Source organism: Thermosynechococcus sp. HY596 (genome assembly GCF_030518715.1).
In the GTDB taxonomy this organism is placed as follows: Bacteria; Cyanobacteriota; Cyanobacteriia; order Thermosynechococcales; family Thermosynechococcaceae; genus Thermosynechococcus.
Map to the genome: position 1 here is coordinate 450691 of NZ_CP130346.1, position 113017 is coordinate 563707.

At 53.7% G+C, this 113017-nt stretch carries 119 protein-coding genes, 1 tRNA gene, 1 pseudogene and 2 CRISPR repeat arrays (2 of these 123 running past the window's edge); of the genes and pseudogenes, 46 read left to right on the plus strand and 75 right to left on the minus strand.

Going from position 1 to position 113017, the window contains the following annotated elements:
- Positions 1–4577, plus strand: the 3' portion of a protein-coding gene (locus QYC28_RS02270) for a hypothetical protein (protein WP_302679769.1). It extends 259 nt beyond the left edge of the window; 4577 of the gene's 4836 nt are visible here — the last part of the coding sequence; its start codon lies beyond the left edge, outside the window; the stop codon is at positions 4575–4577.
- A gap of 43 nt (positions 4578–4620) precedes the next feature.
- Here QYC28_RS02270 and QYC28_RS02275 read toward each other — a convergent pair whose 3' ends face one another.
- Positions 4621–5907: an AMP-binding protein gene (locus QYC28_RS02275; RefSeq protein WP_302679770.1), complete on the minus strand. Its 1287-nt coding sequence runs from the start codon at positions 5905–5907 to the stop codon at positions 4621–4623.
- Between the two features lie 86 nt (positions 5908–5993).
- Between QYC28_RS02275 and rsfS the strand changes: the two genes are divergently transcribed.
- The 6 genes from rsfS (at position 5994) to QYC28_RS02305 (ending at position 13959) form a co-directional block, all read left to right on the plus strand.
- Entirely contained in the window at positions 5994–6377 is a 384-nt protein-coding gene (gene rsfS / locus QYC28_RS02280) for a ribosome silencing factor (RefSeq protein WP_226971989.1), read from the plus strand.
- A gap of 3 nt (positions 6378–6380) precedes the next feature.
- Positions 6381–8258: a GTPase family protein gene (locus tag QYC28_RS02285; RefSeq protein WP_302679771.1), complete on the plus strand. Its 1878-nt coding sequence runs from the start codon at positions 6381–6383 to the stop codon at positions 8256–8258.
- Between the two features lie 72 nt (positions 8259–8330).
- Positions 8331–11129, plus strand: a complete 2799-nt coding sequence (locus tag QYC28_RS02290; RefSeq protein ID WP_302679772.1) for a cation-translocating P-type ATPase — start codon at positions 8331–8333, stop codon at positions 11127–11129.
- Positions 11130–11159: 30 nt separating this feature from the next.
- On the plus strand, positions 11160–11834 hold the full coding sequence (rppA, locus tag QYC28_RS02295; RefSeq protein WP_149817808.1) for a two-component system response regulator RppA: 675 nt from the start codon (positions 11160–11162) through the stop codon (positions 11832–11834).
- A gap of 4 nt (positions 11835–11838) precedes the next feature.
- Entirely contained in the window at positions 11839–13233 is a 1395-nt protein-coding gene (locus QYC28_RS02300; protein WP_302679773.1) for an ATP-binding protein, read from the plus strand.
- Positions 13234–13344: 111 nt separating this feature from the next.
- A complete protein-coding gene (locus tag QYC28_RS02305) occupies positions 13345–13959 on the plus strand; it encodes a hypothetical protein (RefSeq protein ID WP_149817812.1) in 615 nt (204 codons plus the stop codon).
- On the opposite strand, the gene thrC is transcribed toward QYC28_RS02305, so the two are convergent.
- A complete protein-coding gene (gene thrC, locus QYC28_RS02310; protein ID WP_149817814.1) occupies positions 13956–15044 on the minus strand; it encodes a threonine synthase in 1089 nt (362 codons plus the stop codon). The two genes, QYC28_RS02305 and thrC, sit on opposite strands and share 4 nt — an antisense overlap.
- A gap of 115 nt (positions 15045–15159) precedes the next feature.
- On the opposite strand from thrC, the gene QYC28_RS02315 reads away from it, so the two are divergent.
- Complete coding sequence (locus tag QYC28_RS02315) at positions 15160–15774, plus strand: histidine phosphatase family protein (RefSeq protein ID WP_149817816.1); 615 nt, start codon at positions 15160–15162, stop codon at positions 15772–15774.
- A gap of 52 nt (positions 15775–15826) precedes the next feature.
- On the opposite strand, the gene cas5 is transcribed toward QYC28_RS02315, so the two are convergent.
- The 10 genes from cas5 to QYC28_RS02365 form a co-directional block, all read right to left on the minus strand.
- The gene (gene cas5 / locus QYC28_RS02320) at positions 15827–16492 is read right to left on the minus strand and encodes a CRISPR-associated protein Cas5 (protein ID WP_286626439.1); all 666 of its coding nucleotides are present in this window, start codon (positions 16490–16492) and stop codon (positions 15827–15829) included.
- Complete coding sequence (gene cas7i / locus QYC28_RS02325; RefSeq protein ID WP_302679775.1) at positions 16492–17364, minus strand: type I-B CRISPR-associated protein Cas7/Cst2/DevR; 873 nt, start codon at positions 17362–17364, stop codon at positions 16492–16494. The genes cas5 and cas7i overlap by 1 nt, the downstream gene beginning before the upstream one ends.
- Positions 17365–17393: 29 nt before the next feature.
- Positions 17394–18911: a type I-MYXAN CRISPR-associated Cas8a1/Cmx1 gene (gene cas8a1, locus QYC28_RS02330; RefSeq protein WP_302679776.1), complete on the minus strand. Its 1518-nt coding sequence runs from the start codon at positions 18909–18911 to the stop codon at positions 17394–17396.
- Positions 18908–21106, minus strand: coding sequence for a CRISPR-associated helicase Cas3' (gene cas3, locus QYC28_RS02335; RefSeq protein ID WP_302679777.1), 2199 nt, complete (start codon positions 21104–21106; stop codon positions 18908–18910). Before cas3 ends, cas8a1 begins: the two co-directional genes overlap by 4 nt.
- A gap of 85 nt (positions 21107–21191) precedes the next feature.
- Positions 21192–21860 carry a type I-MYXAN CRISPR-associated protein Cas6/Cmx6 gene (gene cas6 / locus QYC28_RS02340; RefSeq protein ID WP_149817827.1) on the minus strand — a complete coding sequence of 223 codons (669 nt, stop codon included), beginning with the start codon at positions 21858–21860 and terminating at the stop codon, positions 21192–21194.
- A 221-nt stretch (positions 21861–22081) separates the two neighbouring features.
- Positions 22082–23474: direct repeats of the CRISPR family, unit length 36 nt; unit sequence GTGCTCAACGCCTTACGGCATCAAAGGTAGAGGCAC.
- A gap of 252 nt (positions 23475–23726) precedes the next feature.
- Positions 23727–24020, minus strand: coding sequence for a CRISPR-associated endonuclease Cas2 (cas2, locus tag QYC28_RS02345; RefSeq protein ID WP_149817829.1), 294 nt, complete (start codon positions 24018–24020; stop codon positions 23727–23729).
- Between the two features lie 3 nt (positions 24021–24023).
- Complete coding sequence (locus QYC28_RS02350) at positions 24024–25682, minus strand: type I-MYXAN CRISPR-associated endonuclease Cas4/Cas1 (RefSeq protein ID WP_149817831.1); 1659 nt, start codon at positions 25680–25682, stop codon at positions 24024–24026.
- 46 nt (positions 25683–25728) lie between these two features.
- Positions 25729–26301, minus strand: coding sequence for a Uma2 family endonuclease (locus QYC28_RS02355; RefSeq protein ID WP_149817833.1), 573 nt, complete (start codon positions 26299–26301; stop codon positions 25729–25731).
- A 20-nt stretch (positions 26302–26321) separates the two neighbouring features.
- Positions 26322–26933 carry a hypothetical protein gene (locus QYC28_RS02360; RefSeq protein ID WP_149817835.1) on the minus strand — a complete coding sequence of 204 codons (612 nt, stop codon included), beginning with the start codon at positions 26931–26933 and terminating at the stop codon, positions 26322–26324.
- Between the two features lie 12 nt (positions 26934–26945).
- Positions 26946–28700, minus strand: a complete 1755-nt coding sequence (locus tag QYC28_RS02365) for an RDD family protein (RefSeq protein ID WP_286626445.1) — start codon at positions 28698–28700, stop codon at positions 26946–26948.
- 211 nt (positions 28701–28911) lie between these two features.
- Between QYC28_RS02365 and QYC28_RS02370 the strand changes: the two genes are divergently transcribed.
- Together QYC28_RS02370 and leuD are read left to right on the plus strand one after the other, a co-directional pair.
- Positions 28912–29964, plus strand: coding sequence for an adenosine deaminase (locus QYC28_RS02370; RefSeq protein WP_149817839.1), 1053 nt, complete (start codon positions 28912–28914; stop codon positions 29962–29964).
- 9 nt (positions 29965–29973) lie between these two features.
- On the plus strand, positions 29974–30564 hold the full coding sequence (leuD, locus tag QYC28_RS02375) for a 3-isopropylmalate dehydratase small subunit (protein WP_302679778.1): 591 nt from the start codon (positions 29974–29976) through the stop codon (positions 30562–30564).
- On the opposite strand, the gene QYC28_RS02380 is transcribed toward leuD, so the two are convergent.
- Positions 30557–31513 (minus strand): glycosyltransferase family 2 protein, encoded by a 957-nt coding sequence (locus QYC28_RS02380; protein WP_302679779.1) that lies wholly within the window; start codon positions 31511–31513, stop codon positions 30557–30559. The genes leuD and QYC28_RS02380 overlap by 8 nt on opposite strands.
- A gap of 90 nt (positions 31514–31603) precedes the next feature.
- Here QYC28_RS02380 and QYC28_RS02385 point away from each other — a divergent pair, with 90 nt between their 5' ends.
- Positions 31604–32566: a hypothetical protein gene (locus tag QYC28_RS02385; RefSeq protein WP_302679780.1), complete on the plus strand. Its 963-nt coding sequence runs from the start codon at positions 31604–31606 to the stop codon at positions 32564–32566.
- Here QYC28_RS02385 and QYC28_RS02390 read toward each other — a convergent pair.
- From QYC28_RS02390 to QYC28_RS02400, 3 genes are read right to left on the minus strand one after another with little or no spacing between them, the layout of a single operon-like run.
- A complete protein-coding gene (locus QYC28_RS02390; RefSeq protein ID WP_302679781.1) occupies positions 32563–34038 on the minus strand; it encodes a right-handed parallel beta-helix repeat-containing protein in 1476 nt (491 codons plus the stop codon). The two genes, QYC28_RS02385 and QYC28_RS02390, sit on opposite strands and share 4 nt — an antisense overlap.
- 47 nt (positions 34039–34085) lie before the next feature.
- A complete protein-coding gene (locus QYC28_RS02395; RefSeq protein ID WP_024125597.1) occupies positions 34086–34283 on the minus strand; it encodes a lipopolysaccharide assembly protein LapA domain-containing protein in 198 nt (65 codons plus the stop codon).
- Positions 34284–34496: a hypothetical protein gene (locus QYC28_RS02400; protein WP_286626452.1), complete on the minus strand. Its 213-nt coding sequence runs from the start codon at positions 34494–34496 to the stop codon at positions 34284–34286. It lies immediately after the preceding gene.
- Positions 34497–34757: 261 nt separating this feature from the next.
- Between QYC28_RS02400 and QYC28_RS02405 the strand changes: the two genes are divergently transcribed.
- From QYC28_RS02405 to QYC28_RS02425, 5 genes are all read left to right on the plus strand, one after another.
- Positions 34758–36782: a GspE/PulE family protein gene (locus tag QYC28_RS02405; RefSeq protein WP_149817849.1), complete on the plus strand. Its 2025-nt coding sequence runs from the start codon at positions 34758–34760 to the stop codon at positions 36780–36782.
- A gap of 67 nt (positions 36783–36849) precedes the next feature.
- Positions 36850–37947 carry a type IV pilus twitching motility protein PilT gene (locus QYC28_RS02410; RefSeq protein ID WP_149817851.1) on the plus strand — a complete coding sequence of 366 codons (1098 nt, stop codon included), beginning with the start codon at positions 36850–36852 and terminating at the stop codon, positions 37945–37947.
- Positions 37948–37983: 36 nt separating this feature from the next.
- Entirely contained in the window at positions 37984–39204 is a 1221-nt protein-coding gene (locus tag QYC28_RS02415; RefSeq protein ID WP_286626454.1) for a type II secretion system F family protein, read from the plus strand.
- An 8-nt stretch (positions 39205–39212) separates the two neighbouring features.
- The gene (locus QYC28_RS02420) at positions 39213–39686 is read left to right on the plus strand and encodes a J domain-containing protein (RefSeq protein WP_302679782.1); all 474 of its coding nucleotides are present in this window, start codon (positions 39213–39215) and stop codon (positions 39684–39686) included.
- Entirely contained in the window at positions 39683–39955 is a 273-nt protein-coding gene (locus tag QYC28_RS02425; RefSeq protein ID WP_149817855.1) for a DUF3143 domain-containing protein, read from the plus strand. The genes QYC28_RS02420 and QYC28_RS02425 overlap by 4 nt, the downstream gene beginning before the upstream one ends.
- On the opposite strand, the gene QYC28_RS02430 is transcribed toward QYC28_RS02425, so the two are convergent.
- Together QYC28_RS02430 and QYC28_RS02435 are read right to left on the minus strand one after the other, a co-directional pair.
- Entirely contained in the window at positions 39952–40305 is a 354-nt protein-coding gene (locus QYC28_RS02430) for a hypothetical protein (protein WP_149817857.1), read from the minus strand. The two genes, QYC28_RS02425 and QYC28_RS02430, sit on opposite strands and share 4 nt — an antisense overlap.
- A gap of 294 nt (positions 40306–40599) precedes the next feature.
- A complete protein-coding gene (locus tag QYC28_RS02435; protein ID WP_302679783.1) occupies positions 40600–41745 on the minus strand; it encodes a cysteine desulfurase family protein in 1146 nt (381 codons plus the stop codon).
- A 191-nt stretch (positions 41746–41936) separates the two neighbouring features.
- Here QYC28_RS02435 and QYC28_RS02440 point away from each other — a divergent pair.
- Positions 41937–42009: transfer RNA gene (locus QYC28_RS02440), tRNA-Ile, on the plus strand.
- A 77-nt stretch (positions 42010–42086) separates the two neighbouring features.
- Positions 42087–42458 carry a ferredoxin-thioredoxin reductase catalytic domain-containing protein gene (locus tag QYC28_RS02445; protein ID WP_149817861.1) on the plus strand — a complete coding sequence of 124 codons (372 nt, stop codon included), beginning with the start codon at positions 42087–42089 and terminating at the stop codon, positions 42456–42458.
- Here the strand turns inward: QYC28_RS02445 and QYC28_RS02450 are convergent.
- Both QYC28_RS02450 and QYC28_RS02455 read right to left on the minus strand, forming a co-directional pair.
- The gene (locus QYC28_RS02450; protein WP_310829019.1) at positions 42455–42658 is read right to left on the minus strand and encodes a spore coat protein U domain-containing protein; all 204 of its coding nucleotides are present in this window, start codon (positions 42656–42658) and stop codon (positions 42455–42457) included. The two genes, QYC28_RS02445 and QYC28_RS02450, sit on opposite strands and share 4 nt — an antisense overlap.
- Entirely contained in the window at positions 42627–42905 is a 279-nt protein-coding gene (locus tag QYC28_RS02455; protein WP_302679784.1) for a spore coat protein U domain-containing protein, read from the minus strand. Before QYC28_RS02455 ends, QYC28_RS02450 begins: the two co-directional genes overlap by 32 nt.
- A gap of 111 nt (positions 42906–43016) precedes the next feature.
- Here QYC28_RS02455 and QYC28_RS02460 point away from each other — a divergent pair, with 111 nt between their 5' ends.
- The gene (locus QYC28_RS02460; RefSeq protein ID WP_302679785.1) at positions 43017–44351 is read left to right on the plus strand and encodes an MFS transporter; all 1335 of its coding nucleotides are present in this window, start codon (positions 43017–43019) and stop codon (positions 44349–44351) included.
- Here QYC28_RS02460 and aguB read toward each other — a convergent pair.
- Genes aguB through rplC form a run of 32 tightly spaced genes read right to left on the minus strand, consistent with a single transcriptional unit; the run spans position 44348 to position 61347 of the window.
- The gene (gene aguB / locus QYC28_RS02465; protein WP_302679786.1) at positions 44348–45205 is read right to left on the minus strand and encodes an N-carbamoylputrescine amidase; all 858 of its coding nucleotides are present in this window, start codon (positions 45203–45205) and stop codon (positions 44348–44350) included. The two genes, QYC28_RS02460 and aguB, sit on opposite strands and share 4 nt — an antisense overlap.
- Positions 45202–46227, minus strand: coding sequence for an agmatine deiminase family protein (locus tag QYC28_RS02470; protein ID WP_149817872.1), 1026 nt, complete (start codon positions 46225–46227; stop codon positions 45202–45204). Before QYC28_RS02470 ends, aguB begins: the two co-directional genes overlap by 4 nt.
- Before the next feature lie 9 nt (positions 46228–46236).
- Entirely contained in the window at positions 46237–46512 is a 276-nt protein-coding gene (gene rpmE / locus QYC28_RS02475) for a 50S ribosomal protein L31 (RefSeq protein ID WP_149817874.1), read from the minus strand.
- Positions 46513–46551: 39 nt separating this feature from the next.
- Complete coding sequence (rpsI, locus tag QYC28_RS02480; protein ID WP_149817876.1) at positions 46552–46965, minus strand: 30S ribosomal protein S9; 414 nt, start codon at positions 46963–46965, stop codon at positions 46552–46554.
- A 1-nt stretch (position 46966) separates the two neighbouring features.
- Positions 46967–47425, minus strand: a complete 459-nt coding sequence (gene rplM / locus QYC28_RS02485; protein WP_302679787.1) for a 50S ribosomal protein L13 — start codon at positions 47423–47425, stop codon at positions 46967–46969.
- Between the two features lie 16 nt (positions 47426–47441).
- Complete coding sequence (truA, locus tag QYC28_RS02490) at positions 47442–48296, minus strand: tRNA pseudouridine(38-40) synthase TruA (RefSeq protein WP_149817880.1); 855 nt, start codon at positions 48294–48296, stop codon at positions 47442–47444.
- A gap of 6 nt (positions 48297–48302) precedes the next feature.
- Positions 48303–48653, minus strand: coding sequence for a 50S ribosomal protein L17 (gene rplQ, locus QYC28_RS02495; protein ID WP_149817882.1), 351 nt, complete (start codon positions 48651–48653; stop codon positions 48303–48305).
- A gap of 22 nt (positions 48654–48675) precedes the next feature.
- Positions 48676–49641, minus strand: coding sequence for a DNA-directed RNA polymerase subunit alpha (locus tag QYC28_RS02500; RefSeq protein ID WP_286649836.1), 966 nt, complete (start codon positions 49639–49641; stop codon positions 48676–48678).
- Positions 49642–49670: 29 nt separating this feature from the next.
- A complete protein-coding gene (rpsK, locus tag QYC28_RS02505) occupies positions 49671–50063 on the minus strand; it encodes a 30S ribosomal protein S11 (RefSeq protein WP_011055959.1) in 393 nt (130 codons plus the stop codon).
- Positions 50064–50105: 42 nt separating this feature from the next.
- Positions 50106–50486: a 30S ribosomal protein S13 gene (gene rpsM, locus QYC28_RS02510; RefSeq protein WP_024125578.1), complete on the minus strand. Its 381-nt coding sequence runs from the start codon at positions 50484–50486 to the stop codon at positions 50106–50108.
- Positions 50487–50519: 33 nt separating this feature from the next.
- Positions 50520–50633, minus strand: coding sequence for a 50S ribosomal protein L36 (gene rpmJ / locus QYC28_RS02515; RefSeq protein ID WP_011055957.1), 114 nt, complete (start codon positions 50631–50633; stop codon positions 50520–50522).
- Positions 50634–50693: 60 nt separating this feature from the next.
- Positions 50694–50918: a translation initiation factor IF-1 gene (infA, locus tag QYC28_RS02520; protein WP_011055956.1), complete on the minus strand. Its 225-nt coding sequence runs from the start codon at positions 50916–50918 to the stop codon at positions 50694–50696.
- Positions 50911–51498, minus strand: a complete 588-nt coding sequence (locus QYC28_RS02525) for an adenylate kinase (RefSeq protein WP_149817886.1) — start codon at positions 51496–51498, stop codon at positions 50911–50913. The genes infA and QYC28_RS02525 overlap by 8 nt, the downstream gene beginning before the upstream one ends.
- On the minus strand, positions 51498–52808 hold the full coding sequence (gene secY, locus QYC28_RS02530; RefSeq protein WP_149817890.1) for a preprotein translocase subunit SecY: 1311 nt from the start codon (positions 52806–52808) through the stop codon (positions 51498–51500). Before secY ends, QYC28_RS02525 begins: the two co-directional genes overlap by 1 nt.
- Positions 52809–52820: 12 nt before the next feature.
- On the minus strand, positions 52821–53285 hold the full coding sequence (rplO, locus tag QYC28_RS02535; RefSeq protein ID WP_149817892.1) for a 50S ribosomal protein L15: 465 nt from the start codon (positions 53283–53285) through the stop codon (positions 52821–52823).
- A 13-nt stretch (positions 53286–53298) separates the two neighbouring features.
- Entirely contained in the window at positions 53299–53823 is a 525-nt protein-coding gene (gene rpsE, locus QYC28_RS02540; protein WP_011055952.1) for a 30S ribosomal protein S5, read from the minus strand.
- 11 nt (positions 53824–53834) lie between these two features.
- The gene (gene rplR, locus QYC28_RS02545) at positions 53835–54197 is read right to left on the minus strand and encodes a 50S ribosomal protein L18 (RefSeq protein WP_149817894.1); all 363 of its coding nucleotides are present in this window, start codon (positions 54195–54197) and stop codon (positions 53835–53837) included.
- Positions 54198–54761, minus strand: coding sequence for a 50S ribosomal protein L6 (rplF, locus tag QYC28_RS02550; RefSeq protein WP_149817896.1), 564 nt, complete (start codon positions 54759–54761; stop codon positions 54198–54200).
- 18 nt (positions 54762–54779) lie between these two features.
- The gene (rpsH, locus tag QYC28_RS02555; RefSeq protein WP_149817898.1) at positions 54780–55181 is read right to left on the minus strand and encodes a 30S ribosomal protein S8; all 402 of its coding nucleotides are present in this window, start codon (positions 55179–55181) and stop codon (positions 54780–54782) included.
- A gap of 29 nt (positions 55182–55210) precedes the next feature.
- Positions 55211–55756, minus strand: a complete 546-nt coding sequence (gene rplE, locus QYC28_RS02560) for a 50S ribosomal protein L5 (RefSeq protein WP_024125571.1) — start codon at positions 55754–55756, stop codon at positions 55211–55213.
- A gap of 58 nt (positions 55757–55814) precedes the next feature.
- Complete coding sequence (rplX, locus tag QYC28_RS02565; protein ID WP_226971991.1) at positions 55815–56168, minus strand: 50S ribosomal protein L24; 354 nt, start codon at positions 56166–56168, stop codon at positions 55815–55817.
- Positions 56168–56536, minus strand: coding sequence for a 50S ribosomal protein L14 (gene rplN, locus QYC28_RS02570; protein WP_149817900.1), 369 nt, complete (start codon positions 56534–56536; stop codon positions 56168–56170). The genes rplX and rplN overlap by 1 nt, the downstream gene beginning before the upstream one ends.
- 12 nt (positions 56537–56548) lie before the next feature.
- On the minus strand, positions 56549–56797 hold the full coding sequence (gene rpsQ / locus QYC28_RS02575; protein ID WP_011055945.1) for a 30S ribosomal protein S17: 249 nt from the start codon (positions 56795–56797) through the stop codon (positions 56549–56551).
- Positions 56797–57009: a 50S ribosomal protein L29 gene (gene rpmC / locus QYC28_RS02580; protein ID WP_149817902.1), complete on the minus strand. Its 213-nt coding sequence runs from the start codon at positions 57007–57009 to the stop codon at positions 56797–56799. The genes rpsQ and rpmC overlap by 1 nt, the downstream gene beginning before the upstream one ends.
- Before the next feature lie 2 nt (positions 57010–57011).
- Positions 57012–57443 (minus strand): 50S ribosomal protein L16, encoded by a 432-nt coding sequence (gene rplP, locus QYC28_RS02585; RefSeq protein ID WP_149817904.1) that lies wholly within the window; start codon positions 57441–57443, stop codon positions 57012–57014.
- 14 nt (positions 57444–57457) lie between these two features.
- Positions 57458–58174, minus strand: a complete 717-nt coding sequence (rpsC, locus tag QYC28_RS02590; RefSeq protein ID WP_149817906.1) for a 30S ribosomal protein S3 — start codon at positions 58172–58174, stop codon at positions 57458–57460.
- Between the two features lie 12 nt (positions 58175–58186).
- On the minus strand, positions 58187–58555 hold the full coding sequence (gene rplV / locus QYC28_RS02595; protein ID WP_011055941.1) for a 50S ribosomal protein L22: 369 nt from the start codon (positions 58553–58555) through the stop codon (positions 58187–58189).
- A gap of 30 nt (positions 58556–58585) precedes the next feature.
- Positions 58586–58864, minus strand: a complete 279-nt coding sequence (rpsS, locus tag QYC28_RS02600; RefSeq protein WP_011055940.1) for a 30S ribosomal protein S19 — start codon at positions 58862–58864, stop codon at positions 58586–58588.
- Between the two features lie 22 nt (positions 58865–58886).
- Positions 58887–59753: a 50S ribosomal protein L2 gene (gene rplB / locus QYC28_RS02605; RefSeq protein WP_149817908.1), complete on the minus strand. Its 867-nt coding sequence runs from the start codon at positions 59751–59753 to the stop codon at positions 58887–58889.
- An 11-nt stretch (positions 59754–59764) separates the two neighbouring features.
- Positions 59765–60067, minus strand: a complete 303-nt coding sequence (locus QYC28_RS02610; protein WP_149817911.1) for a 50S ribosomal protein L23 — start codon at positions 60065–60067, stop codon at positions 59765–59767.
- Positions 60060–60692, minus strand: a complete 633-nt coding sequence (gene rplD, locus QYC28_RS02615; RefSeq protein ID WP_149817913.1) for a 50S ribosomal protein L4 — start codon at positions 60690–60692, stop codon at positions 60060–60062. The genes QYC28_RS02610 and rplD overlap by 8 nt, the downstream gene beginning before the upstream one ends.
- Positions 60693–60708: 16 nt before the next feature.
- Positions 60709–61347, minus strand: coding sequence for a 50S ribosomal protein L3 (gene rplC, locus QYC28_RS02620; protein WP_302679788.1), 639 nt, complete (start codon positions 61345–61347; stop codon positions 60709–60711).
- 367 nt (positions 61348–61714) lie between these two features.
- Between rplC and tgt the strand changes: the two genes are divergently transcribed.
- The 7 genes from tgt (at position 61715) to QYC28_RS02655 (ending at position 67267) form a co-directional block, all read left to right on the plus strand.
- Positions 61715–62851, plus strand: coding sequence for a tRNA guanosine(34) transglycosylase Tgt (gene tgt / locus QYC28_RS02625; protein WP_302679789.1), 1137 nt, complete (start codon positions 61715–61717; stop codon positions 62849–62851).
- Positions 62835–63308, plus strand: coding sequence for a DUF2752 domain-containing protein (locus tag QYC28_RS02630; RefSeq protein WP_190278175.1), 474 nt, complete (start codon positions 62835–62837; stop codon positions 63306–63308). Before tgt ends, QYC28_RS02630 begins: the two co-directional genes overlap by 17 nt.
- A gap of 3 nt (positions 63309–63311) precedes the next feature.
- A complete protein-coding gene (locus QYC28_RS02635) occupies positions 63312–64283 on the plus strand; it encodes a bifunctional 2-polyprenyl-6-hydroxyphenol methylase/3-demethylubiquinol 3-O-methyltransferase UbiG (RefSeq protein WP_149817921.1) in 972 nt (323 codons plus the stop codon).
- Between the two features lie 86 nt (positions 64284–64369).
- Positions 64370–64801 (plus strand): BLUF domain-containing protein, encoded by a 432-nt coding sequence (locus tag QYC28_RS02640; RefSeq protein ID WP_149817923.1) that lies wholly within the window; start codon positions 64370–64372, stop codon positions 64799–64801.
- A 1-nt stretch (position 64802) separates the two neighbouring features.
- Complete coding sequence (locus tag QYC28_RS02645) at positions 64803–65300, plus strand: DUF177 domain-containing protein (RefSeq protein WP_302679790.1); 498 nt, start codon at positions 64803–64805, stop codon at positions 65298–65300.
- Positions 65297–66796 (plus strand): AAA family ATPase, encoded by a 1500-nt coding sequence (locus tag QYC28_RS02650; RefSeq protein ID WP_302679791.1) that lies wholly within the window; start codon positions 65297–65299, stop codon positions 66794–66796. The genes QYC28_RS02645 and QYC28_RS02650 overlap by 4 nt, the downstream gene beginning before the upstream one ends.
- A 3-nt stretch (positions 66797–66799) precedes the next feature.
- The gene (locus tag QYC28_RS02655) at positions 66800–67267 is read left to right on the plus strand and encodes an SH3 domain-containing protein (RefSeq protein WP_286626482.1); all 468 of its coding nucleotides are present in this window, start codon (positions 66800–66802) and stop codon (positions 67265–67267) included.
- Positions 67268–67270: 3 nt separating this feature from the next.
- Here the strand turns inward: QYC28_RS02655 and QYC28_RS02660 are convergent, their stop codons facing one another.
- On the minus strand, positions 67271–67705 hold the full coding sequence (locus tag QYC28_RS02660; RefSeq protein WP_149817931.1) for a hypothetical protein: 435 nt from the start codon (positions 67703–67705) through the stop codon (positions 67271–67273).
- 143 nt (positions 67706–67848) lie between these two features.
- On the opposite strand from QYC28_RS02660, the gene murD reads away from it, so the two are divergent.
- From murD to QYC28_RS02685, 5 genes are all read left to right on the plus strand, one after another.
- Complete coding sequence (gene murD / locus QYC28_RS02665) at positions 67849–69213, plus strand: UDP-N-acetylmuramoyl-L-alanine--D-glutamate ligase (protein ID WP_149817933.1); 1365 nt, start codon at positions 67849–67851, stop codon at positions 69211–69213.
- On the plus strand, positions 69210–70382 hold the full coding sequence (locus tag QYC28_RS02670) for an AI-2E family transporter (RefSeq protein WP_190278177.1): 1173 nt from the start codon (positions 69210–69212) through the stop codon (positions 70380–70382). The genes murD and QYC28_RS02670 overlap by 4 nt, the downstream gene beginning before the upstream one ends.
- 4 nt (positions 70383–70386) lie before the next feature.
- On the plus strand, positions 70387–71064 hold the full coding sequence (locus tag QYC28_RS02675) for a hypothetical protein (RefSeq protein WP_149817937.1): 678 nt from the start codon (positions 70387–70389) through the stop codon (positions 71062–71064).
- Positions 71065–71066: 2 nt separating this feature from the next.
- Positions 71067–71867 carry a DUF1838 domain-containing protein gene (locus QYC28_RS02680; RefSeq protein WP_302679792.1) on the plus strand — a complete coding sequence of 267 codons (801 nt, stop codon included), beginning with the start codon at positions 71067–71069 and terminating at the stop codon, positions 71865–71867.
- Positions 71868–72170: 303 nt separating this feature from the next.
- The gene (locus QYC28_RS02685; RefSeq protein ID WP_190278178.1) at positions 72171–72323 is read left to right on the plus strand and encodes a hypothetical protein; all 153 of its coding nucleotides are present in this window, start codon (positions 72171–72173) and stop codon (positions 72321–72323) included.
- A gap of 5 nt (positions 72324–72328) precedes the next feature.
- Here QYC28_RS02685 and QYC28_RS02690 read toward each other — a convergent pair whose 3' ends face one another.
- Entirely contained in the window at positions 72329–73351 is a 1023-nt protein-coding gene (locus tag QYC28_RS02690) for an aspartate-semialdehyde dehydrogenase (protein WP_149817941.1), read from the minus strand.
- Positions 73352–73533: 182 nt separating this feature from the next.
- Here QYC28_RS02690 and QYC28_RS02695 point away from each other — a divergent pair, with 182 nt between their 5' ends.
- The gene (locus QYC28_RS02695; RefSeq protein WP_302679793.1) at positions 73534–78768 is read left to right on the plus strand and encodes a CHAT domain-containing protein; all 5235 of its coding nucleotides are present in this window, start codon (positions 73534–73536) and stop codon (positions 78766–78768) included.
- Between the two features lie 34 nt (positions 78769–78802).
- Here the strand turns inward: QYC28_RS02695 and ribH are convergent, their stop codons facing one another.
- Positions 78803–79339 (minus strand): 6,7-dimethyl-8-ribityllumazine synthase, encoded by a 537-nt coding sequence (gene ribH / locus QYC28_RS02700; protein WP_302679794.1) that lies wholly within the window; start codon positions 79337–79339, stop codon positions 78803–78805.
- Between the two features lie 48 nt (positions 79340–79387).
- Entirely contained in the window at positions 79388–79840 is a 453-nt protein-coding gene (locus QYC28_RS02705) for a hypothetical protein (protein WP_302679795.1), read from the minus strand.
- A gap of 134 nt (positions 79841–79974) precedes the next feature.
- On the opposite strand from QYC28_RS02705, the gene QYC28_RS02710 reads away from it, so the two are divergent.
- From QYC28_RS02710 to QYC28_RS02735, 6 genes are read left to right on the plus strand one after another with little or no spacing between them, the layout of a single operon-like run.
- Positions 79975–80808 (plus strand): thiazole synthase, encoded by an 834-nt coding sequence (locus QYC28_RS02710; protein WP_149817949.1) that lies wholly within the window; start codon positions 79975–79977, stop codon positions 80806–80808.
- Positions 80805–81959 carry a glycosyltransferase gene (locus QYC28_RS02715; RefSeq protein ID WP_149817951.1) on the plus strand — a complete coding sequence of 385 codons (1155 nt, stop codon included), beginning with the start codon at positions 80805–80807 and terminating at the stop codon, positions 81957–81959. Before QYC28_RS02710 ends, QYC28_RS02715 begins: the two co-directional genes overlap by 4 nt.
- A 52-nt stretch (positions 81960–82011) precedes the next feature.
- Positions 82012–82182, plus strand: a complete 171-nt coding sequence (psb34, locus tag QYC28_RS02720) for a photosystem II assembly protein Psb34 (protein WP_149817953.1) — start codon at positions 82012–82014, stop codon at positions 82180–82182.
- Positions 82183–82222: 40 nt separating this feature from the next.
- Complete coding sequence (tsaB, locus tag QYC28_RS02725) at positions 82223–82801, plus strand: tRNA (adenosine(37)-N6)-threonylcarbamoyltransferase complex dimerization subunit type 1 TsaB (protein ID WP_302679796.1); 579 nt, start codon at positions 82223–82225, stop codon at positions 82799–82801.
- Entirely contained in the window at positions 82791–84245 is a 1455-nt protein-coding gene (locus tag QYC28_RS02730; RefSeq protein WP_149817958.1) for a CIA30 family protein, read from the plus strand. The genes tsaB and QYC28_RS02730 overlap by 11 nt, the downstream gene beginning before the upstream one ends.
- A 13-nt stretch (positions 84246–84258) precedes the next feature.
- Complete coding sequence (locus tag QYC28_RS02735) at positions 84259–85515, plus strand: exonuclease SbcCD subunit D (protein WP_399375236.1); 1257 nt, start codon at positions 84259–84261, stop codon at positions 85513–85515.
- Here the strand turns inward: QYC28_RS02735 and QYC28_RS02740 are convergent.
- From QYC28_RS02740 to QYC28_RS02760, 5 genes and pseudogenes are all read right to left on the minus strand, one after another.
- On the minus strand, positions 85512–86255 hold the full coding sequence (locus QYC28_RS02740) for a DUF928 domain-containing protein (RefSeq protein WP_286626494.1): 744 nt from the start codon (positions 86253–86255) through the stop codon (positions 85512–85514). The genes QYC28_RS02735 and QYC28_RS02740 overlap by 4 nt on opposite strands.
- 69 nt (positions 86256–86324) lie before the next feature.
- Positions 86325–87233, minus strand: a complete 909-nt coding sequence (locus QYC28_RS02745; RefSeq protein WP_190278180.1) for a serine protease — start codon at positions 87231–87233, stop codon at positions 86325–86327.
- Positions 87234–87345: 112 nt separating this feature from the next.
- Positions 87346–87957, minus strand: a pseudogene (ureG, locus tag QYC28_RS02750) (urease accessory protein UreG).
- Positions 87953–88876, minus strand: coding sequence for a GTPase Era (era, locus tag QYC28_RS02755; protein ID WP_149817962.1), 924 nt, complete (start codon positions 88874–88876; stop codon positions 87953–87955). Before era ends, ureG begins: the two are co-directional and overlap by 5 nt.
- A gap of 9 nt (positions 88877–88885) precedes the next feature.
- A complete protein-coding gene (locus tag QYC28_RS02760; protein WP_149817964.1) occupies positions 88886–89380 on the minus strand; it encodes a biopolymer transporter ExbD in 495 nt (164 codons plus the stop codon).
- A gap of 76 nt (positions 89381–89456) precedes the next feature.
- Here QYC28_RS02760 and gmk point away from each other — a divergent pair, with 76 nt between their 5' ends.
- Positions 89457–90032 (plus strand): guanylate kinase, encoded by a 576-nt coding sequence (gene gmk / locus QYC28_RS02765; RefSeq protein WP_149817966.1) that lies wholly within the window; start codon positions 89457–89459, stop codon positions 90030–90032.
- On the opposite strand, the gene QYC28_RS02770 is transcribed toward gmk, so the two are convergent.
- Positions 90029–90751, minus strand: coding sequence for an ABC transporter ATP-binding protein (locus QYC28_RS02770; protein ID WP_149817968.1), 723 nt, complete (start codon positions 90749–90751; stop codon positions 90029–90031). The two genes, gmk and QYC28_RS02770, sit on opposite strands and share 4 nt — an antisense overlap.
- A gap of 372 nt (positions 90752–91123) precedes the next feature.
- Positions 91124–93007: a CRISPR direct-repeat array (repeat unit 36 nt; unit sequence GTGCTGGGATTCTTTCCCAGCCGAACTAATGGAAAC).
- 166 nt (positions 93008–93173) lie between these two features.
- On the opposite strand from QYC28_RS02770, the gene QYC28_RS02775 reads away from it, so the two are divergent.
- Both QYC28_RS02775 and QYC28_RS02780 read left to right on the plus strand, forming a co-directional pair.
- Positions 93174–94187: a zinc-dependent alcohol dehydrogenase family protein gene (locus tag QYC28_RS02775; protein WP_149817970.1), complete on the plus strand. Its 1014-nt coding sequence runs from the start codon at positions 93174–93176 to the stop codon at positions 94185–94187.
- 14 nt (positions 94188–94201) lie between these two features.
- The gene (locus QYC28_RS02780) at positions 94202–94558 is read left to right on the plus strand and encodes a hypothetical protein (protein WP_149817972.1); all 357 of its coding nucleotides are present in this window, start codon (positions 94202–94204) and stop codon (positions 94556–94558) included.
- A gap of 1 nt (position 94559) precedes the next feature.
- On the opposite strand, the gene QYC28_RS02785 is transcribed toward QYC28_RS02780, so the two are convergent.
- Positions 94560–95711 (minus strand): trypsin-like peptidase domain-containing protein, encoded by a 1152-nt coding sequence (locus QYC28_RS02785; RefSeq protein ID WP_302679799.1) that lies wholly within the window; start codon positions 95709–95711, stop codon positions 94560–94562.
- A gap of 74 nt (positions 95712–95785) precedes the next feature.
- On the opposite strand from QYC28_RS02785, the gene QYC28_RS02790 reads away from it, so the two are divergent.
- Positions 95786–95980: a hypothetical protein gene (locus QYC28_RS02790; RefSeq protein WP_149817974.1), complete on the plus strand. Its 195-nt coding sequence runs from the start codon at positions 95786–95788 to the stop codon at positions 95978–95980.
- A 3-nt stretch (positions 95981–95983) separates the two neighbouring features.
- Entirely contained in the window at positions 95984–96478 is a 495-nt protein-coding gene (locus QYC28_RS02795; RefSeq protein ID WP_302679800.1) for a hypothetical protein, read from the plus strand.
- Between the two features lie 295 nt (positions 96479–96773).
- Here the strand turns inward: QYC28_RS02795 and QYC28_RS02800 are convergent, their stop codons facing one another.
- The gene (locus tag QYC28_RS02800) at positions 96774–98372 is read right to left on the minus strand and encodes a radical SAM protein (RefSeq protein ID WP_302679801.1); all 1599 of its coding nucleotides are present in this window, start codon (positions 98370–98372) and stop codon (positions 96774–96776) included.
- Positions 98373–101036 carry a type I DNA topoisomerase gene (topA, locus tag QYC28_RS02805; protein ID WP_149817980.1) on the minus strand — a complete coding sequence of 888 codons (2664 nt, stop codon included), beginning with the start codon at positions 101034–101036 and terminating at the stop codon, positions 98373–98375.
- A 183-nt stretch (positions 101037–101219) separates the two neighbouring features.
- Between topA and QYC28_RS02810 the strand changes: the two genes are divergently transcribed.
- Positions 101220–101987 carry an amino acid ABC transporter ATP-binding protein gene (locus QYC28_RS02810; RefSeq protein ID WP_149817982.1) on the plus strand — a complete coding sequence of 256 codons (768 nt, stop codon included), beginning with the start codon at positions 101220–101222 and terminating at the stop codon, positions 101985–101987.
- Here QYC28_RS02810 and QYC28_RS02815 read toward each other — a convergent pair.
- Complete coding sequence (locus tag QYC28_RS02815; RefSeq protein ID WP_149821614.1) at positions 101984–102496, minus strand: inorganic diphosphatase; 513 nt, start codon at positions 102494–102496, stop codon at positions 101984–101986. The two genes, QYC28_RS02810 and QYC28_RS02815, sit on opposite strands and share 4 nt — an antisense overlap.
- Positions 102497–102625: 129 nt before the next feature.
- Here QYC28_RS02815 and QYC28_RS02820 point away from each other — a divergent pair, with 129 nt between their 5' ends.
- Positions 102626–104032: a type II CAAX prenyl endopeptidase Rce1 family protein gene (locus tag QYC28_RS02820; protein ID WP_302679802.1), complete on the plus strand. Its 1407-nt coding sequence runs from the start codon at positions 102626–102628 to the stop codon at positions 104030–104032.
- Here the strand turns inward: QYC28_RS02820 and QYC28_RS02825 are convergent.
- The gene (locus QYC28_RS02825) at positions 104000–104776 is read right to left on the minus strand and encodes an SDR family oxidoreductase (protein ID WP_302679803.1); all 777 of its coding nucleotides are present in this window, start codon (positions 104774–104776) and stop codon (positions 104000–104002) included. The genes QYC28_RS02820 and QYC28_RS02825 overlap by 33 nt on opposite strands.
- Positions 104777–104838: 62 nt before the next feature.
- On the opposite strand from QYC28_RS02825, the gene QYC28_RS02830 reads away from it, so the two are divergent.
- Complete coding sequence (locus tag QYC28_RS02830; RefSeq protein ID WP_286626514.1) at positions 104839–105729, plus strand: alpha/beta fold hydrolase; 891 nt, start codon at positions 104839–104841, stop codon at positions 105727–105729.
- Here the strand turns inward: QYC28_RS02830 and QYC28_RS02835 are convergent.
- From QYC28_RS02835 to recN, 8 genes are all read right to left on the minus strand, one after another.
- Positions 105726–106679 carry a heme o synthase gene (locus QYC28_RS02835; protein WP_302679804.1) on the minus strand — a complete coding sequence of 318 codons (954 nt, stop codon included), beginning with the start codon at positions 106677–106679 and terminating at the stop codon, positions 105726–105728. The genes QYC28_RS02830 and QYC28_RS02835 overlap by 4 nt on opposite strands.
- Positions 106680–106696: 17 nt before the next feature.
- The gene (locus QYC28_RS02840) at positions 106697–107620 is read right to left on the minus strand and encodes a heme A synthase (protein ID WP_286649844.1); all 924 of its coding nucleotides are present in this window, start codon (positions 107618–107620) and stop codon (positions 106697–106699) included.
- Positions 107621–107762: 142 nt separating this feature from the next.
- Positions 107763–108332, minus strand: coding sequence for a hypothetical protein (locus QYC28_RS02845; protein ID WP_149817998.1), 570 nt, complete (start codon positions 108330–108332; stop codon positions 107763–107765).
- Between the two features lie 63 nt (positions 108333–108395).
- Positions 108396–109415 (minus strand): polysaccharide pyruvyl transferase CsaB, encoded by a 1020-nt coding sequence (gene csaB / locus QYC28_RS02850; protein WP_302679805.1) that lies wholly within the window; start codon positions 109413–109415, stop codon positions 108396–108398.
- A complete protein-coding gene (locus tag QYC28_RS02855; RefSeq protein WP_149818002.1) occupies positions 109412–110107 on the minus strand; it encodes a sirohydrochlorin chelatase in 696 nt (231 codons plus the stop codon). The genes csaB and QYC28_RS02855 overlap by 4 nt, the downstream gene beginning before the upstream one ends.
- Positions 110104–111372: a histidine--tRNA ligase gene (gene hisS / locus QYC28_RS02860; protein ID WP_149818004.1), complete on the minus strand. Its 1269-nt coding sequence runs from the start codon at positions 111370–111372 to the stop codon at positions 110104–110106. The genes QYC28_RS02855 and hisS overlap by 4 nt, the downstream gene beginning before the upstream one ends.
- 41 nt (positions 111373–111413) lie before the next feature.
- The gene (locus QYC28_RS02865; protein ID WP_149818006.1) at positions 111414–111779 is read right to left on the minus strand and encodes a resolvase; all 366 of its coding nucleotides are present in this window, start codon (positions 111777–111779) and stop codon (positions 111414–111416) included.
- 67 nt (positions 111780–111846) lie between these two features.
- On the minus strand, positions 111847–113017 hold the 3' portion of the coding sequence (gene recN, locus QYC28_RS02870) for a DNA repair protein RecN (protein ID WP_302679806.1). The gene runs 548 nt beyond the window's last position; only the last 1171 of its 1719 coding nucleotides appear in the window; its start codon lies beyond the right edge, outside the window; the stop codon is at positions 111847–111849.

The following is a 113017-nucleotide window of genomic DNA, read 5'->3' on the forward strand; positions in this document are numbered from 1 at the left end:
CAGTGGCAGTAGCTCGCAATCCTGGGATGAAACTCCTTGTGCTCCAAGACAGTGAACTACAGAGCATCAGTGATGAAACCTTAATACGAATATTAAAGCTTACAGAGCCGCCGACTTGGGCATTGACAGTTGCAGTTCAGCGTCAAAGCGCAAAAGTAAGACAGCAGGCGGCTAGGGCAAAAACGATTCTTCCTGAACTCCTCGCAACCCTTGCGAAGGATAAGGATAAATATGTTCGCGCAGCAGTAGCGGGGAACCCGAATACTCCTGTCTCTGCCCTCGAAACCCTTGCGAAGGATGAGAGTTGGGATGTTCGCGCAGTAGTAGCGGGGAACCCCAATACTCCTGTCTCTGCCCTCGAAACCCTTGCGAAGGATGAGGATAGCGATGTTCGCAGAGCAATAGCAGAAAGACCTGAAATTGTTTCGTTGATTGAGGAGGCTAAGAGCAACGACACCGCTACCATCCGACTAGCAGAGCTAGCTAGCCACTTTTGTACGGATGTTCGCGCAGCAGTAGCGGGGAACCCGAATACTCCTGCTTCTGCCCTCGAAACCCTTGCGAAGGATGAGTATAGCGATGTTCGTGAAGTAGTAGCGGGGAACCCCAATACTCCTGTCTCTACCCTCGAAACCCTTGCTGAGGATGAGGATAGCGATGTTCGCGCAGCAGTAGCGGGGAACCCCAATACTCCTGTCTCACTCCTCGAAACCCTTGCTGAGGATGAGGATAGCGATGTTCGCGCAGCAGTAGCGGGGAACCCCAATACTCCTGTCTCTGCCCTCGAAACCCTTGCTGAGGATTGGTATTGGAAGGTTCGTAAAGCAATAGCAGAAAGACCTGAAATTGTCTCGTTGATTGAGGAGGCTAAGAGCAACGACACCACTACCATCCGACTAGCAGAGCTAGCTAGCCACTTTTGTACGGATGTTCGCCAAGCGGTAGCGGGGAACCCGAATACTCCTGCTTCTGTTTTGGCAACCCTTGCTCAGCCTCTTCGCGTAGCATTAGCGGGGAACCCCAATACTCCTGCTTCTGCCCTCAAAACCCTTGCGAAGGATGAGAGTTGGAATGTTCGCGCAGCAGTAGCGGGGAACCCCAATACTCCTGTCTCTGCCCTCGAAACCCTTGCGAAGGATGAGGATTGGGATGTTCGCAGAGCAATAGCAGAAAGACCTGAAATTGTTTCGTTGATTGAAGAGGCTAAGAGCAACGACACCGCTACCATCCGACTAGCAAAGCTAGCTAGTCACTTTTGTACGGATGTTCGCGTAGCAGTAGCGGGGAACCCCAATACTCCTGTCTCTACCTTCGAAACCCTTGCGAAGGATGAGGATTGGGATGTTCGCGCAGCAGTAGCGGGGAACCCGAATACTCCTGTCTCTGCCCTCGAAACCCTTGCGAAGGATGAGGATAACGATGTTCGCAGAGCAGTAGCAGAAAGACCTGAAATTGTTTCGCTGATTGAGGAAGCTAAGAGCAACGACACCGCTACCATCCGACTAGCAGAGCTAGCTAGCCACTTTTGTACGGATGTTCGCGCGGCAGTAGCGGGGAACCCGAATACTCCTGCTTCTGCCCTCGAAACCCTTGCTGAGGATGAGGATTGGTGGTTTCGCGCAGCAGTAGCGGGGAACCCGAATACTCCTGCTTCACTCCTCAAAACCCTTGCGAAGGATGAGAGTTGGAATGTTCGCGCAGCAGTAGCGGGGAACCCGAATACTCCTGTCTCTGCCCTCGAAACCCTTGCGAAGGATGAGGATAGCGATGTTCGCAGAGCAATAGCAGAAAGACCTGAAATTGTTTCGTTGATTGAAGAGGCTAAGAGCAACGACACCGCTACCATCCGACTAGCAAAGCTAGCTAGTCACTTTTGTACGGATGTTCGCGTAGCAGTAGCGGGGAACCCCAATACTCCTGTCTCTGCCCTCGAAACCCTTGCGAAGGATAGGTATTGGGATGTTCGCGCAGCAGTAGCGGGGAACCCCAATACTCCTGCTTCTGTTTTGGCAACCCTTGCGAAGGATGAGAATAGCGATGTTCGCAGAGCAGTAGCAGAAAGACCTGAAATTGTTTCGCTGATTGAGGAAGCTAAGAGCAACGACACCGCTACCATCCGACTAGCAGAGCTAGCTAGCCACTTTTATACGGATGTTCGCGCAGCAGTAGCGGGGAACCCCAATACTCCTGTCTCTGCCCTCGAAACCCTTGCTGAGGATGAGGATAGCGATGTTCGCAGAGCAGTAGCAGAAAGACCTGAAATTGTTTCGCTGATTGAGGAAGCTAAGAGCAACGACACCGCTACCATCCGACTAGCAGAGCTAGCTAGCCACTTTTATACGGATGTTCGCGCAGCAGTAGCGGGGAACCCGAATACTCCTGTCTCTACCTTCGAAACCCTTGCGAAGGATGAGCGTTGGAATGTTCGCGTAGCATTAGCGGGGAACCCCAATACTCCTGCTTCTGCCCTCGAAACCCTTGCGAAGGATGAGAGTGGGAATGTTCGCAGAGCAGTAGCAGAAAGACCTGAAATTGTTTCGCTGATTGAGGAAGCTAAGAGCAACGACACCGCTACCATCCGACTAGCAAAGCTAGCTAGTCACTTTTGTACGGATGTTCGCAGAGCAGTAGCGGGGAACCCCAATACTCCTGCTTCTGCCCTCGAAACCCTTGCTGAGGATGAGAATTGGTTGGTTCGCACGGCAGTAGCGGGGAACCCGAATACTCCTGTCTCTGCCCTCGAAACCCTTGCGAAGGATGAGGATAGCGATGTTCGCAGAGCAGTAGCGGGGAACCCCAATACTCCTGTCTCTGCCCTCGAAACCCTTGCGAAGGATAGGTATTGGAATGTTCGCACGGCAGTAGCGTGGAACCCCAATACTCCTGCTTCTGCCCTCGAAACCCTTGCTGAGGATGAGGATAGCGATGTTCGCACGGCAGTAGCGTGGAACCCCAATACTCCTGCTTCTGCCCTCGAAACCCTTGCGAAGGATGAGAGTTCGAATGTTCGCGCAGTAGTAGCGGGGAACCCCAATACTCCTGTCTCTGCCCTCGAAACCCTTGCTGAGGATGAGAATTGGTTGGTTCGCACGGCAGTAGCGTGGAACCCCAATACTCCTGCTTCTGCCCTCGAAACCCTTGCGAAGGATGAGAGTTCGAATGTTCGCGCAGTAGTAGCGGGGAACCCCAATACTCCTGTCTCTACCCTCGAAACCCTTGCTGAGGATGAGAATAGCGATGTTCGCGCAGCAGTAGCAGAAAGACCTGACATTGTTTCGTTGATTGAGGAGGCTAAGAGCAACGACACCGCTACCATCCGACTAGCAGAGCTAGCTAGCCACTTTTGTACGGATGTTCGCGCGGCAGTAGCGTGGAACCCCAATACTCCTGTCTCTACCCTCGAAACCCTTGCGAAGGATGAGAGTTCGAATGTTCGCGCAGCAGTAGCGGGGAACCCGAATACTCCTGCTTCACTCCTCGAAACCCTTGCGAAGGATGAGAGTTGGAATGTTCGCAGAGCAGTAGCGGGGAACCCGAATACTCCTGTCTCTACCCTCGAAACCCTTGCGAAGGATGAGAGTTCGAATGTTCGCGCAGCAGTAGCGGGGAACCCCAATACTCCTGCTTCTGCCCTCGAAACCCTTGCTGAGGATGAGAATAGCGATGTTCGCGCAGCAGTAGCGGGGAACCCGAATACTCCTGTCTCTGCCCTCGAAACCCTTGCGAAGGATGAGGATAGCGATGTTCGCAGAGCAGTAGCAGAAAGACCTGACATTGTTTCGTTGATTAAGGAGGCTAAGAGCAACGACACCGCTACCATCCGACTAGCAGAGCTAGCTAGCCACTTTTATACGGATGTTCGCGTAGCAGTAGCGGGGAACCCCAATACTCCTGTCTCTGCCCTCGAAACCCTTGCGAAGGATGAGGATAGCGATGTTCGCGCAGCAGTAGCGGGGAACCCCAATACTCCTGTCTCTGCCCTCGAAACCCTTGCGAAGGATGAGAGTTCGAATGTTCGCGCAGCAGTAGCGGGGAACCCGAATACTCCTGCTTCACTCCTCGAAACCCTTGCTGAGGATTGGTATTGGGAGGTTCGTAAAGCAATAGCAGAAAGACCTGAAATTGTTTCGTTGATTGAAGAGGCTAAGAGCAACGACACCGCTACCATCCGACTAGCAGAGCTAGCTAGCCACTTTTGTACGGATGTTCGCGCGGCAGTAGCGGGGAACCCCAATACTCCTGTCTCACTCCTCGAAACCCTTGCGAAGGATGAGGATAGCGATGTTCGCAGAGCAGTAGCGCGGAACCCGAATACTCCTGCTTCTGTTTTGGAAGCCCTTGCGAACGATTGGACTGTCCGCAGAGCAGTAGCGGGGAACCCGAGTACCCCTGTCTCACTCCTCGAAACCCTTGCGAAGGATGAGAGTTCGAATGTTCGCGCAGCAGTAGCGGGGAACCCCAATACTCCTGTCTCACTCCTCGAAACCCTTGCGAAGGATGAGAGTTCGCATGTTCGCGTAGCATTAGCGGGGAACCCCAATACTCCTGTCTCACTCCTCAAACCCTTGCTGAGTTAGGGATAAGTATTGGCTTTCGTTTTGGTCATGCTTATGGTGGTGGCTAGGTCTCAATCGAGGATAATCGCACTTTTCCTTGGGGCGTGCGGGGAATTTGGGGCACAGAAATCCATTTCTTAGGGCATTTGTAGGCGCTGCACTGCTGTTTGAGCCATCGGCTGAGTTCCTCAGGGGAGGCATCTCCCACATAGAGGGCAATGACCTGCTCACCCCAAAGGGGGTCGGGTGCGCCGTAGATGTAGATGTCTTGGACAAGGCCACTGTTAAGGAGTAAGGCCTCTACCTCTTCGGGGTAGATATTCTCACCACCACTGATGATTTTGCGGCTGCTGCGTCCCAAAATGTAGAGGCGATCGCCCCGCCATTCGCCGCGATCGTCCGTTTGGAATATCCCTTCATGGAATAACCCAGGGTAATAGCCAAGGGCAAGGGAGGCGGCCTGAATCTGAATCTCCCCCGTAGGGGTTAAAGCAATTTGGGCATGGGGTAAGACTTGACCACAGGAGCGATCGCCCGCTAAAAACTCCCCCTGCCGTTGGGCACAGATCATGCCAGCAGTTTCTGTCATGCCATAACTGAGACATAGAGGCAATCGCTGGGTTGCTGCTTCCTCTAATAGTTGCGACCAAGTGGGGCCACCGCCCACGAAAATGCCCCTTAAATCTGCTAGCCATGGCAGAGGGTCTGCAAGCACCTGTTGCAGTTGCCGCGGTACCAGAGACAGCCACAGATCGCCATTGGCAGGAGGCGCCGTTTGCCGTAGATCCCGTAGATGGGTACCGAGATAGAGTTCTCCACCACTCCAGAGCGATCGCACCACGGGCATCAGGCCACTGACATGGTATAGGGGCAAAATACTCAGACAGTAAATCGCCCTTTGTTGTAAATGGCTTTGCAGCCCCATTACTGCCGCTTGAAGGGTCGCCACCGTGTGAATTGCCCAGCGCAACCGCCCTTGAGTGCCGCCAGTGGGAATCAGAATCCAGCCTTGGGGCAATGGTTCTTCAGAGCCTTGGGGGTCGAGGGGGGGCACCGTTCCCCAAGCAAGGAAATTTCTAGGCAGAATCGCTGCCACCTGCTGCCACTCTTGGAATTGCCAGTGGGGATTGGCCAGTAATAGGGGCGTCCCTGTGGAGAGCGCTGCGAGAAAACCACTGAGAAACGAGAGGGGATCGGGTTCTGCAAGAACGAGGAGAGTGGGTTGTTGCTCTTGGAGTTGCTCTTGATAGTTGGCTAATTGCTCGAGGAGTCTGGCGGTAGCAGTGTGCCATTGTCCGTTGTGGGGATACCACAGCCAGTGGGGGGCAATACTCGTAAGGTTTTGTAACAAATTTGTCCTACCCCTCCCTAAACCAATAGGTAAAATCAAAGGATAAAGGAGTGCATTTAGGAGACAGCAGCCTGACTATTCAACAGATGCAACGGGTAGCCGCAATTACTGACCCTAGCCTTAAACTAGCATGGACCGCCGCCTATGCCGCCGACGATCGCAAAGGAGTGGATATCTGCCTTTTGGATGTGAGTGGTGTGTCCTACCTCACCGATTACTTTGTGATCATTACGGGACTCTCAAAAACCCAAGTGCGCGCCATTTATCAAGGGATTGAGGAGGCGGCTCTTGAACATTGCCAACGCCAACCCCAACATATTGAAGGCCAAGCGGAATGTTCATGGGTGCTGATGGACTACGGTGATGTGATTGTCCATGTGCAATTGCCCAAGGAACGTCAATACTACAACCTTGAGGCCTTTTGGGGCCACGCCCAACGCATTCCCTTTGAGTCACTAGTGACCACCTAGCCGATGCAGCCCTCTTGGTGGCAGTGGATTCTTTTGATCTTGCCACTGGTGGCGATCGCCAGCTTTATCCTCACCGCCGCCTCGATCCAAATTCATACTTGGGGACTGAGTTGGGTCTGGGCAGTAGTCGTGCTGATTCTGCTGCTGTGGCGGTGGGGGGTTGCCCATTGGCTCAAGGGTCAGCCGACAGAGATTGACCCCCGTCCCTTTGATTTGCCAAGAAGCAGTGATTCAGAAACGGATCAACGCGCCCTGAAGATTCTCCAACACACCCTTGAGCAGAGCCGCCAAGACCCGCCCCCTTGGGAAAATTGGCCACTCTTTTGGCAGCGGGCACACACCCTTGTCAGTGAGATTGCCAAAGTCTATTACCCTAATGCCCAACGTCCGCTGTTGCAAATCTATGTGCCCCAAGCCTATCGCCTGCTGCGGGACACGATTGATGATGTGGATCGCTGGCTGGAAACCCTCAACCCAATTTTGTCGCGGGTAACTGTGGGGCAGGCAGTGCGCGCCTATGAACTCTCGCGGCAAGTGGCACCCGTTGCGCGTTGGGGCTTTACGGCTTGGAATTGGGCGCAGTGGCTCCTCAATCCCAGTGTGGCGATTACCAAAACCTTTACCCAAGAGCAGCAGCAAAAGGCCAATCAAGCCCTGATTGCTAACTTGGGACTCACCCTGCGGGAACAGGTGCTCAAGGCCTTGGGACTGCGGGCGATCGCCCTCTACAGTGGCAGCCTCACCCCACTGGAATTGCCCACCCCCACCCCGCGCACAGATACAGGCACATTACAGGACATTTTAGAGCAGAGTCTGCCCCTTGCCCGTGCCGAAACTGAGCCTGTGAACGTCTTTCTCGTGGGTCGCACCGGCGCAGGCAAAAGTAGCCTGATCAATAGTTTATTTGCTGCCCCCACCACCCGTGTTTCCCCCTTGCCCAACACAAACGAGATCCAGCAATACCGTTGGCAGGAGGATTTGACCCTGTGGGATACCCCCGGCTACGAAGATATTCGCGGTGCCGATATTCAAGCTCGCCTGCGGGAATTACTGCCGCGCATGGATGTAGTGCTGCTGCTAACCCCAGCGCTGGATCCTGCCCTTGCCCCGGACATCACCGCCCTGCAACTGATTCGCCAACAGGTGAGGGACTTGCCGATTGTGGTGGCGGTCACCCAAGTGGATCGGCTACGCCCCCTGCGGGAATGGCATCCCCCCTACGACTGGCAACGGGGTACCCGTCCCAAGGAAGTGAGTATTCGCGAGGCGGTGGCCTATCGTCAAGAACAGTTGGGCACCTATACGCCCCATATTTTGCCGATTGTCAACGGCACTGAAGAACGCATAGCTTGGGGACTCGATGCCCTCAGTGATACCCTTGTGAATTTAATTGCCCCCGCCAAGCAGATCCGCATGGCTCGCTGGCTTAGCGATCGCCAGACACGGCTTCACGCTGCTTCTCGCCTCATTGACACCTATTGCCACCGCATCACCACCAGTCAGGGCATTACCGATTTGCTCAAGCGACCAGTGCTCCAGTTTCTTTCGACCATGCTCACGGGGTCTGCCGCCGCTGCATGGCTCCTCGCCGAACAACTGCCCCTAGAACACCTGCCGGTGATTCTTTGTAAATTGCAACTGGCCTATGAACTCTACACGCTGTTGCAAAATGCCAGCGATCGCATCGAGGTACCAACGCGCCCCTTTGATCTGAAAACCTTGGCTCCCTTGCTGCTACAACGTCGTAGCCCCCTCGATCAAGACACTTGGGCAACGGGACACACCCTCGTAGAGTTTTGGACACAGCCTAAGCCACCTCTGACGCTGATGGCGCGCTATGAGGACTATTGGCAGCGCTTTGGTATGGTTCCAGCAAAATAGACGAAGATAAAGAAAGGATAAAAACCGTTCATCTCCTCACCCGCCATGACCTCCTCCAATGCCTCCTCCCCCATGGATCGTGAATCAGTTTGGCATGCTCTGAGTGCTGATGAAGTCATTAGCCGCCTAGGGAGCGATCGCCAACAGGGACTGAGTTGTGCAGAAGTGCAACGGCGACAAGTCCAATATGGCCGCAATGAACTCGTTGACAATGGTCGCCGCCCGCGCTGGCAGATTTTCATTGATCAGTTTCGCAATGTCATGCTGATCATGCTGCTCGTGGTGGCCTTCATCTCTGGCACATTGGAGATTCTCGAATCCCTCGAAGAAAACACCATTCCCTTCCCCAAGGACGCAACCGCCATTCTGGTGGTGGTCATTCTCAATGCCATTTTGGGCTATGTCCAAGAAGCCCGTGCTGAAGAGGCGCTCGCTGCGCTGAAAAGTATGGCGGCGCCCAAAGTGCGTGTCCTGCGTGAGGGCAAGGTCATGGAAATTGATTCCCCTGAACTGGTGGTTGGGGACATTTTCTTTTTGGAAGCGGGGGTCAAAGTGGCTGCCGATGGTCGCCTCCTTGAAGCCGTCAACCTGCAAATCCGCGAGGCAGCACTCACCGGTGAAGCAGAAGCCGCCAGTAAAAATGCTGCGCAAATCTTGCCCCTTGATACGGAACTGGGCGATCGCGCCAATCTAGTCTTTGCGGGCACAGAGGTCAACCAAGGGCGAGGAGCCGCCATCGTCACCGCGATCGGCATGGACACTGAACTAGGGAAAATTGCCGCTGCCCTGCAAGGGGTGGAGCAGGAACCCACACCTCTGCAAAAACGGATGACCGAGCTGGGAAATCGCCTAGTCGCCATTGCTTTGGTGCTGGTGAGCATTGTCGTGATTGCTGGGGGGCTCTACGATCTCTCACTGCTGCCGCATCTCATTGAAGTCTCCCTCAGTATGGCGGTGGCCGTCGTCCCCGAAGGCTTGCCCGCCGTGATTACCGTCACCCTTGCCTTGGGAACGCAACGGATGGTGAAACGCCATGCCCTGATTCGGCGGCTGCCGGCCGTGGAGACACTGGGGAGTGTTACAACCATTTGCTCGGATAAAACGGGTACCCTCACCCAAAACAAAATGGTGGTGCAGGCGGTGGCAACCTCCTCCTATCGCGCCAAGGTGAGCGGCAATGGCTATGAACCAAGGGGGGAATTTTATGACGCCAATACCGATGACCCCTCAGCCCTATACGAACGCCAACTGCTCCTTCTAGCGGGAGCGCTGTGCAATGATGCCCTGCTTAAACAACACGCAGCGGAGTGGGTGATTCTCGGCGACCCGACCGAAGGCTCTCTCCTGCCCTTGGCCGCTAAAGGGGGGATTGACCTCAAAGCATTGCAGGAAAAGGCTGAGCGGGTAGTGGAGTTTCCCTTTGATGCCGATCGCAAGCGCATGAGTACATTCTACCGCAGTGAGTCCGTTCCTGCGATTGCCGCCAAGGAACCCTACTGGATGATTACCAAAGGGTCACCCGAGCTGACCTTGGAACGCTGTCAATGGCGCCAAGTGGGGCAAGACATTCAACCCCTCACACTGGCGGAGCGTCAAGAGATTCTGGCGCAAAACAATCGCTTTGCCGCTCAGGGTCTGCGGGTCTTGGGCATTGCCCATCGCTACTGGTCAGCGCTGCCACCAGCGGAGAGTGTAGACACCAGTGAGCAGGATTTGATCTGGTTGGGGCTAGTGGGCATTCTTGATCCCCCGCGTCCGGAGGTACTGGCGGCCGTCGCCACCTGTCGCACTGCTGGGATTCGCCCGATTATGATTACGGGAGATCACCAACTCACAGCTCAGGCGATCGCCAGTCAAATTGGTATCTGTGAGTGGGGCGACTGTACCCTCACGGGTCGGGACATTGAAAAACTCAGTACCGAGGAATTGGATGCCGCCACCCCCACCGTCAGTGTCTATGCCCGGGTCTCGCCGGAACATAAACTGCGGATTGTCAAATCGCTGCAACGTCACGGTGAGATTGTGGCCATGACTGGGGATGGTGTGAATGATGCCCCGGCTCTCAAACAAGCGGATATTGGCGTAGCCATGGGGATTACGGGGACGGATGTCACCAAGGAAGCCAGTGATATGGTGCTCTTGGATGATAACTTTGCAACCATTGTGGCGGCTACCGAGGAAGGGCGAGTGATCTACAGCAATATTCGTCGCTTTATTAAATACATTCTCGGCTCCAACATTGGTGAAGTGATCACGATTGCCTGCTCACCCCTACTGGGACTAGGAGGTGTGCCTCTAACGCCCTTGCAAATCCTCTGGATGAACTTGGTGACTGATGGCCTGCCTGCCCTTGCCCTTGCCGTTGAGCCGGGGGATCCCGATGTCATGAAGCGTCCTCCTGTTAAGCCCAACGAAAGTATTTTTAGCCGTGGCTTGGGTTCCTATATGATTCGTGTCGGTTTGATCTTGGCGATCGTCGGCATCTCCCTGATGGTATGGGCCTACAGCTACACCGCTGAACATCTGGAAGGAGGACTCGATCCAAGACGTTGGACAACCATGGTTTTTACCACCCTCTGTCTCGCTCAAATGGGTCATGCCCTTGCCGCCCGTTCCAGTACACGGCTGACGCTTGAAATGAGCCCCACCTCCAACCTTTTTGTTTGGGGCTCAGTCATCCTGACAACGATTCTGCAACTCCTGCTGATCTACGCCTCCCCTCTGCGACGGTTCTTTGGTACCTATCTGCTCTCGGGGACTGAGCTAGCCGTGTGCATTGGCTTTAGCACCCTTGTCTTTGTGTGGGTGGAGCTAGAGAAACTGGTGTTGCGGCTATTCAACAAAGGCCAAGAACTAAAATTATTAGAGTAGTGTCTCTAGGTTGACTCAGGGTTTGGTTGGATGCGCATTCTCCTCGTAGAAGATGATCCAGAGCAACTAGAGCCGCTGAGCACTGCCCTCTCCCACGTGGGGCATCTGGTGGATGGGGTTCAGGAGGGAGAAACAGCCCAATGGCTGATGCAGGAAAAAACCTATGACTTGCTGATTTTGGACTGGATGCTACCGAAAGTCAGTGGCCTCGAACTGTGTAGCCAGTACCGTCAACAGGGGAAGAGCACACCCATACTGTTGCTCACCGCCAAAGATACCACTGCTGACAAAGTGATGGGGCTAGATGCGGGTGCCGATGATTATTTGATCAAGCCCGTGGATGTGATGGAACTGTTGGCGCGGGTGCGTGCCCTTGGCCGGCGATCGCCCCAATGGCTAGGCGATCAATTGTATCTGCAAGATTTAGTCTTAGATTTGCCCTCAATGACACTCCAACGGGGCGATCGCACGATCGTGCTCTCCACAAGGGAATACCAGTTTTTGGAGTTTTTTCTGCGTCATCCGGGGCAAGTCATTAGTCGCGAACAACTGGAACTGAACCTTTGGGAGTGGGACAATCAGCCAGAAAGTAATGCCGTCAGTACCCAAATTCGCCGCTTGCGCCTGCGCCTAGGGGAGCTGGGGTGTGCCGATTGGCTAGAGACCATCTACGGTATGGGCTACCGCCTACAAGCCAGTTCCTAGAACGATGCTGAAGGGATTATGCCTAAAGGTTCAAGGATGGCAGCGACTGCCCCCCACCCAACGGGGCATTGTCATCATTGCCCTACCTGTGTGCTGTCTCTTGAGTACTGTGGGGGTGTTGATTTGGCTCAGTGCTAGCATTGCGGACTACGAAGGATGGGTGCGCCATACGCAACGGGTGCAGCTTGAGGGACGGGAGCTATTAAATCACCTCATTGATGCTGAAACAGGGGTGCGCGGCTATCATCTCACGCGACAGGTGGGCTTTCTCGAACCGTACTACACTGCTGCCGCCCAATTGCCCTTAACCCTTGAGAATTTAGAGGTACTGATCAGCGATAATCCACACCAGTTAGAGCACTTTCGGCACTTCAAATCCTTAGTAGAAGAAACTTTTCACTTGTTAGCCCAGCAACTGGAGGACGCCCCCAACCTTTCTCTAGCAGAGACGGAGCAACGACTCTACTTTTATCAGCAATTGGAGCAAGCAAAACAGGCAATGGATCGTTCCCGTGTTGCTATTAACGCCTTCATGAGCGAAGAAGATCGCCTTTTGGCCGATCGCCAACAACATTTAGAGGCGCTGCGGCAGATCAATACCGTTGTGCTCCTATTGGCGGTGGTGGTGGGGTTGGGCAGTAGTGGTTTAGCAATTCATTGGTTTCGCCAACTCTATCAGGAAGTGGATCTGCGGGGACAGCGTCTTGAGGCCGCCTGCGATCGCCTAGCTCGATTTACGGCCAATGCTTCCCACGAACTGCGAGCACCCATTGCAGCAATTCTCAGCCATGCCCAAGTCGGACTCCTGCTGGCTCGACAAGCCCCTGAGCAGTCCCTACCTCGGCTAGAAAAAGTGGCCACGCTGGCGAAGGCCATGGGACAACTGGTAAATGATTTGCTCTTTCTGGCTCGCTATGAGGGGGTATCTCCCCCAGACTTTGCCACATCCTTTGATTTAGTGCCCTTCATCGCGCAAGTCGTCCAAGAATGGCAGGAAACAGGCACAGCTAGTCATCACTTTTATCTCGAAGTGCCATCGGTTCCTATGTTTATTCAGGGCGATCGCGAGATGCTCAAGCAAGTGATCCTCAATCTGCTCACCAATGCCGATCGCTATACCCCCAAGGGAGGCACGATTACGCTTCGGTTAGAACCGCAGGGAAGCTCAGCAGTAATTCACGTCAGTGATACAGGCATGGGAATTAGTGAAGCGGCTCTGCCCCATATTTTTGATTATTTCTATCGGGATGAGCGGGTGCGACAACAGGGCATTAGCGGTTCAGGGCTAGGACTAGCGATTGTGCGCCAAATCGTCCATCTTCACCGGGGCAGCATCACAGTTCACAGCCAAGAGAATCAAGGTTCTACCTTTACCGTCAGATTGCCCCTTGCTCCCTAGAATAGGCTGTCACTTTTACGTCACTTTCACTTGATATTCTCAAGCTGTATCTGGCACAAACCACTGCTCCAAGCGCCAGATCTGCTTACTCAAGTTGAATTGGAGGATAGGATGATGACTCTACGATGGCAACCTCTTGTGGCAACCACTGTTGCAGCAATTCTCCTACCGCTGGCGATCGCTCCAGCCGCAATGGCACGTCCCGGCTCTCCTTCATCTAGCTCTGTGGAACGGGAGGCGCGGAGTGCGTTTCGAGACCTCGCCAAAGCGCAATATGAAGGGATGCGGGCAAAGTCCATGAGTGGGGTAGATGCCAGTCTCTTGAGCTTGGGCGATCGCCTACTGGCCTCAGCCCAGCAACTTCAGCAAAGCGGCAACTACTTCCAAGCCAAGGAAACGGCCAAAGCAGCCACCCGTATTTATGAAGCTGCTCGCAACCTCGGTGAGGCTCGCACGGGTCAAGCGGATCTCTCCCGCAGTTACTTTGATGCGCCTTTTCAAGTGAGTCGTGAGTTGACCCGCACCGAAGCAGAAATGGCCTACTTTCGTGGGGGCAATCCCACCGTGCGCGATCTGTTTAGCCGTGCTCAGCAGTTAGCCCAACCTGCCAGCTTGACAGCAGCTGCACCCACCACCGCCAATGTTGCCAGCTTAGCCACCAATCGAGCCGCAGTACAACTCTTGAAGGCAAGTCGCCACCTGATGCGAGCGGAGCGCGGTTTCTAAAAGCCCATGACCTTGGCTACAGTTTGCTCAGTGGGTTCAATGTGGCGGTGGAAGCGATCGCTCTGTTGCTTGAGCGCTGTTTCTGGATCCTTGAGACCATTGCCCGTCAGCACACAGACCACCGTGGCACCACTGGGCACCTGATCGGCCAATTTCAAGAGACCCGCCACAGAAGCCGCACTAGCCGGTTCACAGAAGATACCTTCCTCAGAAGCCAGCAGACAATAGGCATTCAGGATTTCCTCATCGGTGACGGCATTAAAGGCACCTTGGCTGGCTTCTTTGACGGCGATCGCCCGTTGCCAGTTGGCAGGATTGCCAATGCGAATGGCCGTCGCAATCGTTTCGGGATGGGTGACAACCTCGCCCTTGACAAGGGGGGCAGATCCCGCTGCTTGAAAGCCCATCATCCGCGGCAGGCGATCGCAACGATTTTGCTCACGATACTGGCAAAAGCCCATCCAATAGGCAGTAATGTTTCCTGCATTACCCATGGGAATACACAGCCAATCGGGGGCATTGCCCAAGCTATCCACCACCTCAAAGGCGGCGGTTTTCTGCCCCTCTAGGCGATAGGGATTGACCGAGTTCACCAAGGTTACGGGATAGGTTTCTGCCATGAGGCGCACGATTTCCAAAGCTTGATCAAAGTTACCCTCAATGGCAATCACTTCAGCACCATAGAGGAGCGCTTGGGCCAGTTTTCCTTGGGCAACGTACCCTTCGGGCACCAAGACATAGGCCCGTAAGCCTGCCCGTCTCGCGTAGGCCGCTGCTGAGGCCGAGGTATTTCCTGTGCTGGCACAAATCACAGCTTCGGCTCCCGCTTCCTTAGCCTTGGAAATGGCCATGGTCATGCCACGATCTTTGAAGCTGCCTGTGGGGTTGAGGCCATCGTACTTGACATACACCGCGACGTTGCGGCCAATGCGGGCTGCAATTTGAGGCACGGGAATCAGTGGGGTATTGCCTTCATAGAGGGTGACCACTGGGGTGCGATCGCTCACAGGCAAAAACTCACCGTAAGCGTGAATCAGGCCATGCCAAGCAGGACGGATGGGGGGAGCAGAGAGTGTTACAGGCACAGGTACGCAGTCAAAAAATATGAATAAATTTGAGGCTGAAGATAGAGATTAGCCACACAGTAGGATAATTTTAGCGATCAGGGGTTACACTTGCCAATTGCCGGAGAATCACATTATGCGTCTAATTTTGATTCGCCATGGAGAAGCCGTTGGTAATGCTTCAGGCGTCATGCTCGGGCGGCAGGATGTACCCCTCACAGAACGAGGACGGCAGCAAGTCCTTGCCTTACGGGAAAAGCTCCCCTTACCCCATGCCATTTACACCAGTCCGCTGCAACGCTGCCGCGATACGGCGACACTCATGAATCCTTGTCCTGACTTAAAGGTTCAAGAGTTGGCGGAGTTAATTGAAATTGATCAGGGCATTTTCACAGGACTCACGTGGGCACAGGCGCAGGCGCAACATCCCGATCTTTGTGAAGAACTGGAGGAGAGTGACTACCTGATTCCAGTTCCCGAGGCAGAGTCAATGGCCATGGCTTGGCAGCGGGCAAAACAGGCTTGGAAACAGCTCCGACGCCACAGGGATGAGGACTGTGTTTGGTGTATTAGTCATGGCGGCTTTTTGCAGTGCCTGATTAGCGTTGTTCTGGGGAGCGATCGCCTGTGGGGGATGGAAATTCCCCCCGCTGCTTGGTTTGACTTTTCAGTACGAGTGGATTTAGATGGCCGCTTTGAGGCAGAAAATATCCGCTGGTGGCGCATCAATGCCTTTAATCAGTGCTCCTAGACGGCCAGCTCAGGTTAAGGTTGTTAACAAACCGCAATTTGCTCGATTGGCATCAAGATCTGCGAGCGGCGGAGGGTCGCGATCTTGGGGTTGGCACAGTTAGCTGCGGAATCCTGACCCAGCAATGGTCTTCAAATTCGTTGCCTAAGCGAAAGCGTTGAAAGGTTCCTTGGCTGCTCTGGCGATCGATCCAGATGGGCAGGCTAATGAGACCTCGATTGTCTTTAATGAGCCAGCGGATCGAGCCATCGTTGTCCCGATAGGGGCGTACACCATTGACCAGTGCCCACGACTCCCCCAAACTCAGGCCACCAAAGCGGGAAATTTGCTGGGGTGTGGTGAAGGCGATCGCCAGCCGATCAACCAGCTTCAGTGGTGCATTTTCCTCACTCGAATCAACTTTGACAACCACTTGCACATCTGTGAGCAGTTCATGGTGATTCGGCTTGGAGAATTTACTCGTGGAATAGGTGCCGAGGCGATTCTTACTGAACTTGTGATGCCGCTGTTTACGCAGAATGCGAGAAATGGGTGGGTCAGCACCAATAATGCCAATGGCCAGTTTGACACCCCGATGTTGATCCAAATTCTCTTCACCGATCAGGGAAAGGAGCATGCCATAGATCGTGGAGGGGGGTGGATAGCGGTAGGTCTCCTTAAAGTCGCGGGCAAAGCTGCGGGGAAAACTGGTACAGGGACAATCAAGGTAAAGTTGCATTAGGCGGGCACCTCAAGCTTGAGTTGTTGCTTTAATTGTTCTTTGGCGTGGGCGATCGCTTCTTTGACCCCGCGATAGACCTGAACCCCTAACGCCTTTAACTGCTGACCATAGGGAGTATCGGCAATCTCACCGCCCACCAGTAGCTCATCAGCCTTCACATCCCCCACTTCAACCAGTCGCACTAGCCGTGGGCAGCCCACCAACTCCCCAATGCGCTTAAACACCTCCATAATCCAAGGACTGGGATCATCTGTGATGCGAAGCACAATGGACTCTGGATGAAAGTCGTATAAAAAGCGGGCATGGTTACCGCCCACATGACGGACAGCGCCAATAGCATCCAAGGCGAGTAGTGCCCGTTCCGGTTTCTTAAGACTTTCTGGCGTGAGGGCGATCGTGTACTGATAGGCAGTGCAGTGTACTTCGGTGCTATGAATCGAAGTTTTTCCCTTTTCGCCGCCTTTAGAACCAAAGGCAATATCCCCCCAATAGGGATCCAGACTCATAGCGCGACTAATTTCTAGGGCACCCCGCCGTTTGGTCGTGGCATCTTCATTATCCTTCCCCTTTTTGGCGTCCATGTAGCCAAACAAGTCATCATCAATGTATTTTTCAGCGCTGAATTGTTCATCCTTGAAGCTATACTTGTCAGTCTCAGCATTAAATGTGCGATTCACCTCTTTTTCATAATGATTTTGAAAATACTCCCGCAATCCCCAACGGATCGCTTCTGCACTCACAGTAGTGTATTGATCATTGCCACGGGTGATTTTTTGCAAAGTTGAGAGAGTGCTCCCATCCCCTTCCCCCCGGTTATTGGCTGCGACAGCAGTGGTCGTTACAATTGTTGCAAAAAGATGTTTCGTCATTGTTATTTCTCCTGAATTAGAGACAGAAACTATTCATCGGCGAAGGAAAACATTTCATCTTCTGTGACATCCCCTTCAGCCATTGATTCCAAGGGGACATCAACACCATTGAGAGAGTCTCCTTTCTTACTGCGGTAGGTAGCGATCGCCAGCAGTACCAGATCTCTTGCTCGCCGCCAGTTTTCCTCACGGTGAATCCAGTGAACAATTTGCGGGCCTTTATCGCGAGCGGCCTTGCTGCGAAACTGGCTTAGGAAATCCACCAATGCAGTAGCAAATTCCTGTTGCGTACTCGGACGTTGGAATCGGTAGATAACCTTATCGGTCACTTGCCCATAGTCTAATTGGCGACCTTGCTTTTCAGCCTGTTTGAATTGCCCAGACAGGTATACGCTAAAGGCACCTTGGACCACCTCAAACAGCACTCGCTCATCAGGATTCAAGTATTCAGTCATTTTTACCAACCCTTCACGTTCATAGGCCTTATTACGTTTGTAAAACTCAAAGAAACCTGCATACCAAGGCTGACCTCCAATTAAATTGTCACAAATCCAAGGCAGTGCTTTAGAAAGAGCTAACCAAGTTTCACCATTCTCCTTTTGTCGCACGTGCGCAGGAAAAACTTGGCGAGCGACTTCATACAACTCTAGGACTTCATCCGTAACTTCGACGCGATACACTGCCTGTTTCAAATAAGCTTGCTGAGCATCCCAGACTTGCTTGCCCAACTGGTAAACCTCGCAGTAGTGCACGCCAAACTGCTGACTCTCTTCTATCGCCTTCTCTTGCAGTAGAAAGTGCAAAGCAGATTCACCAGCGCCACTGCTACGAAAGTCTCGATACGTGCACCCCGACATCGCCCGACGGCGCTTAACCCAGTGCTTTAGATTTTGAACTTCAGGAATCACCAGTGCTGAGCGGGCAGAGAGCTTGCCACCAACAGTTTGGGGAGGAAGTTGGTAGTAGCCACAGGCAAGGGGCAAAAAAAGCAACGCCAGAAAGCCCTGCGGCGATTCTTGATAGGGACCATTGACAAAACATTCCACCAGTCCGGGCAGATGATTTCCCTTCAGGGGAATTTCTTTCTTGAAGGCTCCCTTATTGTTAAAGGCCTCCTTGATGTCGCTGGTGTAATAACAGCTCTCTAGGGGCTTCACCTCAATCGAGATCTCTGGTTGATCCGGCTCAATTAAGAACGTGCGAGTGACAGAAGTGTTGCTGAGTTTGCGCTGCGTATTGTGCTGGAGGAATGTGGTGAGTACCCCTTGGGTAAACGTGTATTGCCCCTGGGCATCAAGCTTGAGGGCAGGAACCTCTAGATAGCCTTGGTGATTAATCTGATAGGTCTGCTTTAGGAGCCATGTCACAACCTCTCGATCACTCCCTTTCCACGCCAGTTCAACGACCTCATCGGTGACGTTCCAAGTTAAGGGAGCCTGTGAACGTTGGCTTTCCAACTCGGATAGGGCTAAGGCTAGACCCGCAATTCCTGCTCGATGGGGCAAAAGAAAATTTGGATCAAAGATCGATAAGGTAAATTGGCTCACAATTTCACCTCCTGCCGGGAAGCGAACGCCCCTAGGTTTGGGTCATAGTGCCACTGCTCCTTAGGCGCAATCAAATATCCGCTCTTGTGGCGCCGCCAACCCTTGATATTTTTGGTAGCGGGTAGGGGGATTGTGTAGCGCATCAGTTGACTAGATTTGAGGAACGCAATCTCCTCCTGATCCTGTTCGAGAAGGGCAGTGACGGTATAGCCTGCTTCGCGCAACGGTGCAGGATACGTTTTCCATCTGCCATCCAGCCAGACAAAGTGATCCTTGGGTGTGTGTGGAGTGTTGAGTTTTTCTAACCAAGCGGCGAGCTGGGCTTGGCTAACCAGCTGACCGACAAACCCTCGCACCAGTGCCCAACCCGCATCCAGTTCATCTGCACTGTAGGGAAAACCAACCTTGTCATCGGGGTAAAAGAGGGCATCAAGGGCGTGGCCGCAGTACTGACGGTTGAGCCGCCCCAACCGCTGGATTAGCCCTGCGGGGTCAGCAATTTGAGTCACGAGGAGTGTTGCCGACAAGTCCAGCGACATTTCTGCCACTTGCGTGGTGATGGCTAGGACGGGTTGATTTTGTTTGAAGGCCTCTACCACTTTGCGGTGATGGTGCACGCGATCGCCATAACGAAAGCGACTGTGATAGAGCAGAGGTTGAAGTCCCTGATTTTTCGCTTGCTGATAGGTAGCGATCGCTGTATCCACCTGATTGCAAACCCACAGGACTTTACCACCTTGGTCAAGTTCTTGCTGAACCCGCGCCCAGTCCAGCTGTGCTAGCTCATGGAAGCGATAACGGGGCAGGTGTTCAATGTCTCGGGGGCCTTGGATAATTTCAACAGGTTCTCCCACTGCATTGCGAATGGCCTCCACCTGCGCGGGTAGAAATGAGGCAGACATGAGTAAGATTGGCGCTTTAACAACGTTGAGAAATCGCAGTAAGGCGCCAAAGAGAGCATCGTCATAGCAATGAACTTCATCAAAGACGAAAGCAGCCTTGGCAAGAGCTGGAAAGCAGTACAGGGGACGGCGGTGACATTGCAGGAGTCCCAAAACGGTATCCACAGTGCAAACATTGACCTTTGCCCCCCAAGCCTTGAAGGCTTCTAATTTCTGAGCGGCCTCATTAACAGCTCCATCACCATTGTCTTCTTCTTCTCCTGTGCAAGCCAACTCCAAATCAACAGCCGACCGAGAGTGCAACAGCTCTGACTCTACTTGGTGATGAACATAGCCCAGAAAGCCCTCGGTGCTAGTGCCCGTTGTTGGATAACAAAAGAACAACTTGCGTCCAATGCCATGGCGTTGTGCCCAGCAATAGGCACCAAGGGTTTTCCCTGTACCGCAACCCGCACGTGCCAGTGTGACTCGTTTGGAGTCCTCCCGCAGATCAATTTGAAATGGCCGCAGGCAGTGCTGACCCCGCCGGGCATCAATCACCTTTTGTAGATCAGCCACCGTTAAAGTGCATTGTAGTTGTTCTTGGATCCATTGCTGGAGGTTGGTTGTCACCGCTGCTGAGGCCGAGCCAATGGCATCTGCTGCCACAAGCAGTGCTTTCACAACAGCAACAAACACAACAGTTGGTTTCCAGTCAATAAAAGCCTGCAAGACTGCTGCCCGTTTCTCCTTGATTGTTTGCATGTCCCATCGCGATGAGAACGCAAAAGGAGGAATGATTTGAGGCAGCCCTAGGGTTCTTACCCCATAGCGAAGCAGCTTGCGGAAGGAAGGATGATGGACATACCAGTACAGGTAAGGGTCGCCACTGCCCTCGCGGATCTCCCCCAGTGCACTGGTGTCTCGCCCCTGCTGACCGCCTAATTTGAGGTGATGTCCTCCTGCTGCGGCGATCGCTGTCATCAAGTCAGCATTGGGGCATTGGCAAAGCCAGTTTCGGAACTCCCACGCCAGCAAGACAGACCCCACTTCATGACGGATAAGTTGTGGGTATTGCAAGGGGTTCTGTTGAGGCTGCACCGATGGATTTGAAGCCCTGAGGGGGTACCTGACCACCCCTTGAAATTGGTGATTGGCCTTACCCCAATCGTGCAGATAAGCGGCCAGTCGCGCCGTTGCCCGCAGGGTTTCCCTAGTGTCGTTGCTAAATCCAAACTGCTGGAGCAACCCTGTGCCCAGTGCATCAACCAAGGTGGTAATTGACTTCACAACCGCCGCGGTATGACCAGCCAAATGATACGTTCCTCTCCAGTCGGCGCTGCTTGGGAGTGAAGATTTTGCCAACAAAATATCTGGGTCTAGTTTTGGGGGTGGAGAACTAGGCAGCATTCGGTTCCTCCTTGACCGGGTAAAACCAGCCGCAGCCAAAATGTCTTCGTCCTCCTAATCCATGCCACTGCAACTTTAGAGAATCTTCAGGAGTTAAATCTTCAACAATCACGCGGTAGCCTACGACTTTTTTGCCTTTCACTTGAATCGTGCGCCGTGCTAAATCACCATTCGGATCAGAAGGAATAAATACCTTTCCCTGAATGCCTAAATGAGTTAGGCCTTTTTGACAAGATTCCAAAAAATAGCGGGGCACTTCTAGGTGATCAATTGCTTCTAATTTGAAAGTGACTAGGCGAGCTGCGAGGGTTCCTGAAGGCTCTGGCAATGTAATTCGAGGTTGCACAAGGCGAATCAGATGCCCCTGAATATCCAACACTTGGTTCTGGAAAAAGCGATACCACGTCTGCACTTGATCTGTAGGACAGCGAAGGCGAAAGCGTGAAGCACGATTTAGATAAATAATACCCTCACCGTTAGGAATTCCAGCAATACTGCTAAGGCGAAGATCACTTGGTATATCTGAAGGTAGATCTGGCCGCCCCGATTGTTGCAACTGTTTTTTAATAGCAGAGTATAATGCATAGCCATGATCTGCTGGCAGTGTTCTTCCACGCAAGCTGTAATGGATTTCAAGAAAGTGATTGTGGCTAGTCATGACGCTATCTTATTATCCCCGCCTAATCTGAATGCTTTCCCTCAATTATGGGTCTCTGGAGCACTGCCAAGGGTAGCCACTGTCTAGTTTCAAGAATCATGCTAACGGATAACTTATAGTTGTCAACTTACAAAAATTTTAACTTCTACTGTAGGTAACCACAAGGAGCAAAAAAGCTTTTGGATACAATTTTTTATTTTTATTCAAGAAAGTTAACCAACCGCTGGGCTAGCCCACAGCACCAGAGGTAGAGGCACCGACCATGGTTCGCGATAACGGGCTTATTCGCTGGGTGCTCAACGCCTTACGGCATCAAAGGTAGAGGCACTTCCAATACCAAAACATCTTTAGTATTGGAGATAAGATGTGCTCAACGCCTTACGGCATCAAAGGTAGAGGCACTTTATTGATTACTCATACTATACTACAAGACTGTGTGCTCAACGCCTTACGGCATCAAAGGTAGAGGCACGAGTGCAACTGAAGAAAAAGTTGCATTCCCTACGGTGCTCAACGCCTTACGGCATCAAAGGTAGAGGCACCAAGAAGTTGGCCGACCGCCTATTGGGCAAAAAGGGTGCTCAACGCCTTACGGCATCAAAGGTAGAGGCACAAACGCTGTTTATCGTTTAGAACCAACTTAACCGCGTGCTCAACGCCTTACGGCATCAAAGGTAGAGGCACCATATAACTGTATTTTGGTGTTAGGGTCAGTGTAGCCGTGCTCAACGCCTTACGGCATCAAAGGTAGAGGCACCAAGAAGTTGGCCGACCGCCTATTGGGCAAAAAGGGTGCTCAACGCCTTACGGCATCAAAGGTAGAGGCACAAACGCTGTTTATCGTTTAGAACCAACTTAACCGCGTGCTCAACGCCTTACGGCATCAAAGGTAGAGGCACCATATAACTGTATTTTGGTGTTAGGGTCAGTGTAGCCGTGCTCAACGCCTTACGGCATCAAAGGTAGAGGCACATCAGTACTTGCAGTTGTCCACTTCTTTGCGAGAAGGTGCTCAACGCCTTACGGCATCAAAGGTAGAGGCACGTAGTAGGTCGTCCCCGTTCTGCTCCTGTAGTAGGTGTGCTCAACGCCTTACGGCATCAAAGGTAGAGGCACAACCAAAATGCTCTGCAAAGTATTGATGCTAGTGTGCTCAACGCCTTACGGCATCAAAGGTAGAGGCACCCCTTCTCAGGGGAGTAGAAAAAAGCCGAGACCTGTTGTGCTCAACGCCTTACGGCATCAAAGGTAGAGGCACCAGCTCAGCTTGCGTGAGAGTCAAAAGCCTAGCGTGCTCAACGCCTTACGGCATCAAAGGTAGAGGCACATTAGTGATGCTGAATATTGTTAAGAACCCCTCTTGTGCTCAACGCCTTACGGCATCAAAGGTAGAGGCACCAACTTCAATTGACTTGAAGTTGCTAGACAAGTAAACGTGCTCAACGCCTTACGGCATCAAAGGTAGAGGCACTTCCTATGCCCCGCCCCGTGCTCAGCGCCCTAAGGGTGCTCAACGCCTTACGGCATCAAAGGTAGAGGCACTTAATGCCCTAACTTCAATACCAGCACCGTTAGAAAGTGCTCAACGCCTTACGGCATCAAAGGTAGAGGCACAGCAGCGCCCTAGAAATGCCTCTAGGACTAGCTTAGCACAGTCACTTTTCAAGCACCTCAGGCACTTTGTTTTTTTGTGACTGTAAAATTTTTAGCCTCGGACAGTATTCAGTTGTCAATCCCGCTCTGGGGAATAGGTTCAGAGATTTTCAAGCACCTCTAAATCTAACAAAAACTCTCAAACCTAGTCAAGGGGCTGTATTTGAATATCGGTGCGTTCGGAGAATATTTGAGTCCAGAGGTGCTTGTATGCTAAAAGATTTTGAAGTTCTGCTCCGACATTGGCCATGTCCCCGCTCGGTTGCAAGCGCATACCCGCTCAACGCATTGGCTGCACAATCCTACGATTAGGAGACTGTCTTCCTTTGTGAGGATTTTTTCTAGTTGCCAGCGCAGCTTTTCCCGCTCCCGTGGCGTGAGACGACAGCGAAAAATCGAGAACTGTAATCGTTCACCATAGCCCTCTAACTGCTTATAAGCCTGTCGCCATCGCTTGGGGTCGCGGATGTCGTAGCAGATGAGGTACCAATTTTTGGATTCACCCATGGGTCAACGCAAAATGAGTTTGCCAAATAGACCTGCTTCACCACACCATTCCTTTTCGAGCAAACGTACTTCCAGCTCCAAGATTCGCCGATAAGTGAGCGAGTAGTTGGTCACTGGATGTTTCCACGTTTCACCTTTGCGGGCTTCATAGAGTTCAATGAACTTACGCCGACCATAGTCACTTAGCCATACGTGATCTCGGTGTACCTCAAAGCACTCGTCAAAGTTCCACTGCATACGGTTAATCGAACCAATAACGACCATATCCACAAGGGGGACGCGGAAAATTTCCATCAAGTCCAACGCAAGGGGTGGTGCTTGGGTACGCGGCTGATGATAGAAGCCAAAGGCGGGTTCAAGACCAACAGTGAGAATGGCATTCATCACGTCCTTGAGGAGCATGCCATAGCCAAAACTGAGCAGCGCATTAAAACGATCTTTCGGGGGGCGGCGATTGCGACCGTTGAAGTGCAACTCCTTCGGAACGTGATCCCCCAGTAAATAGGGCAACGCTGAAAAATACAGGGCGCCAAGATTGCCTTCAATGCCGCGTAGAGCCTCTAGGGAATTGGCGTGGGAGATGCTGCTAATGAGCCGATCCATTTGCGTAGTGGTCTCTTGCAATGCAGGCAGAGCATCTTGGCGATTCCGCTGTCCTCGGAGTAACAGGCGACGCTGACTCTGTCCCCGGCAGTTCACCAGTAACTGGGCAAGACGTAAACATTGGTCTGGGTTCGTCAGGGCTTGATATTGACGAATACGCCGTTGAATACTGCCCTTGCGGTTGTCAATGCTGCCGATATAACGCCCACCACTGCTGATGAAGTGAACACCGACATCCTCATAGGCACAGAGATGAATGGCTGGGGTGGTAATTTGGGCAAATTTGTGGATAACAACTTGACCCACCTGCTGAATGGGCAGCTTTTGCTCAGGTTCATCGTCAATGGCAATCCGTAGCTGCTCGCCAGCTCGCCTGATTACCGCTTTGCCAGCCGTGACATGGATAATCTCACGCTCGTCATCTCGCGGAAATAACCGCAGGGGTAAATGCTCAGGATCTCGGGCGAGGCGGGCTTCTTCAGGCAGGCAAACAGGCGCCAAGGAGCAGTTGAGACAAAGTCTTTCGTTGCTACAGACAGGGGGACGTTCTAGGGAAGCACGCAGTTGACGCGCTTGCTCGATTGTGTCCCGCACCAGTTGGCGGCCTGCCTCATCCACAGGAACCCGTACAGTAACGTTATCGCGGTGATAGTGAATGCGGCCTTCGGGGACAGTGACGCCGAGAACGGTTTCTAGTAAACAGGCATAGGCCAGAATTTGTACCCTGTCGCTGTGCCAAGCTTGGGGCTGCTGCTGGCGATCGCGATAACAGCGACCGATTTTGTGCTCGTAGGGAATCAAATGCCCCTCTAGGGTACGCAGTGCATCAACCCGCCCCCGGAGGCCAAGGGCTACACTTTCCAGATTGAATTCTTGCCAATCTTCCCGTTCTAATTTTTGTAGCTCAGCGTGGAGCCGTCGCCCGGCAAAGACGGATTCATTTTGGGTGTAAAGTTCCTCAACTTCTTCGAGATAAAATAACCGCTGACAGTAGGCAAAAGCATGGAGAGAATTAACGCGCAGTGTCTCCGTTTCAGCGCAGGCAACGGTCTGTTCCATGATTGATATCTCCAGTGAGAAGATTCCACTGGTTTATCCATTGGCCTTAGGGAGAAAATGCAAGGCAAAAGTCAGGAAGAATTTCCTCTCCTGAAAGCGTTGTTGGCAGAGACACGCTCTCTGGTGTTTGCTGGGGGCGATAAATTTCTGCCATTTGTTGCTGGGGGACAATCAACCAGCCAAGGCGGCAACCATTGTCCATGTATTCCTGCATTTTTGCCCTTAAATGGGACAAGTCATCACTAGCAGACGCGAGTTCAATCACAAAATCGGGGCAAAGAGGCACAAAGCCTTGGCGTTCCTCTGGGGTTAGGCGCTGCCAATGTTCCTTGGTAATCCATGCAACATCGGGTGAGCGAATGGCGCCATTGGGCAGGCGAAATCCCGTTGAGGAGTCAAAGACCTCCCCTAGTTGAGTTTGGCGATTCCAAAGACTAATGTCAGCCGTGAGGGCGGCATTGTAGCGACCCGTTTCGCCGCCTGTAGGGGGCATAACAACCAATTCTCCCGCAGCAGTTAATTCAAACCGTAGATTAGGATTGGCTTTGATAATCTCTGCGAATTGCTCTTCAGTGAACTGAAGGGTTTTGGGTAGATACACGGGGGGAGCATGGTGCATAGCTATTGCCCCTCAAAGATCTAACGGTTTTTCCACCATTCAAAACTACGTTTCCATTCTCGCGATCGCGGGGGTAATTCCTGCAATGATGCTGCCACATGGTTAAAAACCTGCTCCATCACGGGTAAGGGCACTTGGTCTTCCGCTTCAAAGAGAATAGCTAGCCGCTGCCCCCCTTGGAGATGCATCAAATATAACTCTTGGTGAATCGGTCGGGGGGTTGGATAATAAAACATTTCACCACGGACTCGCCGTCCCAAAATTCGCCGCTCAATGCGTGCGGGGGCTGCTGAGAGAGGACCCCCCACTTGGGTAAACCGTAGCCAACTGCGCAACTCTTGATCCGAAAGTCCCCCCAGTACCTCGCTTGTTTTGGGTAGGCTAATCAGGCTCACCATTAACTCGTGCTCCCCCGGTACGGCATTGGCGGGATAGACCACAGCAACGCCATTTTCACCAAAAGAAGTGGGTGGCGAAAATTGTAGGGGTGTTTCAAAGGATAACCCCAGTAGTTGATAGCGTTGGGGGACAGGGGCAGCAGCCTGAATTGTCGGTTCACTCGCCCGACCCATGAGCAGGGGAAAGGCGCCCAAAAGGGTCAGACTACAACCAAGGGTCAGCAGCAAGCGCATAACGGCCTCACACTAGGGGGATGACTGGTATTGTTGACGATAGGCAGTGTATAGACCTTCTAGGAAGTCCTCAGCACTGAGGGTAGGCCAGTGGGCGGGATAGGTGGGCAGCAACAGGGGTTCTAATTGCTGACGCAGCTCTTGAGCCGCTTGATAGCGACCGACAGGACTCAGGCGATCGCGATTGTTGAGGTAATTGCGTACTAGGAGATACTGTTCGGGAGTCATCCGTTCCCAATGGGCGAGCGATCGCAACTCCTGCACCCAAGCCCCCTGTGGTTGCTGAAGGGTTGTAGCTTTAGGAGCCAACCGTGTCGCTTGTTCATCTTGAATCACAAGGGTACCCGCCACCATATCTCCCAAACGTTTTTCTGATCGAGATAACGCCACTAGGAGTGCCCCTATACCGAAAAAAGCAAAATCAATGGGTTGCAGCAGACTGCGCAGGGTTGCTTCCTTCAGACCAATGGGAAGGCCATTGTCTTGGACGACGCGAATTTCCGCAAAGCGCTTGCCGGGGGTTTGCCCCTGCCAGTAGGTTTCAAAGAAAATGTAATAGCCGTTGTAGAGGGCAAACATTACCAACAGGTAAATGCCCAAACTCCAAGCTTCAATACTCTGGCCACTAGCGGGCAGCACCTCAATCAGCCACGGGTAAAGGGCATAGAAGTAGATGTACCCTGCCGCCAGCGAAAAAAGCACAAGTGCCGTGTAGAGAATCACCTGATCAATCAGCCAAGCCAAGACGCGGCTGCCAATTCCCCCAAGGGCAAAGTCCAACTCGATGCTTTCCGGTGTGCGTAGTGTGACCCGCCGCAACCAGCGCAGGGGATTCACTGCTTCAGGGCGGACTTGAAACGCTGCTCCTTCATTGCGGACTCGCAGATCCCAGTACAGAACTGCCTTGATCCCTTGCCAGAGGGGCAGGAGTAAAACCCCTACAAAGAGGCCAGCAACGGGAATAATCACCACGCTGTTGATAATACTGCCAAGGAGATTGGCGGGAATCGTTGCAAGGGAAGCAACAAAAAATACCGTTAGGGTATGCCATGCCTGTCCCTGCGTCAGTTGCCAACTGCGCCGAACGGATTTGAGGGGCGTACAGTCCGGTTCAAGGGCTAAGACCACATCAACAAGGGAGAGCCGCGCCATAAAGTAGCTAATCACCAACAGCGCAAGGAGCACTAGCAACAGGATACTGAGCAGAAAAGTTAAAAAGAAGAGACTTCTTGCGGGTTCCGTTTGGATATTCTGCTCGAGGAATTGCACTAAGGGGGATGCCACCAAATAAATTAAGTAGCCGATCGCCCCCAAGACCCCATACACCAAGAGCAAAATGACACCGACCATCAGAGTGGCCAGCAAATAATTCAGCATCTTGGGAAAAATGAAGCTGCGGGCTGCCGATTCTGATTCCTCAAGAGCCGTCAGGACAGCGTAAATACGACGAGAAAGCAGCGCACCACTGGCCATTAGCCGTGTCCAACCAAAGAGATACAAGGGCAAAGCCACGAGGATACTAATGCCTGTGAGCCAGAGAAAGGGGGCAACATTATCCATCGCCCCAGCAAGAATCCCCCCAACAATCAGTGCTACGGCCACGATCAGCACGGCGGCAATGGTGAGCAGAAAAAACCACGCATGGGCAAAAAGGCTCAAAAGAAAGTAGCGATTGCCCTGATGACGGTACAGTTCCAAAGCAATCGTGACGACATTGCCACTAGAGAGCGCAGAGGGGAGTCGTCCTCGCCGCCGAAAAGGCCACATTCGCGATACCCAACCAATTGGAGATCGAAATGATCCTAGCGTTTGCGCCCATTGGTTCCTGCGCCACCTTTGTAAAATTTGTTAACATTAGAACAATTTAATCCTTCGTTCATCACTGTTTTCGTTCTGTTTTCGATGGCTGAGGTGCGGGCATTGACCCCTCTGGCCAGCTTAGGTATTGATTGCGTTTTGGCCAGTTTAAGGAGCAGGTATGGCACTGTACGCAGAATTACATCGGCATTTGGGTGGCTCAGTGGTACCGCGGATTCTTTGGCGGTATTTTCAGCGGAACGATCGCGCCCTTGCAGATCGCTTTCCTGACTATGAGGAATTTGAAACCTTTTATACTCGCCCCCGCCAATCCCTTGAAGAATACCTCGAACTCCACACCCTAGTGGAGAGTGTGCAAACGCCGCAAACTTTGCCCTATTTCATCTTTCGCTTGATTCGCGGCGCCTATATTTTTGAAAACTTGGCCTATCTAGAGCTGCGCTATACCCCCTATCTGCGCACGGATCCGCAGCGATCCCAGAGCGATCGCATTGAGCAGATGGCCGACATTGTTAAAACGGTGGGTCTGGCTTGCCAAGTACCAGAATACCCGATTGTCACGAGCCAAATCCTCTGTATGCACACGCGGCTACCCTATGCGGTGAACCGTGCCATTGTTGATCTGGCGGCGAGTTTTCCGCAGTTTGTCTGTGGCATTGACTTGGCCGGGGGCGATAGCGTCTATGGCGATCGCATGGCGGAATTTATTGAACTCTATGCCTATGCCCGCGATCGCGGTCTTAAAACCACTGGCCACCTCTACGAAACGGTGAATGGCTGCTATCCCGAATTGCTACCCTACCTGCAACGCATTGGTCATGGCATTCAAATTCCCCTGCGCTATCCAGAGCTGCTCAAGGAAGTGGCGGCAGCCGGTCAATGCCTCGAAGTGTGCCCCACCACCTATTTTCAAACGGGTACCCTTGAGAGCTACGCGCAATTACGCCTCGTCTTTGAACGCTGTTTTGAAGCGGGGGTGGACGTGGCCATCTGTACCGACAACGCGGGTCTGCACAACGTGCGGCTGCCCTTTGAGTACGAAAACTTGCTCACCCACGACATCCTCAACTTCAAGGAGTTACAAGCCTGTCAGGAAGCCGCCTTTCGCCATGCCTTTGCTTGGCCCCATGCGCAACCGCCGACCCTACTGTTGAGTAACCTGCTTCAGGGCAATTCCCCCCAAAATGCACTGGCAGGCTGCGCAATCCAGTAAGATAGACCTATGAGCAAGATTGAACGCATTACCGGTCGTGGCCTTCCTCTGCGGGGCAACGATATCGATACGGATCGCATTATTCCGGCACGGTTTCTCCGCTGTGTTACTTTTGATGGCCTTGGGGAACACGTTTTTGCTGACGATCGCCAGTCGGGGCAACACCCTTTTGACCTGCCTCAGTACCAAAGGGCACGGATTCTGGTGGTGAATGCCAATTTTGGCTGTGGCTCTAGTCGCGAACACGCCCCCCAAGCGATCGCCCGTTGGGGAATTCAAGCAATTGTCAGCGAAAGCTTTGCCGAGATCTTTGCCGGAAACTGCTTGGCAATGGGGGTTCCCTGTCTGACGGCAGCTCCAGAACAGGTACAAGCACTGCAAACCCTCTTAGAAGATCAGCCCACTACGGAACTGACCCTAGACTTACAGGCGCTGACCTTGACAGCAGGCGATCAAGTGATTCCCTTAACCATGGCGGAAAGTACGCGGCAAATGCTTCTTTCTGGTCAATGGGATGCCTGTGGTCAACTGTTGGCCAATCAGGACAAAATTCACGACGTTGCAGCGCGGCTGCCCTATGTGCGGTGGGCAGTTAGTTAACCCGTCGCAGTAGCCAAAGCCAAGCCCCAAAGAGCCAACGCCAGCCTTGCCAGCGGCGCGATCGCCCCAATGCAATCACCTCTGGTAGATCAAACAGCTGGTACACTGCCTGTGCCCGTTGCCATTGCCGTCGCCGCAAAAATCGCCATGTTCCCGCCAAGATAAACTGGTGAAAAAAGTCACACTGGCACTGCCGTAGTTCCGCTGGTGAGAGAATCGATAAATTCGCAGCGGCGGCAAAAATATTCCCTAGGGTAGCCAAGGTCTGAGCTTGAAACATCCCCATTGTCAGTGCCTGATCGTGGATCATGTAGGCAGCAGTGGCATGGGGAACCGTGTAAACCCCCTTCTGGGCAAAGAAGCGTAGCCATTGGTAGAGGTCTGTGGCTTCGCCGTAGGCGGGATCAAAATAGCCGACCTCCTCGAGGAGCGATCGCCGCCAGATCAAGGCGGGAAACCGTACAAACGAGGAATGACGTAGCAATTGCCTAAGGGCTTGAGCTGGGGAGAGCCATGTTTGCTGCCGGGGTATCTGCCGTCGCAAACAGCGTTGATTCGGATCCACCAAATGCACGCCAAAGAGAAAGACATCAAAGGCAGTGCCCTCCTTGGTGAGGATGTCGAGAATTGTTGGTATTCCTTGGGGCAGGAGGTAATCATCGTCGTGCAACAGCAGGATAAAGTCCCCTGAAGCCTTCGCCAAGCTGGCGTTCCAATTGGCCACCATCCCTAAGCGCTGGGCATTGTGTTGGTAGTGCCAGCGGCCTGACCATCCAGCCAGTAAATCCTCTACTGCTGTGGGGGTGGCAGAATCATCGGTAATAATGACTTCCACCGGATCGTGGCTCTCAGGGGGCAAGGCTGCGACAACTGAGCGAACCGCTTGTGCCAATCCTTGGGGACGGTTATAGGCCGGAATGCAAATGCTCAATAGGGGTGCTTGTGCCATTGTTGGGAACCTGCACAGTTTGCTGCATAATCCATCGGGGTGGTGCGTTCATCCAAGAGACTTTAGGGCACTGTTTTCGGAGCGATTGCTATGACCTCTGCCACCGTCGATCGCCAACGTTTGCAAGCGGCTTTGGCTTCCCTCAACCTTAGTTTAGAGGCAGAACTCACTCAATATCGCTGCCATCGCATGGTACAAGCCCATTCCCCCTTTGAAGCGCCGCCGGTTCCCGAGTCTGCAACTTCCCCAGAACCGAGTGTCACCCCTGCTGCCGCAGAAACAGCTTCCCAAACCGTTCCTCCCGTTGCCAGTTCTTTAGCCCTCACCCCTGAGACAGCAGCAGCCACCGATGAACGCACCAACGGGGGACTCGCCGATCCATTTTTCGAGTTTGATCCCACAGATTTAGCAGAACTCTTGCCCCCCTCCTATCCCAGTGATCCCCCTGCTCCCCAAACACCAAACCCAACAAAGCGTCCCTTTGCCTCTACCCGTGAACTACTCAAGCAGGCCCGAAAAAACCAACAGCGGCCTTGGTTCCAGCGGCGGGAGAGCAATAGTCAACATCTGGTGCAACGCTGGTTAATTGTGGTTGGCATTCTTGCCGGCTTTAGTGGTGCAGCCCTGTGGTGGTTCAACCGCCGACCTGCCCCCGTTGCCACTGAATCACCTGCAACGCCAACAGCAGCATCACCCACGCCCCCCGTCGGCCCTGATATGACTGCGCGGGAATTTCCCGATGTCAATCGCAGCACCCTTGCCCAATTAGAACCTGCGGCGAGTCCATCAACCAGTGCATCACCCACCCCTACGGCCAGCCCAACCCCGGCTGAACCTGAACATACGACGCAGCTTTTTGTGGAAAAAATGCCCAATGGTCGCTACTATGTGCTGGCTCCCTACAAGGAACCTGCGGACTTAGAAAAAGTCCAAGCTGTGGTGCCGGATGCCTTTTTGGTGGGCAATGGCGACCAAACCAAGATTCAACTGGGGATGTTTGTCGATGAGGCCTCGGCTCAAGCGATGGTCAATCAGTTACGCGATCGCCTCTAGGGGCTGATCCAGCGATCGCTGGCATTGCCGTATTGCTCCTGCCACTGCGACCAAGTGAGATTTTCCCCCTCTAGGCGAAAGGGATAGGCCGCTTCACTCCACCAGTGGTTATCCTGCAATTTCAGCGTTTGCAAGAAGGGTTCCCCCTTGAGGGTGGTCAGGAGTTGCTCTTGGCGGCTACCAATCCAATTCCCCTCTAGGTACCAATCTTGAGAGGTCATCGTGACTTCCTCACCCGTTTCGGGTAGGGTGACGGTTCGAGGCGAAGGATCGCGGACGCCAATTTGTGCCCCTTGGTTTTCCCAAATCCAGTTGTGGCGCAGGGTAACATGGGCAGCCGCCCAGCCAAAAATGCCGGGGGTTTGTAGATAGTTCGGGGCAATGCTGTAGTTATAGGCAATTAAGGAATCTTCAATGGTCACTGGACCTGTGCTCGCCTCGAGGAAAAGACCGACAACGGCATTGCCGAGAAATTGCGATCGCCGAATCTCAACGTTTTGATTATCAGTATCAAGCCACAGACCGGCCGCTTGATTCTCAATAGCGCGGTAGCGATCGAAGACAGCACGGCGCAGATGAAAGTACTTATCCCCCGCATCCCAATCGTAAAAGCCTGCCCAAGCTCCCCGCCAATTATTCCCTTGAACCAGCACCTGCTGCACTGTGAAGTCCCGCAAATGAACCCCCGCCATGCCCCGCCAGCCATTTTGCAGAAACTGTGTTCGTTCCACCCGCAGGCGATCGCTCTGGTGACTTTCGAGGCCGCCCCAATTATTGCCCCAAAAAGTACAGTCTTTAACCTCAATGTCATGGCTGCGTTCAATGCGCACTGCTTGGGTAAATGTGCCACCATAGTGCTCAAAGCGTAGCCCCACCAAACTGATAAAACCACTGTCTAAAATGCGCAGAGCCTCACGGTGAACAGCCACTTCTAATTCACTGGGTGAGATACCCGCAGGCAATGCCACATATAGTTGCTGCTCTGCATCATCCACGTAGAAATCATTCCCCTGCAATTCCCTAAATGAGAGTCGCTGCCGCAGGGGAGTATCCCGCCACCACACCAGTTCGCCCCGCTGTGCCACGAGGGGTAACTCAATGCCATAGTTTGTCCACGGGTTACCCGAAAAGCCCCAAGACAATGTCCAAGGGTGACGGTAAATGGTGAACCTAGGCGTGCTGGAGACTTCTTGCCAATCTGACCATCGTTGGCTCCCTCGCAAAATCACGCGTTCGCCCGCCTGAGCCACCAGTCGCAGGGGCGTCTGCCGCTGATGAATCGTTCCCAATGCCTCCCGATAAATGCCGCCATGAATGTAAATGTCGGTGGGGCGATCGTGCGCCTGTGCCCAAGCCAAAGCAGCAGCAATCGTACGGAAAGGGGTTACGGCATCGCTGGCTTGTGGATTGGCTGGATTGACTTCTAGGGTGAGGGGTGAGGCTGGAATGGCCGCAATTCTTGGTTGCCTCATCAAGCACAAAACAATCACAAGTACAATGAGCAGCGCGTGTGGCCCCTTCATCGCCGCAGTGGACGAGCTAAATAGGGCACCCACAGAGCGATCGCAGCCACAAAGATCAAGAGCAAGCCAAGGGGCATCTCAATGGATTGCCAAAATAAAAATTTTAGGGACACCGCTTTCGCATTCTGTACCGAAAAGAGGGCGATCGCCCCGCTGCTGATCATCCAGAGTAAAAAGAGCAAAAAGCGGCGCATTTACTTCCCTTCGGCTTGGCGAATCATCTCCTCCGTCTTATGGTAGCGGTTATAGACAGAAAACCCCGTAAACATACCCTTAAGAAAGCCATTCAGTTGCTCGCGGGTACTGGCACTGGCCGTACTCAGAGGTGCCGGCAAAAAGCGATCGCCAAAACCAACAAAGACCAAACCAACCACCAGCACAGGCAAAATCAAGTCTTTGACACGCATAGAGCAAACCTCCACAGGATGATGGCGGAATCGAGAGGACGCGCTAACAGGGAGAACAGATAACTAATAGTTTCTAATGTGCCGCAGGATTGTAAATAATTTTCAGCCTATGCAAAAGAGGGCGATCGCGGTTACAAAGCGTCTATAACAAGAATTGTCAACAAAAATGTCAATAAACATAAACCGTGAAAATACCCATGAAATCTCTGGGAAGGTTGTTGCTACTATAGTAGGCAAGCCATCCAGACCCGAACGCGCCCTATGGTCAACACATCGTCATCTTCTTCTCGGAAAGCACTTACCGTGCGCGGCAGAGCCGCTAGCCCCACAGAACGAGCCATTGTTGCCTCCGGTTACGCCAGTATCGATCAGGTGCGAGAAGCCATGAACACCGCCCGCAAAACGGGCAAGTCCCTCGTAACCGTGTTGCAGGAGATTACCGGCAGCACCATGCCCCCCGATGTGTTGCGCCAGTACCACAAGCAACAGCTTTTTGAACTCAAAGTGATCTACGGCGTTGATTGCCTCGATCCCGAACTCAATCGTTTCCCCACCGAGCAAATCGAGGAACTAATCAACACGATTGTACCAATTGATACCTGCCGTACCTACCAAGTCATCCCCATTGCCAAGCACCTCGACGCTGATCCCCCCTATCTGCTCGTGGCGATGGTGGATCCAGATAACCTCCAAGCCATTGACAACCTCACCCGCTTACTCCGCGCCCACAACCTCACCCTCAAACGAATGGTGATCACCCTAGAGGATTACCAACGCCTCATTGACCCGATTCTCAATAAACAGGTAGCTGAAACCACTGCTGGCAAAAACGCCCCGGCCGCGATCGGTGACATCAACATCGAAGAAGACATCGAAGCCATGGGCGGCCTCGAAGAGCTGGAAGGGGAGCAGGAGGTTGACCTTGCCGAGGCGCTGAAAGGCGCAGAAGATGCTCCGATTATTGCCCTTGTCAACAAAATTTTGGCCAAAGCCCTCACCGAAGGCGTTTCCGACATTCACATCGAACCTCAAGAGGAATACCTGCGGATTCGTTTCCGCAAAGATGGGGTGCTCCACCAAGCCTTTGATCCACTGCCGAAGAAAATCGTGCCAGCCGTCGTTTCCCGCTTCAAAATCTTGGCTGACCTTGATATTGCCGAGCGGCGTGCCCCCCAAGATGGTCGTATCCGCAAAATGTTCCAAGGGCGACGGGTGGACTTCCGAGTGAATACCCTCCCCAGCCGCTGGGGCGAAAAAGTCGTACTGCGAATTCTCGATAACTCCGCCACCCAACTCGGTCTCGACAAGCTGATTACTGACCCTGAGAGCCTTGCTATTGTGCGGGAGATGACCAAGCGCCCCTTTGGCCTCATCCTCGTTACAGGTCCCACTGGTTCAGGGAAAACCACCACGCTTTACTCAGCGCTGGCTGAATGTAATAGTCCCGGTGTCAACATCAGTACAGCGGAAGACCCGATTGAATACACGCTCCCCGGCCTAACGCAGGTACAGGTTATTCGCGAAAAAGGCATGGACTTTGCCTCCATTCTGCGTGCCTTTCTCCGCCAAGACCCCGATGTGATTCTGGTGGGGGAAACCCGCGACAAGGAAACAGCAAAAACCGCTATTGAAGCTGCCTTGACAGGTCACTTGGTGTTAACCACCCTGCACACCAACGATGCCGCCAGTGCCGTTGCCCGTCTCTCGGAAATGGGGGTGGAACCCTTCATGGTCTCCGCTTCCTTAATTGGGGTCGTTGCCCAGCGACTTATGCGGCGGGTATGCAGTGAGTGTCGCATTCCCTATACGCCCACCCGTGAGGAACTGGCACGCTTTGGCTTGTCTGCCTCCAAGGATGTCAACCTCACCCTCTACAAAGCCAATAAACTCACACCCGAGCAGATTCAAGCAGCCAAAGCCAGTGGCCAGCCGATTTGTAGCAAGTGTGGTGGTGTTGGCTACAAAGGACGGGTCGGGGTCTACGAAATTATGCGGGTGACGGAGCGCCTGCAAAGCCTGATTACTGAGGGTGCCCCCACGGAGCGGATCAAGGAAGCGGCGGTTGAAGAGGGCATGAAAACCCTGTTGGCCTATAGCCTGAACCTTGTCAAAGAAGGGGTCACCACCCTCGAGGAAGTCGAGCGCGTCACCTTTACGGACACGGGTCTCGAATCAGAACTCAAGGCCAAACGTAAGAGTTCTTTAACCTGCCGTACCTGCGGTGCCGAGGCGCAGCCCGAATGGTTAGAATGCCCCTATTGCATGACACCCCGCTTTGTGGATTAACAAGATTATTAATGTCAGTGATGAACTTTCGTGTTGTTGACCAAACTGCTTAGACGAGGAACACCCTATGGAGCTAATGATTGAAGACCTAATGGAGCAAGTGGTGGCCAATGGTGGCTCCGATTTGCATATCTCCGCTGGCTTACCCCCCTACATTCGCATTAGCGGCAAATTAACCCCGACAGACTACGAACCCCTCACCCCAGAGCAATGCCAGCGCCTGATCTTCAGCATGCTCAACAATACCCAACGCAAGCACCTAGAGCAAAACTGGGAGTTGGACTGCTCCTATGGTGTACGTGGCCTAGCCCGGTTCCGCGTCAATGTGTATAAAGACCGGGGAACCTATGCTGCTTGCTTGCGAGCACTCAGTTCCAAAATTCCCACGTTTGAGCAGTTGGGATTGCCCAACATTGTCCGCGAAATGAGTGAGCGGCCACGGGGCTTGATTCTGGTGACTGGGCCGACAGGATCAGGGAAAACCACAACCTTGGCGGCGATGATTGACTTGATCAACAAAACCCGCGCTGAACATATCCTGACGATTGAAGACCCCATTGAGTTTGTCTATGAACCCATCAAGAGCCTGATCCACCAACGGCAGGTGGGGGAAGATACCAAGAGCTTTGCCAATGCTCTGCGGGCAGCGCTGCGGGAAGACCCCGATATTATCCTTGTGGGTGAGATGCGTGACTTGGAAACAATTCAGCTTGCCATCTCAGCAGCGGAAACAGGGCACTTGGTCTTTGGTACCTTGCACACCAGTTCAGCTGCCCAAACCGTTGACCGTATGGTGGATGTGTTCCCGCCAGAGCAGCAGCAGCAAATTCGCGTCCAGTTGTCGAACTCGTTAGTGGCGGTCTTTAGCCAAACGCTGGTTCCTAAGAAAAATCCCAAGCCCGGTGAATTTGGGCGGATTATGGCGCAAGAGATTATGGTAGTGACCCCTGCTATCTCCAACCTGATTCGCGAAGGCAAGACCTCGCAGATTTATTCGGCAATTCAAACGGGCGGCAAGCTGGGGATGCAGACCCTCGAAAAAGTCTTGGCCGATTATTATCGTGCGGGCATCATCACCTATGAAGCAGCAATGGCCAAGTCCTCGCGTCAGGACGAGCTGCAACGTCTGATTGGTACGGGTACACCTGCGGCAGCAGCACGCTAGTTAGCAATTATTGATCAAGAGAAGGGGTATTGAGTCATGGCAACCTATGAAGTGCGGATCCGGGATGCCCAAGGCAAATACAGGACCGTTCGCGAGGAAGCTTCGACACCACGGGAAGCACGCATGGCCTTGCAATTGGAAGGGGTACAGGTTCTAGAGGTCAAGGAGGCCAAAAAACTCACCCTCAAGTCCGACCTCGACCTCAGCTTCCTCTCCAAAATTACGGTGAAGGATCGGGCGATCTTTGCGCGGCAGTTTGCGGCACTGGTGAATGCCGGTGTGGCCTTGGTGCGCGGAATCGGTGTTTTGGCAGATCAATGCACCAATCCCAAACTGAAAAAGATCCTCATGGCCGTCAACAATGATATTCAGCAGGGAAGTACCCTAGCTGATGCCATGCGACCCCATCCAGAGGCCTTTGATAATCTGTTTGTAGCCATGATCCAAGCGGGGGAAACGGGGGGGGTGCTCGATGAGGTGCTCAACCGTCTCTCGAAGTTGCTGGAGGATCAAGCCCGCCTCAATAACCAAATCAAGTCCGCTCTGACTTATCCCGTGGTGGTGGGTCTGTTGGCGGTGGGGATTTTCTTGGGGATGGTGATTTTCCTGATCCCTGTGTTTGAGGGCATTTTCAAACAGTTGGGGGGGGAATTGCCCCCCTTTACCGCCATGATGGTGGCGCTTAGTGAATTCCTGCGCACGCCGCAGTATATGGCATTGTTGATTATCTGTGTGGTGGGCTTGGTATTGGGGATTCGCTTTTATTACAAGACCCCGGCTGGCCGGCTGATGATTGATGGCTTGCTGTTGAAGCTACCCCTCTTTGGTGATTTGGTGGAAAAAACAGCGGTGGCGCGGTTCTGCCGCACGTTTGGTTCGCTGTCCCGTTCAGGGGTACCGATTTTGCGCTCCCTTGAAATTGTCAGTGCCACAGCGGGTAACCAAGTGATTTCCAATGCCATTGATCGTGCCGCGAAGGAAGTCCAGACAGGGGGGATGCTCAGTCTTGCCCTACAACAGGAACGGGTCTTTCCAGTGCTGGCGACCCAGATGATTAACGTGGGCGAAGAGACAGGGGAACTGGATAAGATGCTGATGAAGGTGGCCGACTTCTATGAAGATGAAGTGGAACAGGCGGTGAAGTCCCTGACCAGTGTGATGGAACCCTTGATGATTGCGGTGCTAGGGGGTATGGTAGGGTCAATTCTGGTGGCGATGTACCTGCCCATGTTCAAGATCTTCGATCTGGTCAAGTAAGCCTTGCCATGGCACATCTGTCCCCGTCGCGAACCCACTACGACATTCTCGAGGTGGCACCCACGGCCTCGTTGACGGAGATTCGCCGTGCCTATCGAGAGAAAAGTAAGCTCTACCATCCGGATACGACGACGTTGCCGGTGGCGATCGCCCGCGAGGAGTTTCATCGCCTCAATGAGGCCTATGCAGTGCTGACCAATCCAGAGCAGCGGCAGTGGTATGACTTGCAATTACGCCTGCGGGCACAGTCAAAACAGTCAAGCACGATGGGGATAGGTGCCTCTTCTCGCTCTCAGGGGTCTGTTCGCTCTACTGCTGTGCCACCCGACGATCGCCCCCTCTCGCCGGGGGAGCTATTTGCTCTGTTTATCTTGGGGGTCACCTTTGTCGGCTGTTTGGTTCTGGCGGTAATTGTCGGTTTGTCCCAACAGGGGCAAGAATGGATCTTGCAAATTGTCAGTCGCATCTCAGAACTTGGATGAACACTCTGCCTAATCCCCAAACCCCCCTCTACAACCATGCCCTGCCGCAAATTGAAGCATGGCTACAGCAAAAGGGCTGTGTGCGGGATGAAACGGATATCCACTGTTGGGAGTTAGAGTATCCCCAGTGGTCAGCTCGGATTTGCTTGGATATTGAGGAGCTACAGGTGGTCTATCACGATCGCCTTGAGGGCAGTGTGATTCAGCGCTCTTTTAAGTACTCCTGTCCCCGTGCCGAGGTGGAGGAAGCCATTTTTGCGGGGCCTTAAATGCCCACGGCCATCATAATCGGCATTGCAGGGGCTGCTTCTTGGGTGGCTTGATTCTTGATCCGCTTCAGGCCAAAAATCCAGAGGATTTGATCTTCGATGGCTGCTGCTTGCTCTTTTGCCCCTGCTTTCAACAGCAGTTGATGGGTCATCATCAGCTTCTCAATTTCAGCCACTTGGGTGCGGACTTCTTCCTCATCTAAATAAAGGCTCTCGAGCACCGCATTCAAGTCTGCTTCGGGATCAGCCACTAAGCAAGCCCCTTCCACCACGACGGATTTGAGCTGTCCTTGGTATTGCCGCAATAGACGGCGAATTGTGTAGGCAGTAACGGGCAATAATTTTGTCATGTTGTGTTCCCCCAACTACTTATGTCGGCATCTTGTGAATTGATTTCCCGCTGTCCACTTCCACCCATGGGCAAATTTTGTGGGGGATCAACAGGGGATATAACTGCTCGTTAAGGATTGATTTACTGTACGTTATTATTCTATGAACTTCGCAACTTGGGGATCATGCGTAATTCCACGTAAAAGCGCTTTTAGATGTGATTTAGATCACGGAAACCATGACATTATCGGCATTTGGGAATATTGTAAATTTATGTCAAGAAATCATAAATATTAAGAAATATAAATCTATCTCTAGTGGCGTAGTTGTTGAATGCTGTGGTGAATCTGCTGAAGCGCTAAATCAATCTCGGTCTCTGTGGTGGTACGTAATAAACCAAATCGCAGCGAAGCACGAGCAAGGGTGGGCGATCGCCCCAAGGCAAGAAGAACGTGAGACGGTGTTGGTTTGTCGCTACTACAGGCTGCCCCCGTTGAGAGGGCGACATGGGGATAGATGGCGCGCAGCAGAGCATTGCCCTCAACCCCACCAATACTGACATTGAGACAGTTGGGTAAACTCTGTTGCCAATCACCATTGAGATAAATGTCTCCAAGGGAGGCTAAGCCCTGCCACAGCCGTTCTTTCAGGTGCCGCAGATGGGGAATATCCGTGGCTTGACGTTCCTGAGCGAGTCGTACTGCTACCCCAAAGCCGACAATGAGGGGAGTGGCCAAGGTTCCGGATCGCCAGCCCTGTTCTTGATGACCGCCGTGGAGTTGAGGTGCCAGTTGGACGCGGGGGCGATCGCGCCGCACATAGAGGGCACCAATGCCCTTTGGTCCGTAGAGTTTATGGGCAGTCAGGGACATGAGATCCACCTGAAGCGCCTGAACATCCAAGGGAATTTTGCCCAAGGCTTGAGCGGCATCGGTGTGGAAGAGTACCCCGCGATCGCGACAGCGGCGACCAATCTCGGCCAAGGGTTGGAGCACCCCAATTTCATTATTGGCAGCCATCACGGATACCAAGATGGTCTCATGGGTAAAGGCTTGCTCTAACTCAGCTAGATCAATGAACCCTTTCTCATTCACCCCTAGATAGGTCACCCGAAAGCCAAGGGACTCCAAATAGCGACAGGGAGCAAGCACCGCATTGTGCTCCGTCTGCACGGTAATGATATGGCGACCGCGACTGTAGTAGGCTTCAGCCACCCCCTTGATTGCCAAGTTGTCTGCTTCAGTGGCACCACTGGTGAAAATGATTTCTTCGGGATGGGCATGGATGGCTGCGGCAATCGTTTCACGGGCAAGATCAATGGCGGCGGCGGCCTCCCAACCGTAGGCATGGGCACGATTACTGGCATTGCCGGGGCGATCGCTAAAATAAGGCAACATTGCGGCTAGTACTTGTGGATCAACGGGTGTGGTCGCCAGTCCATCTAAATAAATTGGCTTCATGGCAAAACCTCCGAGTAACCCCTGCATAGGGAGAGCGCTAACCGCAACACCTTTGAAAACCTCTGAATGATGGCGGACATTATAGGGGACAAACAAGGGAATCAAATCCTATCCCAGTCTAGGTTTCCCACTCTTGGGTGTGTTCGAACCTTGTGAAAAGGGCTGTATATTGAAAAATAATAATCACCTGCCCAGGGTTGGCCGAGCGGATGAGGCAGCGAACTCATAATTCGCCATAGGCTGGTTCAACTCCAGCACCCTGGATTTTTCAATCCCCTGAACCCTGACGGGGGGATTGCCTTCCGTTACACTGAAAGAAGTTTCGTGTCGCAAATTTTGCCATGAGTAGCACCTATAAACCGCAACAGGCCTCCGACAAAAATCTTGAAGCCATGCGCAAGTTTGCGGAAACCTATGCCAAGCGCACAGGAACCTACTTTTGCTCAGATTTAGGGACAACGGCGGTTGTTCTGGAAGGATTGGCCAAGCATAAGGACGACTATGGCTCTCCCCTGTGTCCCTGCCGCCACTATGAAGACAAAGAAGCAGAGGTAGAAGCGGCCTACTGGAATTGCCCCTGTGTGCCCATGCGCGAACGGCGGGAGTGTCACTGCCTTCTCTTTTTAACTCCGGATCATCCCTTTGCGGGTACAACTCAGGAGATTTCCTTTGAACAAATTCGCGAGGAAACCAATCGCTTTACGGTTTCTTAGTATTCCAGTGTCACTACAATCGTATCGCTGTAGATGCCCGCAGGCACAAACTGCCGCGTGGGGATGCGACCAAAAATTTCAAGGGTTGTAGGGGTATTATTCACAGGCACTAAGGTACGCAAACTGCTCCCACCGGTACCATCCCCCCAGATTTGGGTGCGAGCGGCATTAACGTAAAGGTTGTAGTCGCCCCCCGCCAGAGGTCATTTGTCGAGGGGTAAAAGAACCGGCATTGCCAGTGCTGAGGCGAATCGTAATTGCCCTTTGGACATTCGTACAGACGAAGATAAATTGACCAGTGGCATCGTTAGCAGAGGCACTAGAAGTACTGTAGGCGCCAGAGTTTAGGCCAGTCACGCTGTTAATGGTGCAGTTTGCAAAAGTAACTGTCGGTAGAGCTAGGCCGCTGGCGATCGCGAGCAGGATACTGAAATGTGGTCGCACCACTCACAAGTATTTAAGAACAACCTACGCCAATCATAGTTCATCCGTGATTTCCCTTGGCAGACATCCCCCTAGGGGGGATATAGTAAACGTGTGGGTTCTGAGGTGGCCACCATGACCTTTCAACTTCCTCCCCTGTTGCAGTGCCTACGGAATCGAGCCTTTGCCGGTCTCTATACGGCGCAAACGATCAATCTGATTGGGGATGCGTTCACATGGCTCGGCTTAGCACTCCTTGCTTTTGAGTTAGCAGGAGAGAATTCAGGACTGTGGCTCTCAACTGCCTTAACGCTGCGGGTCACCATTTTTGTGCTATTGGCTCCTATTGCTGGTGTCTTAGCAGATCGATTGGATCGCAAGGGATTGATGGTGACTACCCATCTTGTGCGGATGGTTTTGGTGTCGTTCTTGCCGTTTGTTACTGAGGGCTGGCAACTGTATCTCGTAGTGGCTTTGCTGAGTGGCTTTCACGCCCTTTTTACCCCAACCTACACGGCCACATTACCCTTGATTACGACTGCTGAGGAGTGCCCACCGGCGATCGCCCTCTCGAATGCCACGTACCAACTCCTGAGTGTTTTAGGCCCAGCCCTCGCAGGTAGTGTTGCGGCGTTATGCAGTACCCGTTCAGTGTTCTTTTTGGATGCTTTGACCTTTTTGGTTGCAGCGGTGTTGATTGCTTGGCTGCCCACTGCTTTGATCGTACCTAGAGCAGGATCAGTCCCCCCCCGTAGCGGATTTCTTGAGGAGCTAAGTGTTGGTAGTCAGTGCCTTTGGTGGGATGCAGCAATTCGCTATGGATTACTACTGCAATTGGTGGCGGCGATCGCTGGCGCAGAAATTTTGGTGAATACCGTCGGCTATGTTCAGGGCACGCTACAGGCAGGAAGTCAGGCCTACGGCTCAATCATGGCGGCATTTGGTGGGGGTGCTACTTTGGCTGCGGTGATTTGGGGTTCTTCCTGTCGCAGGATGAGTGCCGTGAGGGTGATGGGTCTAGGGGGGATACTGACGGTGCTGCCGTTGCTGGCTGCCTATGGTGCCAATGTCCCTACCCTCGCTCTGTTGTGGGCGATCGCGGGTATCGGTAAAACCCTCGTCAATGTGCCTATGCAGACGGTAATTGCTGAGAGAGTGGCCGTGGAATTGCAGGGTCGGGTTTATGGCGCTCAGTTTGCTTGGAGTCATCTTTGGTGGGTCTTGGCCTATCCCCTAACGGGATGGTTCGGCAGTCAGTTTCCAGCCCAACATTTTTTCTATACTGGCCTCAGTAGCATGGTGCTTTTCATCGCTTTTGTGGTGTTGACCCAACCGTGGCACTTGCGGCATCTCCCCGCTGGTTTTTGGCACACTCATCCCCATGAGCACGACAGCGAGCATGATCATTGCCATCGGCTACAGGCTCATCAGCACCTACACTTTCATCTCCAGCCAAGCCACGGCAATTAAATAACACCATCCGCAGTCAACAGGGCTTTGTAGAGGCCGGGTCGGCGATCGCGAAAGAAGCCATAGGCCGCCCGTAGGTGCTCAATTTCCTCTAAATCAAATTTATGGACAAGCACTGCTTCTTGGGTGCGATCGGCCTCAGCCACCAGATCTCCCCTTGGATTAGCAATAAATGAACTGCCATAAAATACTTGCCCCCCCTCATCACCCACACGGTTCGCTGCCACCACTGGAATCACATTTGCCACTGCATGACCAACCATCACCCGCTGCCACGGGTCTTTGGTGTCCAGTGTGGGATCGTGGGGTTCACTACCAATGGCAGTGGGATACACGAGCACTTCTGCTCCCATCAGGGTCATCACCCGTGCAGCCTCTGGAAACCACTGATCCCAGCAGATGCCGACACCGATTTTGCCGTAGCGGGTACGCCAGACTCGAAAGCCTGTATTGCCGGGGCGGAAGTAAAACTTTTCCTCATAGCCGGGGCCATCGGGAATATGACTTTTGCGATAGACACCGAGGTTGACACCCCCCGCATCAATCATGGCCACACTGTTGTAATAGACGGTGCCCGCCTTTTCAAAAAAGGACACTGGAATCACCACCGCCAGTTCCCGCGCCAAGGCCTCAAAGTGAGCAATTGTTGGGTGGTTTTTCACGGGGTGTGCCCGCTGAAAGTGACTCTCCCGCTCTTCCTTACAAAAATAGTGACCTTCAAATAGCTCTGGCAGGACAATGACCTGTGCCCCCTGCTGATGCGCCTGCCGCACTAGATCACTGAGGTGCAGAATATTGGTCTCAACATCATCGGTCAGTTGAGCTTGAATGGCAGCAACGGTCAGTGTTCTCATAGTTCCTGCTGAGTAATGCAATGGAAGGCGCCTCCCCCTTCTAAAATCGTCCGTGCGGGAAGGCCAACGGTTTTGCGACTGGGAAAGAGCTTAGCGATCGCCTCAACCGCTTTGGCATCGGCTTCGACACCATAGGTGGGGACGACAACAGTGGTATTGGCGATATAAAAATTGACATAGCTAGCGGGTAAAATCTCCCCCTTTCGACTCGTCACCCGCCCCGGCGAAGGCACTGGGATTACCTCTAGGGAGCGCCCCTTGGCATCCGTTAGCGTTTGCAACTGCTCATAAATCGTCAGCAGGACATCGTAGTTCGGATCCTCAGGGCTGTCGGGCAGCATACAAACCACGGTTGCCGGAGCCACAAAACGCACCAGCGTATCGATGTGACCATCGGTGTGATCGTTGGCCAGTCCCGATTCAATCCAGAGGATTTTGCTCACGCCAAGGGCGGGCTTGAGGCGGGCTTCCACTTCTTCGCTGTCTAAATAGGGATTGCGGTTGGGGTTGAGGAGACACTGGCGGGTGGTAAGGCAGGTTCCTTCGCCATCCACTTCGATCGCCCCCCCCTCCAAGAATAACGGCACCGCCTCATAGGGAAGGCCGATGGCTAGAGCAAGGCGCACAGCCAAGTCACTATCGCCGGGAAGTTGATACTTCTTGCCCCAACCATTAAAGGGTAAACAGAGGAGTCGGCGCTCCCCTGCCTCATTGATTAAGCCCACAGGAGCGGTATCCCGCAGCCAAATGTCACCAAAGGGGAGCTGATAAAACTGTGGATTCAGATCCCCGAGATAAGAACGAGCAGTGGCTTCTCCCACCTCGTCCAGCACCAGAATCTTCAGTTGCTCCCCGCGGCACTGACCTGTTACGGGATCGGGGTCAGCGATCGCCCGACACAGGGCTGCAAACTCTGAGCGTACTTGAGGTAAGAGATCGCCCCACAAATCCTCGTGACTGGGGAAAGCTAACCAACAGGCGCGATGGGGCAGCCACTCAGCGGGCTGAAAAAAGGGGGACATGAAGAGCGATTAGCCCTTTTTGTTGGTTTTGGGTGCAGGTTTAGCGGCGGCTTTTTTCCCTTTAGCAGTTTGCTGGGGCTTGGCACCGCTGTATTTGCGGCGGAAGCGTTCCACCCGCCCTTCAGCGTCAACGATTTTCTGAGTACCCGTGAAGAAGGGATGGTTGCCTGACCAGATATCCACGTGTAGTTCGGGTTTCGTGGAACCCACGGTCATCACCACTTCACCGTCACAATAAACTTTGGCTTCGGGATACCACTGGGGATGAATGTTCGGTTTTGGCATAGGCGTCTCACCACAAACGAGAAGTAAAAAACAAACATCTTAGCGTTTTGAGTATTGGGGGGCTTTGCGGGCTTTGCGCAGACCGTATTTACGCCGCTCCTTGGCACGGGGATCGCGGGTGAGATAGCCTTCCGTTTTCAGAGGCTTGCGGTTTTCGATGTCCAGTTGACACAGGGCGCGGGCAATCCCTAAACGAATGGCATCTGCTTGCCCCGTCAAACCACCCCCCGTGGCATTGACATAAATATCATAGCTACTTTCAAGGCCAAGGGTTTCAAGGGGGGCTTTCACCAAGTTGAGATAGGTGGGGTTGTTTTGCAGGTAGTCAGCCCCATTGCGGCCATTGATCAACAGTTGACCGCTACCAGGGATCAGGCGCACCCGTGCCACCGCCGACTTACGGCGACCGGTTCCCAAATAAACTACCCGCTTAGACTGATCAGCAATCTGCATGTTAGGCTCCCGGAATCGTGTTAATGGTCAAAGGCTGGGGTTTTTGCGCTTGGTGGGGATGCTCTGGCCCAGCATAAACTTTCAGCTTGGTAAAGAGTTTACGGCCAAGGGAATTTTTCGGCAGCATCCCTTTGACAGCATGCTCAATAATCCGCTCGGGAATGCGGGCTTGCAGTTGATCAAAGGTTTCAATTTTCATGCCGCCGGGGCGTCCCGAGTGACGACGGTAGAGTTTTTGGGAGCGTTTTCTGCCGGTGACGGTGACTTTCTCGGCATTGATGACAATCACAAAGTCACCTGTGTCCATGTGGGGGGTGTAAATGGCTTTGTTTTTGCCCCTGAGAATACGGGCAATTTCTGCAGCTAGCCGACCCAAGCGTTGATCAGCGGCATCAATGAGATACCACTGGGGAGCAAGGTCATCCACGGCGGGCAGTGGTGTCTTTACGGTACTGGTCATCACAAACTCCATGATTCTATGCAATGGACAATTCAGGGGTAATGGAGGCTAACTGAAACTGGGGCATCGCCTCGGTGCACAGGGCAAGGGGGAAAGGCGATTCAGGATAACCCACCCCCAATAGACAAAGGCCTACAGGGGGGGCAGCATACTTGACGAGGTGGCGTTGCTCCTGCTGCCAAATTTCCGTAAAACTGGCGGGCGATCGCTGGCCTTGCCCCACCTGTACCAAGAGTCCCACCAACAGGCGCATCATGCCGTAGAGAAACCCCGAAGCTTGCACCTCAATTTCCACAAGGGCACCGCGCCGCTGGCAGCTCACCGCCTGCACCTCCACCCAAGAATGGGCACGATTCGAGCCAGAACGGTGAAAGGCACTGAGGTGATGCCGCCCCAACAATGGCTGAAGCACGGCTGCCATTTTTTCCACATCTAAGGGGGCATAGTAGTAGTGCCATGTCCAAGGGCGCAGAAAGATATTGGGGCAGGGATCGGTATAGAGGGTATAGCGATAGCGACGCCACAGCGCGGAGAAACGGGCATGCCAGTGATCGGGCACCACCGCCGCCGCACGAATCACCACATCGGCGGGCAAGCGAGCATTGAGAATCCCCGGCCAACGATGAACGGGAATGGGCGAGTTGACCGTGACGTGAGCCACTTGACCAGCAGCATGAACCCCTGTATCGGTACGACCTGCTGCGACAACAGAGACGGGATGGTTGACAACACTGGCGATCGCCTGCTCAATCACCTCCTGTACCGTGCGCTGTCCCACCTGCCGTTGCCAGCCGTGGAAATGGGTGCCCTGGTACTGAATAAGCAGTGCCAAGCGTTGGCCACTCTGAGGAGGTGCGATCGCCGTCATCATTGCCTGCTACACCAGTTCAATGACTGCCAATTCGGCATTATCACCCCGCCGCCGCACACTGCGGATAATGCGGGTATAGCCCCCCTGGCGATCGCCATAGCGCTCTGGGGCTTGGGCAAACAGAGCATGCACCAGTTGCTTATCGTAGAGATAGCCAAGGGCACGCCGCCGTGCCGCCAAGGAGCCATCCTTTGCCAAGGTGATCATCCGCTCCGCCTCTGCGCGTACTGCCTTTGCCCGCGCTTTGGTGGTGGTAATGCGGCCATGGCGAATCAATTCAGTGGTCAGTGCCCGCAGCAGTGCTTTTCGTTGATCGGCTGGCAGTCCTAGCTGGGGAACCCGACGTTGGTGACGCATAGACAAACCTCATTCAATCTCTCTAATTACGGGCAGCTTTTTGGGGCGGTAGCGTAATTCCCAAGTGTTTTTGCAGTGCCTCGATCACTTCCTCAGCAGATTTTTGACCGAAGTTTTTGATCTCCAGTAGCTCTTCTTGGGAATACTCAAGGAGGTCAGCGACCGTATTGACTTGGGCACGCTTGAGACAGTTGTAGGCACGCACCGACAAATTGAGTTGCTCAATGGGAATTTGTGCCGTTTCATCATGCTCGTCAGTGGTGGTGGCCTCGGAGGTGTGCAGGGGCACTTCCTTCAAGGGGCTAAAGAGATCCACGAGGATTGTTGCCGCCTGATTGAGGGCATCTTGGGGGGTCAAGCTGCCATTCGTCCAGATTTCCAGCTTTAGATAGTCTTGGAGTTGGCGATCGCCCTCTGTACCGGCACTGCGCACCGAATCAACGGTATAGTTCACCCGCCGCACGGGCATAAAGACCGCATCCAATTGCAGATAGTCCAAGGCAAGGCGATCGTCCCGTACCCGCTCCACCGAGCGATAGCCGCGATCCTGTTCAATCTTGAATTCCATCTCCAAGGTTGCCCCCGGCATCAGCGTGGCAATATAGTGGTTGGGGTTGACCACTTCCACTTCAGAGCCAAGTTGCACCATGCCAGCAGTAACCGTCAATGGCTCATTCTCAGGGGCTTGGGCAAAAAGGCGACCCATTTGGGGTTCTGAGGTGTGGCTGCGAATCACCAACTGCTTCATTTGCAGCAAAATGTCCATGACATCTTCGCGCACACCGGGAATTGTTGAAAACTCATGATTCACACCGGCAATGCGCACCGCTGTCACGGCACTACCGGGTAAGTTGGCAAGAAGAACCCGCCGCAGGGCATTCCCCACCGTAATCCCTTGACCGGGGGCGAGGGGGTGCAGCGCAAATTGGCCGTACTGCCCTTGATCCTCCTCAACCCGTGTTTCCAAACATTCAATTTGATATGCCATAGCTGTGCTCCCAAGTGACCCAAACCAACCTAAACCCGCCGCCGTTTGGGGGGACGGCAACCATTGTGGGGAATGGGGGTCACATCCCGAATGAGGGTAATTTCTAGACCTGCGGCTTGCAACGCCCGAATCGCTGTCTCGCGACCGGAACCGGGACCACTCACCATGACCTCAATTTGCCGCATCCCCTGATCAATGGCACGGCGAGCTGCATTATCAGCAGCAGTTTGAGCCGCAAAGGGTGTGCCTTTTTTGGCACCTTTGAAACCACTGGAGCCAGCGGAGGCCCAAGCAATCACCTCACCATTGGGGTCGGTAATTGAGACAATCGTGTTATTAAATGTGGACTGAATGTGGGCAACGCCACTGGGGACATTGCGCTTTTGCTTACGAGGGCCAGAGCGTTTTGCAGAGGGTGCCATAATCTATCCAAACCGTGAATCAGGTAGCAGGAGCGGAAAAATTTATTTCTTAGCAGCGGGTTTTTTCTTACCCGCCACAGTGCGGCGACCACCACGACGGGTGCGAGCATTGGTACGGGTACGCTGACCACGAACCGGCAATCCAAGGCGATGCCGCCGCCCGCGGTAGCAGCCAATGTCCATGAGCCGCTTGATATTCATGGCCTCGAGACGGCGCAGATCCCCTTCCACTTGGTACTCGTCAATCGCAGCCCGCAGTGCCGCAATATCGGCATCCGTCAAATCGCGAGTGCGGGTATCTGGGTTAACACCCGTTTTTGCCAAAATTTCTTTGGAGCGGGTCAAGCCGATGCCATAGATGTAGGTGAGGGCAATTTCAATGCGTTTGTCGCGGGGTAAATCAACACCAGCAATACGAGCCATGAATCTAGTTCCTATGTGTGCAACAACAGTGGGTTACCCTTGGCGCTGCTTGTGCTTCGGATTGGTGCAGATCACCATGACCCGACCACGTCGCCGAATGACGCGGCATTTTTCACAAATACGCCGTACCGATGCTCTTACTTTCATATCAGTTGCTCATGTAGTCGCAAATTTTATATCTTAGCAGAGTGGCCAACAAAGATCAAACTACTTTTTGCGCAGGCGATAGGTAATCCGCCCCTTGGTCAGGTCATAGGGGGTCAATTCCACCTTCACGCGATCGCCCGGCAAAATTTTGATGTAGTTGCGGCGAATCTTACCGGAAATATGGGCAAGGACATTAAAGCCATTGTCCAGATCCACCCGAAACATGGCGTTGGGCAATGACTCGGTCACTGTCCCTTCAATTTCAATAGCATCCTGTTTAGACACGGTTCACCTCCCCAATACGTGCTTGAATGGCAGCAGTTACCTCTTCGATCGTACGTGTTCCATCAATGTGTACAAACTTGGGATGACTCATGTACTGTCGAATCATTGGTAGGGTTTCCCGCTCATAGACCTGTACCCGCTTGAGGATGGTTTCAGGAGTATCATCGGAGCGCTGCTGACCATTGGCCGCTTGCTTGGCGCGATTGAGGGCGCGTTCTTGGAGAATCGCAGCAGGCACATCTAAGAAGAGCAAGTAATCATAGTCTTGGTGAATGCTTTTGAGCATCTCCTCAAAGACTGCCGCCTGTGCCCCATTGCGGGGAAAACCGTCCAAAAGCCAACCCGCAGCCGTATCTGGCTGTTGCAAGCGATTGGCCACCATATCCACAATCACCTGATCCGGTACCAGTTCACCGCGATCCATGTAGTTTTGAGCCTGTTGACCGAGGGGGGTGCCCGCAGCTCGCTCTGCCCGCAGAATATCCCCTGTGGAAATATGGGGAATCCCCAAAAGCGTGGTCAGAATTGCTGCCTGTGTCCCCTTGCCCGAACCGGGACCGCCAAACAAAATTAAGCGCATTACTGCTTCACCATCCCCTCATAACGTTGTGAAATCACATAGGTTTGAATCTGTTTTGAGGTGTCAATGGCCACCCCCACCAAGATCAACAGGGAGGTCGCCCCCAGCCCTTGAAATGTTGTTACTTTGGTTGCACTTTCGACTGCCGTGGGAATAATCGCCACCAGACCCAAAAAGATCGCCCCTAGGAATGTCAGGCGGTTGAGAACCCGCTCTAGGTAATCAGAGGTGGCTTTCCCCGGTCGGATTCCCGGAATACTGGCGCCCATTTTTTTCAGGTTTTGGGACATATCCACAGGGTTGACCACTAAGGAGGAGTAAAAGTAGCTAAAGAAGAGAATCAACAGTAAATAGAAAATCACATATAGCCACGGCGTCGGCCCTGCTGGAGAAACATAACTCGCAAATCGCGCCACGAGTTCATTGCGGGTAAACTGCGCTAAGGTCGAAGGCAGAATCAGTACTGCTGAGGCGAAAATGATTGGCATCACCCCCCCTTGGTTTAAGCGCAGGGGCAGGTAACTGGTTTGCTCGCGGTAGAGTTTGCGCCCCACTTGGCGACGTGCCGAAACAATAGGGATGCGGCGGGTACCCTCTTGCACAAAGACAATGCCAACAATCATGGCCAAAAAGACGGCCACCAGAATAACAATGCCGCCAATATTGCCACCACTTTCGGCGAGGGCGATCGTCTGACCCACTGAGGCAGGCAAGTAGGCAACAATGCTCAAAAAGATCAAGAGTGAGGCTCCATTACCCACGCCCCGCTCAGTAATCAATTCCGAAATCCACATCACCACCATTGAGCCAGCGGTCAGGCCAAGGACAATTTCAGCCACAAACCACGCCCCCGGATGCAAAGCCGCACCGGGAATGGAACTCACAAAAATGGCAATGCCAAAACTTTGCAGAACTGCCCAGCCCACAGCCACGTAGCGAGTAATTTGGGAAATTTTGCGGCGGCCGGCTTCTCCCTCATCCTTTTGCAGCCGCTCCAAGGAGGGGAGAGCAGCAGTCAGCAATTGCATGATGATGGAGGCGTTAATATAGGGCAGGATGCCGAGGGCAAAAATCCCAAGGGCAGAGAGGCCACCGCCTGAAAAGATGTCGAGGAAGCGAATCACGGCATTATCTTGGACGCTCTGGGCAAAAACGGCGCGATCGATCCCCGGAATGGGTAGATAAATCCCCAGCCGTACCAAGATCAATAGCCCAATGGTGATCAGGAGTCGCCCCCGCAGACCAGCCGCTTGAGCCATCTGCATAAAGGTTTCTTGGGCAGTGGGTGCCTTGCCGCGATTCACAATCATATTGGGGTTCCTCTATTCACTGTCGGCAGCAACGCAGGTCTCCACACATACCCCACCAGCAGCTTCAATCTTGCTGCGGGCACTGCCACTAAAGGCAGCGGCATGAACCTCTAGCTTGACGTTTAGCTCACCATCCCCCAGCACTTTGAGGGGATATTTGGCGGTGGTGAGAATGCCAGCCTCAAGGAGAGACTCAACCGTCACTACACTATTGGCGGGTAGGGTATTGAGACGACCCACGTTGATCGTAGTGTAAACCTTCCGGTTGACGAGGGGAAAGTGCTTGAGTTTGGGGAGACGACGGTAGAGGGGGTTTTGACCGCCTTCAAAGCCGGGACGGGTGGGGCGACCAGAACGGGATTTTTGCCCGCGCATCCCAAAGCCACCACTTGCCCCTTGACCTGCGGCAATGCCCCGACCAATCCGCCGTTTGCGTCGTCGCGATCCCGCTTGGGGGTGCAGATCTTGAAACCGCATGGACAACTCCTACCTATTTGCTATAGAGGTTTTCAATGGGGATTTCCCGCTCCTCGGCAACTTCTTGGAAGGTGCGCAAGGCTGCAAGGGCTTCGAGGGCGGCGCGGGCATTGTTGAGGGGGTTACTGGAGCCTAGTTGTTTGGCCAGCACGTTGCGTACCCCTGCTAGTTCCAGAACGGTGCGCACAGAACCACCAGCAATTACCCCGGTTCCCGGTGCAGCGGGGCGAATCATGACGCGGGCAGCACCGCCTTCGCCAAAAGTGGGGTGGGGAATAGAGTTGGATTTGGTGATCGGGACATCAATCAGGTGCTTTTTGCCATCGGCCACACCTTTGCGCACCGCACCAATGACATCGGCAGCTTTACCGACGCCCACACCCACTTGGCCACGCTCATTGCCAACAACCACAATGGCGCGGAAGCTTAGTTTCTTACCGCCTTTGACTACTTTGGAGACGCGGCGGATCTGGACGACCCGCTCTTGCCAGTCGGTTTCTTTTTCAACTTTGCGGGGGTTTTTACGACGATTTGCCATCGGGTCATCCTCTAAAAGTCTAGTCCAGCTTCACGGGCGGCATCCGCCAAGGCCTTGACACGACCATGGTAGATATTGCCACCGCGATCAAAGACAACGCGCTCAATGCCAGCGGCTTTGGCACGCTCTGCAATTAGTCGCCCCACTTCAATAGAGGCGGCACAGGTGCTCCCTTTTCCTAGTTTTTGCCGCAGTTCTGGCTCAACACTGGAAGCGGCCACAAGGGTATGGTGCCGGGTGTCATCAATCACCTGGGCATAGATATGCTGATGGGAACGAAAGACAGCGAGGCGGGGGCGATCGCTGGTACCTTTGACTTTGCGGCGAATGCGCTGATGCCGACTTTGGCGAGCCGCAGTACGAGTTTGTTTCATCTATTTCTTCCCTGTCTTACCAACTTTACGACGCACAAATTCACCCATATAGCGAATGCCCTTGCCCTTGTAGGGTTCAGGGGGACGTACGGCGCGAATACGGGCAGAGGTGTTGCCGACTAGTTCTTTATCAATGCCACTGACAAGGACAATCGTGCCCTGCTGCACTTTTTTACCTTGGTTGTCCTCAATTTCTAGGGTAATGCCCTCGGGTGGCACAATCTCAACGGGGTGGCTGTAGCCCATACTGAGGACAAGGGTTTTGCCTTGGAGTTGGGCGCGGTAACCGACCCCTTGAATCTCCAGCTTTTTCGTAAACCCTTGGGAGACGCCTTCCACCATGTTGGCCAGTAGCGTGCGGCAGAGGCCGTGGCGTTCTTTAGCAGGTCGAGAATCATCGCGGCGTTTGACAACAATACTTTCGCCCTCTTGGGCAACATTCACCTCGGGCGGCAAAACCCGACTCAGTTGACCCTTGGGGCCTTTGACCGTGACCTGCTGCCCGTCTAGGGTGAGGGTAACATTCTTTGGCAGGGGGATGGGACGCTTGCCAATACGAGACATGTGGGACTTCCTCCGAGCTTACCAAACGTAACAGAGTACTTCGCCGCCAATGCCCTGCTTCCGTGCCTCGCGATCAGTCATGATGCCGCTAGAGGTGGAGATGATGGCAATGCCGATGCCACCGAGCACCCGGGGCAACTCACGGGAATTGGCATAGACGCGCAGACCGGGTTTGCTCACCCGCTTGAGCGCAGTAATAATCGGCTGGCGCTGCTTGCCGCGATATTTTAGGGAAACCACAAGATGCCGTTTGATGCCGTCCCCTTGCTCTTCAAAATCGCGAATAAACCCTTCCGCTTTCAGCACCTGCGCAATACTGCGGGTCATGCGCGTGGCCGGAATGGTGGTGGTTTGATGACGCGCAAGGTTTGCGTTGCGGATGCGAGTTAGCATATCGCCAATCGTGTCATTTACTGCCATAGTTGCTCCTTAAAAATCTGCCTCCGGCGTTAGTTCTCACGGAACGGCATGCCCATTGCTTTGAGCAGGGCGCGTCCTTCTTCATCAGTATTGGCAGTGGTGATGATTGAGACATCCATGCCGCGAATTTGATCAATGTCGTCGTAGTTGACTTCGGGGAAAATCAGTTGCTCGCGCAAACCTAGGGTGTAGTTGCCCCGGCCATCAAAGCTTTTGGGGTTGACACCGCGAAAGTCACGGATCCGTGGCAGTGCCAAGTTAATCAAGCGATCCAAAAAGGCATACATGCGATCGGATCGCAGCGTCACGGCCACACCAACGGGCATGCCTTTGCGAATTTTGAAGCCAGCGATCGCCTTCTTGGCGCGGGTAACGACGGGCTTTTGGCCGGTAATCGTGGCAATTTCTGCCAGTGTGGCTTCAAGGGCTTTGGCATTTTGCGCCGCTTCACCCAGACCGCGGTTGACAGTCACTTTGACAATCTTGGGGACTTGGTGAATGTTTTTGTACTGGAATTGCTGCATGAGCTGCGGCACAACGGTTTTGTTGTAGTGATCTTTGAGGCGTTGGGACATGGGGCTTCTCCTAGGGGCATTCTCTGGGCTGGGTCAGAGAGGGGAAAACGGGTTAGACCTAATCAATGATTTCGCCAGTTTTCTTGAGCATCCGCACCTTACGGCCATCTTCGGTGTAGGTGTAGCAGATGCGACTGGCCACGTTTTGCTTGGTGGAGTAGAGCATCACCTTACAACTGTGAATCGGGGCTTCTTTGGTGATGATTTGCCCAGATTCGCCCTCTTGGCGGGGCTTGACGTGTTTGGTTTTTAGGTTCACCCCTTTGACAATCACCTGACTGGTCTTGGGGAAAACGGCGAGGACTTCACCGACTTTGGCTTTGTCACTGCCAGCGATGACTTGAACCGTGTCCCCTTTTTTCACGTGCATGCGATAGCGCACTGGCTTTTTGTTTGCTTTCTTGGCCGCCATTAGAGTACCTCCGGTGCCAATGAAACAATTTTCGTAAAGTTTTTATCCCGCAGTTCACGAGCCACAGGACCAAAGACACGGGTACCGCGAGGGTTACCCTCTTGGTTGATCAAGACAGCGGCATTGTCATCAAAGCGAATGCTCATGCCACTTTCACGGCGGATGGTTTTGCGGGTGCGCACAATGACAGCGCGAACCACATCGGATTTTTTCACTGCCATATTGGGGGTGGCATCTTTGACGGTGGCAATGATCACATCGCCGACACTGCCGTAGCGACGGTTACCGCCGCCGAGCACACGGATGCAGAGGAGCTTTTTGGCGCCGCTATTGTCGGCGACGTTGAGATAGGTTTCCTGTTGAATCATGGCTGGCTCTCCTTAGGCAGTGCGAGGACTGAGAATCTCGGCAATGACCCAACGCTTGGTGCGACTCAGGGGACGGGTTTCCCGAATGCGCACGCGATCGCCCACTTTGGCTTCGTTATTTTCATCATGAGCTTTGTAGCGGCGGGTTTTGACGACAATTTTGCCGTACTTGGGGTGGGGGGCGCGGTTTTCGACGGCAACGACGACGGTTTTTTGCATTTTGTCGCTGACGACGACGCCAACACGTTCTTTAACTGCCATTAGTCTTGGCCTCCACTGCGGCGACGTTCATTCTCAAGGGTTAAAAGCTGTGCCAACTCATGGCGCAGATGCTTAAATTGATGGGGCTTGACCTCTTGGCGGGTGGCTTTTTTGAAGCGCAGATCAAAGAGTTCTTTCTTAATGGCGGCAATGCGATCGCTCACCTGTTGATCACTCAGTTCCCGCAGGTCTTTCATTTTTGTCAGTGCCATTCTTAACCCTCCTGTTGTTCCTCTTCTTGATTGCGCACCAGAAAACGGGTCTTGATCGGCATTTTGTAGGCAGCAAGGCGCATGGCTTCGCGGGCAACCGCCTCCGGCACACCGGCAATTTCATACATAATGCGACCGGGTTTGACCACTGCCACCCAGTATTCCGGTGAGCCTTTCCCTGACCCCATCCGCGTTTCGGCAGGCCGCATCGTCACGGGCTTATCGGGGAAAATGCGAATCCAGATTTTGCCACCGCGGCGGATATAGCGGGTCATGGCACGACGGCCAGCCTCAATTTGCCGTGAGGTGATCCAAGCGGGTTCAAGGGCTTGAAGGGCATAGTCGCCAAAGTGGATAGAGTTACCGCGACTGGCAACCCCCGTCATGCGACCCCGCTGCTGTTTGCGAAATTTTGTACGCTTTGGACTTAACATCGCTGGCTTCCCTGTTAGTTAGAGCGATTTTCAAATTGGGGTAGGCGGCGTTGGGGACTGCGGCGACTGGGTTCCCGTGTTACGGCTTCGGTTTGTCCCGGCAGTACCTCACCTTTGAAGATCCACACTTTCACGCCCAAAATGCCGTAGATTGTGCGGGCGGTGCGGTAGGCATAGTCAATGTCTGCCCGTAGGGTATGCAGAGGAACGCGACCCTCTCGTGTCCACTCGGTACGGGCAATTTCCGCCCCATTCAGGCGACCCGCCACTTGGACTTTGATCCCCTCAATGCCTGCTCGCTGTGCCCGCTGAATGGCTTGGCGCACGGCGCGTCGGAAGGCCACCCGTCGCTCTAGTTGCTGGGTGATGTATTCCGCCAAGAGACTGGCCTCAGCATCGACACGGTTGACTTCCACCACGTTCACTTTGATCGTGCGGTTGCTAGGGAGCATCTGCCGCAGTTGCTTGCGCAGTTCCTCAATCCCTTGGCCGCCTTTACCAACGACGACGCCGGGACGAGCGGTACGAATTTGCAGCTCCACTTGATCCGCTTTGCGCTCAATGCGCACTTCCGCAATGCCAGCGTTGGCCAGTTGCTTGTTAATAAACGTGCGGATGCGGTGATCCTCCTGTAATAGCTCAGGATAGCGATCGCTATCGGCGTACCAGCGGGAGCGATGTTCTTGTGTAATGCCGAGGCGAAAGCCAATTGGGTGAATCTTCTGTCCCACGGTGGTATCCTTCTACGATTCGTCAGCAGTGTTTTGGGGCGCCACAGCAATCGTGATGTGGCAGGTGGGCTTGCGAATTTGGTAAGCGCGGCCCTGGGCGCGAGGGCGAAACCGCTTCAGGCAAGGCCCTTGATCGGCATAGGCTTGACTAATTACCAAGGTGGCGGGATCCAAGCCTAAATTGTGGGTGGCATTGGCTGCCGCCGATCGCAAGACCTTTGTAATCGGCTCACAGGCACGATAGGGCATAAAGCGCAGCATAATCAGGGCATCGCGGTAGGTGCGACCCCGCAGTTGATCCAGTACCCGCCGCACCTTGTGGGGTGACATGCGGACATACTTGGCGCAGGCACGGGCAGTAGGAGAAGAGGTAGAAACCATAGACGGCTATCCCAGACGCGAACAAGAGAATCAATGGCGGGCTTTTTTATCGCCCTTAACATGACTGCGGAAGTTGCGGGTGGGGGCAAATTCCCCCAGTTTGTGACCCACCATCTGCTCAGTGATGTACACGGGCACGTGCTGCTTGCCGTTGTGGACGGCAATCGTGTGGCCAATCATTTCTGGCACAATCGTTGAGGCACGCGACCACGTTTTGATCACTTCCTTGGCATTGCGCTCATTGAGGGCTTCAATCTTGCGTAAGAGATGATCCGCCACAAAGGGGCCTTTTTTTAATGAACGTCCCATAACCTAACTTCTCCGCAAAAACCTAAGACTGACGACCACCGCGACCCCGCTTGGAAGACTTCTTACGACGCCGCACGATGAGAGCATCGCTGAGTTTTTTCTTCTTGCGAGTTTTGTAGCCAAGGGTGGGTTTACCCCAAGGCGTGACAGGCCCAGGACGACCAATGGGGGCGCGTCCTTCACCCCCACCGTGGGGGTGATCCACCGGGTTCATGACCGAACCGCGCACCTTCGGACGACGACCTTTCCAGCGGTTGCGACCGGCTTTCCCTAAGCTGATGTTGTTGGCTTCAACATTCCCCACTTGGCCAATGGTGGCATAGCACTCCTTGCGGAAGAGCCGCACTTCACCTGAAGGAAGCTTGAGGGTGACCATATCGCCTTCTTTGGCCACCACCTGTGCCATCGCGCCGGCAGCTCGCACCATTTGCGCACCACGACCGGGGGTAATTTCCACATTGTGCACACTAGTACCCAAGGGAATTTTGCCCAGAGGAAGGGAGTTACCCACTTCAATAGGGGCATCGGGACTGGCAATAACCTCGGTGCCGGGGGTCAAATCTCGAGGATGGATGATGTAGCGTTTCTCGCCATCGCGATAGTGGAGCAGGGCAATGCGGGCATTGCGGTTGGGATCGTACTCCACAGTTGCCACTTTGGCGGGGACATTGAGCTTGCTGCTGCGGCGAAAATCAACAATGCGATAGCGACGCTTGTGACCACCCCCCCGCCGCCGACTGGTAATGACACCGCGATTGTTGCGGCCTTTGTCGCGCTTGAAGCCACGGGTCAGCGACTTTTCGGGCTTGTCGGTGGTAATTTCAGCAAAGTCAGAAACAGTTTTTTGGCGAACGCCGGGGGTGTAGGGTCGGTAAACGCGAATGCCCATGATCTACTCCGTTAAACTTCGGGGAAGAGAACGATCTTGCTGTCGGGGGCAAGGGTGACGATCGCCCGCTTGTAGCGAGGACGATGACCAACAAACCGACCCACGCGGCGCTCTTTAGGGGGCAGATGATAGGTATTCACTGCCGTAACTTTGACGTTAAAGAGTTCTTCAATTGCAGCCTTGATTTGCGGTTTGGTGGCGCGCCGATCCACATCAAAGGTGTATTGATTGTTTTCCAGTAAAATTGTGGCCTTCTCTGTGATGATGGGGCGCTTGATGAGATCCGCAAGGGCGCGGGGTTGGACTTTAGTCACCGTACACCTCCTGAATTTTGGCGATCGCGCCAGTGGTGGCAACAATGCGATCGGCATAGAGTAAATCAAAAACATTCAATTGATCGGCACGCAGGAGTTTCAGGGTGGGCACATTTCGCGCCGAGAGTGCCACCATTTCGGCAATGTCTTCCACCAGTAGCAGCACCTTTTGCTCTGGCTCAATGCCCCAGCGTTGCAGCGCCGTCACCAGTTCCTTGGTTTTGGGACGGGGCAAGTGATCGGCAAAGTCCTGAACCACAATCAAGTCTTCAACGCGGCTCATCAGGGCTGTGCGCAGGGCAAGTCGCCGCTCCTTACGATTCATTTTTTGGCTGTAGTCGCGGGGCTTAGGACCAAAGATCACACCGCCACCCCGCCAGAGGGGAGAACGGATCGAACCAGCGCGGGCACGCCCTGTTCCTTTTTGCCGCCAAGGTTTGCGACCGCCGCCACGCACCTCAGCACGGGTTTTGGTAGATGCCGTTCCCTGACGCGCATTGGCTAACTGCCGCACAAGGGCACGATGAACAATATGACTGGCGGTTTCAGGTTTTGCTGTCGCCAGATCAAGGGTGGCTTCACCACTGTCGGCACCCTGCCAGTCTTTAACCACACATGCAACCATAACTACTCTCCAGCCCCTATTTGCGACCGACACCCTTGGCGGGGGTAATGCTCACTAGTGCCCCCGGTTTACCCGGTAGTGCCCCTTTGATCAGGATTAAGTTGCGCTCAGCATCAACGCGCACCACCTGCAACTTGCGAATGGTGACTGCCGCATTGCCCATGCGACCGGCCATCCGCTTGCCGGGGAAAACCCGACCCGGGGTGGTTCCTGCCCCAGTGGAACCGGGCAGACGGTGGTTTTTTGAGCCATGCGCCATTGGACCGCGCTTAAAATTGTGGCGTTTTTGATAGCCCGCAAAGCCTCGGCCAATGCTGGTGCCGTGGACATCCACAAGCTGCCCCGGACTAAAAATGTCAACAGTGATGGCCTGACCCAATTGATAGGCAGAGGCATCTTCAAGGCGAAATTCCCGCAGATGACGCATGGGGGGCGTTTGCGATTTGTTGAGGTGGCCGCGCTCGGGGCGACTCAGGTTTTTCTGCCGCACTTCGCCGTAGGCCACTTGAATTGCCGTGTAGCCGTCGGTTTGGGGGGTTTTGATTTGTGTGATCGGACACGGCCCCGCTTGTACCACCGTAATGGGGACAGATCGACCCGCCTCGTCAAAGATTTGGGTCATGCCCAACTTTGTCCCTAAAATACCAACTGTCACGATCGCGTTCCTTCAAAATACGAATCACAACAAAACAGCGAGAGGCAGCCGCAAGGCTACACCTCGGCAGATTCCTACAGTTAGGAATGGTGGATTGACCCAGCAGTTACACGGTCAAGACGATGACGCTTAAAGCGCATCTATCATTGATCAAGGACAGGCGCAGGTAAAGATGGCAAGGCTATGATTGCAAGTTGCGAACACGCTGCCACCCCTAGATCAGTGGAACCAAGGACTTAAGGGGGTTGAGGCGATCGCGCCCACTCAGTATCCGTTTTTGGTCACAAGTTTTAATCATAGATCAGCGATTGTGGGTTTGTCTAGGCATTTGGTAACATTTTTTACGCCTTCTTGTGGATCCAGCAGCGTGTTTGAATTTGTCTGCCAGCAGGACTGTGCCCATACCCAAGCGCGGGCAAGCCTGTTTCACACCCCCCATGGCGCAGTGGCAACGCCGCGTTTTATGCCCGTGGGTACTTTAGCGAATGTGAAAACCCTCACCCCAGAACACCTCAAGGCGGCGGGCGCTCAAATGGTTTTGGCCAACACCTACCATTTGCACCTGCAACCGGGGGAAGACATTGTGGCCGCAGCGGGGGGGCTGCACCGTTTTATGGGCTGGTCAGGGCCAATTCTCACGGATTCGGGGGGGTTTCAGGTCTTTAGCCTCAGTGAAATGCGGCAGATTTCCGATCAGGGGGTGGTGTTTCGTTCACCCCACGATGGTCAAATCATTGAACTGTCACCCGAGCGGGCGATCGCCATTCAAGAGGCCTTGGGGGCAGATGTGATCATGGCCTTTGATGAGTGCCCCCCCTACCCTGCGAGCCGGGAGGCAGTGATCCAAGCGACGCAACGCACACTACATTGGTTAGAGCGCTGTATTGCCGCCAAACAACGATCGGATCAGGCTCTCTTTGCCATTGTTCAGGGGGGAGTGTATGCCGATCTGCGGCGGGAATGCGCTGCGGCGATGCTGCCCTATGACCTGCCGGGCTATGCCATTGGTGGGGTGAGTGTCGGGGAACCCAACAGTGCCATGCACGAAATTGTGGCGGTGACGGCTCCCCTCTTGCCTGCCCATAAGCCACGTTATTTGATGGGGGTGGGAACTCACTTAGAAATGTTGCGGGCGATCGCTGCTGGGGTCGATCTCTTTGATTGTGTGATTCCTACCCGTCTGGCTCGCCATGGCTGTGCCATTGTCCAAGGGCAGCGCTGGAACCTGAAAAATGCCCGCTTTCGCCGCGATTATGAACCCTTGGATCCCACCTGTCCCTGCTATACCTGCACCACCTTTAGCCGAGCCTACCTGAGTCATTTAGTGCGTGCCAAGGAGCTACTGGCCTACACCTTACTCTCGATTCATAATGTGACGGAACTGATTCGGTTCACCCAAGCAGCACGCCAAGCAATTTTAGAGGAGCGATTTGTGGCGTTTGCGGCAGAATGGGAGCAGCGACTAGTGGTGGATGCTGAGGAACCCGATGCTGCGCTTCTCTGATGCCGTTTTATCAAGGCAGGAACGCTTGAGCCGCTGGGGCTTTTTGGGACTGACCACAGCACCTTTAGTGGGAGCGGCACTCTTTAACCATACGGGGACGCCGCCTTTTTTACTTTGTCTTTTTCGGGCAACAACGGGCATTCCCTGTCCAGGCTGCGGTCTGACCCGTTCCTTTATGGCGATCGCTCGCGGCAATGTTGAAGATGCCCTGAGAATGCATCTCTTTGGCCCTGTGCTCTTTCTCGCATTTACAGTGGCCGCGATATTGATGGCCATTGAACTAAGAACCGGGCGGCGATTGCAGCACACCCCCTTTCGCTACATCAATGAACGCATTCAAAACTGGTGGTGGCTAGGGGTGATTTATCTTGGCTACTATGGTTTGCGGCTGTACAGCCTATTTCACACCGGGGAATTTTATATCAATCCCCTAAAAAACATCTTTCTGAGGAGTTAATCAATGACTATCTCCATTCATTACGTTGATCCCAAGACGAAAGCACCACTTAGAAAGGATCATACTGCGTACTATAGTGAGACGGGTTCTGTTTATCCAATTGTTAATCAGATTCCTAGATTTGTAGATTCAAGCCAAAACTACACCCAAAGTTTTGGTCTGCAATGGAATAAGTTCTCAAAAACACAAATAGATGATACAGATCAAAAACAATCTGAAACTCGATTCTTTGCAACAACAAACTGGCAGCCTGAGGAGCTTGCTGGCAAAAGTATTTTAGAAGCCGGTTCTGGTGCAGGTAGATTTACACGGGTTATCTTGGAAAAAACGTCTGCTTATCTTTGGAGTTTTGATTATTCAGAGGCGGTTGAGGCAAATTGGCAAAATAATTCTGATATTGCTGGCGGAAGATTACACCTATTTCAGGCGAGCATCTATGACATCCCTTTGCCTGAAGCCTCTTTTGATAAGGTGTTTTGTTTTGGGGTTCTACAACATACACCTGACTTTGAAGAATCTGTAAAAAATCTGATTAAATACGCAAAAATCGGTGCTGAGATTGTGGTTGATTTCTATCCGATTAAAGGTTTTTGGACAAAAATACACGCAAAATATCTTTTAAGACCCTTGACAAAAAAGATGTCACACCAAGCTCTGTTGAATTTGATTGAGAAGAATATCGATGGTTTAATTACGTTATTTGATTTTTTAGTGAAAGTTAAACTAGGCGTACTGACTCGATTTTTACCAATTGTTGATCTACGAACAATTCCTAGTACTGTGGATCAGCAAAAACGCCGTGAATGGGCAATTTTAGACACCTTTGATATGTTCTCGCCGGAGTATGACAATCCCCAAAGAATAAAAGATGTTGCTGCTATGTTTGAACGTCACGGAGCTAAGGTTACTTTTGCCGGATTTGTCAAATCAAGTGCTGGCACTAGCGCAGTGGTCAGAGGCGTTCGCGAAACTTAAAGTAAAGATCACGGGAGTCGTCTTTAGCAAGGGTCCCTTTCATGGGATATTGAAATCGGTTGTGTGCGATCGAGAACCGGAGACCCATGAGATTACATCGCTTGCTTTATCTCAGTTGTGCCACAGATGGCCTGTCCTACCCGGATCTGCGGGATATTATGGCCAAGTCAGAGGTGAACAATCTCCGCGATGGCATTACGGGAATACTGTGCTACGGCAACGGCATGTTTCTGCAAACCCTAGAGGGCGATCGCCAGAAAATCAGTGAAACCTACGCCCGCATCCTCAAGGATCCCCGCCACCACAGCGCCGAACTCATTGAATTCAAGGCCATCGCAGAGCGCACCTTCATCAATTGGTCAATGCGTCTGGTGCAGTTGGGCGAGATGGACAGTGATAAAATTCGGCACCTGCGGTTAAAATACTCACCAGCAGCAACCTTTCAGCCCACCTCAATGACGGCTGAGCAATGTTTTCACTTCCTCAAAGAACTCTATGAAATGAGCCAAGGAACTTAGTGTGAGCGATGCCCACTGGCTAAGTATTCCCGATCTATTGCGGCTGCCCGCCCAGACCTATGAGTGGTGGGTAAATACCGATTTTCCAGACTTGGCAACGCTAACTCCCGTGCAAGGGATTGTGACTGCCAGTCACCGCCACACCTATTTAGAAGTTAGTGCCAGTGTGCAGACAATTGTCACCCTCTCTTGCGATCGCTGTTTGCAGTACTATAACCATCGCTTGGTGTGTACGACTACGGAACTCATTTGGCTTGCAGAAACGCCGGCGAGTCAACCGGACGATGATCTGGTGGAAACCTTGCCCGCCAACGGTCGCATTGATCTTGCGGATTGGCTCTACCAGCAACTCTGCCTTGCCCTGCCCTACCCCCAATACTGTGACCCCAATTGTGGTGGGATTACCCCGCCTCCCTCTGCGGAACCCCCCATTGATCACCGCTGGGCAATGCTTGCGCAACTACAATCGGTTCTGGAGCGTTCGGAACCATCGCCGTGAGTGCTCAGTCTGACCTTGAACTGTTGCTGCGGGCACGCTATCCCCTGTTGTATGTGGCCACAACAGAGGAAGAACGCCTTGAGGCAACACTGCACACAATTAGCGATCGCCTGAATCAGCGCCCCATCTACATTTGGGATTTTGTGGAGGGGTATCAGGGCAATCCCAATGATCTGGGGGTCGCCAAGCGCAATCCCCTCAGTGCCCTTGAATTCGTCGAAAGACTGCCGCCACCGGCAGCGGCGATGATTCTGCTGCGGGATTTTCACCGCTTTATTGAGGACGTGGCCGTCTCCCGCAAACTGCGTAACCTTGCGCGGCAACTCAAGTCCCAGCCCAAAAACCTGATCCTGCTGGCTCCGACGGTGCAGTTGCCCCCGGAACTGCGGGATGTGATTACCGTTGTCGAGTTTCCCTTGCCCCAACGGGAGGAAATTCGCCTTGAACTGGTGAAGCTCTGCCAAAGCCTCGGCAACATTCCCGCAGAACCCATTCTCGATGAGTTGATCCGCGCCTGTCAGGGCTTGACCCTAGAGCGCATTCGCCGCGTCATTGGTCGGATTATTGCCCTCCACGGCATGCTCGACGGTAGCCATGTGGATTTGATCTTGGAGGAAAAGCGGCAGATCCTGCGGCAAACCCAAATTCTCGAGTTTTATCCCACCCAAGAAACGATTGCCGACATTGGTGGTCTTGATAACCTCAAGGAGTGGTTGTTGCGGCGTGGCGGTGCTTTTTCCGAGCGGGCACGGCGCTATGGGCTGCCCTATCCGCGGGGGGTGCTGCTAGTGGGAATTCAGGGCACGGGTAAATCCCTAGTGGCAAAGGCGATCGCCCACCAATGGCACTTGCCGCTGTTGCGATTGGATGTGGGGCGACTCTTTGGCGGCCTTGTGGGGGAATCCGAAGCGCGAACCCGCGAAATGATTCAAATTGCTGAAGCCCTTGCCCCCTGTGTCCTCTGGATTGATGAAATGGACAAAGCCTTTGCGGGCATTGACGGCCGAGGCGATGGCGGCACCAGTAGCCGCGTCTTTGGTACGATTATCACTTGGCTGGCTGAGAAAACCTCTGCTGTTTTTGTCGTGGCCACTGCCAACAATGTGCAGGTCTTGCCCCCGGAACTGCTGCGTAAGGGTCGCTTTGATGAAATCTTTTTTGTCGGACTACCCAATGTGGATGAGCGGCGAGCGATTTTTGAAGTGCACCTCAGTCGCGTGCGGCGCGATCGCCTGCAAAACTATGATCTAGAGCGGTTGGCCTACGAAACCATTGACTTTTCTGGGGCTGAAATTGAGCAGTGTATCATTGAGGCAATGCACCTTGCCTTTAGCCAAGACCGCGACTTTACCACCGAAGATCTGCTGCACGCGGCCAGTGAGATTATCCCCTTGGCACGGACAGCTCGCGAACAGGTACACCAATTACAAGAATGGGCGGCCTCCGGGCGGGCACGGTTTGCCTCACGGATCCTCTCTCCCCCCACAGGGCGTTAGATCATGAAACCAGTGGTGCGTGTGCTGCAATGGCTCCTAGGAACCTTTTTGGGTTTAGGTCTGATTACCCTTGTGGCCGCTGCTATCATTACACCCCTCGTCTTTAACTTGCTCTGGCCACCCCCCCGCCCCAAGGTCGAAGCACAAAATTCGCCACCGCCTACGCCACCAGAGTCGTCACCGAATTCCCCCTCACCCACTCCTGAACCAACCCCGACCCCCTCACCGCAGCCAAACTCTGAAGGGCGGGTGATCTATGGCGATGGTTTACGGTTGCGCGATCGCCCCAGTCGCGAGGCAAATGCCCTAGGCGGTGTGGCCTTTGATGAAGTGGTGACGATCCTAGAGCGCAGTGAGGATGGGGAATGGCTGAAGATTCGCACCGCCAACAATCTTGAAGGCTGGGTACTGGCCTTTGGCGTGCAGGAAACAACAGCTCAATCCCCCACCTCCAGTGAGACGACCCAGTAGGCGCTATTGGGAAAATTCCTGCATTTGCTGAAACGAACGGTACTCGCGATCGCCACTCAGCCATTCCACGAGCGTGATTTTCACCCGCCCCCCCGCATTGGGAGTTGCCAGAAACTCCGCCTCCCCTTCGCTATTAATCACGGGATTGCGCAACTGGGTGGATCCCGCTTCCAGTAGTCGCTTGCTCGTCGGGTCATAAATCTCGTAGTAGATCTGGACATTGCGCGCTGGTGTCGCCGTTTCATTGCGCACGCGCCCCGTCAGGCGGTGGTACCAGACACCCGCAATATTCTCGCTCTGCAATTGGACATCGGTGACGCGCACCACTTTGGGCGCTTCGCGACGGCGGGCGATCGCGGGCATGTCATCAAGAGATACGAACCCGACACTAGTCGTCAACAGCAGACCACAGAGCCAAATTGTGCGTAAGCTAGGCATTGTTCTCTAACCGGTGTGACAATAATAGAGTCTAAGACGCAACATTCAGCGGGAGCGATCGGCCTCATTGGCCTTGAGGATACCACCTTAGTGACCGCTGCCCCGAGTCTGTACCTGCTGGATTGGATTCACCCCACTTAACTATGCCAACTGTTCATGTGATTGGTCTTGGTCGCTCTGGCATCGCCGCTGCCCGTTTACTGAAACGTCAAGGCTGGCAAGTGGAGGTGAGTGATAGTCGTCAAACCCCTGCCCTACAATCCCAGCAGCAACTCCTAGAAGCCGAAGGCATTGCTGTTCAACTCAACTACGACTTTGATTTACAAACCCTCGCCAGTGTGGGTCTGCGTGTCCCGGCGGAAATTGTCATTAGTCCCGGTGTCCCTTGGCAGTCTCCTGCTCTGATTGCCGCTCGCCAAGCAGGCATCCCCGTTCGGGGGGAAGTGGAAATTGCTTGGCAGACCCTCGCCCATCTGCCGTGGGTATGTATTACGGGCACCAATGGCAAAACAACGACCACCGCACTCACTGCCGCCATTTTTCAAGCAGCGGGGTACAATGCTCCCGCCTGTGGCAATATCGGCAATAGTATTTGCGAAGTGGCTTTGACCGCTAGCGCCCTTGATTGGGTGATTGCTGAGATCAGTAGCTATCAATTAGAGTCTAGCCCCCCCCTGCAACCCCAATTTGCCCTTTGGACAACCCTCACACCAGATCACTTGGAACGCCACGGCACCCTCGACGCTTATGTCGAAACCAAAGCTCACCTCATGAATGGTGCGAAACAGGTGATCCTCAATGGGGATGATCCCTACCTGCGTCAGCACATGGTGAATCGTTGGCCGCAAGCTTGGTGGATCAGTACCCAAGGGGCGGCAGCCCTACCCAAGGGGATTGAACAGGGCATCTATATTGCTGAGGATCAGGTGTGGTTTCAAGATCAACCCCTGCTGCCCACCCATGTCCTGCAAATGCCGGGTCAACACAATCAGCAAAACTTTCTTCTAGCCGTGGCAACGGCCCATTTAGCCGGTATTCCTGCCGAAACAATTGCCAAAGCGGTGGCAGGGTTTGCCGGTGTGCCCCATCGTCTAGAGCGCGTTCGTCAATGGCGACAGGTGGAGTGGATCAACGACAGTAAGGCCACCAATTATGACGCCGCCGAAATTGGGCTGCGTTCGGTGACCGGCCCTGTGATCCTGATTGCGGGTGGACAGGCCAAAAAGGGGAACGATCGCGCTTGGCTCAAGCTGATTCAGGAGAAAGCCGCTTGGGTGCTCTTAATTGGTGAAGCGGCACCGCAGTTTGCGCAGCGCTTAGAAGCCACGGGCTTTACAAATTATGAGATCATGGAGACACTGGATCGGGCAGTGGCGGCGGCTGCTGAACTGGTGACCCAGTACCCGATCAAAACCGTTCTCTTTTCCCCTGCCTGTGCCAGCTTTGACCAGTACCAGAATTTTGAAGAACGTGGTGATCACTTTCGTCAACTGTGCTTAGAGCTATGAGCCAATCTGCGGCCTCGGGTCACTGGTGGAATCGCCTCTCCATTGCCAGTCGGTTTCTGATTATTGGCTTGGCAGGGCCGATTTTGACGCTCAACTTTTGGGCATTTGCCACCGTTCTTAAGTTTTTTGGACCACTGGTGGCGGTGCTGGTTCTTGCCTCCCTGTTTGCTTTTTTGCTGAACTATCCGGTGCGTTGGATGGAGGAGCAGGGAAATCCGCGAGGCCCCTCAGCAATTTTGGTCTTTCTTTTGGCACTGGTACTGATTGCCATCATTGCCTTGGTCGTGGTGCCCAATGTCTTTAATCAGGCACAACAGCTCATTGCCCGCTTGCCCGAATGGTTTAACTCCAGCCAACGGCGACTCTTGGAATTTGGCCAGTGGGTGGACTCCCTGAACCTGCCGGTGACGGTGGATGTGGATGCCCTTGCCAACCAACTCTTGGAAAAACTCAAGGATCAACTGCAAAGTTTAGCTCGCGAGGCGCTGAATTTAATTTTGGGCACCCTCAGCAGTGCGGTGGATGTGCTCATTAATCTGATTTTGACCGTTGTTCTCACGTTCTATTTGCTGCAGCATGGTGACGAATTGTGGGATGGCCTCCTCAGTTGGTTGCCTGATACGCTGCGCCCCACGGTTTCAGAAACGATACGCCGCAGTTTTGAAAGCTATTTTATTGGTCAGTTGGTGCTGGGACTGTGCATGGGCATCGGGTTGACCACGATTTTCATTTTCCTCAAGGTGCCCTATGGACTGCTCTTTGGTGTCATTATTGGCGTGATGGCCTTGGTGCCCTTTGGCGGTACGGTGGGGATTATTTCAATTAGTTTGCTCGTCGCCCTTCAGGATGTGTGGTTGTCCCTCAAGGTAGCGGGATTTGCGTTTCTCTATCAGCAGTTTTTGGAGAATGTGGTTGCCCCTCGGATCATCGGTAGCTTTACGGGCTTAAATCCAGTCTGGGTTTTCTTGGCGATCCTGACTGGGGCTAGGGCTTCGGGGTTAGTCGGGGTTCTCATTGCGGTTCCGATCGCGGTAGTGATTAAAACGTTCTTGGTGAGTGTGCGATCGCGCCTCAATGCCGAGGACGTGGATGCCACCGTTGCACTCCCTAGTAATCCGCCCCCCTTATCACCTGTTTCTTCGTCAATGAAGCCATCCTCAGTGGAGTAGAACAATGCTGCGTGCCCTTCAACCCGGAATTCTCACCTCCCTTGTTTTGATCAGTACCACAGCCGCCATTACCCTAGTTACGGCTTTTATTGGCTACCACCTAGGGCGAGAGTCATTGCGCGGTGTGTCCCAGCCCGTGGTGAATCCCATCCTTGGCAGTGCCGTGAATGCCAATGATCAAACCCAAGGGGAGCGATCGCCCATTCTTGACGAGGCACAGATTATTGCCCAAACCAAAGCCCGCATTGCCGAAATGACTGAAGGTGCCAGCGATCGCGAGATTGTGCCTGCCCCCACCACTGCCAATGACCCCCCAGCAGCGGAACCGGCGACGAGTCGGACACTGCCCATCGTTGCTGAGGATAAGGGGGTGCGTCTAGAAATTAGCCGTGTGGATACCATTGGCCAAGATTTAGCCCTGCACGTCAGCTTGAAAAACGACAGTAGCCAAGGGGTGCAGTTTATCTACACCTTTCTTGAAATCAAAAATGATAAAGGTACCCTTTTGAGTGCCCTCACCGAAGGCCTACCCACGGAATTACCCCCCGGTAGTGATCTGGTCAAAGGCACAATTTTGATTCCCAAAAGCCTCCTTGACAATGCAAAAACCTTGACCCTACGCCTTGCCAGCTATCCGAATCAGGATGTGCAATTGCAGGCTGCCAATATTCCTGTGGAGTAGCCATGCCCGCCGCTGAATTTGTTCAAAAATGGTTGAGTGCTCGCGATTGGGTGCGGGTACGGGCAGATTTGACGGGCAAGACCACGTTTATCGCGTGGCAGGGAGCGGTGTATAGTTTTGTTCCCCAAGAGCGTCGCCGTCACCTCTTCAACATTGTTGGCATGAGTGCCGCTCGCTGTTTGCCCCATCCCGAGGGCGGGTGGTATTTTCTCTCCCGTGAATTGACGTTTTATCTGGATCCAGAAAAGCAATCCCTGTGCGATCGCTGGCACAATCCTTGGACAGAGGACGTGGTTCCCGTGATTCCCGTTGCTAATGATCCCGTGCAGGGGCTATTTCGCCGTGAGGTGCCTGCCCAAGTCAGTGAGCGAACCACTACGTTTCAGTTTGATCTATTTCCCTACTATGACAATCCCCTTGCGGGTGAGGAACGGTTTCAGGCCTACAGCCCCCAGCCGATCTACCAAGCGGCAGAACTCTTTAAGCTAACGGTGGCCACCGCCGATTTACAACAAGATACGGAGACGATTGCCGCTGTCCATTTGTGTTGGAGTCGGATTGGGCCTTGGTTGCCTTGGATGAAGATGGGCGATCGCCCCGGTTATCTCATCTACAGTGCGACTGGCTGCAAAGCCCTGACCGTCGAAGACTTGCCCTCCCTCCTACAAGACCAATTAGAGCGACTGCCCCAATACCGTGAAGCCCCCACTGAATACCGCGAGGGTGCTGATATGACCTCTTGGCTGTATTTTCAGGAGCACTTTGAAGCCTATTTGGAGGGTGCACTGTTTCCAGTGACTTGATGAATACCAACCTGTCCCTATTCCCGTGGGGGCAGGCTAAAAAGCGGCAACTCGGTAAACTGTGGTTCTACAGGACGGGGTGAACGGGGGGTTGTTGGCGGAGCATGCGTTGACTGGGAATTTCGACGCGAAAGTGATCTCCCTCCAGAGAAATGGGAGCGCCAAAATTGCTCGCTGGCTTACTCATTGGGGATGCTACTGATACACGTCGTCGTGGGAGAGATTCAACCCTAGCTCTTTGGTAGCCTGCCCGACACCCTTGAGGACGAATGGATTGACAACATCGAGGAACTCGAAGACCTGATGGACAAGTACCTCCACCTACGCCAAGAAGCCCGCAATGCTTTTGAATTGCGCTATGAACGCCATGTCAGCGACGATCCCGATCAGTGGCGCAACTGTGCGCGGGTATTGGCACAGCAGGACATTCTCAATGTACTCAGTCAACCGTGGTAAGCTCTTTAGAGGAGTCCTTGGGCAATCAGAGATTCAGCAATTTGCACCGCATTCAAGGCTGCCCCCTTGCGAATTTGATCGCCACACAGCCACAGTTCAAGGGCATTGGGTTCAGAAATATCTTGGCGCAGCCGCCCCACTAGCACTGGGTCTTTACCTGTGGCCTCTAGGGGCATGGGGAAATAATTGCGCTGCCAATCCTCCACAAACTGGACGCCTGCGGCCTGTTGCAGGCGATCGCGCGCCTCTTGCAGCGGAAAAGGCTCAAAGAACTCAACATTCAACGCTTCCGAATGGGCACGCAGCACAGGGACGCGCACACAGGTGGCCGTTAGCCGCAACTCTGGGGCATGGAAAATTTTGCGGGTTTCATTGACCATCTTCATCTCCTCTTGGCAGTAGCCCTGCTCATTGAGGGGAGAATTGTGGGGAAAGAGGTTAAAGGCCAAAGGGTAGGGAAAGGCCTCTGTGCGTGGTGGTTGCCCCTTGAGAATATCGAGGGCTTGATCCTTGAGTTCTTGCATGGCCTTTGCCCCCGCCCCACTGGCAGACTGATAGGTGGCCGCTACAATTCGCCGAATCGGTCGCACCTGATGCAAGGGCCATAGCGCAACCGTCATCAAAATCGTCGTGCAGTTGGGATTGGCAATGATGCCTTGGTGGGTTTTTAGATCTTCAGGGTTGACTTCGGGCACCACTAAGGGGACGTTGGGATCCATGCGATAGGCACTGGAATTATCAATGGCGATCGCTCCTTCCTGAACCGCAATTGGTAGCCACTGCCGTGACACACTTGCCCCCGCCGAAGCCAAAATCAAATCCAGTCCCTTGAGGGTCTCCTCACTCACCGCCTGTACGGGCAGCACTGTCTCCGCAAAAGAGAGGGTTTGACCGGCTGAACGGGGCGAAGCCAACAGCCGCAACTCTGCCACTGGAAACGAGCGTTCCGCCAAAATGGCCAAAATTTCCGTGCCAACCGCACCTGTCGCTCCTAAAATGCCAACCCGTAATCCCTGTGCCAAGACCATTACTCCTAGGAAGATAAGCTCATTTTACGATCGTTGCGGATTGAGAAATCGCAAAGCGTAGCATTTTGGAAATTTTACTGCCATATCTATAATGGCTATAGCCAATTTCCACCACAGCCTCTGCACTCCCCCACAAGAGTCGCCAGCGGCAGGACTCGATAAATCATCTGGAGGCTGGGATCGTGAAAACTCTCCAACAGTACCTATTTTCCATCACCTTAGTCTTTTGGGGACTGTTGAGTAGCGCTGCTTACAGCCAAATTACCCCAGCCACCAATGGCACTGGTACCACCGTCATCCAAAATGATCAACAAATCGATATTGGCGGTGGCCGCCTATCGGGGAATGGTCAAAATCTCCTTCACCTCTTCCGTGACTTCAATATTAGTAACGGCCAAATCGCCAACTTTCTCTCTAATCCGCAAATTCGCAACATTCTTGCGGGGGTCAATGGTGGCAACGCCAGTTACATCAATGGCTTGATTCAAATTACGGGTGGCAGCAGCAACCTTTATCTGCTCAACCCCGCAGGAATTGTCTTTGGCCCCAATGCCCGTTTGAATCTCCCCGCTGCCTTCCATGCTTCTACCGCTCAACGGGTGCTGTTTGAGGGAGGGATCTTTGATGTCAATGGCCAGAATCTCTATCAATCCCTCAATGGTCAGCCCACAGGTTTTGAATTTCTGAGTAAAGGCCTCATCATCAATGAAGGTGAGCTGAGGGTGGGTAGTGGTCAAACCCTCAGCCTAATGGCGCACCAAGTGATCAATACGGGTACACTCGCAGCCCCTGCAGGAAATATCCACATTGCGGCTGTACCTGAAACAGGAATGGTGCGCGTCTCCCAAGAGGGAATGCTGCTCAGCCTTGAGATTCCTCAAGAGCGACTACCGACTGGGGGAGCGATCGCCGCTGTGGACTTACCCAGCTTACTCACTGGCAATGGTTCACAACCTGTCAACAGCGTCATTCAAAACCCCGACGGCACAATTCGCCTTGTCCATGACCCCAGCAAAATTCCCACCACAACGAACACCGCCGTCATCAGTGGTAGCCTTTCCGTCGCCAACCCCATCGGTATGGGTGGCCAAATCACGATCACTGGTCAAAATATCGCCCTCATCAATGCCAACTTAACCGCCTCTGGTCAACTCGGGGGTGGCACGATTCTCTTGGGGGGCGATTACCTAGGGGGCACCACTGGTACCAACCGGTTGCATAGCAGTTTCAATGCCCAGAATCTCTTTATCAACAGCGGCAGTGTGATTGCAGCGGATGCCTTCAATCAAGGCAATGGTGGCACTGTCATTGCATGGGCAGATAACAGCACCCAATTTGCCGGCACGATCAGCGCACGCGGCGGGCAACTTAGCGGTAATGGCGGCTTTGTGGAAACCTCTGGGCGAGAATTACTCAGCGTTCGGGGAACAGTAGATGCCAGTGCAGTCAAGGGTCAGCCCGGTACATGGCTCCTTGATCCACGAAATGTCACCATTGATAACTCCCCTACGAGTGGCGGGAGTTTCTCTGGGAGCAATCCTGATGTCTTTACCCCCACCACTGATAATGCCTTTGTTGTGAATACTGCCATTGAAGCTGCCCTGAATCTCGGCACTAGTGTCATCATCACAACTGGTGATACTGGAACCCAAGCAGGGAATATTTCTGTACTTGCCTCGATTACCAAAATAGGCGGCGGCGATGCCTCCCTAACCTTGCAAGCTGCAAATAACATTCTTGTTGCCGATGACATTCGCTCAGAAGCAGGCCGACTGAATATCATTCTCCATGCCGATGCCGATAACAGTGGTGCAGGAGCAATTAGATTAGACTCAGTTACACTCATTACCAATGGTGGCAATATTATTTTGGGGGGTGGCTCTAATCCCTTCACCAGTCCAGCGATCGGTGTCAGCACTGCTGGGGTTAATATCGGAAACTCTACTCTCAATGCAGGTGGCGGCCATATTAGGATTCATGGCAGCGGTGCAACAATGGATGGCCAAGAAGGGGTGCTGATCGGTGGGAGTTCAATCTTTACCTCAGGGTCTGGAGAGATCACCATTCTAGGGACAGGTGGTTCTAATATTGATAGCTATGGTTTTGTGAATGGTATCTCGATTCAAAACTCCTCCATCAGCGCCGAAGCTGGCAATCTGACCTTAACGGGTACTGGGGGCAACGACGATGCATTTTCCACCGTTGGCATCCATCTTGAAGAGTCAGGAATTCGAACCACGACTGGAAATATTACTCTGACGGGTACTGGGGGCAACGGCTTCTATGTATTTTCCTCCACCGTTGGCATCCATCTTGAAGAGTCAGGAATTCGAACCACGACTGGAAATATTACCCTGACGGGTACTGGTGGTACGGGCTTTGCCTTCAACCAAGAAGGTATTCTGAGTCGCTTCACATCCATCAGCGCCGAAGCTGGCAATCTGACCTTAACGGGTACTGGGGGCAACGGCTTCTATGTATTTTCCTCCACCGTTGGCATCCATCTTGAAGAGTCAGGAATTCGAACCACGACTGGAAATATTACCCTGACGGGTACTGGTGGTACGGGCTTTGCCTCCATCCAAGAAGGTATTCTGAGTAGCTTCACAAGTATTACCAGTCAAAGTGGTGACATTATCCTGAGAGGTACAGGGGGTGAATTCGGTGCTGGTCTTGGCTTTAGGGCAGCAACTGACACAGAGTACTCTACTGAGGTCAGAACGGCTGGAAATGGGAATATCCTCATTGAAGGTCGCGGCACTGATGGCAATCCCGGTCTGGTCATGGAAGCCTCTGACGCCCTGACATTAGCTGTTCAAGATGGCATGCTCACATTAGCAGCTCAGGGGGGGATTGAAGTCTTTGGTGATCCTCCCTCTCGGCTAGATATCCATAGTGCCGGGGCAGGCCGCCTTGTCTTTCAACCGATTGATGCGCATACTCCCGTCGGCATTGGCGATGGTGCAACGGGTGACTTGATCATTGATCAGTTTCTCCTCAACCAAATCACAGGTGGATTTTCTTTGGTGACCATTGGTCACCCTAATGGTACTGGTCTCATTGATGTTCGTCCCTTTAGCCTCAACTACAATCTTGCACTGCAAACCCCCGGCGTAAGTTCCCTAGGTATTCAGTTCAATGGCTCTGGCACGACGAATCTCTATGGTCGCAATCTCACACTTAATAGCGGTGGCGGCGTTACTCAGGGCAGTCATGTCATTTCTGCGGGAACGCTGCAACTTCTTGGACAGGGGACTTTCACCCTCAACAATGTCAACAATGAGTTTCAGGCACTCTCAGGCAATGTCAGTGGAAATGTGAACTTGAGTCATCAAGGTGCCCTAGGTATCGTTAGTTTCAACAATGGTGTCAATGGCCTCACCACTGGCATCAATACCAACGGCAATACCCTAATCCTCAGCTTAAACAGTGGGAACCTAACGCAAAGTGCACCAATTCGAGCAGGCAACTTGGGTTTAACTTTACGAAATGGCAGTGCAATCCTAACCAACCCCAATAACCAAGTGGGGATACTAGCTGCTGAGTTGAACAGTGCGAGTGATTTGCAATTTGTCAATAACAGTACCCTTACCGTTGGCAATGTTAACCCAACAGGCATTACAGGGCGCAACATTTTCCTACAAACACTAACAGGCGATATTGTTCTCAATGCGCCAATTTCTGCCGTTGGGACTGGGGATGCGATTGTCCTTGCTGCCGAAAATAACTTTATTAACAACTATGGCTCTAGTGTCTTTAGTACCCCCAATGGTCGCTGGCTAGTTTATTCGACTGACCCGAATCTCAATATCAACGGCGGCCTCACAGGTTCAGAGCAATTCAACACCACCTATCCTGAGCTTGCCCTATTTTCTGGTTCTGGGTTTCTCTATCGGGTTTCTCAAGCACCGCCAACTCCACCCACGGAGCCATCCACACCCCCAACTCCACCCACGGAGCCATCCACACCCCCAACACCTCCAGAACCCCAAACTCAAGAGAATCTGGGTCGGATTTTATTGGGAGAGGAGATACAAGGCACTCAACTGCCCCAGAATACCGCTCAAGTCATTTACTTCCCCGGAGTTGAGATCATTCGTCAGCAAATCAGTACGGCTTTTGATCAGGGAGACTACAACAGTGCGATCAAACTGCTTCAGCAGCTTTATTCCTTTGAGTTTAGTGAGTACTTTGATGAATTTTTCAGCACTCCTAGTCAAGAGGGACTACAGTTCCTTGACATTGATCAAATCAAAGAATTATTGGGGCGTATGGCTGAAGAAACAGGTCAAAAACCTGCCCTGAGCTATGTCTTTTGGCGACCTGAACAACTAGATATATTTATCATCACACCGGAAGGGGAACCCATTTACCAACCCCTTCGAGTGCCCCAAGAAGCAGTGCGCCGTGTCATTGCTGCTTTTAATCGTGAGGTGCGAGACCCAACGAAAACCAATAGCGAATCCTATTTACCCTTCGCGCAGCAGCTTTACCAATGGATCATGGGCGGCGTTGATGCTGAATTGCAAGCACGAGGCATTAATACACTGGTTTTTGCCCTTGATCAGGGGTTGCGGAGTGTGCCGATCGCTGCTTTGCACACGGGGTCAAATCTTATTTCCTCGACGGTCAGTGATAGTCCAATCGGTCGTAATGGTCAGTTTCTAGTGGAACGCTATAATCTGAGTCTCATTCCCAGTATCAACTTGGTGGATACCCGCTACCAACCGTTGCAAAATGCTTCTGTACTGGCAATGGGTGCCTCGCAGTTCACAAAGCAAAGTCCTTTACCAGCGGTTCCCATCGAGCTACAAACCATTACGCAACTGGTAGGACGAGGGCAAGTATTCCTCAATGAAGCTTTTACGGTCTCAAACTTGGAAACTCAGCGGCGGCGCAGTCTCTACCCTATCCTACACTTAGCGACCCATGGTGAATTTAATGCGGGTAAGCCACAAAATTCCTATATTCAGTTTTGGGATAGCCAGCTTTCAATGGCTCAAGTGCGGCAGTTGCGGTTATTCCAGCCACCCACAGAGCTAATGACGCTGAGTGCCTGTCGTACAGCGGTAGGAGATACCAATGCAGAACTTGGGTTTGCTGGACTGTCACTCCAAGCGGGTGTAAAGAGTTCGGTTGCTAGCCTTTGGTATGTCAGTGATGAAGGGACGCTGGCTTTGATGACGGCATTTTATGGACAGTTGAGAATTGCTGCCATTAAAGCAGAGGCCTTGCGACAGGCGCAGCTTGCCCTGATCCATCAGCAGGTTGTGATTGAGGAGAATCATCTGCGTAGTGCTGGGGTGCAGGGAGGGCTCTCAATTCCTTTGCCCCCAGAAGTTCAAACTGGGGGTGGGCGTCAACTTTCCCATCCGTACTTTTGGGCGGGATTTACGATGATTGGCAGCCCTTGGTAGCCCTAGGAGGCAATTTCTGCTTCACCATTTGGGATTACCCATCAGCGAGAACAGGGGTACTGGGGCTGAGTTTGGCTGTGGGTGAATTGATGCTGCTGGGGAGGGTTTGCATCAGGTTTGCCATTTCGAGGGCATTGAGGGCATATTCCCAACCCTTATTGCTTTTAATGCCAGCGCGCTCAAGGGCCTGTTGCATCGTGTCGGTAGTGAGAATGCCGTAGATAATCGGCACACCCGTTTGCATGGAGGCCGTGGCAATGCCTTTGGTGACTTCAGCAGCCACATAGTCAAAGTGGGGGGTTTGGCCACGGATGACTGCCCCGAGACAAATAATGGCAGCATAGCGACGACTGGCCGCCAGTTGAGCCGCCACAAGGGGAATTTCAAAACTACCGGGCACCCAAGCATAGTCTACTTGAGAACCGTGGGGATTGGGATCAACGCCATGACGACGCAGGCAATCTTGGCAACCCTCTAGCAGCTTGGTGGTAACCAAGTCATTGAAGCGGGAAATCACAATGCCAAAGCGAGGCGTTCCCAGAACGTGATAGGTGCCTTCAAAAACAGTCATAGAGTGGAGGTGCCAAATCTTACTCAAAAGAGTATAACCTGCAACGGCCTAGGAGGAGCGATCGCCCTGCTCCACGAGGACGTCTTGGGACTGCCACTGCTGCACAATACTAGTTAACTTGGTAACAAATGGGTCAGACGCTAAATCAGGGTGAAATTCACTAATTTTTGTATTGCTAGGTGTCTCTGAAAGGCGAGAGGGAGTAGGTTCCGGCACACTAATGGGCAATGACTGGCAGATAATGGCTTCAAACTCACTGTTGAAGTGATAAATCGGTTGCTCACGCCGTTGCCATAGCTCTAAAATTTGCTCTACGGAAATGGCTTTATAGCGCCCTAGATAAAGAGCTTCAATGAGGGCGAGGCGAATCCAACGGGGAGGAAAATGGCGCAACCAGCGATCTAGGATGACCTCAACTGAGGAGCCATCCAAATCAAAGCCATATTGACGTAGCAGGCGATCGGCAGCCTGAATGGCGGCATTGTTGCCAATATGTGCCATGCACCAACTGTTGCACTCCCAAAGTTATGGTGCCTCTATGATGCCACAAGTTTTCCAAGGTCGCAGCAGTGAAGAGCGTAACCCTGATATCGTAGAAAGGCAAACCCTAGTGCTTTTCACGTCACAAGTGCATCATGGTAACTGCGCCTCCTCCTGAGCTGCTAATTGAAGATGCCCCGCTAACAATCGCTGGGCGTCAGTTCCGCTCACGCCTGATGACCGGTACGGGCAAATATCGTTCTATTGCGGATCTCCAAGCCAGTGTTGCCGCGAGTGGCTGCGAAATTGTCACAGTAGCCGTACGTCGCGTTCAAACCAATGCCCCCGGTCACGAAGGCCTCGTGGATGCTCTTGACTGGAGTAAAATCTGGCTGCTGCCCAACACCGCTGGCTGTCAAACCGCTGAGGAGGCGATTCGCGTTGCCCGTTTAGGCCGCGAAATGGCCAAGCTCTTGGGTCAAGAGGACAACAACTTTGTCAAGTTAGAGGTGATTCCCGACCCGAAATACTTGCTGCCCGATCCCTTCGGCACACTGGCAGCTGCAGAACAACTGGTCAAAGAAGGATTTGCGGTTCTTCCCTACATCAATGCAGATCCCCTGCTGGCCAAACGCCTTGAGGAAGTGGGCTGTGTTACTGTGATGCCTTTGGCCTCCCCCATTGGGTCGGGGCAAGGTCTGCGTAATGCCGCCAATATTCAAATCATTATTGATCAAGCTAGTGTTCCTGTTGTGGTTGATGCGGGCATTGGCACGCCCAGTGAGGCGGCCGCCGCGATGGAGTTAGGGGCAGATGCACTCTTGATTAATACCGCGATCGCCCAAGCGGGAAACGCCCCAGCAATGGCCAAAGCCATGGCACTGGCAACCACGGCGGGTCGTCTTGCCTACTTGGCGGGTCGAATTCCCGTCAAAGCCTATGCCAGTGCCAGTTCCCCCCTGACGGGAACAATTACGACAGCACCATGATGGTTGTCCTCCTTCTCCTGAGCCTGCTGAGTATCACGGGAAGCCTGTTCTACATTGTTGCCGCTGCCCTCACCTATCAATTTTTCACCACCCAGCGGACGACTCGCCTAGAGTCCTTACCGGCGGTCTCGATCTTGGTTCCTGTCTGCGGCTTAGAAGCAAGGGCTTGGCAAAACTGGTCTTCACTGTGCGAGCAAGATTACCCCCTCTATGAAGTCCTCTTTGGGGTTCAAGACCCCAGTGATCCAGCCATACCGCTGTTAAAGGCCATTTGCCAGACCTATCCCCACCGGGCTCGCTGGTATCTTTGTCAGCGGATTTGCGGGCTGAACCGTAAGGCCAGCAATGTCGCCCAATTGTTTACCCATGCGCGCTATGGGGTAATTGTTGAAACCGATAGTGATGTGCAAGTTAGACCCCATTACTTAGCCACTTTGGTGCAACCCTTGGCGGATCCCCAAGTGGGGGTCGTTACCTGTGGTTACATTGATCACCATCCCCGCCGCTTAGGAGCTGCGTTTCTGGCCATGGGGCGATGCCTTGACTTTATCCCCAGTGTGCTTGTTGCCCGCTGCCTTGATCGGGGACTGCGTTTTGCCATTGGGCCAACCGTGCTGCTGCGGCGGGAAGTCCTAGAAAAAATTGGTGGCTTTGAGATTGCGCTCAATCGCATTGGTGAGGACTACCAACTGGGGTATGCAGCGTGGCGTGCTGGGTATCGCGTGGAGTTATCGTCCTATATTCTTGACAATGACTGCGCTGATGAGTCCTTTTTGAAGGCGGTGCAACGGGAACTGCGCTGGTCTCGCAGTATTCGTGCCAATCGCGGCAATCAGTATTTTGGCATGGTGTTGATGTTTGGCACCGTCTATAGTGCCCTGCTGTGGGGACTGTTTCCAACCCCATGGACCCTCAGCGTCTTTCTGGGGGTTCAGGGCCTTCGCTGGTTGCAGGCGATCATGAGCATGGTCTTGATGGGCACCCCTCGGCTGCTGTTGTGGCTCTGGCTATTGCCCCTGCGGGATGTGATGAGCTTCCTGATTTGGCTGGGGGGCTGTTTTGGCAATCGCATCTACTGGCGCGGTCGCTGGTTGCGGGTCTATCGCCACGGTCAATTGCAAGAAATTGTTAAGGATTCTCAAGAGTCGTAAAGTTTGCTTGTTAGAATAGCTGCACTGTAACGCTGAATTGAGGTTTGTTTCGATGCGCTATACCACCGATGAGGGCGGTCGCCTCAACAACTTTGCTATTGAGCCTAGGGTCTATCAAGCACAGCCTTGGACACCCCAGCAAAAAGTACGGGCAGCCCTGTTGGTTGTGGGCGGATTGCTTTTAGTGGCTGGCTTGGTGGCGATCGCCGTCGGAGTGAGCTAAGCTGCTTTGTCTTGGTTTTGATACCAGCGATGCCACCCTAGTGGCAGGCCTCTATGATTTAGAGGCAGATCAACTGCTAGAGGTGAAAACATGGCCCTTGGGTCGAGAACTGGCCAGCCAACTTCACCCTTGCCTTGGGGAACTGATGGGTCGCTACACTTGGGGTGAACTAGGGGCGATCGCTATTGGCTGTGGCCCGGGCAGCTTTACGGGAACGCGCTTGGGGGTCGTGACTGCCCGCATCCTAGCCCAGCAACTGGAAGTTCCCCTTTTGGGTCTGTCTAGCCTTGGCACAATGGCGTGGCACTATCGTGATGAACTCATAGAACAGGATGGGGTGGTGTCGCGTCGTGCCCAGCAGGGGCATCAGTACCTTGGCATTTACCGTTATCAGGGGGGAAGTCTTAATTCTCTTTGGGGCGATCGCCTGCTGGCCGACCACGAAGCAGCAACACTTTTAGCTACTTGGCCTCACCCCTACAAACCCCTGAGTCCCCCCAACCCCATTGACTATGGCCGCGCTCTGCTCACATGGGCAGCCCAACAGTGGCACGATACACTAAGGGCAGGGGAAAAACTCCCCCATTGGTCAAGCGTGGTGCCCCTCTATGGCAAATAACTGGGAACTTGGTCGCTTTCTCGATACACTGCGCTTTTTTCAAGCCCTCCCCTTTGTGGGAACACTGGAGCCCCTCCGCCCTGTGCTGTCACCCCTTTTACCGGATCTCTTTAAGCCGCCCGCCTATCGGGGCAGTGGTCTTGTTGTGGTGATGGGGGCAACGGGTCGAACCGGTCAAGCAGTGGTGAAAACCCTCTTGGCTCAAGGCTATGCGGTGCGGGCAGGGGTGCGCGATCGCGCCAAAGCTGAGAATGTACTTCCCTCAGACCCTTTTTTAGACATTGTCGTTGCCGACGTGACTCAACCCTTGCCTGCCGATCTCTTGCAGGGCAGTCGGGCGGTGATCAACTGTGTTGGGGCAAAGGTACAGCCCAATCCCAACGCGCCACCCCCCGGCCTTGAAATTGTCGGTGCGAGTCCAGAGGCGGTTGAATTTGAGGGCATGCGGCATTTGTTGGAACGTGCCCAACCCTATTTTCAAAGTCAACCCAACACCTATCCCCTCTTTGACTATCGCTATCCCACGCCCCCCCTGAAGGAAGTTTGGGGTGCCCTCGATGATGTGGTCATGGGCGGCGTCAGTGCCAGCCAGTTTTACCTCAAGGATCACAGCGCCCTCTTCACGGGGCTGGTTTCTACGGAAAATTCTGGGGGGTTTGTCTCGATTCGCACCCGCAACCTCACCCCAGCCCTCAATCTCCAAGGCTACACGGGCATTCAACTGCGGGTTCGCGGCGATGGCCAGCGCTATAAATTTTTCCTACGCAGTGACCCCGCTTGGGATGGCGTCGGCTATGCCATGTCCTTTGATACGGTGGCCGATCAGTGGATCACGGTTGAATTGCCCTTTAGCCACTTTATTCCGGTGTTTCGGGCCCGCACTGCCACCAATGCGCCGCCTCTAAATGTGGGGCAAATTTACTCGCTGCAACTGATGCTCAGCAAATTTGAGTATGACGGTGCCCTCAACCCCCACTTCCGCCCCGGCACCCTCAGCCTTGAGATTGAGTCGATTCAAGCCTATGGAGGGTTGCCCTTGCCCCGCATGATTCAGGTGAGTTCTGCGGGGGTGACCCGTCCGCAACAAGCGGATCTTGACCTGAAGGGGCAGCCCTTGGCAGTTCAATACAACGACCAACTGGGGGGCATCCTCACTTGGAAACTGGCGGCAGAAAATATGCTGCGCCAAAGTGGCCTGCCCTATACGATTGTCCGCCCCTGTGGTCTGACGGATCAGCCCGGTGGCAAAGAGCTGCGCCTTGATCAGGGCGATCGCCTGACGGGCTCTCTGAGTCGCGAAGATTTAGCGGCGTTTCTGGTCAGCTTACTGAATTTGCCCGTGGCCTGCTATCGCACCGTAGAAGTGGTAGCCACAGATCAAGCCGCCGAGGCCTATCCCAATTGGGCAGCACGCCTTGCCCAAATCCCTAGCGATCGCCCCTAGGAGACAGTGGGAAATGGTGCGTTTCCTCCATGTTGCCGATGTCCACCTTGGCTTTAATAAGTACCGTCAAGAGAATCCCAATCGCACGTTTGATTTTTTCACCGCCTTTGACAGTGCCCTGCAAACCTACGCCATCGAGGCACAGGTGGATTTTGTCCTGATTGCCGGCGATCTCTTTGAGGAGCGGCTGATTACCCCCGGCATTCTCAATCAAGCGGAATACGTCCTCGACAAGGTGCGATCGGCGGGGATTCCCGTGCTGGCGATCGAGGGCAACCACGATAACTGCCCCTACGGTGTCAAGTCCAACTGGCTCCGCTACCTCTGTGAAAAAGACTATCTCTATCTACTGGAACCTGACGAAAGTGGCCAATTACAGCCGTGGGACGCCGAGGCAGCGCGGGGTGGCTATATGGATCTCCCCTGTGGCGTGCGCGTCATTGGTTCCCAGTGGTATGGTGCCAGTGCCCCCCGTGCCATTCAACAGCTTGCCAGTCAAATTCAGGCACTACCGCCCGCTGCTGGTGCGACGATTTTGCTCTTTCACCACGGCCTTGAGGGGCAAGTCTCCCGTTACCAAGGGGCATTGCGCTACAACGAACTCCTACCCCTGCGCCAAGCGGGTGTAGATTACCTTGCCCTAGGGCATATCCATCGCCATTACGCCGTTGAGGATTGGATCTTTAATCCCGGCTCCGTTGAGGCCAATTCGATTCAGGAAAATCAGCAGCAAAATCCGCGGGGGGTGCTGTTGGTCACCCTTGAGAAGGGGTCACCCCAAGCGGAACTCAAGCGCGACTATTGGCAGCGTCCCATCCATCGCTACACCCTTACCCTCACCCCCAGTGACACCGTGAGCCATGTGGAGAGCCAACTCCAGCAACTGGTGCAGCGGCATCGGGCAGACATGGCAGAGGCGATTGTCGAAGTCACCCTAAAAGGCGAAGTGGGGTTTGAGCGCGGCGATTTATCTGTGCGATCGCTCCAAGAGCAACTGCAAGAGGCAGCCAATGCTTTTATCTTTCGATTGGGGTTTGCCGCAACCCCTGTGGCCTATCAAACCTACCGTGATGCGACGGCTGAACCACCCCCCCGCGCCCAGATTGAAGAACAGGTATTTATGGATCTGCTGGCCAGTGTTGCTGAGTATCGCGATCGCGCCGAACCCTTGGCCAAGGTGCTGATGCACATCAAAGAAGATCTGCTACAACCCAATGCCAATATTCCTGACCTCTACCAGTGGCTGGCAGACCTCTCCCTAGAGAGTTAGGGCTGGGGTGGTAATGGGATGAGGGGTTGATTCGCCACATTGGCCAACTGGACAGCGGGAGACTGCAACAGGGCTTGCCATTTTTGCTGGAGCTGGGCATTCCGCGGCTGCGCTAGGCGTTGTTTGGCCAGTTGATTGAGGGTGTCGTACCAGTAGCCCGCCATGGCAAAGGCATCCGCCACATCCTTAGCTTGCACGATTCGCTGCTGTTGGCTTGGCGATAAGGGCATCGGTCGGAACCAACTGACGGTTTTGACGGCTGTGGTGCCATTGGTACAGGTGAGGGTGAGTTGCCACTGGTAATCCACCCCATTTTTGAGGGCAACATTCTCCACAGGCCAGCCAATAATACCCGCTTCCGTGGGGGCAGGACGCTCTTGGCGATAGACTTCTGTGCCTTGGGGATCCCGCAGCGTCAGGGTTAGGGTTGCGCCCTTGTTGGCGGGAATGAAGCTATAGAGGGTAGGGGTGGGGGTGCTGCTAAGGCCATTGTTATCCTTGGGCACAAGGGCAACCACAGTTTGTTTTGGCTCAGTTAGACAGCTTTCGATGCCACCAGTACTTTCCCGCAGTAGCATGGGACGGGCAATCCGCGTTGCAGCTCCCTCACGGTTACCGGGGCGGCCAATATTAGCGGGTGGACGATAACTTGCCCAAGAGGCATGGGCGATCGCCCCAATCATGACCACTGCCAAACTTAGGGGAATGGCAATGGGGCGGATCCCAAATTGAATAGCCATATCACTCAATCCTCGCAATTGAACAGGCAATGAACCGGGACTCAGTTCAACAGGTCATTGGAATTCTTTCTAAAAACTAAAGATGTTGCGAATGACGCTGACACCCGTATTGACGGTATTCAAAATTGAATTGATGTTCTCAATGCGATCGCGACTATCGGGTTGACTCGGTGCGGTCACAACCACAGGCGCAGTGCCACTGGCGATCGCCTGATTATCTACTTGCAGAGAGAGAAATACACCCGCCGCTGGCGCACCCGTCAGAAAGGTGTTAATCGGAATCGCGTAATTAAACCCCGGCTTAATCAAGCTGGCAATGCTCGCTGCCGCCTCTGGACTCAAGCCTTGGCGCTCAAGGGAGCGGGGGTCTTCTGTATCACCGAGACCATGAACCCCGACCACACGCCCTGCACTATCCAAAACAGGGCCACCACTCATACCGCGACGGGTAACATTGGTGTAGATCATTTTATAGCCATCAATGGGTTCAATCAAAAAGCCGGAGATACGGCCATCGGTAAACTGCCGCACTAACTGACCACTGCCCCCCGGCTGCGGCCACCCCGAGATAAAGACCTGCGACCCTTCCTTGGCAAAGTCAGAGTTTGTCAGCGTAGCCACCTGATAGTCTTTTTTCTCGCTTGTGAATTCCACAATAGCTAAATCTGTATTCGGCAAAAATTTAATCTTACTGAAATCAACGGCGTAGGCCTGCTGATCAATGGGAATCACGCGGTAATTATCCTTACGATTGACAACGTGCTTTGCCGTAAGCACATAGTAGGTCGAACCGGAGCGGGAAATAATGGCACCAGAACCGTGGGAATCTTTCCCCACAATCAAGACTGTGATGTTGCGGGCAATCTCGTTAATTTGCTCACCACTCAGGGGTTGGACTTGACCCACTGCGGGTAAAGCCATTGCCACTAACCCCGTTGCTCCGAGCATCGCACCCCTCACCCCTGCGTAGTTCATCATACTTCCTACCTGACGACACCGATAGGACGATTCTAAGGGGCAAATTGTTGCCGTGCCAGTGATGGTGATCAGTGATTTTTTGTGCGTTGGGTCAACTTCCGTACCATCCTGTTTAGGCTGCTAAATGGGATGTGAGAAAGGCAATCACCTGATCTAGCCCAAGGCCAGTTTTCAAGTTCGTCATCACATAGGGGCGATCGCCCCGCATTTTCGGGGTGTCCCGTTTCATTACCTCTAAATCAGCACCCCCATAGGGGGCAAGATCAATTTTATTAATCACCAATAAATCCGACTTGGTAATCCCCGGCCCGCCTTTACGGGGAATTTTATCGCCAGCAGCCACATCAATCACGTAAATCGTTAAATCCACCAGCTCTGGGCTAAAGGTCGCAGCCAAATTGTCACCGCCACTCTCGACAAAAATCAGATCCAAAGGCTGAAGCGCCGTCTCCAATTGCTGAATGGCCGCGAGATTAAGGGAGGCATCTTCCCGAATAGCGGTGTGGGGACATCCCCCCGTTTCAACACTGAGAATTCGCTCGGGGGGAAGGGCTTGGGAGCGCACCAAAAACTGGGCATCCTCTTGGGTGTAAATATCATTAGTGACGACCGCTAGGCGATAGCGATCGCCCAAAGCTTTTCAAAGGGCATCCCCAAGGGCGGTTTTACCTGACCCCACAGGCCCTGCCACATCCACTCGCAATGCTGTCTCCCTCGGCTTAATCCTTCTCAATGCGATAGCCCAACTCCGCCAAGCGCAACCGATCCTGTCGCCAGCGGGGGCGTACCTTGACAAACAGTTCTAAGTAAATCTTGCCCCCAATGAGGGTTTCAATTTCTTGGCGGGCAGCGGTGCCCATTTGTTTGAGCAACTGACCTCCTTGGCCAATAATAATCGCCTTTTGCGTTGGACGCTCCACATAAATCACGGCGTGGACACGGGTGAGCTTGCGATCCTGCTGCACCTGTTCAATGGTCACGGCCACCGAATGGGGGACTTCCTCGCGGGTGTGGTGCAAAATTTGCTCACGGATCAATTCCGCCATGATGAAGCGCTCTGGCTGATCGGTGACCATCTCTGGCGGATAGTAATAGGGGCCAAGGGGCAACTGCGCTGCGATCGCCGATTGCAGCAAACCCACTCCCTCTCCCGTGAGCGCCGAGCAGGGATAGGTTGGCCAAGGGCCAAGGGTTTGATAATCCTGTTGCCGCTGTGGACGCTCCCCTTCTGGCAGCAGGTCAATTTTATTGATGGCCACCAGCACAGGAGATTGGGTTGTGGTCAGGAGATCCGCCACATAGCGATCGCCTCCACCGGGAGGACTGGCAGCATCCACCACAAAGACAATCGCATCTACCCGATTGAGAACGCCCTTGGCATTATGCACCAGCACTTCTCCGAGCCGATGGTGGGGCTTATGGATACCCGGTGTATCCACAAAGATCAATTGCGCCGTTGCCGTGGTCAGGATGCCCCGCAAGCGATTGCGCGTGGTTTGCGCCACCGGTGAGGTAATGGCCACCTTCTGACCCAAGAGATGGTTAAAGAGGGTAGACTTGCCTACATTGGGACGACCCACTAAGGCGACAAAGCCAGAGCGAAAGCCCTCTGGGGCAACAGGAATACTGGAAATGGGTTCCACCGTGAGTCCCTATGGATTGGAGGGCGTGGGTTGATCGTTGGCTGGTGGCGAGGGGAGAGGGTTAGGACGGGTCTCCGTCCTCAGCACCGGTTGTTCTACCGGTTGAGTCGCCAAGGCCACACGATTGCCTCCTACTGAGCGCAGCAGATCCAAAACTTGAATAACTTCGTTGTAGCTCACCACCTGGGATGCCCGCAAAATCACCACCCCTTGCGGATTCGTTTTCAAGTAGGTGGCCAAGCGTTCATAGAGTTCACTGCGGTTGACGGGGTCTTTATCCACAAAGAGTTGCCCCGCCGGATCAATGCTCACCACCAGCATCTTTTGCGACTGCGCTTGACTGGTGCTGGCTTGGGGCAGATTCAAGGTAATCGCCTGCTGCCGCGTCAGACTCACCGCCGCCAAAATAAAGAACGTGAGGATACAAAAGACCACATCAATCAGCGGCAGCATTTCAATGCGAGCATTTTCACTTTCACTGGGCAAATGAATCTTCACGGCCATTCCTCAACCACGCTGCCTCAATGATAAAACTCTGAGCAAACACAGTAGGATCAAAAAGTTTCCCACCCGTGCAGTTATGACCAGTGCAACGCCCCAGCCCGGACAACTCATTGTGATTACTGGCCCTAGTGGGGTCGGCAAAGGGACGCTCCTACGGCAACTGCGACAGCGACATCCCGAACTGGCACTTTCGGTTTCAGCAACGACCCGTCCGCCACGCCCCACGGAGGTTGAAGGGGTGGATTACTATTTTGTCTCTGTAGAAGAATTCAAGGGAATGATTGCTGCTGGGCAACTCTTGGAATGGGCAGAGTTTGCCGGCCACTACTACGGTACCCCACGCGATCCGTTGCTGCAACTCATTGCCCAAGGAAAAACCGTCATCCTTGAAATTGAACTGCAAGGGGCACGCCAAGTTCGCCAGTCCTATCCTCAAGCGCGTCACATTTTTATTCTGCCGCCATCTTTAGCGGAACTTGAACACCGTCTGCGTAGCCGTGGCCAAGATAGTGAGGAGGCGATCGCCCGCCGTTTAGCTCAAGCGGAAACCGAAATTGCTGCGGCCCCAGAATTTGATGTTCAAATTGTCAATGATGATTTAGAAAAAAGCCTGATTGCTCTCGAAACAGCAATTTTTAGCCCTGTGCCCTAAGGCTCTGCCCGCACAATTCCGAGGTAGAGTTCCCCCACTTTAGGGTCATTGAGTAATTCGCTGCCCAATCCCTCATAGCGATCTTTGCCCATTTCCAAGACATACCCGCGATCGCTCATGGCAAGGGCTTTCCGTGCATTTTGCTCCACCAAAATAATGGCCGTCCCTTGGGCATTAATCTCCTTGATTTTGGCAAAGACATCATTGACGAGGGCTGGGGAGAGAGCAGCGGAGGGTTCATCCAAGACCATAATTTGGGGATCCAACATCATGGCGCGTCCCATGGCCAGCATTTGCCGTTCTCCCCCCGAAAGGGTACCGGCCCGTTGCTGTCGGCGCTCAGCCAAGCGGGGAAAGGTGTCATAGACTCGCTCTTTGAGGGCTTTGAGGTTGCCTGTCTTGGTAAAGGCACCCATCTCCAGATTTTCTTCAACCGTCAGGGTACGAAAGACATTGGCAATTTGCGGCACGTAGCCAATTCCCTTTTTGACGATTTGGTTGGGACGTAAGTAGGTAATATCTTCGCCGGCGAGGGTAATTGTGCCGAGGCGGGGCGTCAGCAACCCAGCGATGGTTTTTGCCAAGGTTGATTTTCCAGCCCCATTAGGGCCAATCACCGCTACCAGTTCTCCCGCTTCGAGGCGAAAGTTTACCCCCCGCAAAATATCCACATCGGGAATATAACCGGCATAGACATCAGACACTTGGAGCAAGCTCATGGTTCAAAAACACATCGCCAGAGGTTCAACATCCTCAGTATAGAGGTTTCGCCCTGTGTCCCTAATTTTGCTCCTGAAGGCAAGGGATTGCTGTGGTGAATTGAGAGCCTTGAGGGGTTGATCAAGCACCTCTGGACAAAAATATCCTCTCAGCTCGGCAATTTTCTCAAACCCAGTCTCCACAACGCTTTGAGCAATTTCTAACAGATTTAGAGGTGCTTGAATTTTCCCGAAATTCAGTTCCAGAGTGACTTTCACGCCCTGTGACCCTGCGGATCTAAAAATTTTACAAAAACAAAAAAATGATCCCGTCTAGGTGCTTGAAAATGACCTGTGCTATAGTAGTCGTAGAGCGCCTTCTAGGAAGGTGCCGTGCTGGGATTCTTTCCCAGCCGAACTAATGGAAACTTTTTAGAATAGGCAAGCTCCATTGCCTCTTTCAGTGCTGGGATTCTTTCCCAGCCGAACTAATGGAAACTGCAAGAGTATCCTATTGGCTAAGAGATGGGCGCAGAAGGTGCTGGGATTCTTTCCCAGCCGAACTAATGGAAACATGTTATGGCTGATTTCTCGGCATTTAATTATGAGTGCTGGGATTCTTTCCCAGCCGAACTAATGGAAACAGGATTTTGATGAGTTTTTTAGTACAGAAGTAAGTGCTGGGATTCTTTCCCAGCCGAACTAATGGAAACTGTCTCAGAAACAACAGATGAGCGAGTTGTTCAAGTGCTGGGATTCTTTCCCAGCCGAACTAATGGAAACGCTTCAGGGGTGAAGCCAAAATCCTTGGCGAATAGTGCTGGGATTCTTTCCCAGCCGAACTAATGGAAACCTCTGGGGCTGAAGTAGTAGTAGAAGTCGGGGACGTGCTGGGATTCTTTCCCAGCCGAACTAATGGAAACGCGCAGTCTCAAAACTTGAAAAAACAAGATGCTGAAGTGCTGGGATTCTTTCCCAGCCGAACTAATGGAAACAATCCTGCGCCAAATAATATTCCTGCCTTAGCTAGTGCTGGGATTCTTTCCCAGCCGAACTAATGGAAACGAATCTTAGCGGTTCTCCATTTCTTCCTAATTGTGTGCTGGGATTCTTTCCCAGCCGAACTAATGGAAACTAATTTGAGATCATAACAGGGGCAAGAGGTGTGTAAAGTGCTGGGATTCTTTCCCAGCCGAACTAATGGAAACTCTTCTTCACTCTCTCCTAGTTGCTCCATCAACAAGTGCTGGGATTCTTTCCCAGCCGAACTAATGGAAACTCTTCTTCACTCTCTCCTAGTTGCTCCATCAACAAGTGCTGGGATTCTTTCCCAGCCGAACTAATGGAAACTCTTCAAAGAAGCAGATATGTTGTCTGCCTACATTTGTGCTGGGATTCTTTCCCAGCCGAACTAATGGAAACACGGGGGAGGAACAGAAAGAGGACGGGGAGGACGGTGCTGGGATTCTTTCCCAGCCGAACTAATGGAAACTGCATTAACTCGTGCACGACTACATACAGCTGCCGTGCTGGGATTCTTTCCCAGCCGAACTAATGGAAACTAGAAGGTGTGCGAAGGCTAAGTTTAAGCTTATTAAGTGCTGGGATTCTTTCCCAGCCGAACTAATGGAAACTTATGGGCAAGGTTATGGATTTCTTCTTCAGAAAATGTGCTGGGATTCTTTCCCAGCCGAACTAATGGAAACGTATTGCTGAATGATTGCTGATTGCTGAATGATTGCTGTGCTGGGATTCTTTCCCAGCCGAACTAATGGAAACGTTCCAGTCACAAACACTGCTTTAGAACTTATTGAGTGCTGGGATTCTTTCCCAGCCGAACTAATGGAAACTATCCTGCAGGGCATTTTATTTACCGTCAAGAAAGTGCTGGGATTCTTTCCCAGCCGAACTAATGGAAACATAAACTTCATGATTTTCTCGATCGTCGAGATATCCGTGCTGGGATTCTTTCCCAGCCGAACTAATGGAAACTTAAAGGCAAGCCAACTAAACATTATTATGGGCATGTGCTGGGATTCTTTCCCAGCCGAACTAATGGAAACGGAAATGCCATCGAAAAAATGGTCCAGCAGTTGAAGTGCTGGGATTCTTTCCCAGCCGAACTAATGGAAACCAGATCCTCAGTTTTGGTTGCGGCAAAGCGATCAAGTGCTGGGATTCTTTCCCAGCCGAACTAATGGAAACAATAGCTGGAGATTGACTAAAGTCTAAGGTTTTAGCGTGCTGGGATTCTTTCCCAGCCGAACTAATGGAAACCCTTCCTCCTAAGAAGGGGCTGCAGGGGGGAGATCAGTGCCTGAACCTGAGGTGGTAAGCAAGGTCGCGGAACCAGTAACAAGCATCCCTGACCTTTAGGGCGGGCAGTGTGTCAAAATTGGGGTTAAGTCCTGTACCCAGCGGAGTCAACGGAAACGCAGCAACAATGAAAGCCGTTGCCATCACAGAGTTTGGCGAACCCGATGTTTTAGTGCTGCGGGAGATGCCTGAGCCGCAGATTCAAGCTGCCAATGAGGTGAAAATTCAACTGCGGGCGGCCAGTGTGAACCCCATTGATACAAAGCTGCGACAGCGGGGAACATTTTTTCCCGATCGCCGGCCCGCCATTCTCGGCTGTGATGGCGCAGGGGTGGTCGTGGCTGTGGGTGCAGCGGTGCAGCGGTTTCGCGTAGGGGATGAAGTTTATTTTTGCTATGGGGGCTTGGGCGATCGCGGCGGCTGCTATGCCGAATACACCGTTGTTCCTGAAGTTGCCGTTGCCCACAAGCCCAAAACCCTTTCGTTTATTCAGGCCGCTGCCTTGCCCCTAGCGGTGATTACGGCTTGGGAAGCCTTGGGCGATCGCGGGGCAGTGCCACCTTTGAATGTCCTCTCCACCGCAAAAACCGTTCTCATCCATGCCGGGGCGGGCGGCGTGGGGCATCTCGCCATTCAACTGGCGCGGCGATCGGGGGCAACAGTTGCCACAACGATTAGTTCCGCAGCCAAAGCCCGTTTTGCTGAACGTCTCGGAGCCACCCTTGCCATTAACTACACCACCAGTGATTGGGTACAGGCAGTCTTGGACTGGACAGGGGGCAAAGGAGTTGATTTTGCTCTTGACACCGTCGGCAGCACAACCTTTAGTGAAACCTTCAAAGCGGTGCGTCCCTATGGCACCCTCGCCACCCTCTTGGAACCCGCCGCCGATACGCCGTGGAAGATTGCCCGCCAACGCAACCTCTTGATCCAACTCACACTGATGCTGACGCCGCAACTCATGGGGTTGAGTGATGCCCTTGCCCATCAGGGAAAAATCCTTGAGCAGGTGGCCACCCTTGTGGATCGCGGCGAACTAGAGGTTGTTGTCGATAAAACCTTTCCCCTCGGTGCAGCGGCGGATGCCCATCGCTATCTCAGCCAACGCTTGGTGCAGGGTAAGGTGGTACTCGTCCCATAATTGGGGATTTTCTGATGGTTGCTCAGATTCTTGCCGCCCTTCTCATCGGGCTAGAACAGGCTCAAGGGGTGCCGACATGGCTCAGTCAAACGCCCCACAGTGATGTTTATCGGGTTTGCCGCATTTTTAACGGACGCCTTAGCTATTGTGGCCGGTGGTTCACAGGGGAAACGGTGCTGTTGCAGAACAACCTCTATCGCACCTGCCGCATCTTTAATGGGCGCCTCAGTTATTGTGGCCGGTGGTTCACAGGGGAAACGGTGCTGTTGCAGAACAACCTCTATCGCACCTGCCGCATTTTTAATGGGCGCCTCAGTTACTGTGGTTGGTGGTTCACGGGGGAAGCAGTACTGTCGGAGCCTCGACGCTAATTTATTCTGGCTGCGAGGAGGGATACAATTCTGGTGGCATTGGCTCCGGTTGCAGGCTCACGGTTTGCCGGCGATCGCCCCGTTGAATCTCCAAAGTCACTTTCTCCCCCAACTTTGTTTGCTCAACCACGCTTTGTACCTGTTGGGGGCTGGGTTGATTGAGATCGTTAATTTTGGCAATCCAATCTCCCACTTGCAGCCCCGCTTTAGCCGCCGGCGAATTGGGGGCAACACCAACGATTAGCGTCCCTTGGGTTTGATTCAGTGTCCAGTTGGGCTGATCTTGACGGATTTGGGCAGCCACTTCTGGCGTCAATTGCACCATGCGAATCCCCAGATAGAGGTGCTGGGCGCGCCCCGTAGTAATAATCTGTTCAGCAATGCGATAGGCCGTATTAATGGGAATGGCAAAACCAAGACCCTGCGCTTGGGAAATCACGGCGGTATTGACGCCCACCACTTGACCAGCAGCATTCAGGAGGGGGCCCCCGGAATTGCCCGGATTAATCGCCGCATCCGTTTGAATGAAGCTCACCCGCTTATCGGCAGCGCCAATTTCATTACTGGCACGCCCCGTTGCACTAATAATGCCGGCGGTTACGGTGTTACTTAGCCCCAAGGGGTTACCGATGGCGATCGCCCACTCGCCCGGGACAAGGGTATCCGAATTCCCCAGCTGTACGGTGGGTAAATTTTCGGCATCAATTTGAATAACAGCCACATCCGTCAGGGAATCAGCACCCACCACCTTGCCGTCATATTGGCGACCATCGGGGAGCGTGACTCGCACGGCAGTAGCCCCCTCCACCACATGGGCATTGGTCATAATCTTGCCATCGGGGGTAAATATAAACCCAGAGCCTTGACCTTGGCGCAGCGGCACATCTGGTATTGGAAAAGGATTGAGAAAACTATCCTCTTGACTGCGGCGCAGGCGTAGGGTATCAATGCTCACCACTGCTGGCCCTGCCTCAGCAACCACCTTGGCAATGAAATTCTCCCCCGCATTGGGTCGCTCCGTGGGGGCAAGGGGAGGCAAAGATGCCCCCGTATTAGGGGTGGGGGAGTTGCGATCGGGCAAACGCAATGGACAGCCCGTCAGTGCCACAAGGGCGATCGCCATCCCAACGCAACTCAACCGTGTACGAACCATACTCAACTCAACTCGGCAGCAGATCCACTCTAGCCTTATCCTGAAAATAGTGAGTTTGTCGAACCTCTGCTGGCATGCTGACTGTGATTAGCTACCTCGAACAGCCCATGACCTTTGATAGTTTCTTTGGACCTGTGACCCTGCAGCCCGGTCGCAATGAAAATGTCGATGAGCGGCGCTGGCGCAACTGCAAAACCCACAATGCTGACCTGCAAGCGCTGCTCAAAAAGGGGCTTATTGTGGTCGAAGACGTGGGGGTCAGCTCATAGGCCATGACGGATGCAGTCGCTGCCCTCTTTCAGCAAGGGCAACAGGCCTTCGAGCGGGGAAACTACCAACAATCGATTGTTCTTTTAGGACAGGCGGCGGCGCTGGCGGAGGGAAATGCGGTGCGATCGGGGGAAATTAGCCTCTGGTTAGTCACGGCCTATAGTGCTGCTGGCGATCAAGGGGCTGCCGTCAGCCTCTGCCGTCAACTCCAACAACACCCGGATCATCACACGCGGCAGGAAAGTCGTCGCTTGCTAGCGATTTTGGAGGCTCCCCAACTCAAACGCCGTCCGGAATGGTACAGCGAAATTCCTGACCTATCCCATGTGGGCGATCGCGCCTACACGTCCCCCTACAGCCGTTCCCCGAAAAAGCCATCGGCTGCCCCCCCAAAACCCCAAGAACCACCGCCCCCTGCTACGCCTTTACCGAATGCCTTCATCTGGCTTGCCCTCACGGGCTTGGGCGTGGTCACACTCTTGGCAGCTTGGTTATAGTAAACTTCCCACCGACTAAAGTCGGGGGCTTTCAGTATCGGAATTTAGGAACACATGGGTAGAGAGCCACGGCAAGGAAACGCTGGTGTATATCGATGAAACGGGGTTTGACTCTTGGGTGGCGTGTGAGTATGGGTGGTCAGTGCGAGGCCAACGAATTGATGGAGAGCGAGCGGGGAAGCGTCAGAAAAGAGAGAGTTGAGTCGCAGGACGGTATAGACATCAGAAAGACTTCATCGCCCCAATGCTGTTTTCAGGCTAAAGTCACTAAACAGGGGTATCAGCGCAGACTGGCCTAGGCGATCGCTCGCTGCAGATGATTTTGCAAGGTTTTAGTGGGCAGGCCACTCTGGAGATGCTGCCACGGTAAGATCGTCTCCTCTGGCCAATTAGCAGTGACGTAGGCTTCAAAGTCGGGCAACTGTCCGCGCAGTTCCTTAAACGCCCGGCGATAACTGCCCAAGGAAGTGCCATAGTGACGCACCTGCTCAAGCAGGGGAGCAAGCCGGCGATCGCCCCGCGAAATTAAAGCTTGAATCAGCGAGTCATTATAGGATTCAGGACGAAACTCAATCCCCAATTTGGCCAATTCTTTTTTCAGGAACTTAAGACGTTTTTCGGCTACGGGTTGCACGCCCCACCACTGGAAAGGGGTATGGGCCTTGGGCACAAAGGTACTACAGCCAAGGGTGAGTCGCAGGCGCGGCGCTGTTTTTTTCAATTGGCGAAAGAGATCCACCGTAGCTGCAACATCGGCATCGGTTTCTGTGGGCAGTCCCACCATGCCATAAAACTTTAACCCCTTGAGGCCGCCGGCTTGGGCATGGCTGGCAGCAGCAAGAATCTCCTCAGTCCCAAGCTTTTTGTTGATCACTTGGCGCAGACGCTCAGACCCCGTTTCGATGGCGATCGTCAGGGATTGACTGCCCCGTTGACTCAAGAGTTGGGCAAGGGATTCAGTGACCGTATTTGTGCGCACAGACGCTAAACTCACCCGCACATGGTCAAATTGTGGTTGGCCTAGATACTCAATCAAGGCGGGAAATTCGGGATGCTGGGTAATCGAGGCACCCAAAAGCCCTAGGCGATCGGTGACCGCTAGCCCCCGCTCAATGGCAGGAATCAGTGTTTCGAGACTGGGCGTGCGAAAGGGCAAGGTCAAATAACTGGCCAAACAAAAGCGACATAGCTCTGGACAACTACGCACCACCTCCACCATGTAAATCTTTTCCCAAGCGGCGAGGGGGGTGACCACCGTTGAGGCAGCAAGGGTATTGCCGCGATGGACTTGTTTGGTCACTGTGGCGGGTACCGTGGGCTTTCGGGGTTCAATTCCTTGAATCGGGCCTGTGGCACTGGCATAACCGACGGCATAAAGACTGGGGACATAGAGGCCGGGCACTTGGGCAAGGGCTTCCAACTGTTGCGATCGCGCAGCAGTGCGCACCTGCGCCATTGTCGTCAGAAAGGGATCTAAAAGCGGTTCGGCGTCCCCTAGCAAAATGACATCAAAAAAGTCGGCAAAGGGTTCGGGATTGGCCGTCAGCACTGGACCACCGCCAAAGATCAAAGGATAGCGATCGTGGCGATCGCGCTGCCAAATGGGAATGCCCAACTGCTCCAAGAGCGCCAATAGATTGCCGTAGTCCAACTCCCACGAGAAGGAAAAGCCCACTAACTCGGGATCTCGAGGCAGGAGTTCGTGCACATCGGTAAAGAGGCGACTCACGGCCACATCAGGACGGCTGGCCAGTTGTGCCCACACTAGTTGATACCCTAAGCTGGTAATGCCAACGCTGTAGGTATTGGGAAAGCCATAGATGACGCGCAGTGCCTCTGGCCGCGGGCGCGATCGCTCAAAGAGGAGAGTTTCAGCAGCAAAAGGGGAATTCACCTAGGTTTCCGTTGACTTACGGCGGCTGGTTTTTGCGGTCTTGGTGGCCGTCTTTGTACTGGTCTTTTTGGTGGTTGATTTTGGTTTCGGGGCAGTGGCTGTTGCGCTGCGGCGGGTTTTCTTCGGTGCTTTCTCCGCCAATAGGGGCAGGGCTTGCTCAAGGGTCATGGTCTCTGGACTCACCCCTTCCGGCAGTGAGGCATTCACCTTGCCGTGGTTGACATAGGGACCATAGGGACCATCCAAGATCTGCACCGGTTCGCCATCCTCTGGGTGAGTCCCCAACACCGCGAGCACCTGTTTTTTGGCACGGCCACGACTCGCTTTCGGGGTCGCCAGCAGCTCCAAGGCACGCTCTAGGGTAATCGTATAAACATCATCCTCCCCCCTGAGGGAACGATAGTCCTTTTCCCCCTCAGGGTCATGGACAATGTAGGGGCCAAAGCGACCTTGATTGGCTTGAATCAGTTTGCCCGTTTCGGGATGAACCCCCAATATGCGGGGCAGCGACAACAGCGTAATCGCCAAGTCTAGAGTGACTTCATCGGGACTGACCCCCTTGGGTAACGAGGCTCGTTTGGGTTTTGGATTGGCCGCTGTGGCTTCCCCCAACTGCACATAGGGACCAAAGCGCCCCGTTAGCAAGAAGATCGGTTCGCCAGTTTCAGGATGCACACCTAGCTTGTCGGGACCCTCTAGTTTTTGGCGAATTAATTGCTCCACTTGTTCGCGGGTGAGGCTACCGGGAGTGGCATCTTGGGGCAACGAGGCTTTAATCGGTTCGCTGCCATTGCCATTTTGATAGACGACAAAAGGACCAAAGCGACCCACCACCACTTCGGCATTCAGTTCTGGCAGGGCGATCGCCCGGGCTTCTGTGGACTCAATTGTGCGCTCCCGCTCTTTGACCTGCTGCTCAAGGCCGTTTTCACCCAGATAGAAGGATTCAAGGTAGGGTTGCCACTGCACCTCCCCCGTGGAAATCTCATCAAGGGTTTGCTCCATCCGCGCCGTGAAGTTAATGTCCACTAAGTCGGGGAAGTATTTCTCCAGCAGTGCCGTAACCGCAAAGGCAGTAAAGGTGGGTTCAAGGGCATTGCCCCGCCGAATGGCATACTCGCGGTCTTGGATCGTGCTGATGATGGTGGCGTAGGTGCTGGGACGCCCAATGCCGGCTTGCTCGAGGGCTTTAACAAGGCTGGCTTCGGTGTAGCGTGGCGGCGGCTGGGTTTCGTGACCGACACTTTCAAGGGCTTGGCAGCGGAGAATATCGCCCACCTGCATCAGGGGCAGCATCACCTCTTGGCTTTCGAGGGCGGCATCGGGATCATCCGACCCTTCCACATAGGCACGGAAAAAGCCCGGAAAATCAATGCGTTTACCGTGGGCACGGAAGAGGGCATCCCCCGCCGTAATCGAGACCGTTAGCAGGGTGACGCGGGCATCAGCCATTTGTGAGGCCACTGTGCGCTTCCAGATCAGTTCGTAGAGTTCCAGTTCCCGATCCTTAAGGCCGGTTTCTTGGGGGGTGCGAAACTGACTACCCGCAGGGCGAATCGCTTCGTGGGCTTCTTGGGCGCCCTTGGTTTTGGTGGTGTACTGCCGCGGCTGGGGCGACAAAAAGGCTTTGCCGTACATGGCTTCCACACAACTGCGAGCGGCAGCGATCGCCTGTTCCGACAGATGCACAGAGTCCGTGCGCATATAGGTGATATAGCCCTCTTCATAGAGCTTTTGGGCAATGCGCATCGTCTCCTGGGCCGAGAGGTGCAGTTTGCGGTTGGCTTCCTGTTGCAGCGTCGAGGTGGTAAAGGGAGGAGCGGGTTTGCGGGTTTGTTGGCGCTCCTCTTGTTCAGTGACCGTCCATGTTTCCGTCAGCAGGCGATCGCGCAGGGCATTGGCCGCCGCCTCATCCAAGAGCAAGACAGCATCAGGGTTGCGCACCTGTCCTGTAGCAGGATCAAAATCATTGCCCGTGGCCAAGCGTTGACCGCCGACACTCACCAAACGGGCTGGAAAGAGGGTTCCCCGTTGATCCAGCGTGGCCTTGAGATCCCAAAATTGCCCCTTGCGGAAGGCCAGCCGTTCCCGCTCCCGTTGCACCAATAGACGCACTGCCACCGACTGCACCCGCCCCGCCGACAGATGGGGAGCAATTTTCCGCCACAGCAGGGGCGACAGGGTATAGCCCACCAAGCGATCGAGGATACGCCGCGTTTCTTGGGCACGCACGAGTTGTTGATTGACATCGCGGCAATTGCGCAGGGCTTCTCGGATGGCCTCTTCCGTAATTTCATGGAAGACCATGCGCCGCACGGGCACCTTTGGCTCCAACAGTTGCAGCAAGTGCCAACTAATACTTTCGCCTTCGCGGTCTTCATCGGTCGCAAGCAGGAGTTCATCAGCAGTTTTCAGGGCCGTTTTCAGGTCTTTGACAACTTTTTGCTTGTCTTTGGGGACAATGTAGAGGGGTTCAAAGCCAGCAGCGACATTCACCCCTAGGGTTGCCCACTCCTCCCCCTTGAGTTCGGGGGGCACATCAGCAGCGCTGCGGGGCAGATCACGGACATGACCCATCGAGGCTTCAACGCGATAGTCCGGGGGCAGAAATTTGCGAATGGTATGGGCTTTTGTCGGGGATTCAACGATAACAAGGGTGGACATAGCAGATGCTGCGGGATGGGTTTTTCGGCACTCTCAAGTTTAGCGATCGATCATAGAATTGTGTTCTCCCACCGTATCATGGGGAGCAAGGAGAAGCACTTCCTTATATTGATAACCCTAGCCTAACCAATGGGCGATGCGGAGAATCTGTTTAGTCAGCATAACGGTTTTTAGGTAGCAGCGATGACTCAGCGTGGGGCAGCCCCAGAAATCGTGATCCAAACCCGCCACCTCAATAAATATTTTGGCGATCGCCACGTCCTGAAGGACATCAACTTCACCGTTGCTAAGCAAGAGGTGGTTGCCCTCATTGGCCCCAGTGGTTCTGGCAAAAGCACCTTGCTCCGCTGCTTGAATGGGTTGGAGACGTACCAATCGGGGGAGATTCTCATTCTCGGTCATTACCTGCCCCCAGTGCCAACGCCGCAACAACTGCGGGTGATTCGCCGGGATGTGGGTATGGTCTTTCAGAACTTTAACCTCTTTCCCCACATGACAGTCTTGCAAAACATCATCGAAGCGCCGATCCTTGTGCGCAAGCTCCCCCGCCGCGTGGCTATTGAAATGGCTGAAAGTTTATTGACCAAAGTAGGATTGCTGGACAAACGGGATGCCTATCCTCGGCAACTCTCCGGGGGGCAACAACAACGGGTGGCGATCGCCCGCGCCTTGGCCATGCAGCCGGAAATTCTCCTCTTTGACGAACCCACCTCTGCCCTTGACCCGGAGCTAGTGGGGGATGTCCTCGCCGTGATGCGACAACTGGCCGAAGAAGCAATGACCATGGTGGTGGTCACCCACGAAATGCAATTTGCCCGTGAAGTCTCTTGCCGCGTCGTCTTTCTTGCCGATGGCCAAATTATTGAGGAAGGATCGCCCCAAGAACTGTTTCGTCGTCCGCAACAGGAGCGAACCCGCCTCTTTTTAGAGCGTGTGCTGGTTAGGCACTAGCCTTTATAGGCCTTGATGCATTTTTCAACAAGGGGCTGCACCGCATCCACATCCTGCCAGCCAAGAATTTCAGTCACTTTCTTTTGCAGATTCTTGTAGGTACGGAAGAACTCAGCGATTTCTTCGAGGCGGTGGGGCGCAATGTCCTTGAGGGACGTCACCTCAGCATAGCGAGGATCATCAACAGGCACACAGAGAATTTTCTCGTCGCGATCGCCACTGTCAATCATCTCCAGCATGCCAATAGGACGGGCAGGAATCACACATCCCGGAAACGTCGGCTCATCCATGATCACTAGACCATCGAGGGGATCGCCATCATCCGCCAGTGTATTGGGAATGAACCCATAATCATAGGGATAGGTCACCGCCGAATAGAGCACGCGATCGAGGGCAAAGACGTTCATTTCCTTGTCAAACTCATATTTATTCCGACTGCCCCCCGCAATTTCCACCAGCACATTGACAACACCCGGCTTGGGTTGGGCAGGAATACGGCTCAGATCAATACCCATAGAATCATGTCCACGCAACAAGTCTCCATTTAATCGAGATCGGGACATTGAAGCAAGCACTGGATTGATCCCTTGGGTCGCTTTCCGCTAAGGTTTTGGGGAGTCCCTTGTCAGCTTTGCCCTATGTCTCTAAAGCGGTTGGTGCTTGCAGCCCTCAGTGTCGTGGTTGCTGCCCTCCTGACGGTGTCGTTGCTGGGCAGTTATTTAGAACCCCAAACCCAAGGGCAAATTAACCTATTTCAGACCAATTTGTCACTACAAGCCCGAGAATGGCAGGGTCTGGGAGATGCCACAACCCGCGATCGCCTTGTGGGGAATGTGGAAAGCGCAATCAAAGCCTATGAAGAGGTACTGGCCACACCCACACCACAAAACCAACCGCTGCGTCTTCAATTGGGACTGCTCTATGCCGATGCCGGCCAGCACGATCGCGCCCTCAACACATGGCAACTCCTCATTAATGAGGCTCAAGGGGCAACCCGCAGTACCGCAGAAGTGCTGATGGGATTGTGGACCGATCCCCCGCAATTGCTGCCAGATGCCGAACCATTGATTAAAAATACACTCCAAGGCTGGTTTCGCGATCGCGCCCTCGAACGCCTCTATGAACTGCAACAGCGATCCGACGCCCTGATGACCTTGACCCGTGCAGAACAAAATCGCGCCCAAGCGGCCTTCTATCGCCTTGCCCTCCTTGGTGTCACTCCTGTTTTGGGGAGTTTAATTGGGATTGTGCTTTGGATTGTCTGGATCTATCAACACCTGCGCCGCCGCCAGCACGGGAACACTCTGCCACCCCTGACCCCCGTGACATGGGGCTGGGAAACCCTGTGGGAAGGCATGGTGATCTGGTTTGCTCTCTTCTTTGCCATTAGTTTGGTATTGATGCCCTTGGTGCGCTCCCTGATCGGCCTAGGACTGCCACTGGGCTCTGCCATGGCTCAAACGCTGTATGCCTTAATGAGCTACGGGATGATGATGGTTGCTGGCTTGGGCTGGCTGTGGTACTTTCTGCGTCCCTTTGGTAAGCGCCCTGCGGATTGGTTATGTTGGCAAGGGGGGTTAGGGGGTGCCTTGCGTTGGGGGGTCGGCGGTTATTTGGCGGCACTGCCGTTAGTCGTGGTCAGTTCCCTGATTAGTCAAGCCCTGCTGAAAAATCAAGGGGGCGGCAATCCCCTACTGGAAATTATTTTACAAAGCCGCGATTATACCACCTTTGCCCTACTCTATGTCATGGTGGCAGTGATGGCACCCTTCTTTGAGGAGATTCTCTTTCGAGGATTTTTCTTTCGTTCGGTGCAATCCTATTTGCCCTTCGGCACTGCCATGGGGGTGACGGGACTCCTCTTTGCCATTGCCCACCTGAATTTGGCCGATCTATTGCCCTTGACGGTTTTGGGAACCGTGCTCAGCTACATCTACTGGCGATCGCAAAATATCGGTGCAGCCATGATTCTCCACAGCATCTGGAACAGTGGCTCCTTTTTGGGCTTGCTCCTATTGAGCGGCGGGACGGAAGCGGGGTTCTAACTGCTGCACCAACCACTGGCGGGGCACCAACCGACCAGCAAGGGCAAGGAAGCGATTGGCGGGCTGACCGGGAATGACCGTGGCCACATCGGTTTGCAACGCCGCAAGGGTTTCGGCCACCACCTGTTCGGGAGTGTCCTGCCGGGCAAGGAGCGCGGGGTTGCGCAGCATATCTGCCCGCTCAAAGAAATCGGTGGCCGTTGGCCCTGGACACACTCCTAGGACACGAATGCCCAAGGGTTTGACTTCTGCCCACAGGGCTTCGCTGAAGTGGCGAACAAAGGCTTTGCTGGCGGCATAGACGGCGAGGTAGGGCAGGGGCTGACAGGCAGCAATGGAGCTAACGTTGATGATCGTACCTTGGCGGCGGGAGCGCATTTCTTGGAGCACGAGATGGGTGAGTTCTACTAGCGCTGTAATGTTCACTTGGAGCATGGCCGTCAATTGCTGGCGATCGCGATCGCCAAAGGCACCATAATCCCCAAAGCCGGCATTATTGACTAATACATCCACCGTTAGTCCTAGGGACTGAATCTGTTCATAGAGGCGGAGCGCCGCATTGGGTTCGCTGAGGTCTTGGGGAATACCTACAACCGGTACTTGTGTGCTGAGCTGGGTCTTTAGCTCTTCTAGGGTGTCGAGGCGGCGACCAGTGAGAATCAAAGCGTGCTGGCGATCGGCCAAGGCTTGGGCAAAGGCCTGCCCTAATCCCCCCGTTGCCCCCGTAATCAGTGCGGTTGCCATAAAATTGTTACGAAACTTAAAGATCGCTATTCTAAAAGTAATACATTTCGGGAATGGGCAGAATGACCTCTACGCTTTCAGCCACCGCAGCTTTTCCCACCGCAGATTGGACTTGGCGTGGCCATCGCATTCGCTACAGCGTCAATGGCAGTGGTGCCCCAGTGGTGTTGGTTCATGGTTTTGGTGCCTCTATTGGTCACTGGCGCAAAAATATCCCTGCTCTCACCGCCGCAGGTTACCGTGTTTATGCCCTTGATTTACTGGGTTTTGGTGCTTCGGCAAAGCCGGATTTAACCTACAGTTTGGATCTGTGGGCCGAGCTACTGGCGGACTTTTGGCAAGCCCACATTGGGGAACCCGTGGTTTGGGTAGGGAATTCCATTGGTGGTCTGCTGTGTCTGATGATGGCGGCTCGCTATGGCCACACCTGCCGTGCGGTGAGTGTTCTCAACTGTGCCGGGGGACTCAACCACCGTCCCAATGAACTGAACTGGACGCAGAGTCTCTTTACAGCTATTTTTCGCGCCTTAGTAGCCTCTCCTATCATTGGTCACATTATTTTTGATCAAATTCGCCAGCCAGCGCGCATCCGCAAAACCCTGACCCAAGTCTATGCCAATCCCGACGCTATTACCGATGAATTGGTGGAACTGCTGCATCGGCCCGCCATGGATGCCGGTGCCAAAGAAGTGTTTGCCCGTGTGATTTCAGCACCGCCGGGACCGAAAATTGTGGATTTGCTGCCAGAGGTTCAAGTGCCGATTCTGGTGCTCTGGGGTGAGGTGGATCCTTGGACGCCGGTGTCGGGGACTCAGCACTTTGCAGCCCATCAAGATCGCTTGCCGATTCGCATTGAGCGACTGCCCAATACTGGCCATTGTCCCCATGACGATCGCCCGGAGCTGGTGAACCCGATCCTCATTGAGTGGTTGCAACAGTTGGGGCACGCCTAACTCAAGAGGCAAGCAAGGGCATCGAGGCTTTCTGGCAATTGGGGCAGCAGAATGCGATCGCCCACCATGGCAGCACACAGCAGCATCATGTAGAGAATCGAGAACTTAAAGAGGCTGCGTGCCTGTTCTTTGTCCTCGGGGGCTTGGGTCAACTGCCACGCGCGGTAAATAAACCAACTACCAAGGGCGATCGCCACCACACCATAGCCCCAGCCCACGACACCACAGGGGTAGATTAACAGCAGACTGGTGGGCACCAGTGCCAAGGTGTAGAGAAAAATCTGCCGTGCCGTGACGCGATCGCCGTTAACCACCGGCAGCATCGGCACCCGCACACGGGCATAGTCCTCTTGAATCAGCATCGCCAACGGCCAAAAATGGGGCGGCGTCCAGATAAAGATAATGGCAAACAGCACCCAAGCCGCCCAACTCAGTTCTCCCGTCACCGCTGCCCAACCCACCAAGGGGGGAATCGCCCCAGCCGCACCGCCAATGACGATATTTTGCGGCGAAGACCGCTTCAGCCAGTGGGTATAGACCCCCACATAAACCGCAATTCCCGCCATAGCAAGGCTCGCACTCAGGAGGTTGGCAAACACTGCCAAGAGGCTAAAGGCCGTTGTTGCCAAGAGCACTGCTAGAAACAGCGCTTCCCAAGGAGCCACCCGACCCGCTGGCAAAGGGCGACGGCGCGTCCGCTCCATAATGGCATCAATATCGCGGTCATAGAGACAGTTGAGCGTATTCGCTGCCGCCGCTGCACAGGCACCACTGACAAGGGTTATCAGGAGCAATTGGGGAGCCACCCGACCTTGGCTTGCCACTTCCATTGCTGCCGCAGTTGTAATCAAAAAAAGCAGAATTAACCGCGGTTTGGTGAGTTGGACATAGTCCACTAATTTTGTCGAAAGATCCCCCGTTGAGGAGGAAAGTCTGGCTAAGAATGTCATGCGAGCCTCAAGATCGTTCAAAACTTATGCTTCAGGGAACCGGATGGGCAATCGCGCCACGCCAATGTGGAAATGGCAACCAACACCCCCAAGAGGGTGGCGCCAATCATTTGATGGGCAACGGTGAGAGCCGGCACCTGTAGCTTTAGTTGTAGGGTGCTCCAGCCCAAGGCCACCTGCAGAGCCACCACTGGCAGGAGTGAGAAACTGAGTTGGCGCAAGAGGGAGGCCAAGGCGGGGCTACGCCAAGCGACAATCACTACCCCTAAAACACTCAGGGTAGCTGGGACAGCACCGATCAGATGGCTATTGAGGACTACACACAGGCGATCGCCATAGAGACACTGATGCACTGCCCACTGCGAAGACACCAAGCCCCCTAACAAACTTTGGCCATAGACACATAGCGCGGCAATCACTGCGGCAATCCGCAACCAACGGGCGCTCCCCGTACCCCGAAAGGGAGCGAAACCAACGGTGATGGCTGCCAAAAGGCAAAAGAAGAGCAGTCCTGTGCCCAGGTGAGCGGTAACAATTTCAAAGCGCAGCAACTCAGTCACCGTCAGGCCACCGAGAATCCCCTGCACAATCACAAGGCACAGTGCCGCCGCAGCAGCAGAGGGCACCCAAGGGGGCAGAGCTTGCCGCCAAGCCACACTCAATCCTACAAAGGCGATCGCCATCAGCCCTAAACTGGTGGCCAGCAGGCGGTGAAACCACTCTAGGAAGATCTGCAAATCCATTTGCGGTACCAGCGTGCCAAAGCACAACGGCCAATCGGGACAGGCTAAACCGGCATCCATCACCCGTGTGGCACTGCCCACCGCCATCAAAAAGAGGGTAAAGACCGTCATCAGCAGCACGAGGCGAAAAATCCACTGGCGACGGACACTCGGATCACTGCCTAGGGTCAAGGGTGAGACATGAAAAGGCCCCAGCACGGATTTTTCCTCGACAGCAACAACTTCTTCATGGTAAAGAAGCTAAGGGGGAGATCAGGGCTGGCGTGAAAATCTATAGCTTTTCTTTAAGTTTTCGCTAGAGTATAAATTTTTCTTGCATTTGATTGCCGAGTTTGAAGGTCTAAAACGATGGCTCTCCGGCACTGGGTTGACGCTGCAAAAAGTGGAGAAAATCCAACAGTTCTTCATCGCTCAGTTGCTGGCGCGATCGCTTGCCGTAGCGTTCGAGTAAACAGGCACGGCCTTGGGCTTCTGTCCATCCCAAGCGTTTCATTTCGACAGTGGTTTGGGCAATTTCATCCGCCAGATCCACGGGTTCGCGCTTAGGGGGGGGCTTCTCGCTAACAGGTTTGACCGCTGGCTTACTGCGACGGGGATTGGGAGGGGGGGTGGGTTCTAGGAGCAGATCAGTATTGCTGGCCTCTGACCAAGGAGCTGCCTCGAGGGCTGCGGGGGTGCGGGGAATCAGTTCCGCCTCCGTTTGCACAGGGAGGTGAATACCGAGAAGTTGCAGGGCACGCTGGCGGGCACTATCTTCCGCCTGTTCTAGGGTGGGGGCAGCAGCCATCCCCGTGGCTAGAATCGTGTCGCCCACAAGGAGGGTGGTTTTGACAATAAAGAGGCCGTCATGAATTTGCAATAAATCACTGACAATGCTGCCGGTCGGATAGCGGCGGTGGAATTCGCTCATGGGGTTGCCGCAATAAAACGACGCATCGAGTTGATCTTATCCTATCCTTGCTGAAGGGCTGGCCTAGAGGAGATTCAGTACTGCCTTGTGAACCGCAGCCGATTGCAGGTAGGGTTGATAGTCGGGCACGGGGGCTGCGAAGGTGTGTTGCCATTGGTGGATCAAGGCAGTGGGGTCAGGGGGCAATGCTGCTAGTTCAACCCCCGCCATACCCGTATCGGCCATGAGGTAACTCACCTTGGGATCATAGCTGAGGGCAAAACAGCGACAACCCACACTGGCCGCCATGATCAGGGCATGGAGGCGCATGGCGATCGCCCCCGCCGTTGTTGCCAACAGTCCCTTCATCTCGCGGGGATCCTCACAGGACACAAGTTGCGTCTGCTCAGGCTGCAATGCCCCATAGAGATCCTCAGCCAAGGGCAAATCCTGTTGGGGCTGAAAGGGCAACAGCAAAAGCGGTACCCCCGTCTCTGCCTGCCACTGCCGCAAGGCCATTTTTAGAAGCTGCCAGCGATCGCCCGTGAGGTGTCGATGGGGACGTAAACACACAGCAATGGGCGCCTTGTCCTTGGGAGGTAGAACAGGACGGGCTGACATCAGCCACACGGGATCGGCACCCTGTTGATGGGGAATGCCCCACTGCCGCAAGAGAGCCGCTGACCCGGAATCGCGCACCGTGACTGCAAGACAACGCCGCAGAAGTGCCCGTGTCCACCAACGATAGAGGGGCGATCGCACTGGTCCAATCCCCTGTGCCCAGGCAAGGGTGCGACAGCCAAAGCGCTGTGCAAGGGTCATCAAACCAAGGTAATAGAGGGGGCTGCGCCAACTGGTGACATCCTGAATGAGGCTCCCACCACCCCAAATGAAGGCTTGGCTCTGTTGTAGGGTGCGCAGCACCTTTGGCCACTGGCGGCGATCGCAGGTAGCAACGCCATAGCGGGCTGCTGTAGCTGTAGGATTGCCGCTGAGGACGACCGGTGAAACGTGGGGCGGCAACTGTTCGAGGAGCGTTGCCAAGAGGGCTTCGTCCCCGGCATTGCCATAGCCGTAGTAGCCACAGAGAAAGACTTGACTCATGGGACAGGCTCCACTAGCGGCACTGCCTGAAGAATGTCTTGAAGAACGTTGATCAAGGCGGGGGTGGGTTGAATGGCTGGCACCAAGGAAACAGCGTGGTGGGGATACCTGACTTGCAATGTCGCTAGTTGGCTGTGGACCTGATCAACGGTTTTACCGCCAAAGAGAAAGTAGCCATAAATTTTGCTACTGGTATATCCCTGAGCCATCCGCGTCTCAATGGCATGGTCTAAACTTCCCACTTCAGTCAGGAGCGCTGGATGCACACCACAGGTCTGACACAGTTCCTCAAACCAAGGGCGAACTTCAGGCCGACGACTGCCGTGGCCAAGGAGAATATCGGCGGCTGCATCAGCGATCGCCCGTTGTAACCATGCTTGAAAAAGCGGCTGTCCCCCCAAGAAGGGGAGTAATTGCATGGGAAGCACCGACTCGGCTGCCGCGATCGCCTGCGGCAGATCCACCACCACATGGTTGCCCGGCAGTAAAAACAGGGGTAAAATGACTACCCGCTGAGCACCTTGGCGTTGCGCTTGGCCACTGAATTCCTGAATCTTGTTAGGCAGTGGTTCTTCCTCAAGGGTGCCCCAGCCCACCATTCCTAGGCGGGTGAGTTGCTGACACAAAAAGGCCATGGCCGCCTGTGGCTCAGGGGCAGGACTGCCGTGGCTAATGAGAAAGTAGGCCATCATGATGGGGCAGAAAAGCGCGATCGCCAGTTCTCACTCAAGAGTTCCTGTTGCGGTACCAAGACCTGCTCCCCAGAGGTCAACCACTTCACTTGCACGGTGCGATCTGTAGCCTCACTCTCGCCAATCACCAGACACACCGTAGCACCAACGCGATCGGCGCGCTTGACCTGTTTACCAAAGGCACTGCCGCTGAGATCCACCTCAACGGTGTAACCTTGATGCCGCAATTGCTGTGCCAAAATCAGGCCTTGGCGTTCGGCAGCTTTGCCACGGGTCACCATATAAAGGTAGGGTTGATCGCGCGGCGGCAACGGGCGATCGCGCAGGAGTAAAATCAATCGTTCCAGTCCCATCGCCCAACCAATGGCGGGGGTGGCAGGTCCCCCTAATTCCTCGACAAGGTGATCGTAGCGCCCCCCTCCACAGACGGTTCCCTCATTGCCCAAACGCAAATCCTGAAATTCAAAGGCGGTGTGGGTATAGTAGTCGAGGCCCCGCACAAGGGCAGGATTTATCTGGTAGCGGATGCCCAGATCCTGCAAGAGGGATTGCACCTGCTCAAAATGGTTGCGCGATCGCGGACTGAGATAATCCAACAGCCGCGGCGCTTCCTTAACAATCGCTTGGGTGTGAGGGTCTTTACTATCGAGGATGCGCAGGGGATTGCGGTGGAGGCGTTCTTGGGAATCGGGGTCTAACTCTGCCTTGTAGGGGGTGAGGTAATCCACCAAGGCCTGACGATACTCACTGCGATCCTCGCGATCGCCCACGGAGTTGAGCATCAGGGTTAACTCCTTCAATCCCAGGGCCTGCAAAATATCTAAAGCCACAGCAATGACTTCGGCATCGGCACGGGGATCGGCACTGCCTAAAACTTCCACCCCCAACTGGTGAAACTGGCGATAGCGACCGGACTGTGGCCGCTCGTAGCGAAACATGGGCCCTAGGTACCACAGGCGTTGGACACCCCCTTGGCTGTGCAAACCATGTTCAATATAGGCGCGCACCACCCCCGCCGTGCCCTCTGGCCGCAGCGTCAGCGACCGTTGACCGCGATCGCTAAAGGTGTACATTTCCTTACTGACAATATCGGTGGCTTCACCAATGCCCCGCTCAAACAAAGGGGTTTGCTCAAAAATGGGAGTGCAAATTTCGCGGTAGGCAGCGCGATCTAAAATCTGGCGAGCAATGGTTTCTAAATACTGCCAATAGACCCGCTCAGCGGGCAAAATATCGCGAGTTCCCCGTGGTGCTTGCAAACCCATGTGTGGTCAATGCGCAAATGAAACAGACGTATTATACCTGCCTAGCTTCCTAGTAACTTCTCCACCCGCTCTAGAACCTCGCGAATGTGCTTTAATTCCCCGAGAATTTCCTTGAGGAGATCATCTGTCGGATTGGGGGGCGTGGTTTTTAATTCCACTTGGAGGGTAGTAATGCCCATCACGTCACGGGCAAAACGAGCCACTTCATTGGGGTGAAACAGCAGCGGTTCACGACGGCTTTTGCGATGCTCTGGATTGAGGCGTTGGGGATCAAAGGGGGGATTAATGGTTTCATTATTGGTGTTGACATAACGATAAATAGACGCACGGGAGCGGCGGAGAGTTTGCTGCACTTGATCAATGGTCATTAACTCATCCCCCCCCGCAGGATAGGAAGAACGCTGCATTGAGAACGGCCAAACGGTAATGTTGCTATCAAACTTATTTTACTGTAAGGATATGGACATCAAATCGTCAGGTTTTCATGCTAATTCCTTGGGCGTTAGGCGGAAAGGGGCGTTGTTGGTGTGCCAACAGGCCACTGGCAAATGAGAATGCCATTGCCGAGCGATCGCCCCCCGCTAAATCCGCAAGGGCTTGAACACGTGCCTCACCGCTTAAGTATTGCACACGAATTACCGTTGTGGCGGCACTGGGATCAATGTCCTTTTGCACCAAATAGTGATGATCAGCCGCTGCCGCAATCAAGGATTGATGGGTAACGCACAACACCTGATGGGTTTCCCCCAATCGTCTTAAACTCTCGGCGATCGCCCCCGCCACGCGTCCGGAAACCCCAACATCAATTTCATCAAAAATTAGCGTTTTCGGTGTTTGCTGTGTCGTCAAGCAGGTCTCCAACGCCAGTGAAAATCGGCTCATTTCACCGCCAGAGGCCACCTCCCCAAGGGGTTGCAGGGGTTGGCCAGGATTGGCACTCCAGAGAAACGTAATCTCGTCACTACCGTGACTACTGGCTTCTGTGGTTGTGACCTGCACGATAAAACGGGCTTGGGGGAGTCCAAGGGGTTGAAGATGGGTCAGCAGGTCTTGTTCGAGGCGTTCTGCTGCCTTTAGTCGTAATTCGTGAAGTGCCGCACTGGCTTGTTCAAGGGTCTGCCGCAGTTGGGCAACTTCTGCTTCTAGGGACTCTTGGCTAGTAGAGGCATCCCTGAGGGCAGCTAATTCTGCTTGGATGCGATCGCGATAGGCAATGACACTGGCTAAATCAGGGCCATACTTGCGACACAGGCGTTGTAATTGGTGAATGCGCTGACCGAGGGCATCGAGTGTGGCTGGATCCGCATCGAGGCGATCGGCATAACTGCGCAGTTGGCGGGCGGCTTCTTCGGTGTGGGCGATCGCCCCTGCCAACAATTCGCTCATCGGCTGAAGCGCTGGATCCCAGTTGGCAATGGCTTGCACTGCCCCTTGGGCTTGGGCCAGCAACGTCACCACACTCGGTTCCCCTTCGTAGAGGAGGTGATAGGCCTGTTGGCTTTGGCTTTGTAGTTCCTGCACATGGCTGAGGCGTTGGTAGTCCTGTTGCAATTGGGTCAGTTCTTCAGGGTCGTCTAGGGCAGCCGGCAACAGTTCTTGGAGTTGAAAGTGCAGTAAGTCGAGTCGCTGGAGCCGTTGCTGTTCC

Excerpts from the sequence above, each read along its gene's own strand:
- rplB (WP_149817908.1), bottom strand. The coding sequence starts at position 59,753 with ATGGGCATTCGCGTTTACCGACCCTACACCCCCGGCGTTCGCCAAAAA.
- gmk (WP_149817966.1), top strand. The coding sequence starts at position 89,457 with ATGACCAGTGCAACGCCCCAGCCCGGACAACTCATTGTGATTACTGGC.
- rpmE (WP_149817874.1), bottom strand. The coding sequence starts at position 46,512 with ATGCCAAAACCGAACATTCATCCCCAGTGGTATCCCGAAGCCAAAGTT.
- QYC28_RS02865 (WP_149818006.1), bottom strand. The coding sequence starts at position 111,779 with ATGCAGCGTTCTTCCTATCCTGCGGGGGGGGATGAGTTAATGACCATT.
- rplE (WP_024125571.1), bottom strand. The coding sequence starts at position 55,756 with ATGTCCCAACGCCTCAAAGATCACTACAACAAAACCGTTGTGCCGCAG.
- QYC28_RS02630 (WP_190278175.1), top strand. The coding sequence starts at position 62,835 with ATGCTGCGCTTCTCTGATGCCGTTTTATCAAGGCAGGAACGCTTGAGC.
- QYC28_RS02715 (WP_149817951.1), top strand. The coding sequence starts at position 80,805 with ATGATGGTTGTCCTCCTTCTCCTGAGCCTGCTGAGTATCACGGGAAGC.
- QYC28_RS02290 (WP_302679772.1), top strand. The coding sequence starts at position 8,331 with ATGGATCGTGAATCAGTTTGGCATGCTCTGAGTGCTGATGAAGTCATT.
- cas6 (WP_149817827.1), bottom strand. The coding sequence starts at position 21,860 with ATGACTAGCCACAATCACTTTCTTGAAATCCATTACAGCTTGCGTGGA.
- QYC28_RS02640 (WP_149817923.1), top strand. The coding sequence starts at position 64,370 with ATGAGATTACATCGCTTGCTTTATCTCAGTTGTGCCACAGATGGCCTG.
- QYC28_RS02315 (WP_149817816.1), top strand. The coding sequence starts at position 15,160 with ATGCGTCTAATTTTGATTCGCCATGGAGAAGCCGTTGGTAATGCTTCA.
- rpsI (WP_149817876.1), bottom strand. The coding sequence starts at position 46,965 with ATGCAGATTGCTGATCAGTCTAAGCGGGTAGTTTATTTGGGAACCGGT.
- QYC28_RS02460 (WP_302679785.1), top strand. The coding sequence starts at position 43,017 with ATGACCTTTCAACTTCCTCCCCTGTTGCAGTGCCTACGGAATCGAGCC.
- QYC28_RS02820 (WP_302679802.1), top strand. The coding sequence starts at position 102,626 with ATGTCTCTAAAGCGGTTGGTGCTTGCAGCCCTCAGTGTCGTGGTTGCT.
- topA (WP_149817980.1), bottom strand. The coding sequence starts at position 101,036 with ATGTCCACCCTTGTTATCGTTGAATCCCCGACAAAAGCCCATACCATT.
- QYC28_RS02775 (WP_149817970.1), top strand. The coding sequence starts at position 93,174 with ATGAAAGCCGTTGCCATCACAGAGTTTGGCGAACCCGATGTTTTAGTG.
- rpsH (WP_149817898.1), bottom strand. The coding sequence starts at position 55,181 with ATGGCAGTAAATGACACGATTGGCGATATGCTAACTCGCATCCGCAAC.
- QYC28_RS02740 (WP_286626494.1), bottom strand. The coding sequence starts at position 86,255 with ATGGCTATTCAATTTGGGATCCGCCCCATTGCCATTCCCCTAAGTTTG.
- QYC28_RS02410 (WP_149817851.1), top strand. The coding sequence starts at position 36,850 with ATGGAGCTAATGATTGAAGACCTAATGGAGCAAGTGGTGGCCAATGGT.
- ribH (WP_302679794.1), bottom strand. The coding sequence starts at position 79,339 with ATGACTGTTTTTGAAGGCACCTATCACGTTCTGGGAACGCCTCGCTTT.
- QYC28_RS02445 (WP_149817861.1), top strand. The coding sequence starts at position 42,087 with ATGAGTAGCACCTATAAACCGCAACAGGCCTCCGACAAAAATCTTGAA.
- QYC28_RS02365 (WP_286626445.1), bottom strand. The coding sequence starts at position 28,700 with ATGTGGCCTTTTCGGCGGCGAGGACGACTCCCCTCTGCGCTCTCTAGT.
- QYC28_RS02395 (WP_024125597.1), bottom strand. The coding sequence starts at position 34,283 with ATGCGCCGCTTTTTGCTCTTTTTACTCTGGATGATCAGCAGCGGGGCG.
- QYC28_RS02285 (WP_302679771.1), top strand. The coding sequence starts at position 6,381 with ATGCAGCCCTCTTGGTGGCAGTGGATTCTTTTGATCTTGCCACTGGTG.
- QYC28_RS02825 (WP_302679803.1), bottom strand. The coding sequence starts at position 104,776 with ATGGCAACCGCACTGATTACGGGGGCAACGGGGGGATTAGGGCAGGCC.
- QYC28_RS02500 (WP_286649836.1), bottom strand. The coding sequence starts at position 49,641 with ATGGCATATCAAATTGAATGTTTGGAAACACGGGTTGAGGAGGATCAA.
- QYC28_RS02655 (WP_286626482.1), top strand. The coding sequence starts at position 66,800 with ATGAAACCAGTGGTGCGTGTGCTGCAATGGCTCCTAGGAACCTTTTTG.
- rplP (WP_149817904.1), bottom strand. The coding sequence starts at position 57,443 with ATGTTAAGTCCAAAGCGTACAAAATTTCGCAAACAGCAGCGGGGTCGC.
- QYC28_RS02680 (WP_302679792.1), top strand. The coding sequence starts at position 71,067 with ATGCCCGCCGCTGAATTTGTTCAAAAATGGTTGAGTGCTCGCGATTGG.
- QYC28_RS02435 (WP_302679783.1), bottom strand. The coding sequence starts at position 41,745 with ATGAAGCCAATTTATTTAGATGGACTGGCGACCACACCCGTTGATCCA.
- QYC28_RS02745 (WP_190278180.1), bottom strand. The coding sequence starts at position 87,233 with ATGATGAACTACGCAGGGGTGAGGGGTGCGATGCTCGGAGCAACGGGG.
- cas7i (WP_302679775.1), bottom strand. The coding sequence starts at position 17,364 with ATGACGAAACATCTTTTTGCAACAATTGTAACGACCACTGCTGTCGCA.
- rsfS (WP_226971989.1), top strand. The coding sequence starts at position 5,994 with ATGCAACGGGTAGCCGCAATTACTGACCCTAGCCTTAAACTAGCATGG.
- secY (WP_149817890.1), bottom strand. The coding sequence starts at position 52,808 with ATGATTGTGAATCGCGGCAAGGCACCCACTGCCCAAGAAACCTTTATG.
- QYC28_RS02420 (WP_302679782.1), top strand. The coding sequence starts at position 39,213 with ATGGCACATCTGTCCCCGTCGCGAACCCACTACGACATTCTCGAGGTG.
- QYC28_RS02690 (WP_149817941.1), bottom strand. The coding sequence starts at position 73,351 with ATGGTCTTGGCACAGGGATTACGGGTTGGCATTTTAGGAGCGACAGGT.
- hisS (WP_149818004.1), bottom strand. The coding sequence starts at position 111,372 with ATGGGTTTGCAAGCACCACGGGGAACTCGCGATATTTTGCCCGCTGAG.
- rplX (WP_226971991.1), bottom strand. The coding sequence starts at position 56,168 with ATGGCGGCCAAGAAAGCAAACAAAAAGCCAGTGCGCTATCGCATGCAC.
- QYC28_RS02385 (WP_302679780.1), top strand. The coding sequence starts at position 31,604 with ATGACCTCTGCCACCGTCGATCGCCAACGTTTGCAAGCGGCTTTGGCT.
- QYC28_RS02660 (WP_149817931.1), bottom strand. The coding sequence starts at position 67,705 with ATGCCTAGCTTACGCACAATTTGGCTCTGTGGTCTGCTGTTGACGACT.
- rpmJ (WP_011055957.1), bottom strand. The coding sequence starts at position 50,633 with ATGAAAGTAAGAGCATCGGTACGGCGTATTTGTGAAAAATGCCGCGTC.
- rpmC (WP_149817902.1), bottom strand. The coding sequence starts at position 57,009 with ATGGCACTGACAAAAATGAAAGACCTGCGGGAACTGAGTGATCAACAG.
- QYC28_RS02675 (WP_149817937.1), top strand. The coding sequence starts at position 70,387 with ATGCTGCGTGCCCTTCAACCCGGAATTCTCACCTCCCTTGTTTTGATC.
- cas2 (WP_149817829.1), bottom strand. The coding sequence starts at position 24,020 with ATGGGTGAATCCAAAAATTGGTACCTCATCTGCTACGACATCCGCGAC.
- rplR (WP_149817894.1), bottom strand. The coding sequence starts at position 54,197 with ATGAAACAAACTCGTACTGCGGCTCGCCAAAGTCGGCATCAGCGCATT.
- QYC28_RS02635 (WP_149817921.1), top strand. The coding sequence starts at position 63,312 with ATGACTATCTCCATTCATTACGTTGATCCCAAGACGAAAGCACCACTT.
- QYC28_RS02350 (WP_149817831.1), bottom strand. The coding sequence starts at position 25,682 with ATGGAACAGACCGTTGCCTGCGCTGAAACGGAGACACTGCGCGTTAAT.
- rplO (WP_149817892.1), bottom strand. The coding sequence starts at position 53,285 with ATGCGGTTTCAAGATCTGCACCCCCAAGCGGGATCGCGACGACGCAAA.
- QYC28_RS02795 (WP_302679800.1), top strand. The coding sequence starts at position 95,984 with ATGACGGATGCAGTCGCTGCCCTCTTTCAGCAAGGGCAACAGGCCTTC.
- rpsQ (WP_011055945.1), bottom strand. The coding sequence starts at position 56,797 with ATGGCAGTTAAAGAACGTGTTGGCGTCGTCGTCAGCGACAAAATGCAA.
- QYC28_RS02425 (WP_149817855.1), top strand. The coding sequence starts at position 39,683 with ATGAACACTCTGCCTAATCCCCAAACCCCCCTCTACAACCATGCCCTG.
- QYC28_RS02780 (WP_149817972.1), top strand. The coding sequence starts at position 94,202 with ATGGTTGCTCAGATTCTTGCCGCCCTTCTCATCGGGCTAGAACAGGCT.
- QYC28_RS02525 (WP_149817886.1), bottom strand. The coding sequence starts at position 51,498 with ATGCGCTTAATTTTGTTTGGCGGTCCCGGTTCGGGCAAGGGGACACAG.
- QYC28_RS02735 (WP_399375236.1), top strand. The coding sequence starts at position 84,259 with ATGGTGCGTTTCCTCCATGTTGCCGATGTCCACCTTGGCTTTAATAAG.
- rppA (WP_149817808.1), top strand. The coding sequence starts at position 11,160 with ATGCGCATTCTCCTCGTAGAAGATGATCCAGAGCAACTAGAGCCGCTG.
- rpsE (WP_011055952.1), bottom strand. The coding sequence starts at position 53,823 with ATGGCAAATCGTCGTAAAAACCCCCGCAAAGTTGAAAAAGAAACCGAC.
- QYC28_RS02790 (WP_149817974.1), top strand. The coding sequence starts at position 95,786 with ATGCTGACTGTGATTAGCTACCTCGAACAGCCCATGACCTTTGATAGT.
- QYC28_RS02710 (WP_149817949.1), top strand. The coding sequence starts at position 79,975 with ATGGTAACTGCGCCTCCTCCTGAGCTGCTAATTGAAGATGCCCCGCTA.
- QYC28_RS02830 (WP_286626514.1), top strand. The coding sequence starts at position 104,839 with ATGACCTCTACGCTTTCAGCCACCGCAGCTTTTCCCACCGCAGATTGG.
- QYC28_RS02855 (WP_149818002.1), bottom strand. The coding sequence starts at position 110,107 with ATGATGGCCTACTTTCTCATTAGCCACGGCAGTCCTGCCCCTGAGCCA.
- QYC28_RS02770 (WP_149817968.1), bottom strand. The coding sequence starts at position 90,751 with ATGAGCTTGCTCCAAGTGTCTGATGTCTATGCCGGTTATATTCCCGAT.
- rpsK (WP_011055959.1), bottom strand. The coding sequence starts at position 50,063 with ATGGCACCCTCTGCAAAACGCTCTGGCCCTCGTAAGCAAAAGCGCAAT.
- csaB (WP_302679805.1), bottom strand. The coding sequence starts at position 109,415 with ATGAGTCAAGTCTTTCTCTGTGGCTACTACGGCTATGGCAATGCCGGG.
- QYC28_RS02810 (WP_149817982.1), top strand. The coding sequence starts at position 101,220 with ATGACTCAGCGTGGGGCAGCCCCAGAAATCGTGATCCAAACCCGCCAC.
- rplD (WP_149817913.1), bottom strand. The coding sequence starts at position 60,692 with ATGGTTGCATGTGTGGTTAAAGACTGGCAGGGTGCCGACAGTGGTGAA.
- murD (WP_149817933.1), top strand. The coding sequence starts at position 67,849 with ATGCCAACTGTTCATGTGATTGGTCTTGGTCGCTCTGGCATCGCCGCT.
- rpsM (WP_024125578.1), bottom strand. The coding sequence starts at position 50,486 with ATGGCTCGTATTGCTGGTGTTGATTTACCCCGCGACAAACGCATTGAA.
- QYC28_RS02405 (WP_149817849.1), top strand. The coding sequence starts at position 34,758 with ATGGTCAACACATCGTCATCTTCTTCTCGGAAAGCACTTACCGTGCGC.
- QYC28_RS02400 (WP_286626452.1), bottom strand. The coding sequence starts at position 34,496 with ATGCGTGTCAAAGACTTGATTTTGCCTGTGCTGGTGGTTGGTTTGGTC.
- QYC28_RS02415 (WP_286626454.1), top strand. The coding sequence starts at position 37,984 with ATGGCAACCTATGAAGTGCGGATCCGGGATGCCCAAGGCAAATACAGG.
- rplM (WP_302679787.1), bottom strand. The coding sequence starts at position 47,425 with ATGACCAGTACCGTAAAGACACCACTGCCCGCCGTGGATGACCTTGCT.
- QYC28_RS02300 (WP_302679773.1), top strand. The coding sequence starts at position 11,839 with ATGCTGAAGGGATTATGCCTAAAGGTTCAAGGATGGCAGCGACTGCCC.
- QYC28_RS02390 (WP_302679781.1), bottom strand. The coding sequence starts at position 34,038 with ATGAGGCAACCAAGAATTGCGGCCATTCCAGCCTCACCCCTCACCCTA.
- QYC28_RS02470 (WP_149817872.1), bottom strand. The coding sequence starts at position 46,227 with ATGTCCCCCTTTTTTCAGCCCGCTGAGTGGCTGCCCCATCGCGCCTGT.
- QYC28_RS02670 (WP_190278177.1), top strand. The coding sequence starts at position 69,210 with ATGAGCCAATCTGCGGCCTCGGGTCACTGGTGGAATCGCCTCTCCATT.
- cas5 (WP_286626439.1), bottom strand. The coding sequence starts at position 16,492 with ATGCAACTTTACCTTGATTGTCCCTGTACCAGTTTTCCCCGCAGCTTT.
- rplN (WP_149817900.1), bottom strand. The coding sequence starts at position 56,536 with ATGATTCAACAGGAAACCTATCTCAACGTCGCCGACAATAGCGGCGCC.
- QYC28_RS02705 (WP_302679795.1), bottom strand. The coding sequence starts at position 79,840 with ATGGCACATATTGGCAACAATGCCGCCATTCAGGCTGCCGATCGCCTG.
- QYC28_RS02845 (WP_149817998.1), bottom strand. The coding sequence starts at position 108,332 with ATGAGCGAATTCCACCGCCGCTATCCGACCGGCAGCATTGTCAGTGAT.
- aguB (WP_302679786.1), bottom strand. The coding sequence starts at position 45,205 with ATGAGAACACTGACCGTTGCTGCCATTCAAGCTCAACTGACCGATGAT.
- QYC28_RS02430 (WP_149817857.1), bottom strand. The coding sequence starts at position 40,305 with ATGACAAAATTATTGCCCGTTACTGCCTACACAATTCGCCGTCTATTG.
- rplQ (WP_149817882.1), bottom strand. The coding sequence starts at position 48,653 with ATGCGTCACCAACGTCGGGTTCCCCAGCTAGGACTGCCAGCCGATCAA.
- QYC28_RS02760 (WP_149817964.1), bottom strand. The coding sequence starts at position 89,380 with ATGGCCGTGAAGATTCATTTGCCCAGTGAAAGTGAAAATGCTCGCATT.
- leuD (WP_302679778.1), top strand. The coding sequence starts at position 29,974 with ATGAGCAAGATTGAACGCATTACCGGTCGTGGCCTTCCTCTGCGGGGC.
- rplV (WP_011055941.1), bottom strand. The coding sequence starts at position 58,555 with ATGGTTTCTACCTCTTCTCCTACTGCCCGTGCCTGCGCCAAGTATGTC.
- QYC28_RS02785 (WP_302679799.1), bottom strand. The coding sequence starts at position 95,711 with ATGGTTCGTACACGGTTGAGTTGCGTTGGGATGGCGATCGCCCTTGTG.
- QYC28_RS02355 (WP_149817833.1), bottom strand. The coding sequence starts at position 26,301 with ATGCACCATGCTCCCCCCGTGTATCTACCCAAAACCCTTCAGTTCACT.
- rpsS (WP_011055940.1), bottom strand. The coding sequence starts at position 58,864 with ATGGGACGTTCATTAAAAAAAGGCCCCTTTGTGGCGGATCATCTCTTA.
- QYC28_RS02730 (WP_149817958.1), top strand. The coding sequence starts at position 82,791 with ATGGCAAATAACTGGGAACTTGGTCGCTTTCTCGATACACTGCGCTTT.
- QYC28_RS02305 (WP_149817812.1), top strand. The coding sequence starts at position 13,345 with ATGATGACTCTACGATGGCAACCTCTTGTGGCAACCACTGTTGCAGCA.
- truA (WP_149817880.1), bottom strand. The coding sequence starts at position 48,296 with ATGATGACGGCGATCGCACCTCCTCAGAGTGGCCAACGCTTGGCACTG.
- QYC28_RS02835 (WP_302679804.1), bottom strand. The coding sequence starts at position 106,679 with ATGACATTCTTAGCCAGACTTTCCTCCTCAACGGGGGATCTTTCGACA.
- QYC28_RS02685 (WP_190278178.1), top strand. The coding sequence starts at position 72,171 with ATGGACAAGTACCTCCACCTACGCCAAGAAGCCCGCAATGCTTTTGAA.
- rplF (WP_149817896.1), bottom strand. The coding sequence starts at position 54,761 with ATGTCTCGTATTGGCAAGCGTCCCATCCCCCTGCCAAAGAATGTTACC.
- psb34 (WP_149817953.1), top strand. The coding sequence starts at position 82,012 with ATGCGCTATACCACCGATGAGGGCGGTCGCCTCAACAACTTTGCTATT.
- QYC28_RS02370 (WP_149817839.1), top strand. The coding sequence starts at position 28,912 with ATGGCACTGTACGCAGAATTACATCGGCATTTGGGTGGCTCAGTGGTA.
- QYC28_RS02360 (WP_149817835.1), bottom strand. The coding sequence starts at position 26,933 with ATGCGCTTGCTGCTGACCCTTGGTTGTAGTCTGACCCTTTTGGGCGCC.
- QYC28_RS02380 (WP_302679779.1), bottom strand. The coding sequence starts at position 31,513 with ATGGCACAAGCACCCCTATTGAGCATTTGCATTCCGGCCTATAACCGT.